The organism is Mesotoga sp. BH458_6_3_2_1 (assembly GCF_003664995.1).
GTDB lineage: Bacteria > Thermotogota > Thermotogae > Petrotogales > Kosmotogaceae > Mesotoga.
This window is the reverse complement of record NZ_JFHL01000002.1, coordinates 403,701-519,043: the sequence shown is the minus strand read 5'-3', so window position 1 is coordinate 519,043 and position 115,343 is coordinate 403,701. Positions and strand designations below refer to the sequence as shown.

Annotated in this window: 111 protein-coding genes and 1 pseudogene (2 of these 112 cut by a window edge); 45 read left to right on the top strand and 67 right to left on the bottom strand. The window is 43.9% G+C overall.

What is annotated here, in order from left to right; genetic code table 11:
• The 21 genes from fusA to Y697_RS02680 form a co-directional block, all read right to left on the bottom strand.
• A protein-coding gene (gene fusA / locus Y697_RS02780) for an elongation factor G (protein WP_372963658.1) crosses the window boundary here: on the bottom strand, window positions 1–1,980 show its 5' portion. It extends 45 nt beyond the left edge of the window; 1,980 of the gene's 2,025 nt are visible here — the first part of the coding sequence; the start codon lies at window positions 1,978–1,980; the stop codon falls past the left edge of the window.
• Window positions 1,981–2,053: 73 nt separating this feature from the next.
• Complete coding sequence (gene rpsG / locus Y697_RS02775; RefSeq protein WP_121550167.1) at window positions 2,054–2,521, bottom strand: 30S ribosomal protein S7; 468 nt, start codon at window positions 2,519–2,521, stop codon at window positions 2,054–2,056.
• A gap of 14 nt (window positions 2,522–2,535) precedes the next feature.
• The gene (rpsL, locus tag Y697_RS02770; protein WP_121550166.1) at window positions 2,536–2,910 is read right to left on the bottom strand and encodes a 30S ribosomal protein S12; all 375 of its coding nucleotides are present in this window, start codon (window positions 2,908–2,910) and stop codon (window positions 2,536–2,538) included.
• Window positions 2,911–3,019: 109 nt separating this feature from the next.
• Window positions 3,020–3,961, bottom strand: coding sequence for a DNA polymerase III subunit delta (locus tag Y697_RS02765; protein WP_121550165.1), 942 nt, complete (start codon window positions 3,959–3,961; stop codon window positions 3,020–3,022).
• The gene (locus Y697_RS02760) at window positions 3,951–5,711 is read right to left on the bottom strand and encodes a penicillin-binding transpeptidase domain-containing protein (protein WP_121550164.1); all 1,761 of its coding nucleotides are present in this window, start codon (window positions 5,709–5,711) and stop codon (window positions 3,951–3,953) included. The genes Y697_RS02765 and Y697_RS02760 overlap by 11 nt, the downstream gene beginning before the upstream one ends.
• A 92-nt stretch (window positions 5,712–5,803) precedes the next feature.
• Window positions 5,804–6,091, bottom strand: a complete 288-nt coding sequence (locus Y697_RS02755; RefSeq protein WP_121550163.1) for a hypothetical protein — start codon at window positions 6,089–6,091, stop codon at window positions 5,804–5,806.
• Window positions 6,092–6,106: 15 nt separating this feature from the next.
• Window positions 6,107–7,006 (bottom strand): 16S rRNA (cytosine(1402)-N(4))-methyltransferase RsmH, encoded by a 900-nt coding sequence (rsmH, locus tag Y697_RS02750; protein ID WP_121550162.1) that lies wholly within the window; start codon window positions 7,004–7,006, stop codon window positions 6,107–6,109.
• Between the two features lie 66 nt (window positions 7,007–7,072).
• Window positions 7,073–8,185 carry a peptide chain release factor 2 gene (gene prfB / locus Y697_RS02745; protein ID WP_121550161.1) on the bottom strand — a complete coding sequence of 371 codons (1,113 nt, stop codon included), beginning with the start codon at window positions 8,183–8,185 and terminating at the stop codon, window positions 7,073–7,075.
• A 14-nt stretch (window positions 8,186–8,199) separates the two neighbouring features.
• Complete coding sequence (gene secA, locus Y697_RS02740) at window positions 8,200–10,659, bottom strand: preprotein translocase subunit SecA (protein ID WP_121550160.1); 2,460 nt, start codon at window positions 10,657–10,659, stop codon at window positions 8,200–8,202.
• A gap of 9 nt (window positions 10,660–10,668) precedes the next feature.
• Window positions 10,669–12,069: a hypothetical protein gene (locus Y697_RS02735; protein WP_259462276.1), complete on the bottom strand. Its 1,401-nt coding sequence runs from the start codon at window positions 12,067–12,069 to the stop codon at window positions 10,669–10,671.
• A gap of 95 nt (window positions 12,070–12,164) precedes the next feature.
• The gene (locus Y697_RS02730; protein ID WP_121550159.1) at window positions 12,165–12,977 is read right to left on the bottom strand and encodes a TlyA family RNA methyltransferase; all 813 of its coding nucleotides are present in this window, start codon (window positions 12,975–12,977) and stop codon (window positions 12,165–12,167) included.
• Window positions 12,961–13,713 carry a tRNA pseudouridine(38-40) synthase TruA gene (truA, locus tag Y697_RS02725; protein ID WP_121550158.1) on the bottom strand — a complete coding sequence of 251 codons (753 nt, stop codon included), beginning with the start codon at window positions 13,711–13,713 and terminating at the stop codon, window positions 12,961–12,963. The genes Y697_RS02730 and truA overlap by 17 nt, the downstream gene beginning before the upstream one ends.
• Window positions 13,714–13,715: 2 nt before the next feature.
• Window positions 13,716–14,324 (bottom strand): hypothetical protein, encoded by a 609-nt coding sequence (locus Y697_RS02720; RefSeq protein ID WP_121550157.1) that lies wholly within the window; start codon window positions 14,322–14,324, stop codon window positions 13,716–13,718.
• The gene (locus tag Y697_RS02715) at window positions 14,321–15,970 is read right to left on the bottom strand and encodes a phospho-sugar mutase (RefSeq protein WP_121550156.1); all 1,650 of its coding nucleotides are present in this window, start codon (window positions 15,968–15,970) and stop codon (window positions 14,321–14,323) included. The genes Y697_RS02720 and Y697_RS02715 overlap by 4 nt, the downstream gene beginning before the upstream one ends.
• Before the next feature lies 1 nt (window position 15,971).
• Window positions 15,972–16,310 (bottom strand): YraN family protein, encoded by a 339-nt coding sequence (locus Y697_RS02710; RefSeq protein WP_121550155.1) that lies wholly within the window; start codon window positions 16,308–16,310, stop codon window positions 15,972–15,974.
• On the bottom strand, window positions 16,307–16,606 hold the full coding sequence (gene gatC / locus Y697_RS02705) for an Asp-tRNA(Asn)/Glu-tRNA(Gln) amidotransferase subunit GatC (RefSeq protein WP_121550154.1): 300 nt from the start codon (window positions 16,604–16,606) through the stop codon (window positions 16,307–16,309). The genes Y697_RS02710 and gatC overlap by 4 nt, the downstream gene beginning before the upstream one ends.
• A gap of 1 nt (window position 16,607) precedes the next feature.
• Window positions 16,608–17,615 (bottom strand): galactose-1-phosphate uridylyltransferase, encoded by a 1,008-nt coding sequence (gene galT, locus Y697_RS02700; RefSeq protein WP_121550153.1) that lies wholly within the window; start codon window positions 17,613–17,615, stop codon window positions 16,608–16,610.
• Window positions 17,608–19,014, bottom strand: coding sequence for a glycogen synthase (locus Y697_RS02695; RefSeq protein ID WP_121550152.1), 1,407 nt, complete (start codon window positions 19,012–19,014; stop codon window positions 17,608–17,610). Before Y697_RS02695 ends, galT begins: the two co-directional genes overlap by 8 nt.
• 4 nt (window positions 19,015–19,018) lie before the next feature.
• Window positions 19,019–19,639 (bottom strand): MBL fold metallo-hydrolase, encoded by a 621-nt coding sequence (locus Y697_RS02690; RefSeq protein WP_121550151.1) that lies wholly within the window; start codon window positions 19,637–19,639, stop codon window positions 19,019–19,021.
• Between the two features lies 1 nt (window position 19,640).
• Window positions 19,641–20,429 carry an undecaprenyl-diphosphate phosphatase gene (locus Y697_RS02685; RefSeq protein WP_121550150.1) on the bottom strand — a complete coding sequence of 263 codons (789 nt, stop codon included), beginning with the start codon at window positions 20,427–20,429 and terminating at the stop codon, window positions 19,641–19,643.
• Window positions 20,422–21,036, bottom strand: a complete 615-nt coding sequence (locus Y697_RS02680; RefSeq protein ID WP_121550149.1) for an ACT domain-containing protein — start codon at window positions 21,034–21,036, stop codon at window positions 20,422–20,424. Before Y697_RS02680 ends, Y697_RS02685 begins: the two co-directional genes overlap by 8 nt.
• A 99-nt stretch (window positions 21,037–21,135) precedes the next feature.
• Between Y697_RS02680 and Y697_RS02675 the strand changes: the two genes are divergently transcribed.
• On the top strand, window positions 21,136–22,266 hold the full coding sequence (locus tag Y697_RS02675; protein WP_121550148.1) for an HD family hydrolase: 1,131 nt from the start codon (window positions 21,136–21,138) through the stop codon (window positions 22,264–22,266).
• On the opposite strand, the gene aspC is transcribed toward Y697_RS02675, so the two are convergent.
• The 10 genes from aspC to Y697_RS02625 are packed head-to-tail and all read right to left on the bottom strand — an operon-like array spanning window position 22,267 to window position 31,233.
• Window positions 22,267–23,424, bottom strand: coding sequence for an aspartate aminotransferase (gene aspC / locus Y697_RS02670; RefSeq protein ID WP_121550147.1), 1,158 nt, complete (start codon window positions 23,422–23,424; stop codon window positions 22,267–22,269).
• Window positions 23,425–23,463: 39 nt separating this feature from the next.
• Window positions 23,464–24,105, bottom strand: a complete 642-nt coding sequence (locus Y697_RS02665; protein WP_121550146.1) for a hypothetical protein — start codon at window positions 24,103–24,105, stop codon at window positions 23,464–23,466.
• Between the two features lie 20 nt (window positions 24,106–24,125).
• Window positions 24,126–24,338, bottom strand: coding sequence for a hypothetical protein (locus Y697_RS02660; RefSeq protein WP_121550145.1), 213 nt, complete (start codon window positions 24,336–24,338; stop codon window positions 24,126–24,128).
• A 4-nt stretch (window positions 24,339–24,342) separates the two neighbouring features.
• The gene (locus Y697_RS02655) at window positions 24,343–25,038 is read right to left on the bottom strand and encodes a 2-phosphosulfolactate phosphatase (RefSeq protein WP_121550342.1); all 696 of its coding nucleotides are present in this window, start codon (window positions 25,036–25,038) and stop codon (window positions 24,343–24,345) included.
• A gap of 5 nt (window positions 25,039–25,043) precedes the next feature.
• A complete protein-coding gene (locus tag Y697_RS02650) occupies window positions 25,044–25,655 on the bottom strand; it encodes a histidine phosphatase family protein (RefSeq protein ID WP_121550144.1) in 612 nt (203 codons plus the stop codon).
• 14 nt (window positions 25,656–25,669) lie between these two features.
• Window positions 25,670–28,369 (bottom strand): DNA polymerase III subunit alpha, encoded by a 2,700-nt coding sequence (locus Y697_RS02645; RefSeq protein WP_121550143.1) that lies wholly within the window; start codon window positions 28,367–28,369, stop codon window positions 25,670–25,672.
• A complete protein-coding gene (locus Y697_RS02640) occupies window positions 28,366–29,298 on the bottom strand; it encodes an RluA family pseudouridine synthase (protein ID WP_121550142.1) in 933 nt (310 codons plus the stop codon). The genes Y697_RS02645 and Y697_RS02640 overlap by 4 nt, the downstream gene beginning before the upstream one ends.
• Entirely contained in the window at window positions 29,267–29,743 is a 477-nt protein-coding gene (gene lspA, locus Y697_RS02635; RefSeq protein ID WP_121550141.1) for a signal peptidase II, read from the bottom strand. Before lspA ends, Y697_RS02640 begins: the two co-directional genes overlap by 32 nt.
• A 40-nt stretch (window positions 29,744–29,783) precedes the next feature.
• Complete coding sequence (locus tag Y697_RS02630; RefSeq protein ID WP_121550140.1) at window positions 29,784–30,542, bottom strand: YebC/PmpR family DNA-binding transcriptional regulator; 759 nt, start codon at window positions 30,540–30,542, stop codon at window positions 29,784–29,786.
• Window position 30,543: 1 nt separating this feature from the next.
• Window positions 30,544–31,233 carry a TIGR03936 family radical SAM-associated protein gene (locus Y697_RS02625; protein ID WP_259462275.1) on the bottom strand — a complete coding sequence of 230 codons (690 nt, stop codon included), beginning with the start codon at window positions 31,231–31,233 and terminating at the stop codon, window positions 30,544–30,546.
• 102 nt (window positions 31,234–31,335) lie between these two features.
• Here Y697_RS02625 and Y697_RS02620 point away from each other — a divergent pair, with 102 nt between their 5' ends.
• The 3 genes from Y697_RS02620 to lgt all read left to right on the top strand — a co-directional run bounded on the left by Y697_RS02620 (window position 31,336) and on the right by lgt (window position 34,176).
• Window positions 31,336–31,809 carry a metallophosphoesterase gene (locus tag Y697_RS02620; protein ID WP_259462274.1) on the top strand — a complete coding sequence of 158 codons (474 nt, stop codon included), beginning with the start codon at window positions 31,336–31,338 and terminating at the stop codon, window positions 31,807–31,809.
• A gap of 102 nt (window positions 31,810–31,911) precedes the next feature.
• On the top strand, window positions 31,912–33,216 hold the full coding sequence (locus Y697_RS02615) for a trigger factor (protein WP_121550139.1): 1,305 nt from the start codon (window positions 31,912–31,914) through the stop codon (window positions 33,214–33,216).
• Window positions 33,217–33,288: 72 nt separating this feature from the next.
• Window positions 33,289–34,176, top strand: coding sequence for a prolipoprotein diacylglyceryl transferase (lgt, locus tag Y697_RS02610; RefSeq protein ID WP_121550138.1), 888 nt, complete (start codon window positions 33,289–33,291; stop codon window positions 34,174–34,176).
• Here lgt and Y697_RS02605 read toward each other — a convergent pair.
• The 9 genes from Y697_RS02605 to Y697_RS02565 all read right to left on the bottom strand — a co-directional run bounded on the left by Y697_RS02605 (window position 34,130) and on the right by Y697_RS02565 (window position 41,675).
• Window positions 34,130–34,717, bottom strand: coding sequence for a non-canonical purine NTP pyrophosphatase (locus Y697_RS02605; RefSeq protein ID WP_121550137.1), 588 nt, complete (start codon window positions 34,715–34,717; stop codon window positions 34,130–34,132). The two genes, lgt and Y697_RS02605, sit on opposite strands and share 47 nt — an antisense overlap.
• Entirely contained in the window at window positions 34,714–35,361 is a 648-nt protein-coding gene (gene rpe, locus Y697_RS02600) for a ribulose-phosphate 3-epimerase (protein WP_121550136.1), read from the bottom strand. Before rpe ends, Y697_RS02605 begins: the two co-directional genes overlap by 4 nt.
• A complete protein-coding gene (gene rsgA / locus Y697_RS02595) occupies window positions 35,354–36,256 on the bottom strand; it encodes a ribosome small subunit-dependent GTPase A (protein ID WP_121550135.1) in 903 nt (300 codons plus the stop codon). The genes rpe and rsgA overlap by 8 nt, the downstream gene beginning before the upstream one ends.
• 3 nt (window positions 36,257–36,259) lie before the next feature.
• A complete protein-coding gene (rlmN, locus tag Y697_RS02590) occupies window positions 36,260–37,279 on the bottom strand; it encodes a 23S rRNA (adenine(2503)-C(2))-methyltransferase RlmN (protein ID WP_121550134.1) in 1,020 nt (339 codons plus the stop codon).
• A complete protein-coding gene (locus Y697_RS02585) occupies window positions 37,276–38,280 on the bottom strand; it encodes a transcription antitermination factor NusB (protein WP_121550133.1) in 1,005 nt (334 codons plus the stop codon). The genes rlmN and Y697_RS02585 overlap by 4 nt, the downstream gene beginning before the upstream one ends.
• Entirely contained in the window at window positions 38,280–38,957 is a 678-nt protein-coding gene (locus Y697_RS02580; protein WP_121550132.1) for a zinc metallopeptidase, read from the bottom strand. The genes Y697_RS02585 and Y697_RS02580 overlap by 1 nt, the downstream gene beginning before the upstream one ends.
• 303 nt (window positions 38,958–39,260) lie before the next feature.
• Window positions 39,261–40,268, bottom strand: coding sequence for a threonine synthase (locus Y697_RS02575; RefSeq protein WP_259462272.1), 1,008 nt, complete (start codon window positions 40,266–40,268; stop codon window positions 39,261–39,263).
• An 89-nt stretch (window positions 40,269–40,357) separates the two neighbouring features.
• Complete coding sequence (locus Y697_RS02570) at window positions 40,358–40,855, bottom strand: hypothetical protein (protein WP_121550131.1); 498 nt, start codon at window positions 40,853–40,855, stop codon at window positions 40,358–40,360.
• Window positions 40,856–40,874: 19 nt separating this feature from the next.
• Complete coding sequence (locus Y697_RS02565) at window positions 40,875–41,675, bottom strand: class I SAM-dependent methyltransferase (protein ID WP_121550130.1); 801 nt, start codon at window positions 41,673–41,675, stop codon at window positions 40,875–40,877.
• Between the two features lie 157 nt (window positions 41,676–41,832).
• Here Y697_RS02565 and Y697_RS02560 point away from each other — a divergent pair, with 157 nt between their 5' ends.
• The 3 genes from Y697_RS02560 to Y697_RS02550 all read left to right on the top strand — a co-directional run bounded on the left by Y697_RS02560 (window position 41,833) and on the right by Y697_RS02550 (window position 44,445).
• The gene (locus Y697_RS02560; protein WP_121550129.1) at window positions 41,833–42,606 is read left to right on the top strand and encodes a hypothetical protein; all 774 of its coding nucleotides are present in this window, start codon (window positions 41,833–41,835) and stop codon (window positions 42,604–42,606) included.
• Window positions 42,607–43,032: 426 nt separating this feature from the next.
• Window positions 43,033–43,803: a class I SAM-dependent methyltransferase gene (locus Y697_RS02555; protein ID WP_121550128.1), complete on the top strand. Its 771-nt coding sequence runs from the start codon at window positions 43,033–43,035 to the stop codon at window positions 43,801–43,803.
• 3 nt (window positions 43,804–43,806) lie between these two features.
• A complete protein-coding gene (locus tag Y697_RS02550) occupies window positions 43,807–44,445 on the top strand; it encodes a hypothetical protein (protein WP_121550127.1) in 639 nt (212 codons plus the stop codon).
• Between the two features lie 237 nt (window positions 44,446–44,682).
• Here Y697_RS02550 and Y697_RS02545 read toward each other — a convergent pair whose 3' ends face one another.
• Window positions 44,683–47,046, bottom strand: a complete 2,364-nt coding sequence (locus Y697_RS02545; protein WP_121550126.1) for an ATP-binding cassette domain-containing protein — start codon at window positions 47,044–47,046, stop codon at window positions 44,683–44,685.
• 475 nt (window positions 47,047–47,521) lie between these two features.
• On the opposite strand from Y697_RS02545, the gene Y697_RS02540 reads away from it, so the two are divergent.
• Window positions 47,522–48,613 (top strand): hypothetical protein, encoded by a 1,092-nt coding sequence (locus Y697_RS02540; RefSeq protein WP_121550125.1) that lies wholly within the window; start codon window positions 47,522–47,524, stop codon window positions 48,611–48,613.
• A 475-nt stretch (window positions 48,614–49,088) separates the two neighbouring features.
• Here the strand turns inward: Y697_RS02540 and Y697_RS02530 are convergent, their stop codons facing one another.
• Entirely contained in the window at window positions 49,089–49,406 is a 318-nt protein-coding gene (locus Y697_RS02530; protein ID WP_183083684.1) for a hypothetical protein, read from the bottom strand.
• A gap of 24 nt (window positions 49,407–49,430) precedes the next feature.
• Window positions 49,431–50,171 (bottom strand): alpha/beta hydrolase, encoded by a 741-nt coding sequence (locus Y697_RS02525; protein WP_121550122.1) that lies wholly within the window; start codon window positions 50,169–50,171, stop codon window positions 49,431–49,433.
• Between the two features lie 219 nt (window positions 50,172–50,390).
• On the opposite strand from Y697_RS02525, the gene Y697_RS02520 reads away from it, so the two are divergent.
• Window positions 50,391–51,563, top strand: coding sequence for a sugar MFS transporter (locus Y697_RS02520; protein ID WP_121550121.1), 1,173 nt, complete (start codon window positions 50,391–50,393; stop codon window positions 51,561–51,563).
• Between the two features lie 15 nt (window positions 51,564–51,578).
• Here the strand turns inward: Y697_RS02520 and Y697_RS14545 are convergent, their stop codons facing one another.
• From Y697_RS14545 to Y697_RS02510, 3 genes are read right to left on the bottom strand one after another with little or no spacing between them, the layout of a single operon-like run.
• Window positions 51,579–51,746: a hypothetical protein gene (locus Y697_RS14545; RefSeq protein ID WP_183083683.1), complete on the bottom strand. Its 168-nt coding sequence runs from the start codon at window positions 51,744–51,746 to the stop codon at window positions 51,579–51,581.
• Window positions 51,747–51,765: 19 nt separating this feature from the next.
• Window positions 51,766–54,429 carry an HD domain-containing phosphohydrolase gene (locus tag Y697_RS02515; protein ID WP_259462271.1) on the bottom strand — a complete coding sequence of 888 codons (2,664 nt, stop codon included), beginning with the start codon at window positions 54,427–54,429 and terminating at the stop codon, window positions 51,766–51,768.
• Window positions 54,419–56,770: a diguanylate cyclase gene (locus Y697_RS02510; protein ID WP_121550120.1), complete on the bottom strand. Its 2,352-nt coding sequence runs from the start codon at window positions 56,768–56,770 to the stop codon at window positions 54,419–54,421. Before Y697_RS02510 ends, Y697_RS02515 begins: the two co-directional genes overlap by 11 nt.
• Before the next feature lie 858 nt (window positions 56,771–57,628).
• On the opposite strand from Y697_RS02510, the gene Y697_RS02500 reads away from it, so the two are divergent.
• On the top strand, window positions 57,629–58,885 hold the full coding sequence (locus Y697_RS02500) for a serine dehydratase subunit alpha family protein (RefSeq protein ID WP_121550118.1): 1,257 nt from the start codon (window positions 57,629–57,631) through the stop codon (window positions 58,883–58,885).
• A 247-nt stretch (window positions 58,886–59,132) separates the two neighbouring features.
• Here Y697_RS02500 and Y697_RS02495 read toward each other — a convergent pair whose 3' ends face one another.
• The gene (locus Y697_RS02495) at window positions 59,133–60,353 is read right to left on the bottom strand and encodes a threonine synthase (protein WP_183083682.1); all 1,221 of its coding nucleotides are present in this window, start codon (window positions 60,351–60,353) and stop codon (window positions 59,133–59,135) included.
• A gap of 22 nt (window positions 60,354–60,375) precedes the next feature.
• Window positions 60,376–61,398, bottom strand: a complete 1,023-nt coding sequence (locus Y697_RS02490) for a sugar kinase (RefSeq protein ID WP_121550116.1) — start codon at window positions 61,396–61,398, stop codon at window positions 60,376–60,378.
• Between the two features lie 318 nt (window positions 61,399–61,716).
• Between Y697_RS02490 and Y697_RS02485 the strand changes: the two genes are divergently transcribed.
• From Y697_RS02485 to Y697_RS02455, 7 genes are all read left to right on the top strand, one after another.
• Complete coding sequence (locus Y697_RS02485; protein ID WP_121550115.1) at window positions 61,717–62,580, top strand: MurR/RpiR family transcriptional regulator; 864 nt, start codon at window positions 61,717–61,719, stop codon at window positions 62,578–62,580.
• Between the two features lie 15 nt (window positions 62,581–62,595).
• The gene (locus Y697_RS02480; RefSeq protein WP_121550114.1) at window positions 62,596–63,474 is read left to right on the top strand and encodes a dihydrodipicolinate synthase family protein; all 879 of its coding nucleotides are present in this window, start codon (window positions 62,596–62,598) and stop codon (window positions 63,472–63,474) included.
• Window positions 63,475–63,485: 11 nt separating this feature from the next.
• Window positions 63,486–64,457 (top strand): sugar kinase, encoded by a 972-nt coding sequence (locus tag Y697_RS02475; protein ID WP_121550113.1) that lies wholly within the window; start codon window positions 63,486–63,488, stop codon window positions 64,455–64,457.
• 4 nt (window positions 64,458–64,461) lie between these two features.
• Window positions 64,462–65,409: a sugar kinase gene (locus Y697_RS02470; RefSeq protein WP_121550112.1), complete on the top strand. Its 948-nt coding sequence runs from the start codon at window positions 64,462–64,464 to the stop codon at window positions 65,407–65,409.
• A 12-nt stretch (window positions 65,410–65,421) separates the two neighbouring features.
• Entirely contained in the window at window positions 65,422–66,378 is a 957-nt protein-coding gene (locus tag Y697_RS02465; protein ID WP_121550111.1) for a tripartite tricarboxylate transporter substrate binding protein, read from the top strand.
• Between the two features lie 63 nt (window positions 66,379–66,441).
• Window positions 66,442–66,939: a tripartite tricarboxylate transporter TctB family protein gene (locus tag Y697_RS02460; protein ID WP_121550110.1), complete on the top strand. Its 498-nt coding sequence runs from the start codon at window positions 66,442–66,444 to the stop codon at window positions 66,937–66,939.
• Between the two features lie 4 nt (window positions 66,940–66,943).
• Window positions 66,944–68,440 carry a tripartite tricarboxylate transporter permease gene (locus tag Y697_RS02455; RefSeq protein WP_121550109.1) on the top strand — a complete coding sequence of 499 codons (1,497 nt, stop codon included), beginning with the start codon at window positions 66,944–66,946 and terminating at the stop codon, window positions 68,438–68,440.
• Window positions 68,441–68,503: 63 nt separating this feature from the next.
• On the opposite strand, the gene Y697_RS02450 is transcribed toward Y697_RS02455, so the two are convergent.
• The 3 genes from Y697_RS02450 to Y697_RS02440 all read right to left on the bottom strand — a co-directional run bounded on the left by Y697_RS02450 (window position 68,504) and on the right by Y697_RS02440 (window position 71,234).
• A complete protein-coding gene (locus tag Y697_RS02450) occupies window positions 68,504–68,782 on the bottom strand; it encodes a DUF427 domain-containing protein (protein ID WP_121550108.1) in 279 nt (92 codons plus the stop codon).
• A 281-nt stretch (window positions 68,783–69,063) separates the two neighbouring features.
• Window positions 69,064–69,828, bottom strand: a complete 765-nt coding sequence (locus Y697_RS02445) for a GNAT family N-acetyltransferase (RefSeq protein ID WP_259462297.1) — start codon at window positions 69,826–69,828, stop codon at window positions 69,064–69,066.
• Between the two features lie 230 nt (window positions 69,829–70,058).
• Window positions 70,059–71,234 carry an HD-GYP domain-containing protein gene (locus tag Y697_RS02440; RefSeq protein WP_121550106.1) on the bottom strand — a complete coding sequence of 392 codons (1,176 nt, stop codon included), beginning with the start codon at window positions 71,232–71,234 and terminating at the stop codon, window positions 70,059–70,061.
• Window positions 71,235–71,591: 357 nt separating this feature from the next.
• On the opposite strand from Y697_RS02440, the gene Y697_RS02435 reads away from it, so the two are divergent.
• Window positions 71,592–72,911 (top strand): MFS transporter, encoded by a 1,320-nt coding sequence (locus tag Y697_RS02435; protein WP_121550105.1) that lies wholly within the window; start codon window positions 71,592–71,594, stop codon window positions 72,909–72,911.
• Between the two features lie 129 nt (window positions 72,912–73,040).
• Here the strand turns inward: Y697_RS02435 and Y697_RS02430 are convergent, their stop codons facing one another.
• Window positions 73,041–74,681 (bottom strand): peptidylprolyl isomerase, encoded by a 1,641-nt coding sequence (locus Y697_RS02430; protein ID WP_121550104.1) that lies wholly within the window; start codon window positions 74,679–74,681, stop codon window positions 73,041–73,043.
• 77 nt (window positions 74,682–74,758) lie between these two features.
• Here Y697_RS02430 and Y697_RS02425 point away from each other — a divergent pair, with 77 nt between their 5' ends.
• Entirely contained in the window at window positions 74,759–75,142 is a 384-nt protein-coding gene (locus Y697_RS02425) for a hypothetical protein (RefSeq protein WP_121550103.1), read from the top strand.
• 204 nt (window positions 75,143–75,346) lie between these two features.
• Window positions 75,347–77,017 carry a hypothetical protein gene (locus Y697_RS02420; RefSeq protein ID WP_121550102.1) on the top strand — a complete coding sequence of 557 codons (1,671 nt, stop codon included), beginning with the start codon at window positions 75,347–75,349 and terminating at the stop codon, window positions 77,015–77,017.
• 202 nt (window positions 77,018–77,219) lie between these two features.
• On the opposite strand, the gene lpdA is transcribed toward Y697_RS02420, so the two are convergent.
• The 7 genes from lpdA to Y697_RS02385 all read right to left on the bottom strand — a co-directional run bounded on the left by lpdA (window position 77,220) and on the right by Y697_RS02385 (window position 81,475).
• Window positions 77,220–78,581: a dihydrolipoyl dehydrogenase gene (gene lpdA / locus Y697_RS02415; protein ID WP_121550101.1), complete on the bottom strand. Its 1,362-nt coding sequence runs from the start codon at window positions 78,579–78,581 to the stop codon at window positions 77,220–77,222.
• Window positions 78,574–79,146 (bottom strand): sulfurtransferase TusA family protein, encoded by a 573-nt coding sequence (locus Y697_RS02410; protein ID WP_259462296.1) that lies wholly within the window; start codon window positions 79,144–79,146, stop codon window positions 78,574–78,576. Before Y697_RS02410 ends, lpdA begins: the two co-directional genes overlap by 8 nt.
• A 76-nt stretch (window positions 79,147–79,222) precedes the next feature.
• Window positions 79,223–79,486 carry a sulfurtransferase complex subunit TusB gene (gene tusB, locus Y697_RS02405; protein WP_121550099.1) on the bottom strand — a complete coding sequence of 88 codons (264 nt, stop codon included), beginning with the start codon at window positions 79,484–79,486 and terminating at the stop codon, window positions 79,223–79,225.
• Between the two features lie 10 nt (window positions 79,487–79,496).
• Complete coding sequence (locus Y697_RS02400; RefSeq protein ID WP_006492249.1) at window positions 79,497–79,853, bottom strand: hypothetical protein; 357 nt, start codon at window positions 79,851–79,853, stop codon at window positions 79,497–79,499.
• An 8-nt stretch (window positions 79,854–79,861) separates the two neighbouring features.
• Window positions 79,862–80,218 (bottom strand): DsrE/DsrF/TusD sulfur relay family protein, encoded by a 357-nt coding sequence (locus Y697_RS02395; protein WP_006492248.1) that lies wholly within the window; start codon window positions 80,216–80,218, stop codon window positions 79,862–79,864.
• Between the two features lie 10 nt (window positions 80,219–80,228).
• A complete protein-coding gene (locus Y697_RS02390) occupies window positions 80,229–81,218 on the bottom strand; it encodes a YeeE/YedE family protein (RefSeq protein WP_121550098.1) in 990 nt (329 codons plus the stop codon).
• Window positions 81,219–81,235: 17 nt separating this feature from the next.
• Window positions 81,236–81,475, bottom strand: coding sequence for a sulfurtransferase TusA family protein (locus Y697_RS02385; protein WP_121550097.1), 240 nt, complete (start codon window positions 81,473–81,475; stop codon window positions 81,236–81,238).
• 241 nt (window positions 81,476–81,716) lie between these two features.
• Here Y697_RS02385 and Y697_RS02380 point away from each other — a divergent pair, with 241 nt between their 5' ends.
• The 3 genes from Y697_RS02380 to Y697_RS02370 all read left to right on the top strand — a co-directional run bounded on the left by Y697_RS02380 (window position 81,717) and on the right by Y697_RS02370 (window position 85,062).
• Window positions 81,717–82,238 (top strand): cob(I)yrinic acid a,c-diamide adenosyltransferase, encoded by a 522-nt coding sequence (locus tag Y697_RS02380; RefSeq protein ID WP_121550096.1) that lies wholly within the window; start codon window positions 81,717–81,719, stop codon window positions 82,236–82,238.
• Window positions 82,235–83,197 carry an HAD hydrolase family protein gene (locus Y697_RS02375; RefSeq protein WP_121550095.1) on the top strand — a complete coding sequence of 321 codons (963 nt, stop codon included), beginning with the start codon at window positions 82,235–82,237 and terminating at the stop codon, window positions 83,195–83,197. Before Y697_RS02380 ends, Y697_RS02375 begins: the two co-directional genes overlap by 4 nt.
• Window positions 83,198–83,364: 167 nt before the next feature.
• Window positions 83,365–85,062 (top strand): HD-GYP domain-containing protein, encoded by a 1,698-nt coding sequence (locus Y697_RS02370; protein ID WP_259462270.1) that lies wholly within the window; start codon window positions 83,365–83,367, stop codon window positions 85,060–85,062.
• Window positions 85,063–85,432: 370 nt separating this feature from the next.
• Here Y697_RS02370 and corA read toward each other — a convergent pair whose 3' ends face one another.
• Complete coding sequence (gene corA / locus Y697_RS02365; protein WP_121550093.1) at window positions 85,433–86,497, bottom strand: magnesium/cobalt transporter CorA; 1,065 nt, start codon at window positions 86,495–86,497, stop codon at window positions 85,433–85,435.
• A 194-nt stretch (window positions 86,498–86,691) separates the two neighbouring features.
• On the opposite strand from corA, the gene Y697_RS02360 reads away from it, so the two are divergent.
• Window positions 86,692–87,270 carry a transglutaminase-like domain-containing protein gene (locus Y697_RS02360; RefSeq protein WP_121550092.1) on the top strand — a complete coding sequence of 193 codons (579 nt, stop codon included), beginning with the start codon at window positions 86,692–86,694 and terminating at the stop codon, window positions 87,268–87,270.
• Window positions 87,271–87,352: 82 nt separating this feature from the next.
• Window positions 87,353–89,071: a dipeptidase gene (locus Y697_RS02355; RefSeq protein ID WP_121550091.1), complete on the top strand. Its 1,719-nt coding sequence runs from the start codon at window positions 87,353–87,355 to the stop codon at window positions 89,069–89,071.
• A gap of 26 nt (window positions 89,072–89,097) precedes the next feature.
• Here Y697_RS02355 and Y697_RS02350 read toward each other — a convergent pair whose 3' ends face one another.
• Entirely contained in the window at window positions 89,098–89,688 is a 591-nt protein-coding gene (locus Y697_RS02350; protein ID WP_259462269.1) for a flavin reductase family protein, read from the bottom strand.
• A gap of 253 nt (window positions 89,689–89,941) precedes the next feature.
• Here Y697_RS02350 and Y697_RS02345 point away from each other — a divergent pair, with 253 nt between their 5' ends.
• The 5 genes from Y697_RS02345 (at window position 89,942) to Y697_RS02325 (ending at window position 97,709) form a co-directional block, all read left to right on the top strand.
• Entirely contained in the window at window positions 89,942–91,063 is a 1,122-nt protein-coding gene (locus Y697_RS02345) for an Ldh family oxidoreductase (RefSeq protein ID WP_121550090.1), read from the top strand.
• 41 nt (window positions 91,064–91,104) lie between these two features.
• Window positions 91,105–92,370 carry an NAD(P)/FAD-dependent oxidoreductase gene (locus Y697_RS14540; protein WP_183083681.1) on the top strand — a complete coding sequence of 422 codons (1,266 nt, stop codon included), beginning with the start codon at window positions 91,105–91,107 and terminating at the stop codon, window positions 92,368–92,370.
• 529 nt (window positions 92,371–92,899) lie between these two features.
• Window positions 92,900–93,253 (top strand): VOC family protein, encoded by a 354-nt coding sequence (locus Y697_RS02335; protein ID WP_121550089.1) that lies wholly within the window; start codon window positions 92,900–92,902, stop codon window positions 93,251–93,253.
• Between the two features lie 132 nt (window positions 93,254–93,385).
• On the top strand, window positions 93,386–95,566 hold the full coding sequence (locus tag Y697_RS02330; RefSeq protein WP_259462268.1) for a WD40 repeat domain-containing protein: 2,181 nt from the start codon (window positions 93,386–93,388) through the stop codon (window positions 95,564–95,566).
• Window positions 95,567–95,573: 7 nt separating this feature from the next.
• Complete coding sequence (locus Y697_RS02325; protein ID WP_259462267.1) at window positions 95,574–97,709, top strand: fibronectin type III domain-containing protein; 2,136 nt, start codon at window positions 95,574–95,576, stop codon at window positions 97,707–97,709.
• Here the strand turns inward: Y697_RS02325 and Y697_RS02320 are convergent, their stop codons facing one another.
• Complete coding sequence (locus tag Y697_RS02320; RefSeq protein WP_121550088.1) at window positions 97,710–98,609, bottom strand: diguanylate cyclase domain-containing protein; 900 nt, start codon at window positions 98,607–98,609, stop codon at window positions 97,710–97,712. It lies immediately after the preceding gene.
• Between the two features lie 103 nt (window positions 98,610–98,712).
• Here Y697_RS02320 and Y697_RS02315 point away from each other — a divergent pair, with 103 nt between their 5' ends.
• Window positions 98,713–99,306 carry an N-acetyltransferase gene (locus tag Y697_RS02315; RefSeq protein ID WP_121550087.1) on the top strand — a complete coding sequence of 198 codons (594 nt, stop codon included), beginning with the start codon at window positions 98,713–98,715 and terminating at the stop codon, window positions 99,304–99,306.
• A gap of 41 nt (window positions 99,307–99,347) precedes the next feature.
• On the opposite strand, the gene Y697_RS02310 is transcribed toward Y697_RS02315, so the two are convergent.
• The 4 genes from Y697_RS02310 to Y697_RS02295 form a co-directional block, all read right to left on the bottom strand.
• Window positions 99,348–100,142, bottom strand: coding sequence for a M55 family metallopeptidase (locus Y697_RS02310; protein ID WP_121550086.1), 795 nt, complete (start codon window positions 100,140–100,142; stop codon window positions 99,348–99,350).
• 349 nt (window positions 100,143–100,491) lie between these two features.
• Window positions 100,492–101,154 (bottom strand): RNase H family protein, encoded by a 663-nt coding sequence (locus tag Y697_RS02305; protein WP_121550085.1) that lies wholly within the window; start codon window positions 101,152–101,154, stop codon window positions 100,492–100,494.
• A complete protein-coding gene (locus tag Y697_RS02300) occupies window positions 101,151–101,921 on the bottom strand; it encodes an A24 family peptidase (RefSeq protein ID WP_121550084.1) in 771 nt (256 codons plus the stop codon). Before Y697_RS02300 ends, Y697_RS02305 begins: the two co-directional genes overlap by 4 nt.
• The gene (locus Y697_RS02295; protein ID WP_121550083.1) at window positions 101,906–102,976 is read right to left on the bottom strand and encodes a lipopolysaccharide assembly protein LapB; all 1,071 of its coding nucleotides are present in this window, start codon (window positions 102,974–102,976) and stop codon (window positions 101,906–101,908) included. Before Y697_RS02295 ends, Y697_RS02300 begins: the two co-directional genes overlap by 16 nt.
• A 155-nt stretch (window positions 102,977–103,131) precedes the next feature.
• Between Y697_RS02295 and Y697_RS02290 the strand changes: the two genes are divergently transcribed.
• Window positions 103,132–103,629: a ferritin family protein gene (locus Y697_RS02290; protein WP_121550082.1), complete on the top strand. Its 498-nt coding sequence runs from the start codon at window positions 103,132–103,134 to the stop codon at window positions 103,627–103,629.
• Here the strand turns inward: Y697_RS02290 and rnr are convergent.
• Complete coding sequence (rnr, locus tag Y697_RS02285) at window positions 103,626–105,833, bottom strand: ribonuclease R (RefSeq protein ID WP_121550081.1); 2,208 nt, start codon at window positions 105,831–105,833, stop codon at window positions 103,626–103,628. The genes Y697_RS02290 and rnr overlap by 4 nt on opposite strands.
• Before the next feature lie 100 nt (window positions 105,834–105,933).
• Between rnr and Y697_RS02280 the strand changes: the two genes are divergently transcribed.
• The 13 genes and pseudogenes from Y697_RS02280 to Y697_RS02220 form a co-directional block, all read left to right on the top strand.
• Window positions 105,934–106,956, top strand: coding sequence for a 6-phosphofructokinase (locus Y697_RS02280; protein ID WP_121550080.1), 1,023 nt, complete (start codon window positions 105,934–105,936; stop codon window positions 106,954–106,956).
• A 9-nt stretch (window positions 106,957–106,965) separates the two neighbouring features.
• Window positions 106,966–107,481 (top strand): AmmeMemoRadiSam system protein A, encoded by a 516-nt coding sequence (gene amrA, locus Y697_RS02275; RefSeq protein WP_121550079.1) that lies wholly within the window; start codon window positions 106,966–106,968, stop codon window positions 107,479–107,481.
• A 21-nt stretch (window positions 107,482–107,502) separates the two neighbouring features.
• On the top strand, window positions 107,503–108,498 hold the full coding sequence (gene amrS, locus Y697_RS02270; RefSeq protein ID WP_121550078.1) for an AmmeMemoRadiSam system radical SAM enzyme: 996 nt from the start codon (window positions 107,503–107,505) through the stop codon (window positions 108,496–108,498).
• Window positions 108,468–109,508, top strand: a complete 1,041-nt coding sequence (locus tag Y697_RS02265) for an FAD:protein FMN transferase (protein WP_121550077.1) — start codon at window positions 108,468–108,470, stop codon at window positions 109,506–109,508. The genes amrS and Y697_RS02265 overlap by 31 nt, the downstream gene beginning before the upstream one ends.
• On the top strand, window positions 109,505–109,855 hold the full coding sequence (locus tag Y697_RS02260; RefSeq protein WP_121550076.1) for a NusG domain II-containing protein: 351 nt from the start codon (window positions 109,505–109,507) through the stop codon (window positions 109,853–109,855). The genes Y697_RS02265 and Y697_RS02260 overlap by 4 nt, the downstream gene beginning before the upstream one ends.
• A gap of 134 nt (window positions 109,856–109,989) precedes the next feature.
• Complete coding sequence (locus Y697_RS02255) at window positions 109,990–110,502, top strand: Gx transporter family protein (RefSeq protein WP_259462266.1); 513 nt, start codon at window positions 109,990–109,992, stop codon at window positions 110,500–110,502.
• Window positions 110,490–111,053, top strand: coding sequence for a nucleoside triphosphate pyrophosphatase (locus tag Y697_RS02250; RefSeq protein WP_121550074.1), 564 nt, complete (start codon window positions 110,490–110,492; stop codon window positions 111,051–111,053). The genes Y697_RS02255 and Y697_RS02250 overlap by 13 nt, the downstream gene beginning before the upstream one ends.
• A 16-nt stretch (window positions 111,054–111,069) precedes the next feature.
• Window positions 111,070–111,690, top strand: a pseudogene (gene radC / locus Y697_RS02245) (RadC family protein); the annotation flags it as partial.
• A gap of 40 nt (window positions 111,691–111,730) precedes the next feature.
• Complete coding sequence (locus Y697_RS02240; protein WP_121550073.1) at window positions 111,731–112,279, top strand: HDIG domain-containing metalloprotein; 549 nt, start codon at window positions 111,731–111,733, stop codon at window positions 112,277–112,279.
• 32 nt (window positions 112,280–112,311) lie between these two features.
• Window positions 112,312–113,061: a deoxyribose-phosphate aldolase gene (gene deoC / locus Y697_RS02235; RefSeq protein ID WP_121550332.1), complete on the top strand. Its 750-nt coding sequence runs from the start codon at window positions 112,312–112,314 to the stop codon at window positions 113,059–113,061.
• Between the two features lies 1 nt (window position 113,062).
• On the top strand, window positions 113,063–113,692 hold the full coding sequence (locus Y697_RS02230; protein WP_121550072.1) for a cyclodeaminase/cyclohydrolase family protein: 630 nt from the start codon (window positions 113,063–113,065) through the stop codon (window positions 113,690–113,692).
• On the top strand, window positions 113,685–114,830 hold the full coding sequence (gene tgt, locus Y697_RS02225; protein ID WP_121550071.1) for a tRNA guanosine(34) transglycosylase Tgt: 1,146 nt from the start codon (window positions 113,685–113,687) through the stop codon (window positions 114,828–114,830). Before Y697_RS02230 ends, tgt begins: the two co-directional genes overlap by 8 nt.
• 4 nt (window positions 114,831–114,834) lie before the next feature.
• A protein-coding gene (locus Y697_RS02220) for a hypothetical protein (protein WP_121550070.1) crosses the window boundary here: on the top strand, window positions 114,835–115,343 show its 5' portion. The gene runs 319 nt beyond the window's last position; the window shows 509 of its 828 coding nt (coding positions 1–509); the start codon lies at window positions 114,835–114,837; the stop codon falls past the right edge of the window.

Genomic DNA, 115,343 nt, shown 5'->3' with positions numbered 1-115,343 from the left:
ATAGTGGGAGAACTGAATAATGTGGATTGCTCTTCCCTGTGAGAGAGATCTGCAAACTGTAGCATAACCGAAAAGCTCGGAAAGAGGAACGTGAGCCTTTATAATTTTAAGGCCAGCCCTGGTTTCGAAGCCCTCAATCTTGGCTCGTCTGGAATTCAGATCGGCAATCAAGTCTCCCATATATTCTTCAGGCGTGTTAATCTCTACTGCCATTATCGGTTCAAGCAAAGAAGGACTCGCTTTGCGTACAGCTTCTTTGAAGGCCATTGATCCAGCTATGCTGAAAGCGATCTCCGAAGAATCCACTTCGTGGTACGAACCGTCCAGCAAAGAGACTCTCACGTTGACCATTGGGTAACCAGCAAGATAACCGGAATCCATCGCCTCTCTCACCCCACGTTCCACAGGTTTGATGAATTCCCTGGGAATCGTTCCACCGACAGTCTTGTCTTCGAAAACAAAGTTTGAGCTCATGTCGATAATAGGCTCAACGCTTAGAACTACATGTCCGTACTGTCCCTTCCCGCCTGTTTGCCTAATATACCTTGCTTCGCCAGTAGCTTTGGATCTTATCGTCTCTCGATATGCTACCTGAGGATTTCCAACTCTGAGTCCAACATTGAACTCCCTTTTTATCCTCTCAACGATGACTTCTAGATGGAGCTCTCCCATACCGGACAAAATAGTCTCTCCCGTCTCACTGTCAACGTAACTCTTTAGGGAAGGGTCCTCCTCAACGAGAGCGACAAGAGCCTTTGTCAGTTTCGAAGCATCATCCTTTGTTTGGGGTTCTATGGCAATTGAGATAACCGGCTCTGGAAATTCAATCTTTTCCAGGATTATCTTATCATCGCCAGAAACCACTGTCTCGCCCGTCATTGAATTCTTCAGACCAACTACCGCGACTATATCTCCCGCACGAATATAGTCGACTTCTTCTCTCTTGTCGGCATGCATGAAGAGCAATCTAGAAATTCTCTCTTTAACATTTTTATTTGTGTTGAAAACATACGACCCCTTTTCTAGGGAACCTGAATAGACTCTTAAAAAGGTCAGCTTTCCAACAAAAGGATCGACCATAATTTTGAAAGCCATCGCAACAAAAGGACCGTTTTCATCTGGATGAACCTCTACATCTTTTCCGCTATCCAAAACCTCGCCAAGAACAGGTGGCAAATCTTTTGGGGACGGCAGATAATCAATAATCGCGTTAAGAAGAGGTTGGATTCCCTTGTTCTTAAAAGCCGAACCACAGAGAACAGGAGTAACCTGCCCTGAAAGGGTAGCCTTTCTTATGGCCGCTTTCATCCTTTCAATTGGAAGTTCTTCCCCCTCTATATACAGTTCCATAAGCTCTTCATCGAACTCGGCTACATGTGTAACTAGGTCTTCACGAGCTTCATCCACCTGACTGAGCATATTTTCAGGTATTGGAGAGGTACTGAACTCTGTCCCCTCCTGATTCGTCCATCTGAAGGCCTTCATTTCAACAAGATCAATAACACCTTCAAAGCTCGACTCGGATCCGATTGGAAGCTGAATTGCAACAGGGTTTGCTTTCAGTTTGCTAACCATGGTGCCTATGGCGCTCTCAAAGTCCGCACCGATCTTGTCCATTTTGTTCATAAAGGCAATCCTTGGAACATGATATTTGTCTGCCTGTCTCCAAACTGTCTCCGATTGAGGCTCAACACCGGCCTGGGCATCGAATACCGCAACGGCGCCGTCGAGAACCCTTAAAGATCTTTCAACTTCAACTGTGAAGTCAACGTGCCCGGGTGTATCAATAATATTGATACGATGATCCTTCCAGAATGCCGTTGTTGCAGCAGAAGTGATAGTGATACCTCGTTCCTTTTCCTGGTCCATCCAATCCATTGTTGCCGTTCCTTCGTCAACGCTTCCGAGCTTGTAATTCTTACCTGTATAGAAAAGAATCCGCTCGGTAGTGGTAGTCTTACCGGCATCTATGTGGGCCATTATTCCTATGTTCCGAGTCTTGTCTAAAGTTGTGGCTCTTTCTTTCACTATCTTTCCTCCCGCTGAAACATCTTTACCATCTGAAGTGAGCGTATGCCTTTCCAGCCTCCGCCATTCTGTGTACGTCTTCTCTCTTCTTTACTGCGTTGCCCTGACCATTATAAGCATCTATTAGTTCAAGCGCAAGCTTTTCCCTAAGAGGTTTTCCAGACTTTGCTCTGGCAGATGTGACGATCCATCTTATAGCGAGAGCTACGGCTCTTCTTTCAGGAACCTCAAAAGGTATCTGATAAGTGGCCCCTCCAACTCTTCTTGGTCTCACTTCCAGAAGAGGCTTAATATTACTCAAAGCTTTCTTAAAAGCTTCCATGGGAGGCTGCTTAGTTCTTTCAGAAAGAACTTCAAGTGCTCCATAAACGGTAGCTTCTGCCTTGCTCTTCTTTCCACCTATCATGATCTTGTTTATTAGTCTGGTGACTACTGTGTCATTGTAAATTGGATCAAGTACCACTTCTCTTTTCTCAGACTGACGTCTTCTCATCTAGGACTGCCTCCTTATTTCTTCGGCCTCTTGGCGCCATAACGACTTCTCGACTGCTTCCTGTTTGCTACTCCCTCGGCATCTAAAGTGCCTCTTACAATCTTGTATCTTACACCAGGAAGGTCTTTAACTCTTCCACCTCTTACTAGAACAACGGAATGTTCCTGAAGATTGTGTCCTTCACCAGGAATGTAGGCCGTGACTTCTGTCCCATTTGAGAGACGCACCCTTGCAATCTTTCTCAATGCTGAGTTGGGTTTCTTGGGTGTCATTGTAGAAACCCTTACGCAAACACCGCGCTTCTGTGGATTATTTTCAAGCGCCGGAGAAGCAGATTTCTGTTTCGACTGTTTTCTTCCGTGTCTTATCAATTGATTTATAGTGGGCATCTGGTTGCGATTCGCCTCCTTCTAAGCGTTTTGCCGAAAGCAATTGTACAATGCGGCGGTGGTACTGTCAATTGAAGCCTGCTGAACGGGATGTTTCAGATGGTAATCGTTACATAAGAGTTACCTTTCGTTTCAAAGAGTCTCCAACCAAATTGAAGAAGGCAAGTTCTTGCGTCGTCTGCCCTTTCTTGATTGAATCGTCAAGTTCTTGAAGGATGACAACAAGTATTCTGAGTTCCTCAGATGTAAATTTTTGACTCAAGTCTTCCCGATCCTCTCTCGTGTTTGAAAAACTGTACCCAACAAGCCTGGCAACCCTTGCACTGCTAATACCGGCGTAAGCGGAGATCTCTTTTATCTCCGACCACGAAACCCCGGCGGAACCTCTCCTAACTTCGATTATTGTCCCCAAATCCAAAATAATCTTGAGAAGAACCGACGAAAAATAGGTGAATGGAATCATCGATCTTTTTGCCGAATTCAGAAAACCCTTATCATTGTCCAAAAAGCTATACGCTAACGATTCAACTTCGATATCTGTGTCGATGTCAACGAACTCTTCAACGGTCTTAGCGTCTATGTCTCTGGAAAGAATTGAAAGCTTTTCCAGTTCTCTGAGAATCCTGTATTCCTTTCTTCCGATTCTTTCAATTAGCGCCGCGACAGCCTCCTTTGAAATCTTGATCTTCGCCAATCCTGCAATCTTGATAACGTGAGAGCGCCACTTTTCCTCTTCCCAGGGCCTGGGAAGATTGAAGCTGACTCTCTTAACCTGGGTTTTTGTACTCAGTTTTCCTTCAATATACAAATCGATATTCTCGTCTATCGCAGGAATCAATGTCTCGACTGACGATCGCTCTTCTCTCTTCCATTTATCGAATCCAGAAAGCCTAATAGGTTTTGTTCCGAACATTCCTGCAGTTGATAACGCCATTCTGAGCCTTGCTTCTTTTTCTGGCATATCTTCAGTTAAGCAGAGATATCCGCTCGTTCTCTCACGTATGAAGAAATCCTTGAGTACATCACTATCTCCCGTTATCTCATAAATCATTGCTAAGCGCTCCTAACCAGATCTCCATCCTGTCCAGCAGAGGTTGGCCTGCATCTGGATACTGATTGATGACTTCGCCTGACCCATGAACAACGATTTTGTCTATTCCATAGATTTCTGCAACTTCCTTCACATCAAGCAACGAGTATCCGCCCAAATCAGGCATTTTCCAGCTGTAGACTCCCTCATAAACTTCCTTCTCAACTCCAATACCATAGAGATTTCTGACTACCGAAGCGAACATCGGCGCTGCCACAAACCCTCCATAGTAGGCTCCAGCTTTGGGAGTGTCTATCATAATATACAGTGTATATGTTGGATTCTCCACAGGGAAGAAACCAAAGAACAGAGAAAAGTAAGTCTCTTCATTATATCCTCCAGGTCCAGCTTTTTGCGCCGTACCAGTTTTTCCAGCGATTCTTACTCCGTCGACTTTAGCCATTGTGCCTGTTCCTTCAATAACAACACTTTCCATAATCGGGAGCATTGTGGAGACAAGCTGTGACGAGAAAAGTGTTCCATCGACCTTCTTTGGGATATTCAAAAGACCATCATTACTCCGTATAGCTCTGGCAAATGTAGGGATCAAGAACTGTCCTCCTGCTGGAAATACATTTAAAGCCTTAACCATTTGGAAAATGTTCACTCCGAGCCCCTGACCGATTGGGAACTGGTAAGGAGAAATCAGAGACCAATCTTTGGCCTCTGGCATAATACCGGGAGTCTCTCCGGGAAGATCAACACCGGATAACCTTCCAAAACCGATATTGTTGAGTTGTCTGTACATTTCTTCTTTGCCAAGTGTGTTGAGTATTTTACCTCCAACCTGAACAGTAGCTACGTTGCATGAATTAATGATAGCCTCTCTAAACGTCTGAATCCCATGACGCTCGCCTTCGGTATCACGAATAATTATATCAAGGCCTGGTACGGGCTGAATTCTCCCATCACAATTGAAAGTCATTGTTTCAGTGATTGATCCACTCTGCAGGGCCAAAGAGTAGATCAGAGGTTTAATCGTAGATCCTGGCTCAAAGATACCCATAAGACCTACATCCCAATTATAGGTTCCAGCATATGCAAGGACCTTCCCCGTTTTACTTTCCACGAGAAGTGCAACACCACCATCTGCCATGTTCTTCTCAACGGTTGAAAGTAGTTCTTCATAGACCATCTTCTGTATATCTATGTCAATTGAAAGATATACGTCACTTCCATTTGTCGGCTCTTCCCTCACGGTACTCGTGAGGGTTCTTCTTATAAGACCATCCTCTTTTCCAGATAATTCCTCAGTGTAGCTCAGTTCAATCCCATTCAGGGGAACTCCGCCTTTATCGAGTTTTCCTAATATTCGATCAAGCCCGTATTCACTGAAGCTTAATCTCTCTCTTTGCATCTCTAGGGAAATATATCGCTTCGTAATAGGTGTGATTTTACGTTGCATTTCGTCGTTAGTCGGTGTCGTTCCAAGAAGAAGGAAGTTTTTTGTACTTTGAAGATTCTCGTGGAGTATTTCATAGGGTATTCCATAGGAAAGTTCAATATTTCTCAGAACTCTCTCTATTTGATCAGAAGAAGTTGCCAATCTTAGATACCCGAGATCAAGCCATGCCTCGTAGATTATTGAATCGCTGGCTAGAAGTCTGCCCTTTGAATCATATATAGATCCTCTCAGTGCCGGGATTTTATTTACACCCAAAATCACTGGAATATCGGGCTCAGTGAATAGCGAAATATATCCCGCTCTCACAGCGAAGACCCCTACACAAAGTATCAAGAGTACATACAACAGTGTAACTCTGCTCGCAAGCTTCTTAATTTATGATACACCTCGACAAAGTTCTACTTTTCTGCTCTCACTCCAACAACAGTCTGCAAATATGAGATTTCTCTAGAAACATCTTCAAGTCTAGATTTCATGACCGTAATGTCTTGTTCTCTTCTAGATGCTACCTCTGTGATTTTGTCAACCTCGTTGCCGAAATAGAACGGGAGAGCAATTGAAACTGCCAATGAAAGAAAAATAACGAATACTTGCAGAAACCCAAATAAACCCCAAACATCGCTGTTTGTTAAGGCTTTGTCGCCTTCACGAACCAGCGACTTCCGCTTCGCTGTTATGGCTTGCACGAGATGTTCCTCCCTTCAAATCCGCTCCGCTGCCCTCAATCTTGCACTTCTTGCTCTTAGATTGAGTTCTACTTCTTCTTCCGACGGCCGTAAAGGTTTCTTCGTTAGTATCTTCAACTCAGAATTCGATTTCTCCCTGAACACTCTCTTCGCTATGCCGTCTTCCAAAGAATGAAAAGAAATAATAACGATCCTACCGCCTTGCTTCAGAAAACCGGGAATTCTCTTCAATGTACTGTCGATGTTTTCAAGTTCTTGATTCACTTCAATTCTGATCGCTTGAAAAGTCCTAGTTGCGAAATGTCTCTTTCGTTTGTACCTTTCGGCTGGAGGTATAGCTGCTTTTACTGCATCGTGCAAATCTTTCGTCGTGTACAAGGGTCTTCTGGAAACAATACTTCTTGCTATCTTTCTGGCGAATCTCTTTTCATCTCCGTACTCAAACACAATCCTTGCTAGTTCGCTTTCCTTATAGCCATTCACAACTTCTGCTGCCGTAGTTTTCAGAGAAAGGTTCATGCGCATATCGAGCGGTTCGTCCAGTTCGTACGAAAAACCTCTTCCTTTAGACTTCAACTGAAAAGTGGAGAGTCCCACGTCTAGCAGAAAACCATCTACCTTATCAATACCAGCCTGTTTAAGCACAATTTCGAAATCAACATAAGAGAGATTGAATAATTTGTAACTTCCCCGGTAATCTTCAAGATTCTGCTCCGCTATATCCAGAACCTCACGGTCAACATCTAGCCCAATAATCCTTGCTCGACCGTTAGTGGCCTCAAGAATGGCTTTCATGTGACCACCTTCACCAGCGGTACAATCAACGTAAGTCCCATCGACGCGTCCACCAAGCAAATATAGGAGCGCTTCGTGAACCATGACGCTCCTGTGGTGTTCGTCATATTGCCTGGACATCTAATTCACTCCGCTCGAAGAGATAATAACATTTTTCTACAGTCAAAGTCAAACTCATCTCACTACTCATTCCAAAGATTTTTCGATTGAAGAGAAGAAAAGCAGCTCCTTCTCTATGAATTCGTCTATCTCGCCATTCATGACAGATTGGATATCTCCTGTCTCAGCCTCAGTTCGATGATCCTTGACCATTGTGTACGGTTGAAAGACATAAGACCTGATTTGATTACCCCATGATATGTCCTTCTGATCACCCATTAATCTCAGTTTCTCATTACGCTTCTTTTCGATCTCTATTTCAAAGAGCTTTGCGTACAGCATCTTCATTGCATTTGCCTTGTTTTGATGTTGAGATCTTTCTGTCTGACACGCAACAACTATGCCGCTAGGGAGATGAGTAATTCTGACGGCAGAGTCGGTTTTGTTGACATGCTGTCCACCAGCACCTCCCGATCTGTAAGTATCGACTTTCAAATCTTCAGGTTTGATCTCAATCTCAGGCACTTCGTCCATCTCCGGAAACACACTGATAGAAGCAAATGATGTGTGTCGTCTATGATTTGCATCAAACGGAGAGATCCGCACTAATCTGTGTACGCCGGCTTCAAATTTGAGTTTTCCGTACGCATATGGGCCGGAAAAATTCAAAGTCACACTCTTGATTCCAGCTTCGTCCCCAGGCAATTCGTCTACAATTGTAATCTTAAATCTGTTCGCTTCTGCCCATCTCATGTACATTCTCATAAGCATTGATGCCCAGTCCTGAGACTCTGTTCCTCCGGCACCGGGGTGAATTGACATGAAGCAGTTATTATTGTCGTATTCTCCGCTTAAAAGGATCGTTAGCTCAAATTCCCTGACCTTCTTTTCTGCCGATCTTACAAGCTCTTCAACATGCCTGACGTAACTCTCGTCTTCTCCCGATAGCTCCACCGCAATGTCTATACTTTCAAACTCCTCTTCCACATCCCTAAGAAGACCGAGGGTCCCCCGGAGAGACTGTGCCTCTATTCCCAGCTTAGAGGCCTCTCTTTGGTCGCTCCATATTGAGGGATCGCTCATTCTCTTTTCGATCTCCTTCAGTTTCTCATCTATCCTCTCGAGATCAAGAGTCTCTCTTATCGAATCAAACTTCTCTCTCAACTCTTGAATTCTCAAGTTCGTTTCATAACTAATCAAATTGCACCTCCGGACTAACGTTTAACCTTGAACCTTTTTGTGCCCTTCTTTTTGCCGCCAACATCACCCTTCTTATCTCCTCCGCTTCCACTGAAATCAGAGTGCACAGCTTGAAGACTTCTGAATTCCTTGTCTGCGTTTTGCTTGGCCTTATCACTGTCGACTCTGACTATTCTTACGATCGCACTTGCAATATCATCGTAAAGGGAATCAGTCAACTGCTGAAAGAGGATGAAAGACTCTTTCTTGAATTCTATCACAGGATCTTTCTGACCGTAAGCTCTGAGACCCACGGAGTCTTTGAGATGCTCAATAGCCTCCAGATGTCTTCTCCATCTCTCATCAATCATCCTTAACATAATGTACTTCATTACCTGCGGGAACTCATCTCCGAATGAAGTTTTCTTCTCGACAAATATCTCCTGAAGCAGCGATAAGGCACTGTTTCTAAGTTCCTCAACGTTATTAAGCCCCTTGAGCCGCCCTATGTCTCCCGCTGGCAAGAAACTAAAGGAGACCTTAATGTCTTCAAAAGGAGGGAGCTGCTCAAGCCCGGACAATCTTCGATCAACAACATCTTCAATTATCTCGAAGACATTGGAATCAATTTCATCGCCTTTTAATACCCAGTCTCTATGAGCATAGATTGCACTTCTTTGCTGATCAATAACTGAATCCAGTTCGTAGAGCCGCTTTCTGATCTCGAAGTGCATTCCTTCTATCTTCTTCTGAGCAGAGAAAATAATCCTGCTAAGAAGTGAGTGCTCAATTGGCTGACCTCTTTCGATCTTGAGAGTATTCATTATGGACTGCATACGTTCTCCGCCGAAAAGCCTTATGAGATCATCTTCTGTAGAAAGAAAGAATCTTGACTCTCCCGGATCCCCCTGCCTGCCAGACCTTCCCACAAGCTGATTGTCTATTCTCCTGCTTTCGTGTCTTTCGGTACCGAGAACATAGAGTCCGCCTAGCTCTACGACACCATCTCCTAACTTGATGTCTGTTCCTCTTCCAGCCATGTTTGTCGCGATTGTGATGGTCTTTCTTTCTCCTGCTTTTGCCACAATTTCGGCTTCTCTCTCATGATACTTTGCGTTTAGAACCTCGTGGGGAACTCCCCTTTTCTGGAGCATTTTGCTCAATAACTCGCTCTTCTCAATTGAAGTCGTTCCCACAAGCACAGGTTGTCCCTTTTCATACCGTTCGGCAATTTCATTGATTATTGCTTCATTCTTTTCTTCTTTGGTCTTGTATATTGAGTCTTCCTTGTCTTGCCGAATTACATCCTTGTTAGTTGGTATTACAGCAACTGGTGTGTTATACATTGAAATGAACTCCGACTCTTCAGTCGCAGCCGTCCCCGTCATTCCCGCCACTTTGTCATATTGCTTGAAGTAGTTCTGAAAGGTGATCGTGGCAAAAGTAACCGATTCCTGTCTTATCTGTACGTTTTCCTTCGCCTCTATTGCCTGGTGGAGACCTTCAGAGTACCTTCTTCCCGGTAATAATCTGCCGGTGAACTCATCAACAATGACTACTTCTCCTTCCTGAGTAACCAGATAGTCAACTTCTTTCTTGTAGAGGATCATGGCTTTCAAAGCATTTAGAAGGTGAAAAATATAGTCGTAATTACTGGGATCATAAAGATTATCAATTTGCAGCAGCTTTTCAGCCTTTGCAATACCCTCGTCTGTAAGAGTCACCGTTCTATCTTTCTCATCAACAACGAAGTCTTTTTCCGCCTGAAAACGTTTTGCAAAGAAGGCGAACTGCCTGTACAGATTTGAAGAGTCTTGAGCCGGACCAGAAATGATCAACGGTGTTCTAGCTTCATCGATCAATATTGAATCGGCCTCATCCACAATAACGAAATTGTGTCCACGTTGAACCTTGTTCTCAAGAGAATATACGAGATTATCCCTAAGGTAATCGAACCCAAACTCGTTGGCCGTTCCGTAAGTAATATCACAGTTATAAGCATCTTTTCTAAGCGAAGGTTCCATAGCCGCCTGAATAAATCCCGCCCGCAATCCAAGATATTCATAAACAGGGCCCATCCATCCAGCATCTCTCTTTGCAAGGTAGTCGTTAACGGTTGCCAGATGACAGCCTTTGCCCGAAAGGGCATTAAGATACAAAGGCATTGTTGCCACCAGTGTCTTTCCTTCACCAGTTTTCATCTCAGCAATCTTGCCCTCGTTAAGAGCCAGAGCACCCATCAACTGCACGTCGAAGGGCCTCATACCCACCGCCCTTTTCGCAGCCTCTCTTGCCAGGGCAAAAGCTTCGGGCAGAACTGAATCAAGAGACTGACCTTCTGAGACCCGGGCTTTGAACTCATCCGTCTTCTTTGCAAAGTCATTTATTTCAAATTTTTCAATGTCTTGCTCATAGCCGTTAATAGCTTCAACTATTCTCGAGTACTTTTTTAAAAGCATCCGGTTCTTGTCGAATATTTTTGAAAAAATTCCCATTGAATCACCTCAATAAAAGCGTAGCGCATGAATCATGTTCCCGTCATCCACAAAGGTCTGCTGATAGAAAAGAGCGCTATCGACCGAGACCCCAATAAGAGATTTGAATACCTTCTTCATATCTATGAAGGCCTGTGCAATATCCTTCTCCAGACCGATCTCCCTTACAAAATTGTAGCTGATGTTGTCGCTGAGACTCTCGGCATCTGAGAGTAACCTGTAATATTCGTCTGGCGTGAGTGAAGTAAGTACCGTTGTCTCATTAGAAAATATGAAGTAGATGGTATCGAAATCATTTTCGAGCTCGTAGATCCGGCTTCCCTTATGTGATGACTTAATTGCTCCCCACTCTTTAAGCGGCGCTTCAAGTCCGTCGGTATCGGAGCCCTTGTTTGTGAAGATGGCTGTTACTCTGGGAGTATCCGAAACCAGGTCTCCATATATCCTAGTATTTCCAATGCTTTCTCTAGATAGCAGCACAACGAAATCCGCCAGTTCTTTATACGGCTCAAGATCGAGCTCAAACCAGTGAGCAAGCTCCTTTCTTAGAGTCTCAACCGATGACGAGGGAAAGAAGACCGTGTAGTCTCCAAAAGTCTCCTTTGAAGCCTCCAACTCCTTTGTGTCTGATAAAGATAGCATCTTCTGAAGATCTTCATTGTTCAGAAAAAGTGTATCCTGAACTATTGTTGCCGTTAGCGTATGTCCTTCGGGTCGTGCAAAGACCACCGTACTCTCAATAGAAAAAGTAGATTCCAGGCCCAGATCAAGCTGAAAACGGTCACCATCTATGTAACCAGCAAGAGTGTAGTCATAACTCATTTCAGCGACTTCTCTGCCCCTGCCGTTTGATTCCAGTAATCTTCTCCCTTCACCCGAATAAGTCTTCGTAGCCAGTGTGACTGCGTCCTTGTTTCCACCGATTATCAGATAGTCATCAGCGGTATGGTAGAAGAGAGTCCCAGTACTGCTCCTCAATTCGTTCACATTTTCTCCGGGCTGGACAAATATTGCCATATCAAGAAGGGCCGCAACAGCTTTTAAGAGCTGGAAGGAACTGGTTGTTCTCCAGGCCATAAAGACTCTGTTCTTTGTAAGCTTGAGTTTCTCAAGCAAATAAAACGGATCGAACATAAGCAAATCGTCAAGCGAAAGATCTATGCCTTCGCCAACAAGAAGAATGTCGTCATTTAAAGCATCTTTCAGGAAACTTGTATCAACTTCTGCATTGTAACCAGCGGCATCAATTATTCCATAGAAAGCTCTTTCGGCCCCGAATCCATTATCGCCCAGATATGCGCCGAAAAAATTCGTGCTGTCCCTGAGCACTTCCATTGCTGACCTCAATCCGCGAAGAATAAGAAAATAGCCAACATCTTCAGGAACGAAATCAAAGATTTCCTGTGCCATGACTCCGGAAAAGAAAATTAGTACTAGAAAAAGAATGAGTAAGAATTTCAAGCTTTCCCGAATCAACCCTTTGCTGAACCGGGGTTTCCCTCCCTTCAACCTAATAACTCTTTATCCCGATCAAAAAAACCGAAGGCCTCCTCTACCAATCGTTCGAAGTCGAATTCAATTGATCTTTCTTCTGCGACCGAATAAAGAAGGTATTCAATATTACCTTTCTTACCCCGGATTGGTGAGAATGTCAATCCAACAGGAGACAAATCATTTGTACGAAATACCTTCACAAACCCTTCCAAAATGCCAATATGAACATTCTTAGAATTAACCAATCCCTTCTTGACCACACCAGGACCTGCTTCGAATTGGGGTTTCACAAGGACCACTGCTTCCCCGCCGTCCTCTACGAAACTTCTCAAAAGACCCGCGAGTGACGCCGTTGAAATGAAAGAAAGGTCGGCAGTAAGCAAATCTGCTTTTCCACCGGCGCGTTCAAGCGTCAAGTCTCTAATGTCAGTTGATTCCAGAGAAACAACTCTATCATCGTTTCTTATGCGGTGATTGATCTGATCTCTGCCAACATCTACACAAAGCACTCTCTGTGCACCTTTCTCAAGCAACAACTGCGCAAACCCACCTGTAGAGGCGCCAACGTCTATGACTCTCTTTCCTTCAACATTTATCTCGAAAATGTCAATGGCTTTTCTAAGCTTGAAGTATCCCCGACCAACCGGTATTACAGAATCCGCGACAACTATCCTGCTATTAGAATCTACCTTACGGCTGGGCTTAACAACAATCATACCATCTATGGTTACTTTTCCGTTCCTGATCAAAGTCGCTGCTTTTGTTCTACTTTCAGACAGTCCAAGATCAAATAACAGTTCATCGAGTCTACGTTTCGAACTCATCAAACACAACTTTGTAGAAGACTAGTCCTTGTGGGGGGGCAGTTCCCGGGAGACAAGATCTGTCACGACTGGAAAGGAATTCCGCTACTGATTCTTCCGAAACGCCTCCCGTACCTACTTTTACGAGGGTCCCAACTATATTCCTGACCATTCTCTTAAGGAAGGAAATTCCCTCCACCCTAATGAGAATTAAGTGAGGTGAGACTTTGATTATTCTAATGGCCGAAACAGTTCTGACCGGGTTTCTATCGTCCTTACCAGTTCTGAAAGCGGCAAAATCATGCTCCCCCAGCAAATGACCGCCTGCTCTTCTCATCGATTCAATGTCGAGAGGATAGGGAAACCACCAGACAAACCTTCTTCTAAAGATGTCGGGTTCACTTGAATTCAGAATATAGTAATGGTAGATTCTGTTTTTTGCCGCAAATCTGGGACTAAAGTTCTCGGTAACTTCATGTACTTTCCTTACATACACATCGGACGGAAGATTTGCGTTTAGAGCGTCTTTCATGGTGGAAGCACCCAATCGATCTAGAGTTGAATCGAATGCAATTACCTGTCCATATCCATGAACTCCTGTATCTGTCCGCCCGGCGCCCTGGCTGGAAATACTGAACTTATGAATCCTCTCCAGAGCTTCCTCGAAGACACCCTGAACAGTCCGCATATCGGGCTGATTCTGAAAGCCGAAATAATCAGTTCCATCGTATGAGACTACAGCAGCGAATCTCTTCATGATTACTTTGAAGCCGTCAGATCAAGCATTTCAGTATAGAGATACACCATTGAGGAGAGATCTTTTCCCATTCTTGGCAAATCACCGTTGTAGACAGTCCAAAGAACCCTTCCAACTATGGTCTCCACATACTTAATCAGCGAGTTCTCAATTTCATTTTTCTCACTATCGCTTATTTGGAGTTTTTCGACTTTCCCACCAAGCCAGGATGAGAAGCGCCGATCGTTGAACCTTAACTCTCCCTGCTCATAATCTTTCAGCATCTTGTACACTTCTTCAGTAGTCTCCCGAAGGGAAAGACTCTTCGATATAACCTCAAGAGTCGTTGGATCGAAGTACCCCTCGAGAGCTTCCGGGACTTCGAGTTCGTACTTGAAATAGAGAAGATTAGCATCGCTATGCTTTCTTTCGAAAGAGATCTTCCTTCTCGTAGAACTCTCAAGACCAAATGCACTGAGGCAGTTCCAGTACTTGTACTCAAGCAACTCGCTGGAATGCTCGATAGACCAGGTGGTCATGAAACCCGTCTTCGTCCTGTGATCAAAAGTCGCTCTCTTCGGTGTGAGAAAGTCATCCTCTCGATAAAGTATGTGTGCATACTTATAATTCATAGGCCCTCAATCCCTTCAATCAGTTCTCTCAGTTCTTCTATTCTATTTCTCGCTTCATCTTCGTTATCGCCTCTGGCCATGAGATAGAACTTCATTTTTGGCTCTGTTCCAGAAGGCCTGACAACTATCTTTGAATTGTCTTGCATTTCTATGGAAATCACGTCTGCCGCCGGTAAATCGCCGGAGTCTTCCAAATAATCTTTGAACTCTCTAATTGTTTCGTTCCCCATCTTTAAAGGGCTTCTGCTCCTCAATTTACTCATTATTGACTCGATTTTCTTTCTGCCTTCAATTCCAACATAATCTTTGTTCACAAGAGCTTCAAGATAGTGGCCGTGCTCTTCTTGAATCTCTTCGAGATAGTCAATCATAGTTCTTCCAGAACGTTTCAGAAAACCCCCAATTGTACAGGCTAAAGCTGCAGCGCTCACTGCGTCTTTATCCCTCGCGTGCCTTCCATAAAGCGAGCCATAGCTCTCTTCAAAACCAAAGAGATAACTGCCTTTTCCATCGACCTCCGATTTTTCAATGATCTCACCAATGAACTTGAAACCCGTAAGAGTCTCCTTCACTTCTACGTTATATTTAGCAGCGATTTTCTTGACAAGATCGGTCGATACAATTGTCTTAACAATGAATGGATCATTTGGAAGAGATTCCTTCAACCTTTCAAGAATGAAGGCAGTCATTATTACACCCGTCTGATTCCCGTTAAGAGCTGTGTAGGTTCCCTCGTGCTTCACCATTATTCCCAACCTATCACAGTCCGGATCGGTCGCAATCAGTAGGTCGGCTTCCGCTTCTTCTGCATCACTCAAAGCCATGGAAAAGGCATTCAAGTCCTCGGGATTAGGACTCTTCACAGTGGGAAAGTTACCATCCGGGAGCGTTTGCTCCTCCACTCGCTTGACCTTGTGACCGAGATCTGAAAGGGTTTTATAAACGGGATAATTTCCACTTCCATGTAGAGGCGTATAGACGACACTAAGTCCATCATAGTCGGAGCAAAGCCCCAGAACATTCTTCTTCACAGTTTCAATGAATGCTTCTAGCAAAGAATTCGAAATTTCCTCAATCAAACCTTTGTCAGGATTGTAGTTCTCAAAGAAATCCGACTTCTCAACTCTCTCTATAATCTCTTCTGCATACCTGGGAACTGCCTGGGTACCATCAGAAGTGTAAACCTTATAGCCGTTGTATTGAGGTGGGTTATGGCTTGCCGTTATCACAACACCGCCGCTGGCTTTCAGTTCTCTCACGGCGAAACTCAGAACTGGAACCGGCATAGGTTCAATGAACAAGTGAACCTTGATACCCATAGAGGAGAGAACCTCGGCAGTAACCTCAGCGAAATGGGCAGATTTGCGTCTGGTGTCAAAAGCAATAACGACGGATGGGTTGCTGAATCTTTCAGAGATCCAACGTCCGAACCCCAAAGTAGCTCTCCTGACGGTGAAAGTATTCATCCGATTTGTTCCGGCGCCAAGTACTCCCCGCATCCCGCCCGTTCCAAATTCCAGATCCAGTGCGAAACTCTCCCTCACGTCACTCGGGGAGAATCTCCTTAGCTCCTCTTTCATCTCTTCAGTTGAGTTTTCAAGCCATCTCTTGTACTCTTCTTTAATTGCCAGATCATCTCTTAGCACTCTACCACCTTCCAACAGCTTTCAAATGGTTGACCTTTCCGTTTTCCAGAACCTCAATAACATCCAGCCTTGCCTCGCTGAATACGGGTTTTTCGGTTCTTATGTATCTTTGAGCGGCAAGCTCCAGCCGCCTGAGTTTTCTTTCATCCACTCTGTACCTTGGTAGCCTGAAAGAGCTTCCACCCTTAACTTCAACAAAGACCAACGTCTTGCCTTTGAGAGCCACAATATCGATTTCCCCGAATCTGTACGAGACATTCCTGGCCTTCACCTTGTATCCCGATTTTTCCAAGTATTTACAGGCAAGTTCTTCGTATCTTTTGCCGAAATCGTTGCTCATTTCTCTTCTTTGTATATCCTAGGCACCTTAAGATAGCTTCCTTCCCGCTCAGGGAAAAGATCTCTTAAAAGCTTTGAATCTTCGAACTGGACAAAGTTGTCTTCTCTAGGTTCAAGACTCTTCTCCACGGGTGAGACCATCTCTTCTTCATCGAAATCAACCTGATCCAGGAGCGTCATATATTGCAGTATTTCCTCAATATCCTTCTTCAAACCGATTCGTTCTTCTTCTTTCAATTCGAGCTTTGAAAGACCTTCCAGGTGCTTCAGCAGCTCATCACTTACTTTCGTCTCCATTTCATTCCTCCTCAATGCTTACCTCACGAAGATACATGGCCGCATGTTCGGGGGGCATGGGATTTATATAGAAACCCGAGCCCCACTCAAATCCCGCAACCCTAGTAAGTCTTGGGACAATCTCCAGATGCCAGTGGTAGTGATCCGACTGCTCGATACCTTTTATTCCGGTATGTAACATAAAATTGTAGGGAGGATTGTCTAGGGCCTTATGGATTCTCAGCAACGTATTTTTGAGAATCACAGAAAAACTATCTATTTGAGAGGCCGATATCTCTCCAAAATTACAGCTGTGAACCTTCGGAAGTATCCATGTTTCAAAGGGGAATCTCGCTGCGAAAGGTTCAAAGGCAACAAAATCGCTGTTCTCCTCTACAACCCTCGTCCCTTCTAGACCCTCTTGATTTACCATGTCACAATAAACGCATCTCTCTCTGAAACGATAGTAATCAGCCGATCCTGCAATTTCCTCAGCAACCCTCTTCGGTACTATTGGAGTTGCGATAAGCTGACTATGAGAATGAACAAGTGAGGCTCCCGCTTCTCTCCCATGATTCTTGAATATTAAGATGTACTTTATTCTTGTGTCTTTCTCGAGTACCTGATGGCGTTCTTTGTAAGCCCAGATAACCTCTTTGATCTGCTCGTAAGATAGGGTTGCCATAGAGGCATTATGATCAGGTGTTTCAATAATCACTTCATGAGTTCCGAACCCCTTGATAACATCATACATCCCATGACCAAATCGCTCCGGCTCGACACTGGAATCCAGCGCCGGAAATTTGTTCTGAACCACTCTGACCCACCACCCGGGGCTATCTTTCGTAGTATCTGCTGGCCTAAAAGCCATTACTTCAGGTGGCGTTGTGTGTTCATTCCCGTAGTCAAATGGGCAGAAGGCGGATTCAACTTTTTCTTTTGCATTTATGAAATCATGTGGGCGTCTTGCTCTTTCAGTCGCAATAATAACCCATCTCTTGATTATTGGATCTTTTCTGAGTTCAGGCATTCCTTTTGACCTCCAAAGTTTGCTTATATAAGGAAAGATAGTTCTTGGCCGACGTTTCCCAAGAGAAATCCTCTTTCATGGCGTTACTCACGACCTCTCGCCAAAAGACGTCGTGATTAAAGACTCCAAGCGCCTTTTTCAGAGCCTCAAGCAGGCTTTCGCCATTATAATCAACAAAACCGAATCCATTGCCGTGGTCTGAAAGGCCATACTCTTTCACAGTATCTGCCAGTCCACCCGTGTACCTAACAACTGGAACAGTTCCGTATCTCATTGCAAACATCTGACCCAAGCCACAGGGCTCATATCTGGACGGCATCAAGAAAAAATCTGCACCTGCATAAATCTTTTGCGCAAGATCAAGATTAAAAGCAAGTTTTACAGCAACTTTGTCGGGATGATCCTCTTGAAGATCCCTTAGCATTTCCTCGTATTTCTTCTCTCCTGTCCCCAGAACTACTAACTGCATAGGAAGGCTTACTAACTCTCCCCGTATCTCCTCTATGAGATCTAGTCCCTTCTGGCCTACTAAACGGGAAATCAGTCCAAAAAGCGGGACTCTATTCTTTGGAAGTCCTAACAACAACTGCAAATTCGATTTATTTATTTCCTTCTTCTCGATACTATTCAAACCGTAATTTACCCACAAGCGAGGATCCTTTTCAGGATCGTATTCGGAGTAGTCGATTCCATTTAGAATCCCTACAAGATCTCTGTCTCTTCTCGAAAGGATCCTTTCCAGACCTGCTCCGTACTCTTCCGTCTGAATTTCATGGGCATACGTGGGAGATACAGTACTTAGTTTGTCAGAATATACCAAACCTGCCTTCATGAAGTTGATGTCGCTCCCTTCTGAGATGTAATCTAGGTAACGACTCTCAATACCGGAGAGTTGGAGATATTCTCTGCCATAAGTACCTTGGTAAGCAAGATTGTGTATTGAAAAGACAGTTCTGCAATTTGCATTTGCCTGCTTCAGATATACAGCCATCAAGCCTGTATGCCAGTCGTTAAGGTGGACAATATCATAGCCTTTATCGGCGGCGAAACCTGCTGCAGCATCGGAAAAGCTCATGGCCTGGAGCCCAAGATCCGATGCCCCATAGACTTCCTCGGAGTCCATGAGCTCATCATTGCTGAGGAGAAATACATCTACGTTGCCAAGCGGGCGTGATTTCTTATAGAGTTCAAAAGAGATTTCTCTCTTCATGAACCTTGTTTTTAGAATTGATCCTGTCTTCGAGGTTACATTCTTGTCCACGGACTTGTGAAATGGCATCAATATATCGATTTCAACCCCGAGATCTCTAAGATATTTTGGTAAAGCTCCAGCAACATCTGCAAGTCCTCCGACTTTTGCAAGTGGATAAACCTCGTAAGAGACATAAAGTACTTTCATTCAATCACCCCTTGAATAACGGCAGGTCATGAGAGAAGATCACCGTATCGGCTATTTCGAAGTACTTCGTAACGAAAGTTGCCGCTTCATCTGATCTCATACCTTTACGCATTTCATGATAGTGTATCTGTCTTGTGCATACGTCACCACAAATGAAAACTTTACCATGATTTTCCGTTTCAAGGAGAAAGGAAACATGATCACGGGAGTGATAGGGAGATTCGAGAACATCAATGACTCCCATAATCTTCTCACCACCAATAAATGTTTCGACGCTTCTCCATGAATCAATGATTTTCAGATACATTGCTCCCAATATAGGACCGAAAGACCCATAGTCCCTGCTCTTATAACTAGCGTGCAAGTGAATCGTTGCATTGGGGAAAAATATACTATTAAAAGCGTGATCTAGATGGAAATGAGTCAACAGTATGTCTGTTATGCTGTCCGGGGAAAGTCCCAGAGAAGTCAATCTTTCTTCCAGAGTCTTAATTGAAGGAAACCCGCCTGGATCGACGAGAATCTTTTTGCTATTTTCCACAAGCAAAGTGCAACTACTTGTAGGGGCATCCATCATTCCCGGCACATAGACGATACTGCCGGGAAAGAGGAGATTCAAGTCCAAGTCACATCACTCCTCGAAAAACCAATCCAATCGTCCCTACAATTATACAATATATGCCAAAGAATCTCAGACGCCGCTTCAGAACAAGTTTCTTGAGGAGCCAAAGCCCGATTATCCCCATGAGGAAGGCGAAAAGAGATGCCAGCAGAACTGTCGAAAGAGGAAGGCTTACTCTCGAAATCTCGAGAATGCCTGCTCCAAAAGTTACTGGAAGACTCAGAAGGAACGAGAACTTAACTGCATCACTTCTCATCATTCCGATTAGAAGAGCACCGAAAATTGTCAGGCCGCTCCTGGATATTCCAGGCGCTATTGCGGCAGCTTGAAAAATCCCAATCGACAGCGCACCCGCAAAAGACAGGTCAAGAATCCTTCGGTCCCCTTTGAATCTATCAGAAATGAATAGCGCAGCAGCCGTAACAAAAAGCATTATCGAAGTGAAGGCCACATCGGAGAAAAGAGATTTAATCTCATCTTCCAGCAAGAAACCTGCCAGAACCGCAGGGATCGTTGCTACGAGAAGCAGTCCGATATACCTGATCGATGAACTTCTTTTTTCCGGCCTACCCAGACCCGCTAAGATCGCCCACAGATCTTTGAATGTAAACAACAGAACTGCACCAAAAGTGGCCAGATGCAAGACAGCAAAAAATGCAGCCTTGGATTCGGCGTCAAGTGGTACGTTGAGAAGACTGGAGAAGATCGTGAGATGTCCAGATGAAGAAACGGGAAGAAATTCCGTTGCTCCTTGCACTACTCCTAGCAAGAGGTAACTGGTAAATTCAGACACTGAAACCCTCCTCTTCACTAATACTTTCAAATGAAATCCCTTGTTCTTGAAGTATTTCGGCAATCATGCTTATGTCAGACTCGTCTGTTCTTATGACAACGCGCCTGGAATCTTCGCTTTCTGAAGCAGACGTGATTATTGAAAGAATGTTTACTTCTCTTTCAGCAAGGAAGTCTACAACATCTCTCAAAGCGCCGGGTTCGTCATCTAGAACGATTGAAATCCTGGTTCCTGGTTTGTCCATAGCAGTGAATTCCATCAAACCTTCAAGAATCTCGAAGACTCCTATTGCCCCAACAACCAAAAAATCATCGTTCACGACGGGAAGAATGTAATCGTGACTCTCAATTAGCATCAGAGCCGCGTCTTCAATAAAGTCAGAATCTCGACAGTAAAAAACAGGTTCACTGATTACTCCTGAAAGCAACCCGGAAATATCGCACTCCGAAATCTCATCTAGTCGCGCAATTCCAGACAATCTACCTTCCTTGTCTACCGAAAAGATAGTTGTCAATCCAATTTTCTTCGCCTCGGCAAGGGTCTCCTCAAGACTTCTGTTTTCATCAAAAACGGGATAGGTCCTGTTTGTCCACTTATCAATATTCATGAAACCGCCTCTTTCCCAACTGAAGACTTTTATTTATTGAAACTAAAACCTATAATTGTAATAACATATATCTATGCACTGCATTCGGGAGGTGCCTCCGTGTTTCAAGGATACGTGAAACTTCTGGAACTGGCAACAAATCTCTTCACAATGTATAGATGGAACAACACACCGACTCTGCTAAGGACCAATGAGGCCGAGAACGCCTTCATATCGGCCCAGTACTGTCTGTTGATGTCCGAGATGGCCGGCCTTAATGGTTTTCATATCGACGACAAAAAGCTATTTCAGAGACTTGTTCTCAAAGAAATACCAAAATGCCTTCTCTCTGACATCTCTGTGGACACAAAGGTACTGATCAAGTCACTTTCACCTGACAAGTGGAACGATGTCTTCTCACGAACGGTGGAGGAGATCGTTCAGTACCTTCCTGATGATAGACACGATCCTTTCTACCTTTCGATGGTTCACTCAAAAGACGATACAATCGAAGGCAAAATCATCCAGACCGGGGACCTTCTCTCAGCCAAACTCGAAGCCGGACTTCATGCCAGATATTTTCCTGACTTCTTCAACAGACCGCTGAAAGATTTGGAGCAACGGATAGAGAGTTTTAGGGACTTTGAACCGTATCGTCTCATAGCTGACGCTGAATGGCTAGAACGCTACACGAATGCCCTAATCGTTCTGCTACGGGCAGTCCGCTGGAACAGACTAAACAGAAACGTACCTACTACCGTTGCCGCCCATTCATTCTACGTCACAATAACGGCGTACATTCTCTCCTGTATGGAGGAGGAAAGCGGCAAGGTGATAAATCCGGTTGAATCCGTTAAACTCGCCCTTCTGCATGATATTCCAGAAAGCATGACAGGTGACATAATAACTCCGACTAAGAAAAAAGTCCCGGGCTTCGAGGAGGTGATCGCACAAGTTGAAGAACGAATGGTCACCGAGAATCTGCTAGCCGGAATGCCTGATAGACTTATCAAAGAGCTTAAATACAGAATGCTTGATCCATTTGAATCACATGAAGGTAAACTCGTGTGGGCAGCCGACCAATTTGCTGCGACAGTAGAATGCCTGATGGAAATACGTTCGGGAAACACACAGTATGCCTTCAGAGATGCCATGAACAGGATGCTTGACGACCTATCAAAGTCAGATCTAGAGAGCGTTCAGTTCCTGACCCAAACATTCAGATGGAGTCTAGACTGGACGGGGCGATAGTCAAAGCGTCTTTAGAAATCTATCAAATCTGTCTAATCCTTCTTTGAGTTCTTCGGTTGAACTCGAAAAAGACATTCTTATGAACCCTTCGTAGCTGAATGCGCTTCCAGGAACCATTCCGACCTTTTGCTCTTCAAGAAGGCCAATTGCAAAATCATTTGAGTTCCTAAACCTTCCTCCAAGAAAAGATCTGATGTCTATAAAAACATAGAAGGCTCCAGCAGGCTTGCTGAACTTCAATCCAATTTTTTCCAGTCTTGAGATTACGTAATCTCTCCTCTTCCGGAACTCTTCCACCATAGAAGAGGTGTCGACTTCAAAAGCCTTCACGGCGGCGTACTGGGCCATTGTGTTGACATTCGAGGAAAGGTGACTTTGGATTTTCGAAATCGCCCTGGCTAATTTCATAGATATGGCGGAATAGCCGACCCTCCAGCCCGTCATTGCATAAGTTTTCGAGAAAGCGTTAATCACCGCAGTCCTCTCTTTCATACCCTCAATCGAAGCAATAGAGAAATGTGGTGCATCAAACACGAGCTTCTCATACACTTCATCGGAGATTACAAAAAGATCTCTCTCTACGCAAAGCTTACCCAGGACCCGAAGAAACTCTTCAGGATATATGGCTCCGGTTGGGTTGTTTGGAGAGTTTATCATTATTGCACGCGTTCTATCGGTAATTGCTTTCTCGATTTCAGAAATTTCGGGGACAAAACCCTTTTCCACTCTTGCCGGAACAACTACAGGCACACCACCACACAAGAGAATTTGAGCCTCATAGCTAACCCAAGCAGGAGAAATAATTAATACTTCATCACCCACGTTCAACAAGGCTTTAAGCACGTTATAAATCGCTTGCTTCCCCCCGTTCGAAACCACTATTTCCTCAGGTGAGTAGTTAAGACCATTATCCTTCTGAAGTTTCACTGTGATCGCCTTTCTTAACTCATCAATTCCAGAGGCGTTCGTATACTTCGTTTTTCCCTCATTGAGAGCTTTTATTGCTGCGTCTACAATTGGGCGGGGAGTAGGAAAATCCGGTTCACCGGCAGTGAATTTCACGACATTCTCTCCTGATTTTGCAAGGTCCAGGGCCTTCTTGTTAAATTCGAGTGTGGCCGAGGGTGTTACAGAAGAGACAAAGTGCGACAAATCCATCAGAGCACCTCCGCGGTTTTTCAATCAGTGTTTTAAATTTCAGATCTTGTTTATTATCTCTAAGACGACCAGTGCGAAATCATTCAGACTATCCTTCTTGCAGAGCCTCGCGCCAGCTTCTCTCTTTCTCTTTCCGTTTACCAGTGAAGATCCCACGGCCATGACAATTTCTGTCATACCGTATTCCAGCTTTTCAATGAACTCAATCCTGAAACTGGGTATTACATCTCTGATGGCCGCGACGGTAGACTCTACAATCGCCATATATTTCTCGTCATCACCAACATCAACTATGGAAGAACCCTCGAGTTCTTTCCCTTCATAATCTAGTATTACAGTGATATCGAGCCGCCTCATCGTAGCTTTTGTTTCAAGACTAGTAAGTTGGAAGTTGTACCCTTGGACTTCTTCCTTTTGGTAAGGCCTTATTACCGAAGCCTCTTCTTCATCGCCGGAATCAAGAGATATCTGCGCGATAGAGACTATCTTTCTATCAATCTTGATCCCGCTCGAAGCGAAGATTGCTGTTTCAATGTCTCTAACCAATTGCTTTGCCGGTTTGGAAATGTCCGCCAGAACATGAATTTCGACCATTTCTCCGCTCTCATCATAGACGATTCGTGCGCTGTGAACTCCCGGCAGTTTCGAAACGACGTTGTCAACTGCTAGCTTGCTAGGCATTTCACCAACCCCCTCGACCTTCACAAAATCAATGCAAACAACAAAGATAGACCAAGAAACCCCCCGGCTGCAACAAGGGAATACCAGCCTTTCTTATCATAAGGTTTGTAATCTTCAGGCTTCACTTCGCTTTTTGGTTTGCGCACCTTCTTTGTACCAATCTCAAAGAAAACCAACGATAGAAAGAGCGCACCCATCGCTATAACAAAAAAAGCATTAGAAACGAACTCCATCGAACTACCCCCGTACGAAGCCACCATCCCGCCAAAGCGGAACAAGATCGTACAGATTGATTTTAGCACAAAAGCCCACATCTTCAAAAAATCCAAGAGAGACTAGTCTCTTCGCTTGCACACCATTCTCCAAAATGAAACTCTCCAGATTATCCTTGACGGCTTCATAAAGCACTGAGGAAATCCTGCAGCTGTCATTGATGTGGCCGATTTCGAGCTGAGAAACGAGTGCCCCCGCAAGCAAAGTGTCTTCCAGTGAAGGATCACCATCGGTACCTGCGCATTGCAACTCTATTCTCCCGCTTTCTCTTTTCAGAAGTCTGACTACGCTTCCCAGATTTAGGAAAGAAGCAAGTATTACTTTTCTTGCCCTCTTTGATTTTGAGACAGCAACTGTCCCGTTTGTTGTAGTAATTACCAGTTCTTTCCCTTCAATCATCTCTTCAGAGAGCTCGCGCGGGGAATTGCCAAGATCAAAACCATCGATCTTCTTAGACCCTCTTTCACCAACAGTTAGCACTTCAAAATTGTCCTCCCTGTACTTCTTTGCTTCTTCGACAGATAGCACCGGCACAATTTTCTTAGCTCCGAAGTGAAGTGCTGCCGTCATGGTGCTCGTAGCTCTAAGTACATCAATCACCACGGCAACGTCTGTCTCCTCGTTGAGCAACCGTGGTAGAAGGTTGACTCTCACTTCCATTGCCACTAGTAATCCTCCAGATGTCGCCAGAGATTTAGCTCAAGGGCTCTAATTTCTGCCCTGCCAACTCCAATTGCTGACACTGAGCAGTTGTGAACTGAAAGTCGATAGTGATTTTCAAGCGGCAGTCCCATTGCATGGCAAAGAGCCGTTCTAATCAATAATGCGTGAGAAACAACAATTACCTGCTTTCCTGGATAATTGGAAGAGAGATATCTCACGAATTCAACCGCTCTTCTTTGAACTGCTCCAAGCGGTTCCGTGTCGGGGATGTCAGCCCAGGGATCCTTGCGCCAGTACTCTATCAGGTTTCCAAAACTCTCGAAAGCCTCGCTAATGCCAAGTCCATTCCAAAGGCCAACATCTGCTTCACGAAGAACAGGGTTGACTATTGGAGATTTGCCTAGAAAGAGGCCAATGATTTCAGCAGTCTCTCTTGCCCTTACCAGATCACTGGTGAAGACCGCTGCAGTACTGGGAATTAGTCTCTTGAGAAACCTGCCCGTTTTCTTAGCTTGCTCTCTGCCTTTTTCTGACAAGGGGATATCCGATCTTCCTTGCCAGCGGTTGCTATTGTTCCATTCGGTCTCCCCATGCCTCACGAAGTAGATCTCCATGATTTCCTCCAATTCTATTTCCAAATTATCTCATCGGCGTCAGTATCTAAAGGCTTCGCTTTTTGGATTACCTTCTGAGCAGTTCCTGTTCTTACAACCACATTCTCTATTCTGGCCGCATCGGTAAGATACTTTCCTTCGATCGGTCCGAAGAATACTCTGTTGACTTCCATGATTCTCTCCTTCATCTCAAAAGGTCTTCCGCTCTTGAATAAGACATAACCTTGAATAGGAACTTGATTACTTATCTCAATAAACGATCTACCATCTGTAATGAAACTCTTACCCATGTAGTCTACTCTCCTGTAAGGCGCTATCCCTGTTCTCAAACAAGCAAGCGCCGTTGTAACCTCGAAATCAGTCGCTTCTCTGGAAAGATCTGGTGGCTCGATCTCTGTTAGATTGAAACCAAGAACCTCCAATTCCATCATTGCCCTGTCGATTAACGTGTCTCTCTCGTTTTTCTCCTGTGACTCTTCCTTGTAACCAAATACAGCTCGGATAGATTTAAGTTCGGGATCAACTCCCATCAAGGCGTCGTTCATTTTCTTCAATAACTCGTTTCTTTCTCCAAAACCGTCTAGATAACCGCTTTTAATAAGCCTTTCAAGATCCCTAGCTTGGTATTTCGATCTGTTGTTTCTTACAAAAGTGAAGAAAGAATCCTCAACTGGCACAGGTCTCAGTTCATGATTCTTGAGAAGTCCCGGAATGGAAAGAGAAACACAGCCGGAACTCTGTGAAGCTTCCTTCCCTGCACATAGCTTCAAACCTTGATCTCTTATTTCTGCAACAGCTCGCGGCAGGCTGTTGCGAGGAAGTTCTGCCAATATAAGTGGATAGAAGATCTCGGGATGGTTTGCCTTGAAATACGCCAACCAGTACGCAATCATTGCATAGCTAAGACTGTGAGACTTGTTGAAGGCATAACCAGCAAAATTGACAAGGAAAGAATACAACTTCTCCCTTCTATCCGGTTGAAGTTCACTATAGCCAGGTGAACTTCGAAGCAGTCCATCGACTGCTTCTTTCTCTTTCTTGGAAATAGCTCTTCTAAGGAGCTCACCATCATCAGCTTCTAGAGAGAGCATGCTTGCAGCAATCTTTAAGACCTGTTCCTGATAAACGAGAAGTCCGCCAGTTTCCGCCAAAACAGGAACCTTTCTCCTTATCTTCTCGATTTCCGAAGGAGTTCTTGAGAGTCTTAGAAAACGCTCGGTCACTCCAGACTTGATTGGACCAGGCCTATTAAGGGCTATAGCGATTGAGAGGTCTCTCAACGAAACAGGTTTCACCGATCTAACGACCCTTGTTGCAAAAGGCGCTTCGAGTTGGAATACTGCCGACGTATATCCTCTACCAAGAGTTTCATAAGTCTTGGAATCATTCGTTGGGTAGTCCCACGGCTCTCTTCCTTTCGTCATTTCCTTCAGGAAGGACAGGTTCTTCAAACCGAGTAGATCAATCTTCTGAAAACCAACAATCCGAAGAGAATCCATATCCCATAAAGAAACCGCCAGCCCATCATTTGAATTGAGAGGTATCAGTCCCGTTAGAGGAATACTTGATAGAATAACACCGGCCGCATGAATTGAAAAACCTGAATAAAGTCCCACTACAAGCTTTGACATCTCAAACAGCTGTTTCATATCAACATCGTTTTCAAATGCATACGGAAACCTTTGCCCCTCCTTACTCCATTCGATTAGTCTCGATACTCTCTGTCCATCGACTCCAAGCTTCCGTCCAATTTCGCGAGCAGCTCCTTTAAAACTAAAAGTTGAAGCAGTACTTATAAGACAGAAACAGTCATGGCCGAAATACTCGCCGAGTTTATTCAGAAGTTTCTGCCTTGATTTATCGTCAACATCAAGGTCAATATCAGGGGGATCGTTTCTCTTCAAACTAAGAAATCTTTCAAAGAAGAGCTCTTCCTCCACGGGATCAATGCGAGTTATGCCAAGCAAGTAGCTGACAAGAGAACCAACGGCTGACCCTCTTCCGGGGCCTATCCAGCAATTATTGTTCTTTGCGATTTCAACAATCTTTGAGACTGTCATGAAATAATCCTGAATATCTTTGGAAATGATTACCGAAAGCTCCCTATTAAGCCTTTCAGAGTAACTGCTTTCCAACTTCTTCGATTCAAGAGTTCTTCGCAGAAGGGAAGAGAACTCTTCTGGTGATGATCTCACAGGAAAGACATGATCTATCTTCTGGAGATGGAATTCTTTAGGTAGTCTGGAGAGCAGTTCAGCAAGATCTTCCTCAATCTCATGATAGAGTTTTTCATCAGGCAGAGAGTAATCCGCTTCTTCAGTTGAAGATCCAAGAGAAGTATATACTCTGAATCTCTCACTTTGGTGATCTAGATAGCGACACTCCCAGATCGGATTTTTTGAGGAACTGTCAAGATTACGGGGCTTTCCTTTTATGTTTATTAGGTTTTCAGAGTCATGAATAGTGCGAACGAGAAGTTCTCTGAAACCACTTTCATTTTTTGCAATCCAGTATTCATACCCCTCTCTCAGACCGGGCACGGTCACTATACCCGAACTGGAGAGAACTGAATACCACTTCACAAAGGATGACAGAGAGGAATCAAGAATCACACATCTTTTGTAGCCTCTCCTCTTCAATTCTTCAGCCGTGTCCTTGATTTCAAGAACGGAACCGAACAACTCGTGCTTAGTGATCAAAAAAGCTGTCTTCATCTTTTTGTCACCAATTCAGAGAGGTTCACTATTACTTCCTTCATATCAGCGGGGAGTGAGGCAATAAAAGTCATTCGCTTCCCTGAGCGGGGGTGAGATACAGTGAGTCTCGCCGCATGCAGCATCTGTCTCTTAACTCCGAATATCTCATCGTCTCTAGCCTTGCCATAAACGGCGTCTCCAAGAAGCGGGAAGCCCTTTTCTCTCATATGAACCCTTATTTGATGTGTCCTGCCGGTCTTAGGACTTACAAAAACCAAAGAGGCGATTTCGGAGAAGTTTTTCAGAGTTCGATAATATGTTAGTGACTCCTTACCACTTTCATTTACCGACATCTTTAGTCTGTTCACAGGATGGCGGGCAATCGAATAATCGACCTTTCCGGATATTGGAGTCTTGCCTCTAACAATCGCTATGTAATCCTTAGAAGTCAATCTGTTCTTGAACTGGCTTGAGAGAGACACATGAGCTAGATCATTCTTTGCAACAATTATTACTCCGCTTGTATCTTTATCCAGTCTGTGAACAATACCAGGTCTCGTCACACCTCCAATACCCTGTAGATCCATACAGTGGTTCAGAAGAGCATTTACGAGTGTTCCAGTCTGTTTTCTAGGCAAAGGATGAACAATAATGCCCGGATCTTTGTTCACGACGATTATGTCGTGATCTTCGAAGACAATATTAAGAGGGATCTCTTCAGGTTCTACAGATAGAACCTCCGGTTTGTCGGGAAGCTCAAAAGTGATAGATTCTCCAGTCTTCACTTTGTAGGCGGGCTTTCTGGGCTTTCTGTCCACAAAAACCTTCGTTTCTTTGATCTGGCGCTGCACAAATGTTCGGGAAACCCATGGTGGAGCCTTCTCAACGACTATCTTATCAAGTCTCCAGCCGTCCTCACGACTGGAGACTATTATCTCTTGAAGCACGCTTCTCCCTTCGATATACGGAAAGTGTAAGCAAGGCCGCACCAAAGACAATGCACATATCTGCAAAATTGAAAATCGCTGGGAACCCCTTCAATTCGAAGAAATCAACAACGTGCCCTAATCTCAGTCTATCCACCAGATTGTTACCAAGTGCACCACCAACAATCAGACCAACAAAGAAGGACTCCCATCTGGATAGTTTGGAGGAATGAAAACTCGAAGCAATTACTATCGCTACTACAATTCCTATAGCGACAAAAGCCAGAAGCCAAGGCTCCTGATTCTTGAAAAGGCCAAATGCCACACCTGTATTTCTCACATATCTTAAGCCAAAAATTCCTCCGACCAAATCTATTCGCTGAAAATACGTCATTCCATTCTCGACGAAATACTTGCTTACTTGATCAAGAATCAAGGCCAGAGTAATCCCAAGAAGAGACAGCAATTATTATCACTCCACATGTTGCCCAAAAGGGCAGTGAGGATCAACCCATTTGCTCGGCGAGAGCCTCCATTTCGGCTTCATCGATATCTGAATTGTCGTAGATCTCCTGAACATCGTCGTTGTCTTCAAGAATGTCGAGAAGTTTAAAAAGCTTACCCGCATCTGAACCCTCAACTTTTAGCGTGTTGCTCGGAATGTAACTCATATCGTAAGACAATGAATAGCCGTTTTCTTCAAGGGCAGTCTTTACATCTGATACTGAGTCCGGAGAGGTCACGATCTCGATTGGATCTGCTTCGTCTTTTATATCCTCGGCTCCTGCCTCTATAGCAAGAAGCTGAAACTCTTCCAGATCAGAAATCTGTTCTTTTGCTACGGTAATGATTCCCTTTCTTTCAAACATCCAGCTGACAGCACCACTTTCGGCCATCGAACCGCCGTATTTCGAAAGAGTGTGCCTAATTTCCTGTGCTGTTCTGTTCTTATTATCAGTAAGACATCTGATCAGAAGTGCAACACCACCCGGAGCGTAGCCTTCATAAAGAGCCTCAGAGAACGACTGCCCTTCGAGTTCCCCTGCACCCTTCTTGATTGCTTTTTCCATCGTGTCTTTAGGCATATTTGCCGCTCTCGCCTTTTCTATAGCAGTTCTCAAAGAGGTGTTTGTATTTGGATCAGAACCACCTTCTCTTGCCGAGACCATAAGCTCTCTGATGATCTTCGTGAAAACCTTCGATCTCTTGGCGTCTTGTGCGCCCTTTCTGTGCTTGATATTTGCCCACTTGTTGTGACCGGACATATTATATCCCTCCTATTTCATCCAGAATATTTGAAGTATATTTCCCACGAAGCAACCCTTCTTCCACAAAAACAATTACCCCTTCATGAGAAGCGGTACCTTCTTTCGACAAAATCTTTAGCATTTCCTCCGCTGGAACCATTGAGTCTACTGGCTGAGAATATTTTACCATATAGACAGTTTTCAAGGTGGTCACTGAGATGTCCTGAAAGACGTCTCCGGCCAGGTAATCTCTTTGCCCACTTTTAGTCTTTTTTGTGACTTCAGCGCCTGCATCATATAGATTTGGATCATAGAGCTCCCTTGGAAGTACGAGAACCATTCTGTAGGAATCAATAAAATCTTCAATTCTTTTGTGATCGGAAGACAGGTACCATGACGATAGAGCGCGAAGGGTATAATTGGCTGCGGAGTTCAACAGACTCACGGGATCACTGTTCTTTTCATCTGTTTCAAGAAGAACATAATGTGCCAGACTTGCCACTCCAGTAGGAATTGCTGGCGAATAACTCACTTTTATCCGGGGATGGAATCCCTGTGTAAAAGTCACGGATAGCCCAGATCTCCTGATTGTCCGTTCAATTGCTGTGACGGTTTCCTGGTGAGAAAGAAATCTCATGAGACCTCCACAGCAGAAGCGAACTACCAATCTCTTATTATTCAAGTTATTCAAGCAAACCTCCGCGGGCACCAGATCCGAAACCCTTTGTCCCTTGGGTCACGTGCAGTTATAATTGTATTCGATTCACCTTCACTTTTCAACACCAAATAGAATCACCGAGAGGTGAGTGAAATGAAATGGATGATAATGTCGGATTCTCATGACAACATGACAAGAATCTCAGAAGCAGTGAGTCTCGCAATTGACAGAGAAGTTGATGTTCTCTTTCATTGCGGAGATCTCGTGTCACCTTTCGCAGCCCGAGAGCTAATTCGGTTCAGCGGAGAACTCCATGTGGTCATTGGAAACAATGATGGAGAGTTGCTCGGCCTCAAGAGCCTGCTTGGGGGGTCCTTAATCAAAGGCCCGAAGGAGATCGAGGTAAACGGGTATAGAGTTATTCTAATGCATGAACCTTTCGGACTGAAAGATACATTAAGAGCTGATTTTATTTTCTACGGTCATACACATAAGCTCGATATTAGACTGGATCCTAGTCCTGTGATAGTAAATCCCGGTGAAAGCTGCGGCTATCTAACTGGAAGACAAACCGTTGTCATAATTGATCCGAATGATCTTAAGTACGAGCTGATTGAACTCAGGTGAGACAAAGATTAATTATAACATCTCTTTAACCGCGGAAAATCGACAGATACGTATAATTAGACGACATAAAAAAAACCAGTACCTGAATGGAGGTAATTCCCAATGGAGAAAAACTTTGTGAAGAAAGAAGAAAATGTTGAAACCTTTCTCTTTTCCTTTGGTTCGGAAGAGGTTAGGAAGGCAGAAATGGACGTTGGCAAATATGTTAATCAGCAGTACACAATCCCCGGTTTCAGGAAGGGAAAGGTACCCCTGAACATAGTAAGAAACTTCCTTGCAGAGAGCTTTGAAGAGATGGTTCTTGAGGTCCTCTCAGACAAAATCGAGGAAGAGCTAAAGGAGGAAAAAATCCTAATCCCAGCAGTCATAACAGATCAGAAGATGGAGGGAGAAGGCGCAAGAGTTGAAGTTAAGCTTCACAGAGATCCCGAAGTCAAGATTTTTGACTATGAAAACCTTGATCTCAAAATCCCAAAGAAGGATGAAGTAGTACTCAATTATGTAAACAATAGGCTCGAAGAACTTAGAAACGAACACGCTATAGTGGAGCCAAAAGAGGGACAGGTTGAAAATGGCGACATAGTCAAGATAGAATATACGATAACTAAAGATGGCAAGAAAATTGCCGAAAACAAAGTTCAGGAGCTCACAGTTGCTCCCGACGACGACAGACCGATTGTCAAGAATGTAATTGGAAAAACAAAGGGTGACGTAGTTGAATTTGACAGAACGTTCGAAGACTCGGATAATGAATACTTCTATTCGGTCAAAATATTGGATGTTCTCAGCAAGAGTCCATTAGATCTTGACGATGAATTTGCGAAGACGGTAAACGCCGAGGCCAATTCTCTCGAAGAACTCAAGCGGATTGTCGAGAAGGAGGGAGTGGAATCCTTCTTAAATTGGCAGAAGGACTTTTTGAGGCAACAGGCTATGGACAAGATCAATGATCTGGTTGAAATAGAAATCTCCGACTCCACTCTCGATTATTTCGTTCAGAGGACTATAGAGAACTCGAAGAAAGAGAAGAGCTATGATAACTACTTGAAACAGGCCGGAAGTGAAGAGAAACTTTTGGAAAACTTCAGAAGCGGTGTCTTCGATGAGATAAAGAAGTCAAGGTTCATTGACGAAATTGCCTCGAAAGAAGGCTTCAAGGCGGAACAAGAAGAAATCGAGGCTTATGCGGAGGAAATGGCACCGTACTGGGGAATCTCTGCCGACAGGGCGAGAGAGATGGTTACTTCTCGCGAAGACATCAAGGAAGACATTGTTTCAACCATAATTAGAAACAAAGTTCTTGACGCAGTAATTGAGCGCGCCGCAATAAGCGAAATGGAACCATCACTAGAAAAAGAAGAGAAAGGCAGTGAAAGAAGTTCCGGAGAGGACTCTTCTCAGCAATAGGCAGTTAGATCTTTTGTGATTGGAGATCTATCGTGTACGAAACGTTTATGCGAGTCATAAGAGGGGGTTGATATGAAGAAAAGAGTCGTTCTAATATCAGTGGCTGCAGCCTCTGCAGTTGCGCTGTTTTTCTTTTTGAGAGCTGTATTCAGCGGCAAACTGATACTAAATCCTGTCATTGTAGAAAGTCTCGGCCCCTTTTCAATCAGATGGTATGGAGTGATGATTGCAACAGGAATAATCGTTGCCTATATTCTTGGAAGGCATCAGGGCCTCAAAGAAGGAATAAAGGAAGATTACATGATTGAGGGAGTCTTCATTGGCATAATCTTTGGGGTGTTGGGCGCCAGAATCTACTATGTTGTCTTCAACTATGAGCTTTATAAAGGGGATTTCTGGAGCATTTTCAGAACCTGGGATGGAGGACTAGCAATTCATGGGGCTTTTTTCGCAGCTCTGATTGTCACGTTCCTTTACGTCAAGCTGAGGAAAAAAGCAGAACTGAGATTTCTTCAGGTTACAGATATCTTCACGGCCGTGTTGCCTTTAGCTCAGGCCATAGGTCGCTGGGGTAATTTCCTCAATTACGAGGCCTACGGTTCACCGACTGATCTTCCGTGGAGAATGTTCGTTCCTTTGAGATATCGTATGCCCGGTTATTCGGGATACGATTACTTTCATCCGACCTTTCTATACGAGAGCCTTGCAAATATAGTCATATTTTCATTTCTGTACTGGTATCTGGGAAAGAGAAGAAATTTTGGTGAGGTCACGGCACTATACATGATCTTTTACTCGATCGTGAGATTCTTTGTCGAAGGGTTGAGACTAGATAGTTTGTATATAGGAAAGACGGATGTCAGAACTGCCCAAGTTGTTTCGGTGGTTCTTTTGTTCGCCGGAATCACTCTCTTTATGCTTTCTCTTTACAAAGGCAAACCAGTGAAAAAAGCCTCCTAAAGGCAGTGGCTCTATGAGAGAGTCTTCCCTTTACCGAGTCACCGAGAACGGCGAATGTATCAGAATAGCCTTGGGGGATGAATATCGGATCGTAGCCGAAACCTCCGGTTCCTGAAATTCCTTTGGCTATTGTTCCATCAACTTTTCCTTCAACACCAAGCAACGAATGATTCGAAGGATCATAGAAGAGGGCTGCGCAGATGAATCTCGCGGTCCTCTCTTGTTCATTTTCCATCCGGTCAAGTATGGCACTCATCTTCCCAAAATAACTACTACCTTCCATGAACCTGGCAGAGTTCACTCCTGGAAAACCCCCAAGGGAATCTATCACAAGTCCTGAATCATCAGCTAGAAGAGGTACTCCAAGATCCATATATGCTTCAATCTTCTTCACCGAGTTTCCGAGAAAGGTCGGCGAATCTTCAATAATATCTCTGTGGGACGCCACGGCCTCAATAGACTCAAGCTCGATTCCATCGGGAAGCAGTAGGCTGATCTCCCTAAGCTTGTTTTCATTGGAAGTAACCAGATACAGCTTCACCTTCTTAACTCCTTGATCCTATCAACAACTATTGATGGAGAATCTGATCTGAATACCGCTGCTCCCATGATGAGGATATCAGCGCCTTTACTAACAAGCTCTTTCGCATTGTCGAGGCTTACACCACCATCAACTGCAATTTCGAAGTCAAACCCTTTCTCACAGCGAATGCGATCGAGCGATTCAATTTTTCTTGCAGCTTCCGGAATAAATCGTTGACCTGTGTAGCCAGGGTTTACGGTCATAACCAGCACACCGTCAGCAAAAGGAAGAACTTCTTCAAGCCAGGAAACGGGTGTTGACGGGTTCAAGACTATGAAAGCATTGGCTCCATACTCCTTTATCTGTCCCAGCAGCCTGTGAAGATGATAGTTGCCCTCCACGTGAACATGAAGATTCTTTGCGCCAAGTTCTGCATATTCTCTCACATATCTCGAAGGTTCCTCTATCATTAAGTGAACGTCCAGTGGTGGATGACTCAACCTACCCAGCGCCTCCATAATCGGTACTCCGAAAGTTATATTAGGGACGAACATCCCATCCATTACATCTATATGCAGAAAATCTGCTTTTCGTACTTTACTTACTTCGCAGGCTAGATTGGTCAAGTCAGCAGCAAGAATAGAGGGAGATATCTTAGCCATACTTCTTTCCTCCCTTCTCCCTTTCTCTTTCCTTCAATTCATTATACATACTCAAGTAACTTTCATACCGACTTTCGTGGATGTTCCCTGCTTTTATCAGCTCCTTAACGTAGCACCCAGGTTCATCGATGTGGACGCAGTCGGAAAAAGCACACATTCCGCTTTCCTGATCAATCTCCGGAAAATACCTCTTTAGGCAGTCTGGCTCTATTTCAGGCAATTCGAGATTTGCAAAACCAGGTGTATCGGCAATTAACCCTCCGAAATCGAACTGAAGCAATTCCACGTAGGAAGTAGTATGTCGCCCTCTCTCAAGACCTCGAGATATTTCCGACACTCTCAACTTCAGACCTGGATTAAGCGTATTCAACAGACTGCTCTTTCCGACACCAGACATTCCAGCCATCACGCTTATCTTGCCTTTCAGAATATCGCGCAATTGATTTATGTTAATCTCCTTCTTCGAAGAGACCTGATGAATGTTGTAATACTCACCGTAGATTTCACTGAACTCCTTTATTTCGTCGTCAGCAAGCAGATCGATCTTGTTAATGACTACAACAACTGGCAGCTTCGCATATTCAGCCAAAACAAGAAATCGGTCCGTAATCACATTTTGAACGGCAGGTTCTCTGAGGGAAAGCACCAGGAGTATCTGCTCTATATTGGAAATCCTCGGTCTCAGAAGCTCAGTTTCTCTTGTGAGAATACTTTCTATCCGACCCTGGCCGTTACCGCTTAGAGAGTATTCAACTCGGTCACCGACAATTGGTCTAATCCCTTGCATCCTAAACCGACCTGGCATCGTGCACAAAAGCCTCCCACCTGTCTCGTTGTCCACCACTTCCATATTCCTGCTTCCAAATCTAACTACTACTCCTTTTCGTCTTTCCAAGCCTTACCCCCTTCTTCTCTGCCTTAACTGGCCACAAGCGGCATCAATGTCCGTGCCCTTCTCATGTCTCACTGCGCTCTCAAATCCGACAGCCTTCAATCTTTCCTCGAAATCTACAACTTTCTGATCTGTAGGTCTTTCGAAGTTCGGATTGACAGGGTTCACAGGTATTATATTTATAAAAGACTTGATTCCTCGAAGGTATTTGATAAGTTGTTCAACATCTCCGGCTGTGTCGTTCACTCCACTTATCAAGGCATATTCAAAGGTAATTCTGTTTCCAGTCTTCTGTTGATAATACACAAGTGCTTCTCTCAGCGAATCTAATGAATGTATCCTATTTACTGGCATCAATGAGCTTCTTAACTCATCTTTGGCACTGTGGAGTGAAACTGAAAGCCTGATATCTATCTCTGAATCCGCAAGCCTCTTTATCCCTTCCGGTATTCCTGCAGTGGATATTGTGAAATGCCGGAAGCCAAGGTTTCTACCTCTGGGATCGTGAAGGATATTGATTGCCTTATATACACTGTTCTCATTGAGAAAGGGCTCACCCATTCCCATGAAGACAATGTTGTCTACGGGTCCATGAATAGCTCTTTCCATGTGGATCACTTGAGAGACAATTTCACCGGTCGAGAGGTTCCTAGAAAAACCTCCCGCTCCCGTTGCGCAGAAGGAGCAGTTCAAAGCACAACCTACTTGAGAAGAGATACAGAAAGTAACATGTCCCGGATGCCTCAAGACAACAGACTCAATCTGATTCCCATCTTTGAGTTTCCACAAGTACTTTTCGGTACCGTCTTTCGAAAACTGCTTTTCAACTGCCCTCATTGCCGAGAAGTACAGTAATCCTGGCAGTTCTCCTCGAAGAGCCTTGGGAAGATTCGTCATTTCTGAAAAGTCCAGAGTTCTTTTCTTGTAAACCCAGTTAAAGATCTGGTCAGCTCTGAAAGCAGCTTCTTCTTTAGAAAGCAGCAGACCTCTCATCTCGTCAAGACCAAGGGAAAGAATATCTTTCATCTTGCTCTCCTAATCCTGGCCACATAACCAACAAGTGGCGCTTTCGATGGTTGTAGCCAGTAACCACTTCCATCGAATACAGCGGCAATTCTCCGTTTCTTAAAGAACTCTTCCATTTCAACCGGTTCAAATTCACTAAGAGAATTTAGAGCTCTATTGTTCTCCTCTTCGGTCATTGATTGGCTATAGTAAATGAAATCATCGTGTTCTTTCGCGAAGCTACTCAGTAACTCCTTCGCCTTCTGAAAAGCCTCTGTAAAGGCACTGAGACTCAGAGAATGTAATAGCCAAGGCATGGAATTTATTCTTCCCGTAAGGGTGCCGCTATGCTTTGCTACTGGGACGCCCAGTCCCGAAAGGATATACTCAACCTCATCAACGCTTTCAGGCTTGTATGAGGGATCGCCTCTTTGAAAGATATTGAGAAGATCCGAGTACTGGCTCATGTCGAAGATAAAACCCTTTTCGACAAGTTCATCTTGTCGGCCAGAGGCAATAACTGTCTGTACTGGAGGTGTTTGGTTATACTCAAGAAGCTCTTCCAGACTTTCGATCCACTCTACATCTCTCCAATAATTCACAAGCCACTCCGGATGAGAATAGGTGACATTTAACGGTTGATCTTTCGACGGGCCAGAATCAGCGATTTTTCTGAGAACTGCATTCACAAGTCCTTTGAACTCCTTTACGCCTACTAGACTTACCGAAGAGTCTATTGAGGCGTATTCAGGCACACTGTCCAGAAACTGGATCTGGAATACCCCCATCCTCAAGACATTTCTCACCGCTACTGGAACTTTGCTGGGCTTCCTCAAAAAGCGGGCAAGCTCATAGTCGATTCTGATTCTCTTTCTTAGAATTCCGTAGATCAAGTTTATACAGAAAGAGCGGTCTTTTGAAGAAAGCGTGGAGAGAGCCATCTCCACCTTCTTGAAAGAAATGTACCCGTTTGCATCAAAGAAAGACAAAGTTTGCAGCGCTATCGAACGAGCATCCTGCATCAATCTCTTCCAGCACCCGACAACACCAACATTCTGAGCAACTGAAGAATCGAAGTGGCGGCAGATGCAACATACGTCATCGCGGCTGCTCCTAGAACGGAGCTTACTCCTTTCAGCTCTTTCGAAGGCATTCCCATTGAAGCGAGGAGCTTCTTAGCTCTGGAACTCGCATTGAACTCTACCGGTAGTGTTACCAGCGTAAAAAACACAAAGGCCGAGAAGACAACGATTCCAATTCTGATTAGAATCGGTGATACCATAAGAAGCCCAATAATGAAGATAATCCAGGAGAGGGAAGAGCCTATCTGTGCAACAGGTACTACTGCATTGCGAACAACCAGCGGAGCGTACTTTTCTTTGTCTTGAATGGCGTGGCCAATTTCATGTGCGACTACTCCTAAGGCCGCTATTGATGTGCTGTTGTGAGTTGCATCCGATAATCGTACAACCCTCTTCTTAGGATCATAGTGATCAGTGAGATTGCCTCTTATTCTTTCTATCTTAATGTCGTAAAGCCCCGCGTTGTCAAGAAGCTGTCTGGCTAACTGAGTGCCGTTAAAACCGAAGGTAGACCTAACTTTCGAATACTGAGAAAACCGCGAGCTAACAAGAAACTGGGCGCAAGCTGCCAGGATAATTGCTGGAATAAGTATAATGAACGTTGGATCCCAAAACAACTTAACCACCTCCTACTTACGATTATATAACCCGTGAGTAAGATGGTCAACGCAATATAGGCAGCGCTTCAAGTCAAAGACTCATTTGGCAGAAAGACTTCTGAAATTACCAGTTAGCTTTGATCTGTCTGGCTGCATACACCAACGGGATCTCAAGACCTTCAATTCCTCGAGCAATAGTTCCATCTTGATGACCTTCAAGAATTAAGAGCAACAGCTATGGTCAATCGAAGAATGGTTTGTCTGCCAAAGAGGAAAACCTAAGTTCTCTAGCCTTCTGTGGGCGTAAGGCCTGTATTGGTCTCATCCTGTTTTTAAGCCGTGTCCCGTGAACACAGAGATGATACACTCACCAGGATCTGAGAAGGCTATGTACTTCTTCAGTCCCGCTATTGTCGCTGCAGCAGTTGGTTCCAAAAAATGACCTCGTCTAGACATTTCGTTACGGGCCTCAATTATTTCCATTTCTGAGACACTAAGAAACAGTCCACCACTATCTCGAACTGCTCTAAGTATTTGGGACCCTCTTACCGGTCTTTCAATTGCAATTCCCTCAGCAACCGTAGACTTTGTTTCCACATCCTCTGGTTGCTCCAGCCTTCTATTAAACGCTTGCACAAGTGGAGAACAGTTCTCTGACTGTACTGCAATTATCTTCGGAATATTGTCGATTATTCTCGCAGATTTCATTTCGTGAAACCCGATCGACGCTCCAAGTAATAAGGTACCGTTTCCCACAGGAAGAACAATCGTATCTGGGCCCTTCCAGCCAAGTTGTTCGCAAATCTCGAAAGAAAAGGTCTTTGTACCGTGAAGAAAGACCGGATTGTAAGTATGACTTGCGTAGAAACTTTCATACGCACTCCCAAGAATGGATCTCGCAGTGTCTTCTCTGGAACCCCTAACTAACCTTAATCTGGCACCATATGCACTGATTTGATCTAGTTTTCTCGCTGAAGTCCCTTCGGGAACGAATATCTCACAAGATATGCCTGCCCTGGCAGAATAGGCTGAAATCGAACATCCAGCATTTCCCGACGAATCCTCGACAACTGATTCAATTGAGTGCTCTTTGGCATAGCTTACTAGCACGCTTGCCCCTCTATCTTTATAGGAACCTGTAGGAAAGAGATAGTCCTGCTTAATCAACACTTTACGTCTGCATATTTCCTCTTCGATCAATGGGGTGAATCCTTCCGACATAGATATGATGAACCGATCATGCTCTATTGGAAGGGCCTCCCGATAACGCCACATAGTGGGAGTGCGTTTTTCTATCTCCTCAACAGGAAAGGACGAATCGTATTCCAAATCGAAGACGCCTCCACACTCGCATCTGAAGTTCTTCGATTCAGCGGGATACTTGCACCCGCATTGAGAGCAAACGAAGGAAGCCAATGTCAGAAGGTGTAGTCCACAGATATATATGGCCTGGCAAAAGGAACAGTACTGCGTGGATCTAGCTGCCAGTATCCATCAAAGCCAGCATCCAGTCCGACTCTTGAGAAATAGCTTCCAAATCCTATTCTTGAATACAGAGGAGTGCCTGCGATCGCTCGATCTCCACCCGCAACAGCAAAGATGTGGTTCAGGGACCAGAAAAGCTGCCCCTTTACGTAAAGACTCTTGTATACCGGGATTCTCGTCTGAACCCCTAAGTACGTATGTTCAGGGATGCTGAACCCTTTAACCACAAGGCTTGACCAGTTGAACGAGAAGAGGTAAGAATGAATTACACCCTGTATCAGGGGTATCCCTGCCGCAAAATTTAGAAAAAAGGGTGTCACGACCGAACCGGAGGACATATCAAGATTGAAGCCAATTCCGACGCTGATTGCAACAGAAAAACCTGAAACTCCAAGAATCAAAATCAACGAAATCAACAGTAGTTTTTTCACCACACACCTCCTAAGGTTTTTATCTAGAACTTTCTCCATTGAAGCCTACAGCAAAGATTGTGGGTAGATCGAAATCCCTCTTAGCTATCTTTATACCCCAGATCTGAGTGTAAGCTTTCTTCCCGATAACGAGACCGTGTTTCATGTCCTCTTCAAGCCTCTTCATCCCTTCTATGAACCCTTTCTCTGACATTAATCTTAGTGCAGAATATGCCTTGCTTCTGTACTGCTCAAAATGTCTCTTCTTGAATTCGAAAGTCGTCTTGACTTTTGTAGTGTATATTCCTTCAAATCCCGCCTTCTTCATCGCACACGTTATAGACGAATTTCCGGGATATCTGGCCCTGTCTATCTCAAGTGTTTCAGGGAAATAGTGAGTTAGCGTTCTTTCACCAATATCCTGGCAGGAATCGGTAACTGTCAGCACGCTTCCATCATTTTGCAGCACTCTAAAACTCTCTTCGAAGAGGCTCTCCAGATTGGCAATGTAATGAACAAGATTAACATTAAAGACGAAATCAAACTGAGCATCTTCATACAGAAAGGGCTGATCAGCATCGGCAACCTTCAACTCAACTCTGTGATTCTTCCTTGTGCCCTTCAGAATCATTGAAGGGCTGATGTCAAACCCAAATCCACGCGCGTGAAGAAGTTCCGAAAGTATACTCAAGTAATCAGCAGTGCCACAGCCAACTTCCAGAATTCTGTCGGCATACCTGACTCTGTTGAAAATATGCTCTACCAGTTTTTCGTTGGGATATCTGTACTGTGAATATGTCATTGCCACTTCGTCAAAATCAAAGCCTTTTCTTTCTCTCAACAATTTCACCTCTCAAATAGTCTAGCAAATGAGTTTGACAAAGCGACACCAGAATCCGCTGTGTGTTTCTCTATTGAGTTTTCTTGTTTGCGTTCTCAGAAAGTGTGTTTTAGAACTTGTGTATAATTGAAAAGAAGAAAATCACTGGGGGCTGGAAGTGACTGCAAAGAATGTGATAGAAATCCTAAGCGCATACGCACGAAGTTTCGGCGAAACGCTAATCGATAAACCGACGATTAATAAGTCGCTGCTCACAAGCAATGTCAAAATCTACAAGAGCCTCAAATGGCTAAATATCGTCTGTTCTCTTCTTCTGTTTGTGCCAGCTTTTGCATCAATTGGAGATTTCAATTTACCTCATATGATTGGGTATATCGTTATGGCATTTCTTGGGTATGCAACATGGATATTTCAAGGGATTACCGGTGTCCCAATGTTCGAAGAGACCCGGTTTCTCACATTACTACATCTCGTATTGCACAGTTTCTTTGGAATGTGGCTTGGTTTCTACAACAATTTCGCCCTTTTCGATGACCTTCTTCACGTCTTTGGGGGATTTTGGGGAGGATTTTCACTCTTTCCGTTTATTTTCGGTTCAGCAATAGCGTGGTCGAATCTTCCTCCCAAGGCAATTAAATGGAAAGTCTGGCTTTCCGGCATTGCTATTGTCAATATGGCAGGCGTATTCTGGGAGATTGGAGAGTTCGTTTCAGACAAAATTTTCGGTGGCTATCCCGGTTATAGAATGGCTCAAGAGAACAGCCTAGATGACACAATGATTGATTTGATTTACAACAACATTGGCGCTACAATAGGTATCCTGCTGTTCTGGTCATACTTGAGGAAGTCTGGAGATATCAACACGTTCATGAAAAACATGGGTGAAAAGCTGGGAGAGTTCTTCGAAAAGAAGAAACCTCCTGCACAGTAACGCTCCGGGTCCATTTCAGGAGCCGAGACTCCAGTTCTAGCTCTTCATCTTCCATAAACAGTGACTTGATTCAACCAATCTCAGAACTGTCCTTTCAATGAATCGTTTCTCTCCAATGGTAGAACCAATTCTTCAAAATAATCAAGTAAAGCAATTTCCGAAATTTGATCCTTCTGCGCATTGACGTTACTCGAAAAAGAAATATATCTTACTGAAAACCCTTCTGTCTTATCATCGTACAGTCTTTCATCAAATGCCTTTCTTACCAGTTAGATTGGGCGAAAAGGTTCATCAAAACAATCTCATACCAACTTCCAAGAGCACTTCTTCCTAAGACATACCATCTGAATCCCATCCGGATTATGTATTATACTATAGTTAGTTGCTTCCTTAAGATTATCTACTTCTCTTGTGAGGTGCTAAGGTTTGAGGGAATCTTGGGAATATTACAATGAAATTGCTGGCAGATATGACTACATGTATGAAGAAGCTTACTGGAAGCTCTATCACGTCGTAGTTGAGAAGCTTATTGAAGATCATGTGAAAACGGCGGGCAAGGTTCTTGATCTCGGGACCGGAACGGGAAAGTGGGCTCTTCATCTCGCCGAGAAGGATCACGAAGTTGTTGCCGTTGATCTTGCAAAGGAAATGTTGAAGGTTGCTTCAATGAAGGCAGATATTGCAGATCTCAGAATAGCATTCATTCATTCTAATGCTGAGAATCTACCATTTGAGAATGAGGGTTTCGATATCGTTCTTGCAATGGGTGATCTTCTTTCGTATGCAAAGGACCCAATCAAGGTGCTCAATGAGTCACATAGGGTACTCAAAACTGGTGGCTCGCTTTTGGCGACAGTTGACAACGCATGGGCTTTCCTACATGACTTTCTTTCAAGGGGAGAATATTCGATGGCGAAGAGACTAATAGAGCGAGGCGAAATCCCTATAGGTGACGGATCGGTAAGCAACAAACGCTTTATTACAAGACCCTACTTTTCAAACGAAATTGAATCCTTTCTTGACGAGACAGGGTTTGATCTTGTTGACATTGCATCGATAGTTGCCTTTTATCCTTACGACGAACATGCTCTGGCTGCCGGAATTAGTGTAGCTGCAGACTGGGAACATAAATATTGTAGGAACCGCGAGACCTTTGCTCGTTCAGAGCATCTCTTCTTTTGCGGGAAAAAGAGGTAGAGAATGGCTAAGAAACGGCGAACCTCTCCAGCGCTTGCTATTGGTCTCTTTTTGATAATGGCTGCCATAATCGGTTTTCTGTTTTCATTGATAGCAGTTAACAGGGTCGGTCAGATGAAAGCCGAACTTGCGCAGATGCGCAGACAATATGATGAAGAGCTTGAAGCAATAGAAGAAGACTTCAAGGCAAAGCTTACAAGCGTTGAAAGACTTCTTGGATCGGGCGGGGCTCTTGAGCAGTATATCATCGCGAAGAACTATCTTTCGAACACCGCTGTAGATCTCGAAGCGATTATTACGGAAGCGCAAAATGCGAAGGATAGACCGTACTTCAGGGTTTTTGTGACGGGAACGAAAGATATTTGGGTTGGGATGAAGAAAACCTCGTCAGACTCCGCATATTTCTTTCAGAAGAATTTCGCGCCGGGTCTATCCCAAGAGAAATTCTACTACTTCAAGAATCCAGAGATAGAGACGAAGTACACTGTGATCGTTGGAAAAGATGCTTATGTAAGAACTGGGGCACCAGAATCGGTGTACCTAATCTTTTTTGGATTCGACTCCGGCAAGATTTCTAAAATGCCCGCAGTTGAAGTTGCGAATATTACGAGCGTTTTCAATCTATATATTCCCGGATCATGATTTCGGCCCATTGTGAAGACACGTTACAGCAGTAGCCGCACGGGGAAGTAAAAGGACGGATCGGGAGGCTGTTCTGCGATGGGCTCTCCTTCATTTCTTCCAGTATTGTGTTCAAACAACTTGCTGAACAGGAGTTGTCTCCGCCTGTTCGGAAACCCTGCGACGTCGTGGCGAAGAGTCTTTCAATTTGCACAGCTACTGAACAATTATTAAAGAAATAGCCAGACCTACTAGACTCTATTCACTTCTCAAAGCTTCAACGGGGTCCTTCCTGGCAGCCATCTTCGCGGGAATCAGTCCACCCAAAATCGTAAGTATTACGCTTGCACCTGCTAGACCCAGGGCAATTAGGGGATTAAGATACGCAACATCTGGTAAGCCAGTCATTCTTTCAATTATTGAGTTCATTGGCAGAATCAACAAGGAGGCGATAAATATGCCCAAAATCCCTGAGAATGTCCCAATTATAAAGTTTTCGGCATTGAAGACCCTGGTAACATCTATTTTCCTCGCGCCCAGCGCCCTTAGTATACCTATCTCCTTGGTTCTTTCGGTCACCGAAATGTAAGTAATTATACCTATCATAATCAGAGAAACCGCGAGAGAAATCAAGGCGAAGGCCAAGAGAACAATCGTCGAGGCGCTAAGTACACCGTCAAGTAATCTCGTTATAGTAGAAGCAAGATCTATGTAAATTACTGTTTCCTCATCACTCTTGCCTTCGTTCCAGGCATCAAGATACTCGAGAACCTTCTGCTTTGATTTAAAGTCCTTTGGATAAAGCACAACCGAAACTGGTGTTTCAAACGCCCCTAGCTTCTGAAGAGTGTTCCTCTTGGTTACCGGAAGAGTGATACCTCCGATTAACCTGGATGTGATATCTGGAGGGATAACCGAAAGAACGTTGAAGAGATCCGAAGCAAACTGCTCTCCGGTTAGGATGTTCACATAGAACTCCTTCTGCGCCTTCACAATCTCCGATTTCATTGCATCTTCTATAAACATCTTAGCAAGGCGATCAGAATACGCTAACCCCTCGTTCAGAACGGAAAACTTAATTTGCTCCTTCGCCCTAATAATTCCAGAAATCTCAAGAAGTATTCCGACTTCACCATAGTAAAGCTCCATCAGATCGCTCATTGACGACTTTGGTGAGAAGCGCATTCCGTCCTTCACGTAGAAATCATTGTTACTGATTGCCTTGATTTTTAATCCAACTATGTCTTCAACAGCGATTATTCCTCTGTCATAATCTACGCCCAACGCCTGCAGAATCCCCTTGGATACTCTGTTATCTTGCTTGACAATCATTACGAGATCTGTAGGTTTTTTCGGGAAGGAGCCTGCAACCAGATCAAAGTTACTCTCCAGATAACCTGGACTTTCTGAATCCAGATTCTCAGGATAGGAGGTGAAGTTAACATGAGTCTGATCAATCGTCTTTGCCATCTCTCCGTATCCAGCAACAAGATTCATGTTAACGTGTCGAGTATATGTGAATCCCGAAAGAAGCTTCGGATTTATGCTTTCAACATACTCAAGATACTCGTCGGACAAATTGTTGTTATGAATCAGAACCTCGTCACTAGTATCATAAGGATAGATAAACAACTCTTCAGCATCAGAAAGGCTCATTTCGGATTCGAAGCGTTGGAAATTCCGAGAATCAATATCTACAGTCGTCTGACTGACCATTATTGGGAAAGTCGATAAAGTCTGTGATTCGAAATCCGCCAATTGTCTCCCGAAACCACTTGATAGTGATAGAACAAGAAAGATTCCCACGATACCTATGCTTGAAGCTAGAACTGTAAGCGCAGTACGCCATTTCTTCGTTAGAATATTGGTAGCCGAGAGCTTTAGCGCCGTAGGATAACTCATTCGTGTCTTCTTAATCTCGAGCTCCGAGCGCGGATCGGGTTCGTTCACAACTCTGTTATCGGAAGCAATGTAACCGTCACGAAGTATGATCACTCTATCTGCAAATCTCTTCGCGATCTCCTCGTTATGAGTGACCATAATCACCAGCTTATTCACCGCCATCTCTCTTATGAGCTCTATCGTCTGCTCACCGGTCTGAGAATCTAGAGAACCTGTAGGTTCGTCCGCAAGAACGATGTCTGGATTGTTGGCAAGAGCTCTAGCAATAGCCACTCTCTGCATCTGTCCGTTAGAAAGCTGATTGGGTTTCTTATTCGCCTGATCAGACAAACCCACTCCTTCTAGCAGGTTCATCGCTTTCTTATTTCTCTCTAAAGGATGAACACCGCCCAGTATCATTCCCATCTGGATGTTGTCCAGAATGCTGAGGTGTGGAATCAAGTTGAAGCTTTGAAAGACAAACCCGATACTCTTGTTTCTATATGCATCAAGTTCCCAGTCAGTGAATTCCTCTGCCGACTTTCCATTTATAACAAGATCTCCATGATAGCATCTGTCGAGTCCACCTATTATGTTCAAAAGGGTGGTCTTGCCAGAGCCACTGGGTCCAAGAATCGCGACAAACTCGTTCTTAGAAAAACAAATCGAGACTTCGTTAAGTGCCGTCTGTACAAATTCGCCTGTTTCGTATATTTTCGATACTTTCTCCAGCTGAAGCATCTGTGCATCACCCTCTGAAATGAGAATCAACAGGTTATACAGAGATTATATTACTCAGATACATCAATCGAGAAACCTTTTTGCATTTAAACTAAAATACTCATTCTAAGATACTTTTGCAATGGTCCTTTGAGGCCTTGAGTGAGAAAAGAATAGATCCGAAAATCACCAGGATCATTTCCGGATCTCTCCAAAAAAAGAAATGGAAAGGAACTGTCAGACTCCACCGTGTGGAGCTTGAGCCGAAACTTTGCGGCATCAACAAATCCGCAAGCATTTTACCCAGCTTTCATCTGAAGAACTAGTTATTCCCACTAAGAAAATTAGAAGCAAATTACGAGAATAACTTGGAACGACACGATTCGTACCTGTATTATAATGATGAATAAACGATTGAGAATCCAACTCTTGAAGCACTTTCAGATTTGCCAAATAGATAAATCAAGCAGAATCAACAGCTAGCTGGAGGCGAAGGATGAGAAGGATTGTTTCTGTATCGACTGTAGTGACTGTGGTATGTATGGTCATTGCCTTTTCGGGAAGTTTTGGCGGTGAAAGGGCAGAAGGACTTTTCGACGTGGTCAGTGCATCTGACGGATTCTTGATGATCGGCTTTTCTGAACACTACGATGAACCATACATTGAAACGCTTGTTGTCAAGACTGATCTCAACGGTCAGATTCTGTGGACAAGGGAATATGGCACCCCAGCAGACGACATTGGAAGGTGCATCGCAATCACAGATGATGGACTTGCTCTCCTTTTGTCCCGAGTAGAGGCTAGTGGTGATGCCAGGCTGATGGCTACGCTTGTAGATGAACAGGGACGCCTCGTCTGGCAAAACAACTACGGGAAGTACTCGAATTATTCTCCCTGGACAGCTGTATATTCGGGAGGCGCTTTTGTCATTGCAGGTCAGTGCATGACGGATAAGAAATACCTTCAAGCAAGTTTGCTGAAGATTGACCTCGAAGGAAGACTTCTTTGGGAAAGAGACTTCGGAGGTGAAAGCTTTGACGGGGCGATGGACATAATTGAGACTTCCGATTACAATCTCCTTTCTACCGGCTACAGCTGGATTGAAGATCACGAGTTCCTGTGGGTTGCCGTCCTTGATCCTAACGGCAAAACTTTGTGGCAAAAAGAAATCGGAAAGGCAGATTCCCTTAGTCTTGAAGGAAGAGCCGCAGCTGAAACTGGTGACGGATACCTTGTTGCCGTTACTGCAAGCGATTTTTCTGGGGTGGGATATCTGGTGAAACTTGACTTGGCAGGTGAGTTGATAGAAGAGACTCGGTTAAGCGAGAAATTCCCGGCAGCATTGTCTATTCAGAGAGATGGCGGGGAGTTTATCGTTCTTCTCTCTTATGTAACAGTTTCCGAGGAGGGTTTTGGCCTAGTTAGAATTGGTGACAGAGGAGAAATCTTGGACGAAAGATCCTTTGAAGTCAATTCTTTCGAGCCGCACTCGTTCACAAGGATTAGCTCCGGTCGGTTTCTTGTAGTCGGCACAATATCTGACGACGACTTTGGAAGACAGGCCTTCTGGATGTCTGTAGAATTTTAGTCAACTGTTAGAATGATTTGTTAGAAATGCCTGATAAGAACAACGTAGAACATTTCTGCAATTCAAAATTTGGCTTCCATTGAATGCAAACACTGGTTTCTAATGAGTCTTTACATAAGAACCCGGATTTTCTTCAAGTAAATCTGAGTTTCTTACTTTGCGTCTCTCCTAATCATGGAGACTTAAGCCCAGAAATCCCACCTCTCGCTCATGACCATATATCCCGATGTTAATGCTTCTCCATGGTCTCTTCCTCATCTACTTTGTGTATGGAACTCCGGAAAACAAAAGCAGCTCACTTCTTATTGACGGCCTCAGGCTGGAAAATCATTGCTGGGCAGAAACAGGAATCAGGAACTTAATTGTCAAGATTCCTGAAGAAGTGGTTCCCAGTTTTACAAGGTCTTGCAAGAGATTAGTTTAAAAGGATCACGAAATCAAGGGAAAACGAATCCCTGTAACCTGTTCCGGGAAATCATCTTTTTTTCAGTTCATTGTAAAGGAGGCTCTGATGATTTCTGGAGCCTTCTTCTCTAATACTGATGTTAGTGGCCGCCAGAGAAATTATCTGAGCCAAATCAGGCGTGTAGAACGGCATTCTTGTACGAGTCTGTACATTAACTTGTGATCTTTGTGTTGCATACTTCTTCATCAATACTGGACAGATGAAACCGCTGAATCTGTCTACTTCGGCTGATCTCCATAGAAGTATTGACGTCGTGGATTTTCTGACAGTCACCTCTTCGACTCTAGCCGGGAAATCCAAAGGTCTGCTTCGGATGCTTTCTGTCATTTTGTCTGATCGAACAAAGAGAAGCTACATAATTTGCTCAATAAGCGCAAGTATTTCATCCACCGTAATCTTCTGCTGTTCAAGAAGGCTGATGCTTGCCTTGCCGTCTCCCTTCTGTGGTCCGTAATAACCGAACTGAGCGTGGTTTCCTCCTTCAATCACGATGTACTTTGTATCTTCAGGCAAGAGAGATCTGGCTTTCTCGAGGGCTTCCTTGTCGAGGACTGTATCATCGCTGCCATAAACTGACAACACATGTAGATCAGATTCAGATAGTGAGTCCATACTGGCCGGATAAGCGGCAAGCAGAACGAGTCCAGAGACAATTCCCTGATTTTTGGAAGCGAATCTAGCAGCCATAGATCCTCCCAGAGAATGCCCAGCCATAATCCATACTCTGATTTCTGGATTTCTCTCAATTATGGCAGCCGCACTGTTTGGGGAAAGAACGGCAAGATCTAGTGGCATGTCTACGAGAAAGACCGACAGATTTTTCATCGCGAGCTCTCTAAGGAGCGGGGCATATGCTATTGGATCAACCAGCCCACCTGGATAGAAAATCACTCCGACCTTGCTCTCTTCTCTTGTTGAAAATGTGTGAGTTCTGTCTTTGAAGCTGTACAAAACCGTATTGGAACTATTCAGAGCCTGCAGAGCCTCCACCATCGGCGGATATGGAAATAGGAAGTAGGCAACACCAACCGTCAATACTGTTACAGCTGCTCCAAGAACAACCAACCATAAGTATGCGTTTCCTCTTCTCATGGCTATCCTCCCATTTGCATTCTACAGATAATCCTTTTTACCATTATGCACTGAGGTTGTGCATCACTTTCAAAGAGTAAGCGATACTCTGAGAGTTCTCTTGTGTGTTGTGCCTGAACCCGGTAGCAAGTATCGCTAGGTTAATGTGGTACACTGTTCGCAGTAAGAAGGCTCAAAACGAATTCTTGGAGAGAATTTGAAAACCTCTGGAGGCACTCAATGAAGTTGAGATCTGTTTTTGTCGCTGCATCTTCACTGGTCTACTTCATGATTGGTTTCACGGCTCAGTCAATAAACAGTGCCTTGCCCGCAATTGCAGTAGAACTCGAAATGAGTCATGACATGACCGGTCTTGTTCTTGGCCTTCCTTCTTTTGTCTACCAAATTGCAGTTCTGATTGCTGCTTTCATTTCGAGAAAGTTCGGTCCATTTCTTACCGCCGCTACAGGAATTAGCTGCATAACTCTTTCTGTAGTATTCATGGCTATTTCAAGAAGTTATTCCACGTTTCTCACTGGGAGACTGCTGTTCGGGTTTGGCCTTGGCATAACTGAAATTAGCATTGCGCTGTGCGTTTCATATTTGGCATTTAAGAAGACTGGCGGAGTATTGAATCTGGTCTATTCTTTCTTTGCCCTGGGAAGCATTGTGGGTCCGGTATTCGTTTCGTTGGTTCTCACTGACACCAGCAAGTGGAACATTCCGATATTTTTGGCCTCTGCTCTATTTCTTATGATCAGTCTTCTTTCCTGGATTGTTTGGAAGAAATCATCTGTTGAGCCCTCTCCTGCGGTTGAGAGAAGAAGACTGACTCTTCCCAAAGACACTGTCTTTTGGTTGATCGCTGTGGGAGGTCTTCTGTACGTTGGCTACGAGATGGGCTTGTTCTCTTGGCTTTCCACTTTTGTATATGAAGAGAAATCCATATCATTAAGGATCGCTAGCCTTATACCATCTTTGCTTGCGTTTGGTCTGTTTGTTGGAAGGATAATCACCGGATTCGTGGTTGACAAAGTGGGACTTCAGAGAACGCTTGTCGTTCTAGGCTTGATTTCATCTGTCGGATTTTCCTTTTCCTTCCTGGCTGAGAATCCGATCGTTCTTGCACTGGGAGTCTTCACAACGGGTTTGGGATTTTCGGGAACTTTTCCTACTCTCCAAGCAATAATCGTTTCTGGCTACAGGGAGAATCGCGAGGCCGTTCTTTCAATCTTTGCCGCATCTGGCTCTTTTGGTGTTGTGATCACAAATCTCCTTGTCGGCCGCATTAGCGAAAGCACTAACCTAAGATTTGGAATGCTGGTCATCGCCAGCCAGATTCTAGGCGCTCTTGCAGTGTTTTTCAGTATGAACCTTATCCACAGGAAGAGAATGCGCAGAGATCCGAGGTAGAAGCGATGAAGAAATCTAGAACAAGGTCAGGATTTTTGATAGCAACCAGATCACAGCGAATATAACGAGCCCAACAAAAGCGAGACTGAAAATCACGCGTAGTCCAAAAAAGGCCAGCTTAACTGCAAGACCCAGAAAAACCAATCCTCCAAAAATCGCAAGAACAAGAATGAATATATCCATGATTTCTCCTCCGTATCTATTAGAATTTGCTGTTATAGGATCTTCCGAAACTGAATCCTGATTTGATTAAATCTACACAGGCTGAAACAACTTCCTTATCATAAAGTATACCAGCGTTGCCCTCAATTTCTTGAATTGCTTCGGCCAAACCTTTTGAAGCCCTATATGGTCTGTGAGAAACCATCGCTTCTACGACATCGGCTACTGCAACAATTTTCGATTCCAGAGAGATCTCCGATCCTTCAAGACCTTCCGGATACCCGGTTCCGTTGATTCTCTCGTGATGGTCCTTTACAATCTCTGCTATCGGACCGCCGAGCTGTACATCACGAAGGATTTCGTAACCAATGACAGGGTGACGTTTGATTAGAGACCACTCGAGATCGGTAAGCTTTCCCGGCTTCGAAAGGATCTCAGCAGGTATTGAAACCTTTCCAACATCGCGAAGTAGACCAGCGATTCGCACTGATCTTACTGAGTCATTCTCTAGATCAAGTTTCTCCGCAATTGCCGTAGCCAATTTACTTACATTCTCTTGATGACCTGCAGTATAAGGATCTCTCGCTTCAACAACTTTACTGACTAACTCGACGGCCCCTTCTAGCGCCGCATTCACTTTTTTCAAGGCTTCGGCTAATCTGTCCTTTGCAGTCAGAGCATCTGTGACATCAATTATTATGAAGTTGAGCAACTCCACTCCAGAAGATCTGAAAGGTGAGGCGAATATCTCCACATCAATTATCTCTCCACCGGCCCGCTTCTGACGTGTCACAAGTCTGAGAGTCTCTTTCGAAAGGAGCTTGTTAATCTCTTTGAGTCCTCGGCTATCTGTTGTGAGATTCCTAATTGAAAGCTTCTTGAGTTTATCGGTATCATATTTGTAGAATTCGCTGGCAGCTTCATTTGCATCAACGATTCTCCCTGTTGATGGATCAATAAGCAGCATTATCGCCCCGTTCATTTCGAAGAAGTTTCTGTAACGCTGTTCACTCTTGACCAGTTCATCTTCTTCAAGAGCAAGAGTTAGAATGTCTCCAACTGAAGCAGCGAATTGCTTTTCGTCGGCTGTCCATTCTCTTGAGGTTTCCATATCGCAGAAGAGTGATCCAACGATCTTCCCCCTGATCTTCAACGGTATATCGAGGATGGCTTCAATGCCAGCCTCTTTAAGACTGTCGACAAAGGGACTACTATTCTCAATCTCAACATTCGAAACGCTCAAGAATCGCTTATCGCTCACTAGATTCACGTATTCGCCAGCCAGATCAGTGCCCATCGCAAGTGATCTATCCATTCTGATCTTTCCTTCATGTAGATCATAGCTAAGCATCAGTTCCATTTCTCCGACCCTGTTCAACATATATATTCCGGCACGATCGACATTGAGCGAAGAACCTACCGTCTCAATCGTTTCTCTCATGAATTCATCGAGGGAAAATCGCTTACCCGCTATTGCCTTCGAAATCTTGAAGAGACTTCTACCGGCTTCATTCTTGAATCTCTGGATCTCTGTCATTTCAGTTATATCATAACTGAGATCTACTATCTCACCAGAAGGAAGCCGATAAACATAGTTCACCCACCAACCTTCTTGCTTCCCGCAAATATATCGCTCAAGACCAACACTACGTGGCTTTCCGTCTTTGAACGTTTTCTTTATTGCATCGTACAGCTGGCTTTTCTCCAATGTTTGGAAGACATCTCTTACATCCTTACCCGAGTGGTTACAGGCGGCACTTTCTGCGATTCCTCTCGGCGGCTTGAACTCCTTCAGAAAAAAGCTCTCACCTTGATCGTGGCTATCAATGATGAGAAGACCACCATTCATATTCTGCACCAGTTCACGATATTTCGATTCGCTATGTGCGATTCTCTCTTCCTTCTGCCTCTCTTCTGTCACATCCCTGAAGATCAAGACAATTCCTGAGATTTCGCCATCATCCCTGATGATCGGAGCTGCCGAGTCTGCTATTGAATAGACCTTCCCATTCTTGGACTTAAGACCCGTATGATTAGCCAAACCAATTTTCATACCAGTCTTAATAATATCCTCAACTTGAATCTGAGTCGATTCGCCTGTCTCTTCACTGAATATTTCCATAACATCATTCATTCTCTTACCAACAATTTCTTTTTCCTCAAGGCCAATCAAGTTGCAGGCGACAGCATTCGCAAATACGATCATTCCAAATCCATCGGTTGCAAGGACCGCATCTCCTATGCTCGATAAAGTGACTCTGTATCGCTCTTCACTCTCATTAAGACTCTCAGATGACTTAATACGCTCAATGATTTTCCCTAGCCTCTCTGTTATCGAAAAAACCATCTGACCTTCTTCATATAGAAATGCAATTTCGCTGTCACCACAGTAATAGACAGTTACACTTCCTACTTCTTTACCTCCTTTCTTTATCGGTTCACGAATGAACCGGTCGCTTTTCAAGATTTTGCCCGATTCGTACACTTTGTCGTTGTACACAATAACTGCGAGGGTATTTTCTGGATCCATAAATGCATCAGGAAATATTCTCACAAGACCAATGATAATGTCTTCGATAGAGTTCTCGGCTCTATCAACGATTCTCGAAAAGCTATATAATAGGTTCAGCTCCTTCTTTCTCTCTCTGAGTTGTGCTTCGAGACTCAAGTTAATACTCCTAGTCTCCCATTTTCTACTGGTCACTTTCCGGTCCTCCTGTTACCTTATCTCCCCCGGAACTCTTAGAAACATACAGATTATTGTCTGCTCTCTTGATCATTTCTTCAAGCTCGTCTTTCTGACCTGCTAAACCTGCTATGCCAAGGCTGGCACTAACCTCCAACGGAATACCATTAAACTCAATATTCGTCTCCCGAAACGAGCGGAGTATTCTAAGTGCAGCTTCCTCAGTACGTCTTGAGTCAGTCATGGGCAATATTACTATGAACTCATCCCCACCGTACCGACCAAATATGTCGGCTGCTCTCAAAATCCTGCAGCAGATTTGTGCTACTCTCTTCAGAACGTAATCTCCTCCAAGATGACCCAATTTGTCGTTAAGCTTCTTGAAGTTATCAACATCAAACATTATCAAGCCCATCTCAGTTCCATAACGCTTTGCCTTTTCGATTTCTCTTTCTCCCAGTTCGAAAAGACCTCTCCTGTTGTATACACCTGTAAGATAGTCCCTTATCGAAAGATCTCTTACCTCCTCGTGAAGGCGGGCGTTATTTATACCTATTGCAGCAATATCTGCAAATGCTTTCAGAGCTTCCAAATGCCGCTTCCTGAAAGCCCTTTCAATCTCGCTGTCAACGGCGATCATTCCAATAGGTTCATCTTCAATAAGGAGGGGTACACCCATCCACGATTTTATGAAAGCAAAATCCGGTTTGTTGAACTGGTGGTATTTCTTCTGAGCATATTCAGCCAGGACTATTCGTTTCTTCTTGACAACATCATGGCCAGGACTACCAACCTCCATTGTAAACCTCGTTCCAAGGAAAGATTCTCTACCCGGCCAGCTACCACCTACTATCAGCAACTGGTCTCCATCGATTAACTCAACTGCGGCGCTGTAAAACGGAATGACCTGCCTGAGTCCGCCAACTATGGATTCAATAACGGTGTTCATGTTTAGATCTTTCGTAATCGCTTCGGTCGCCTTTCTTAAAGATTCAGAAGTGATGTGATTCCTCTTTATTGTCACAAAGTTCTTTATCTTATTAAGCGAAAGAGAAATGGTGGTGCCTATTAGCCTGTAAAGGTCTATGCTCTCCTCGGTTAAGCCGGTTACCCTCTCTGTAACACTTTCAAAAGCTCCGATAACCTCATTATTTGACTCAAGAGCTATACACACGTACCTTAATTCGATCCCATCATAAACTATGTCTTCCAGAAGTATGTGATTGCCACTTAGCTTCCTGAGAACTTCGGGATCTCCTTCTAAGTCTACCGGGAAGATCTCGGTATTACCCCTTGAGACTTCAAGATCGAAGGGATCCTCATCACTGAAGACAATTCTGCAACCCACAATGCCCTTTTCTTCATATGCGCGATTCACAATCTTCGAAGCAGCTTCATGGAGGTTGTCTCCGCTGAGAACTAAGACATACAAATCGTTCATGAAAATCATCATACTGTCTCTGGTTCTCAATTCAGCCTGGAGCTTCACTTCGCTAGTAACGTCTCTCGAAGACATAGTCCAACCTTCTATTTCATTACTCTTAAGTAGAGGACTGACGGCCGTTTCCATCCATAACATTCTGCCGCCCTTAGTCCTTGTTCTATACCTGAAGGAACCATGTATCTTCTCTGCAGCCAGTTTTTTCGATTCCTCAATAACCCGTTCAACATCTCTCCGATCAATCAGATCAAATGCCTTTGTCCCTACCAACTCCTCCGGGGTGAAGCCCATTGTATTCACCACAGAAGGGGATACGTAAGTGAAAATCAATTTTTTGTCGGCCACGGCAAGAATGTCCAGAACATTGCCCTCAAAATTCTTTAGTAATCTGTCGCTCCTTAATAGTCTCTCCTTCAGCACTACTTCTTCACCTCGGGAAGCCTCTTCCGAAAGCTGTTCCTTATCACTGAGAGAAATTGAACTGATCAAGCACCTCAAGAAGGCCTTCTCATCTTCTGTCCAATCTCTGTACACAGACTTGTCTTCGCAAACTAGAGCTAATCCGGCCGTGCCCAAGGAATTGACTATTACTACTGCGCCCCCAGATTTCTCTGAGGAGATTCCATACTTCTTCGCCCCAATGATTTTCTCAATCCAGCGATCTTGTATGACTTCATTTCTTACACCTAGAATCCTTTCGATTTCCTTCGTTTCACTCTTCCATTCGCAGATTTGTCTCAAGGAAAAAGAACCATCCGTTAGATCCTGGAACTCGTAGATTGCAAGCCGATCAGCACAAAGAGACTTGCCGGCTACAGTTAGAACATCGCACAGCTTCGTTACACTCCGTCCCTCAACAGACATATAAGAAAAGATTGTCTCCAACGAAGCAAAAAAATCGCGTCTACAGACTCCCATAATCCCCTCCGCGGATGGACTGCAAGAACAATCCCATTTGATTATATCATTGCAACTTCTTGCCAAAAATCCCGAGTATGTCTCTAATATCTCAACTAGGGCAACATAAGAGAAGAGCCGCACACAATTGACAGCTTTGAAAATAAGCATTCTATGTTTTGAACTTTGCGCTTAGCGCTACAATGAAAGAGGTAGAAGCTCATTCACTCTGAAGATTCGCCCGAATGGCTTATTTGGAGTTCGGGAAGCATCCTCAATCGATATCTGCTTTCACGAAGTCTCTCCACGATTACATTCAAGAATTCCCCAACCGTCAAGACTTCCTATTCTGGACAATCCTAATCTCTGGCTTTGCGCCGTCAATCGTATTCTGAACTATACCTTTTCTTAGAGAACAACAGTAAATTGCTCCGAAATCTCTAGAAGATCACCGATCTAGTGTAATTGTTGTCTCATACTCCAGTAGAAGCAATCTCCAGGCATTTCCGTTACTTCCTGGCGAATCACAGGATCAAGATTCTCTGTTGGCTTGTCACGAATAGTAGAACTGCGTTGTTTGCCACACTCGATAATCTGGGACGCTTCAACTTCTCGATTTTCAGCAAGGGGTTTGGTTCTGTGAAAACTGGAGGGTGGGAGAGCTCGCGATTCTTGATGTCTGAGTCCTCTAATTAATTGATAATTTGCCATAGGAGATTCTTTGTGTTGTTCATGTTGATTCAGTATACTCCCGATTTTCGTGGCTTTGAAGAGCTTGAGCACCATATCTCCCTAAGGATGAAAATCTCAAGAGATTGAGATATCTGCTCCAATTCGAAAGCGGTGCTAAACTAAGTTATCGGACAGTGGAGGTGAAAGATGCGTTTTCTCGAACAATATCTTGAAAGAGAAGTTAGACCTGCACTTGGGTGCACAGAACCCGGAGCGATCGCATTTTGTGTTGCTCTTGCAGCAAGCAAACTCGAAGGAAAGGTAGAAAAAGTAGAAGTAACTACCAGTGTCAATGTGTACAAGAACGGAATGTACGTGGGAATTCCAGGTACAGATGAAAAGGGGAATGAGTTTGCTGCCGCTTTAGGTGCTGTATGCGGAGACGCAGGCCTCCAGCTCGAGGCACTTAGACCTTGCCGAATTGAGTCAGTAGATCTTGCAAGAGAGATGCTGGACAAGGGCCTGGTCAGTGTGATCTGTGATCAAGATCTATCTGGAGTATTTATTGAAGCCTCGGTGGCTAATCGGAATCACTCTGCGCTTTGCAGGATAATTGACAGTCACACCAATGTCGTTTTATTAGAAATTGACGGAGAAAAGGTTCCCTCAAGTGAGGAAATAGTCCCTTCCGACATACTGGAACTTACCCCTGAAGAGATATTTGAGTCAGTTCGAGAAATCACTGAACTGGAAATCGAGAAGATCTTCGAGGGAATAGAAATGAATCTCAAGATAGCTAGATTTGGTCTTAATGAAATGCTACCTTCGAGAGAAACTTCCAGATACTATGAAAACGAAAGTCTCGGATACAGAATTCGGAGTTACTGTTTCGCGGCTTCAGCGGCCAGGATGTCAGGTGTTCCACTTCCTGTAATGAGCAGTGGCGGAAGTGGTAACCAGGGAATCGTTGCCACACTTCCAGTGGCTCTGACCGGTGAGCACTTCCAAAAGAGTCGCGAGGACATTGCGAAAGCAGTAGCTTTGAGCCACCTTTTCTCCGGTTACATAAAGAACAAGCTCGGCAGAGTTGCCCCGATCTGCGGATGCGTTACAGCTGCCGGGACGGGGGCCACAGCAGGGATTACCTATCTCCTTGGAGGAACAAGGGACATCATTGAACAGGCAATGCTAACTTTACTATCGAGCACGACGGGAATTATGTGCGATGGTGCAAAAGAGAGCTGTTCATTGAAGGCGGGCCTTGGAGGTCAGGAAGCATATAGCTGTGCATTACTGGCAATGGACAATCTTGGAGTTAATTCTGAACAGGGATTCATTTCCACCACTCTGGACAGGTCTATAGAAAACATCCAGGTCCTTCTTTCAAAAGGTATGTCAAAGATCGACTCCGCAATAGTTGAGGTACTCGAAAATAGAAAAAGAAAAACGAAAGAACTCCATTAAGTGAATCAATTGGACAATTCATAAATCCTTGAAAAATCTCGCTCTGTCAAGCCTGAATATCGGAGAACTTATGGCATACTAAATGACAATCAGACAAATCTCTCTCTGATCGCATAAAGAAAAGGTTTACCCTATACACAAATGGCTCCTATTCTTCGTACGTAATATTCTGTCCGCGGAACAAGAAACGCATATATTGAATGCGGCGAGTTGGTTCCAGTATTTGAAGAACAAAACACACCATTCTCTATCCATCCAAAGTGCTCTTCAGATCTGAAATGTTCCTTCCAATCGTCTTATGTACCTCAAGAATCTTGCCAAACGATGAGATGACTTTTAGTCCTGTCCCTGTAACAAGCGCAACAACCGATTCTTCCTTACTTACGATTCCCTCTTCAATGGCTTTCGCCAAACCTGCTATAGAAGCCGCACCAGTTGGTTCTGCAAAGATGCCCTCGAGTCTTGCCATGACACGGGTAGCGTTAACCATCTCACTATCCGACACGGAGATAGCCGACCCACCGGAATCCCTTATTGCTTGAAGAGCAAGTTCACCGTCAAGCGGGTAAGGAACGCTAATGGCCATCGCCAGGGTACTGGGCTTTTCCCATCTCTCGATCTTTGTATTGTGCTCCTTAAAGGCTCTTACTAAAGGCGCACACCCCTCGGCCTGAACGGCAAGTAATCTTGGGAGGTCAGTTATTATGCCAGCTTCTATCATCTCTAAAAAACCTTTCCAAACAGCCGCTAATAGTCCGGCCCCTCCCGCGGGCACTATAACCCAATCTGGAGTATTCCATCCAAGATCTTCCGCAATCTCGAAAGCTATGGTCTTCGTACCTTCAAAGTGATAAGGATTGACTGCCGCGGCAGTTGTCAGATGAGTCCAGTTGTAATATTCAGGTAGTTCAGTTATCAAGTCAATGCAATCGCTTACAGTACTGTTTTCCACAAGGATGAGATTAGCACCATACAAGATCGTTTGCACGTTTCTTTCAACAGGCGTATCGGCAGGCATCAGTACGAAGCAACGAAGTCCAGCTCGGGCACAATAAGCGGCTGTTGCAGGGCCAGCGTTTCCATCAGAAGCGATGATCACTTTTTCTGAACCGATTTCTATAGCCTTAATGACACCCATAACCGCAGGACGATCTTTGTAAGTGCCGGTAGGGTTCTGAGTCTCGTCCTTCAGCATAATTCTCCCGGTGCTTCCCAACTCTGCTCGAAGTCTAACGCTAGTAGTTAAAGGGGTTGCACCCTCTCCAAGCGTTACACAGTGATGAAAATCATCGATTGGTAGTAGTCTATGGTATTTCCACATGCCGTAACGATCTTTGTCCGGAAAATCATCCAGACCCGTTTCGCCAATTTGATTGTATCTGTAATTAAGAGTGTTGCCACACTTAGGGCATTTTGGGATACCAACTGAATTGCTGTTCTGGAAACCGCATACGTCACAACTTTGCACATAATGGCGAGATGTCACATTCCTACCTCACAACTCTTCCTGAAGCGTTTCCACCAAGTAGCTTTTCGACCTCGTCCCTAGATACAATGTTGAAGTCTCCCTTTATTGTGTGTTTTAGGCAAGATGCAGCGACACCGAACTCAAGCGACTTCCCCGATTCCCATGAACTGTCAAGTCCAAAGATCAATCCCGCAGCAAATGCATCTCCTCCGCCTACACGATCGATTATGTTTATGTCGTATTTCGTAGATACAATGAATTCCCCACCGGTAAGCAGCGCTGCGGACCACCTGTTGAAATTGGCATTTATGCTTTCTCTTAGGGAAATTGCGACTGCCTTCAGATCAAATGTGTCCCTAAGCTTTGTTGCCACATCTTTGTATCCCTCGACACTTAGCCTGCCATCGCTAACATCAGTTCCCTGTGCCTTTATTCCAAAGACAGATTCGCTATCTTCCTCATTTGCAAAGAGCACATCTATATTCTTCATAAGGGAAGTCATTACATCTCTCGCCTTTTCTTTGCTCCACAATCTCGACCTGTAATTGAGATCGCAAGAGACAGTTATCCCTCTCTTCTTGGCCTCCGTCAGAGCTACTTCGCATGTTTCGATCAACCCATCGCTTAGTGCAGGAGTGATGCCTGTGAAGTGAAACCAGGTGGCGTTTGAGAAAATCTCTTCCCAGTCGAAATCCCCGGGCTTTGAATTAGCGAAGACCGAGTTATCACGATCGTAAATAACTTTTGATGGCCTCTGAGAATAACCATATTCGTAGAAATACTTACCTAGCCTGCCGGTATCTTTCATGACATAACTGGTATCCACCCCGTGGACCGTTATGTTTCCTATGGCCGCATCTCCGAATTGATCTGCCGACACCTTTGACACGAATCTGCTTTTCCCCCCGTACTTCGCAATCGCAACGGCTACATTGGCTTCCGCTCCCCCGTAAACAACTTCGAAATTCTTAGTCTGCTCAAATCTCTCTCCCAAAGGAGATGCAAGACGCATCATTATTTCTCCGAAGGTAACTACTCTGGACATCCAAATCATCCTCCCACTTCATAAACTGACAATCGAAATCAATGAAGACTCTTACTGCAAAGTTTGGAAATTATCAACGCTTGCAATTCATAATCATTTAGATAATAGCACAGCAGATCAAAACCTCCAGTAAAGCGTAATGTGAATCCATCAACTTGCGAAAAAAATTTTTTCTATGACTTTCCTCAGTGATATATCTAGATTTATCTCATTATTCGCTTCTAATTCTTTTTAAATGTGCATTATTGTCTCTAATGACTAATCTTCTGATTTGATTAGAAGGACAAATCATGTTAGATTATAGTAGAAATTTTTTCTATGAGGGTGATTTTTTTGGGAACTCTTCTAGATAGAATAGCCAGAGAAAGCGCCGACTTCACACCAACAATGAAGAGAATTGCAGATGCGGTTCTTCAAAACCCCTCCGAAACCGTTAATCTTTCAATAACTCAGCTTATGAACAGGTCGAAAGTGGGAAGTGAATCGACAATCGTAAGGTTCTACAGGCAGCTGGGATATGAAAGCTTTCATGAATTCAAGGTTACTCTAGCATCTGAAATCGCCGGATCGTCTTTTTATCATCCTTATGAGGATATCTCGATAGAAGACAAGCCATCAGATGTTGTCGGAAAGATTTTCAATGGGTGCATTATGGCTTTGAAAAAGAACTCAGAGGGGCCAATTGGAAAGGGAATAACCGAAGCAGTCGATTTGATTGAGAATAGTAGAAGAATAATATGCATTGGATACGGTGTTTCAGGCTCCATAGCTAACAATTTATCTTTCAAGCTGAATCTTCTCGGAAAAGATGCTATTTATTGTCCGGATTCACATACAAATGCAGTTACGCTTTCAAAACTTGGTAAGGATGACTGCGTATTCGCAATCTCCCAGTCGGGGGAGAGCAAAGACGTGGTTTTGCCTCTTCAAAAAGTGAAGAATACGGTGAAAATCATAGCGCTTACAGGATTTGCCGATGCAACGCTTGCTAGAATTGCAGATCTCTGCATTGTAGCTGCCGTCCCTGAAGAAATGAACTTGCGTACCGACGCAATCGTTTCGAGATGTGTCCAGATGGTGGTTGTTGACTCACTCTTCGCTTGTCTTGCGGTAAGGGAGGGGGAAGAGTCACTCGATACTCTTTCATTATCGAGAAGATCATTATCATATCTGAAATTCTAAACTCGGAGGTGCAACATGGGAGCTTTTAAAGGAATTATTCCACCGGTACTAACAACATTTGACTCAGAGGGAAATATCGATGAGAAACGGTATCTCAATCTCATAGACTTCCTTTCCAGAAGGGTTCACGGTCTCTTTGTCTGCGGTACTTACGGTGGAGGACCGCTCATGACTGTGGATGAACGAAAGAAGGTAACTGAACTTGCAATTAAGGGGGCAGCAGACCGTGTACCAGTAATCGCTCACATTGGATCAAGCAATCCAAATGATATATTCGAACTTGCCAAACATGCCGAACAAGCTGGCGCCAAAGCTGTTGCAACAGTGGTACCCTTCTACTTCCCCTACTCTCAAGCCGATATCGTCAGATTCTTCAAAAAACTCATAGAGACAACTGCTCTTCCTGTATTCATTTACAACAATCCAAAAACAACCGGAGTAACGATAGACATCGAGACTCTTAAGAAACTGAGAGACGTGGGTCTTTACGGGATAAAGGATAGCACGTTTGATCTTCTCTATTTCTACGGAGTAAAATTCAACATGGACATGGACAACTTCTGTTATATAAGCGGTACAGAAGCCTTCATTATTCCCTCGATACCACTGGGTGCCGATGCGGCTATCTGTGGACTAGCGAACGCACTTCCCGAACCGGTAGTCGAACTATATGAAAAAAGCGTTGAAGGTAATTATGAAAAGGCACTGGAGCTTCAGCTGAGAGTAAATAAACTTAGAGACATTCAGCATTATGCTCAAAGCATTCCTGCGATTCATGCAATGTTGAAAATGAGAGGTATTGATTCCGGTTATCCAAGGCATCCTTATTCTCTCGTATCTGATTCAGTTTATCAGAAGATTGAAGACGCTCTGAAAGAAATGAAGGCACTCTAGGGGGTGAATTGATGAAGAGAGCTCTCGGGCTTGGAGAAATAATGGTCCAGATGAACCCAACGGAAAAGGGGGCTCTTCGTTTTCAAAGTCTTTTTGAGAGACATGTGGCAGGTTCAGAAGCGAACACGATTATTCAGATGCAGCGATTGGGAATAGAATGTTCATTTCTAAGTGCCGTTGGAGCGGATGAGTTTGGAAAGGTGGTAATCGACTCGCTCCGACTAGAAGGAGTAGACACGGACGGTATCGTTGAAGATAAAACCAACCCAACTGCCGTGTACTTCGTCCAGAGAAGCTATCCTGTACCAGACAAAACTATGGTCTTTTACTATAGAAAAGGCTCGGCTGCTGCAAATTTTGGCCCGGATAACTTGAGAGATGAACTCTTTGAAGGCGTAGATCTCTTTCTAGTAAGTGGAATTACTCCAGCTCTTAGTGAAAGCTGTAATGACGCGGCTTTGAAAAGTATTGAGCTTGCAAAGAAACATGGGGCTCAGGTCGCTTTTGATACCAACATAAGAATTAATCTTCTCAAGACGCGCGAGAATGCAATGAATACATTGGATCCATTTATTCGAGAAGCAGATATTCTCTTCACCGGTGCCGGTGATTTGACAATGTTGTTCGGCGATGATATGGAAAGGGCGAGAGAAGAGATCGTAAAGAAAGCTCAGTCTGCCGATATAATTGTCTTTAAGAACGGATCAGATGGAGTTGAAGCTTTGGTAGGCGGTAAAAGCTATTCAATGCCTTCATACAAGGTTCCTGTCATCGATGAACTGGGAGCCGGCGACGCCTGCGATGGAGCCTTCCTTGCAAGTTACCTTCAAGGGAAAAGCATTGAAGATTCGCTAAGATATGCAAATGTCGCCGGGGCAATAACGGTCAGCTTGAAGGGCGATATTGAACCCTTGCCCGACTGGCAAGCAATTGAGACTTTCCTGAATGTATACGGTGCAGGCGAGAAGAGGCTACTGAGGTGATTGTGTGAAACCAGAAGTCCTGTGTTTTGGTGAACCTCTTGCAGCGTTCTACAGCAAAGATAGACGGAGTCTTTCAAAGGCCGGTGAGTTCGAGATGACCTGGGGAGGAGACACTTCAAATGTCGCGCTTGGCATCTCAAAACTCGATCATACATCGGGATACATAACAAAGGTTGGAGACGACGCCTTCGGAGAGGGGTTTCTTAATCTCTGGAAATCCAATGGAGTAGACACAACCAATGTTATTATTGACAGTGATAGGCTAACAGGAATGTACTTCGCGAGCTTCACGGGAGAAAAACATGAGTTCATTTACAGAAGGAAGGACGCTGCTGCTAGTACTTACAGTGTGAATGACGCAAGAGAGGTTGATTTTGAAGGAGTAAGAATTCTACACCTTAGCGGAGTTTCTCAGGCGATTAGCAGACAATGTCTCGAAGCCAGTTTTGTTCTCATGAATAGAGCAAGAGAGAATGGTGTAGTAATCTCGTTTGATTTAAATTTTCGCAGCAAACTCTGGTCGAGCTATCTTGCCAAATCTGTATATATGAGTGTTATTTCAGAGTATGCCGATATCGTTTCTCTAAACGATGACGAGCAAGAGGTACTGAGGATAAAGGGCAATCCAGAGGATGCAGCCAATTCCATTCTAGAACTCGGCCCAAAAATTGTCGCCCTCAGGTGTGGAGTAAAGGGAGCGGTCATAGCTACTAGAAAGAAGAGCGTGAAAGGCAGAGCAAAGAAGGTTGAAGTTGCCGACACTGTTGGGGCTGGAGACACATTCACTGCGTCTCTGTTGTGCTGTTATTTGGAAGACAGAGATGTAGAAGATTCTCTTCAGTTTGCGCTGTCTGCCGCGGCGTTGACTTGTACTAAAACTGGTTCTACAGAAGGACAACCGTCAAAAGAACAGGTTAATGATTTTCTTGGGGGAAACCCTGTTACTCAATAGGAGGTGTTTTTTGTGAAGAAGTTTCTAGTTTTTCTAGTAATCGCTCTGATGGCCTCATCGGTTCTATTCGGTGTAGACTATCCAAGAAAGCCTGTATCAGTAGTCTGCCCCTGGGGCGCAGGTGGCGGAACTGATCGCGTTGCGAGATACGTTGCAGACGAGTTAAGTAAGGCTCTTGGTCAGCCATTCACAGTTGTTAACAGAACCGGTGGCGGCGGAGCAGTCGGACACAGTGCCGGAGTATATGCAGCACCAGACGGATACACGATCACACTCGTGACTCTCGAAATCGCCAATATGCATTGGCTTGGCCTTACCACGATAACTTACAAAGACTTCGATTACATTGCGCAGTTCAATGAAGACGCGGCAGGTGTTATCGTTGCGGCAGACGCTCCTTGGAACGATATCCACGAACTTCTCGCCGATATTAAGGCCAATCCGAATGAGTTCTTCTTCTCCGGCTCAAGTGCCGCTTCTATATGGGACCTAGCCAGAATCGGTATGTTTAACGAAGCGGGCGTTCCCATTGATTCTGTCACGTGGGTTCCTACAACTGGGGCAGCAGCGTCAATAATTGAACTGCTCGGTGGACACGTTGACGTAATTACATGTTCGATAGCAGAAGCGGCTTCTCAACTTGAAAGTGGTCAGTTGAAGGCTCTAGCAGTAATGTCGGATGAAAGGCTGGGTAAGTTCCCCGATGTTCAAACTCTCAAGGAACAGGGAATAAACTGGTCTGCAGGAACCTGGAGAGGGATTTCAGTTCCTGTAGGTACTCCCGATGAAGTGAAGGCAATACTGGAAACCGAAGTCTTGAAGATCGCAAATTCAGATGCATTTGCAGAGTTCATGGCAACAAACGGTTTTGGGATAAAGATACGAAACGGCGAGGAGTTCTACCAATTCGCGGAGCAGCAGGACAGCGCATGGAAAGAAGTCCTCGAACTCGGAGGATTCATCGAATAAGTTTTGCCAACAGCAGGCGGCCCGGCGGGCCGCCTCTTCTATTTGAGTAATTGGGGTGATTTAATGAATGTCAAGAATATTCTATTCGGGGTGTTTCTTATTTTGCTTGCAACACTGATATTTTACTTCGGCTGGTCCTTTCCAGCATACAAGATAAGAGGAGAGACTCTTCCCGGTCCGAAGTTTTTTCCTTTTACTCTCGCTGTGATTTTAATAATCTTTGGCCTGTATTTTATCATTAAGAGCGCTGTTATGATAAAGATGAAGAAGCTGCCAAAGGATTCAGCAATTGCTTTTGAGGAAAAATTCACTTTTGAGGGAATTAAGAATATTGTTGCCGTAATTGCAGCGATTGTTTTCTTTGTGCCAATTATCGAGTTTTTGGGCTTCATTCTTGGGACAATAATTGTATCATCGATTTTGATGATCGTTCTGAATGTGAAAGTGCTTCGTTCAATCATATATTCAACTATTCTAGCAGTTATGATTTTCCTGATATTTGGGACATTGTTTAGGATACCTCTTCCCGAAGGAATAATCATGAACATTGTCAGGGGGTGAGTAGATGGACGCAGTATTAGCAGTCTTCAGCCCTGACGTTATCTTCCCTGTCCTCATGGCAATGACGTTTGGGATTTTCGTAGGTGGTCTACCTGGACTTACTGCAACAATGGCCGTGGCTTTGATAATACCGATTAGTTACTACATGACCCCTCTCGCCGGTCTTGGAATGGTCCTCGGAGTTTCATTTACTTCGATTTTTTCGGGTGACATTCCCGCGACATTTCTGAGAATCCCGGGAACTCCCGCTTCTGGAGCTGCCGCTCTCGATGGATTTGAGCTGGCTAAGAAGGGTAAAGGATCACTGGCACTCACCCTGGATCTCTTTTGCTCGGCAATTGGAGGGTTGATAGGGATACTGCTATTGATTTTGGTTGCGCCGCCTCTAGCGAACTTCGCTCTTCAATTCACTAACTTTGAATACTTCTGGCTCGGCCTTTTCGGCCTCAGCATGAGCGCAGTTCTCAGCAAAGGAAATATGGTGAAAGGGCTTACTTCTGCAGTACTTGGTCTGGCGATTTCCACTATTGGAATAGATGTTACAACAGGCTTTCCAAGATATACATTCAGCAATATTGAGCTAATGGATGGTCTCGGCTTTATCCCGGTTATGATAGGCTTATTCGGAATCTCCGAGGTGCTGAAACGCGTTCAGCAGGGCGCCTCTAAGCTCCAACTGCCTCCTATCACCGAGAAAGTGAAGATTTCTCCACTCGAAGCTCTTCGAATAATCTGGCAGAACAAGTGGACGCTCATTAAGTCTGCATTTGTCGGCACTTTTGTGGGAGCGCTTCCCGGAGCTGGAGCAGATATTGCATCGTGGGTTGCCTACGGCGTTGAGAAGAAGACTTCTAGAAACAGTGAAGACTTTGGTAAGGGAAATATCAAGGGAGTAATTGCGCCTACAAGCGCAAACAATGCAGCCCTTGGTGGGACATGGATTCCCGCTCTAGTTTTCGGCGTTCCAGGAGATACCATAACAGCAATAGTCCTCGGAGCGATGCTCATGTACGGTCTTAAACCCGGTCCATTGATATTCATAGAATCGCCCGATTTGGTAAACGGAGTCTTCAGTATTGCAATCCTGGCAAATATCTTGCTTATACCAATTGGGTATCTCGGAATCAAAGCGTTCGCCTTCGTTCTGAAGATGAAGACAAGCGTAGTTTTGACTGCAGTCGTGTTATTTTCTATGATCGGGTCTTTCGCAATCAGGAACAGTTATTTCGATATCTACGTTATGTTGATATTTGGATTCATTGGATTTATGTTTGAAAGACTATCAGTCCCGTTGGCTCCTATGATACTAGGCTTGATTCTAGGCCCTATGGTAGAGGACAACCTGAGAGTTGGACTTATTAAAACAGGAGGAAGCATGGACCAGTTTTTCACAAGGCCGATCTCACTTGTTCTTTTCATTCTAATAGTTCTGGTCTTCCTTGGTGGTCCTGCTCTTGGCCTTTTAAAGAAAGCCTTTTCGAAAAGCAAGAAGGAAGAATGACGCAATCAGATAATTAATTAGCGATGCCGGAAGGCATCGCTTTTTTCAAATTGCTTTGCTCGCTCATTCAACTTTGACGCCCCGCCAGAAGGCCACGTAGTTCCTGATGTTTGTTGTCTTTTCCAGAGGTTCTCGACAGTACCATGGAGCATTTTCGTTTCTTTCACTGTGAACAACGATGTTGTAATAGTGAGCTTCGCCCTTCCAGCAGCAAATAGTAGTGAAATCGCTTTGTTCAAGGAAATCTCTGTTTACGGCCACCGGAGGAAAGTAATGATTACCTTCCATAATGATCGTCTGGTCGCTATCTGCAATGACTTTTCCATACCGAACTGCCTTCATAAAAATCTTCTCATCAATTGAAACATACTTGGAGAGTTAATACCGTGTATTATAATCAACCATTGCATGATAAGTGCCATTCATATTGAACTGCACGAAACTCTCCACTTTTGTCGACCAAAATGAATTTGATTTGATTCCTCCAGAACCTCGTTTTTTATCAGAAGATCACGAAGATTCACTGCAGACTTCTTCGCGAAACACAATCCCCTTATACGCTAGTTAAGCCCTAATCTCCAGTTGGCTTATCACAAGATGTTTCACCAAGGTGAATGAAACCTCTAACTACAGTTGATAGCATTGACAATCGCTTGCCTTATCCCACTCTCGGGAGCTTCATATCCCCAGAATATCTCTTTCCCATTCACGAAAAACGCTCTTGGTAATCCGAACTCTTCCTTGACTCCCGGCTCTTCGATTTCGTGAAGATTGAAAACGACATTGTCTTTGAACTCCTTCACAACTCTCATAACTCTATATGCCTCTATGTCACTGGTTGAACAGAAACGGTTGAAGAAGAGATCCACCACAATCTTCCCTTCAACAGGCTCATAAGTATACTTGCTCACCATTTGCTTCGGTATCTCTGCCTTGCCGGATAGAGCAAGCATCATCAATCTCTCATCTCCGTTCCTTGAGATTTCGCGAAAGCCGGACTTCTCAAAGAAAGAGACAGGGAGGTACCATTTCGGATCTGTGTATCCAAATGAGATTATCCCCTTTCTTGAAGTGCTCCTGGCAATATCAATAGCGCTGGACATCATTCTCTTTCCTACTCCATTTTTCTGATAGTCCCACGTGACGAACAGGCAGTTAATAACGTACAGTTCTTTGCCAATCGGTCCCCAGGGAGAGATCTCAATCGGAAACATGTTAAGGAACCCAACGTGCTTCCCTTTCAGAAGTCCTATTAGAGACACCAGTCCGTTCTGCCATTTTTCCAAGAACCACTGTGTTCTTCTACGAACAGATTCGGCTACTTCATTATTCATTGAGTGACCACACCCAGCTACGAACTCCAAATCTTCTTCAGTAGCCCTTTTCACTTCAATCAATCGATTCACCTCCAAACAGGATCTTCAAGAAAGAAGAAGATCCTTAACCCAAAAAGAGGCATGAAATCGACGAAGGCCGTCGTAAATCTCAAAATCTGCGAGTCACCGAGCTATAAATTCTTCTACGGCTACCAGGAATCTCATAGTCAGAATTCATAGAAGAAAGGGATTCTTGGTATGTTCAATTCCAGAAAAGTCAAGACCCTCGGCTACAAGATCTCTCAACTTAACGAATACATATTCGTCGAGCAATCCGCTCTGTACTTGAGTGCAATAATGTCTAGAGATGATTCTACGGACATACCCTTTCTGTAGGGCCTGTCTTCTGTCAAAGCAACGAAGACATCCGCCAGCATGATGATTCTTGATTCCAGATCGAGTTCCGCACCACTCCTGCCCCAGGGATATCCGCTCCCGTCAAGTCTCTCATGATGATTTATCCCCCACTGCAATAGCCGGTGCTTCTCAATAGCCTCTCTCCCTCCAACTATTAGAAACGAATCAAATATGTGACGTTGCATGATGAATGTCTCTTCTTCAGTTAGTTTGCCTGGCTTTTCCAGAATGGAAATAGGGGTCGCCATCTTCCCTAGGTCATGAATTTTTGCTGCAAAAAATACTTCCATTGACCTTTCATCACCCAAATGGGCTCTTCTGGCAAGCAGTCTGGAAAGATAAGCTATCCTTTCAGTGTGAAACGTAGTGAACTTGCTCTTTACATCTGTCATATACATCAGGATATCCCCAAGTGACTGAAGATCATTATTGCTCAAGGTATTCTCTTCAAGGTCCTGTTCGAATTCATTGTAGAGCGTATCCTCATCAACAACAGACCACCAGAAACCCTTCTTCTCTGAAATCTTCTCAAATGCGTCTCTTGCTTCTTCGAGAAACTCATTAGAGTTTGCTATGTTTTGTTTCACTTCATCAATATGCTTCACAGTTCTCTCTCCAGAGATCAAAGAAATACTTACTGTATCGGCTAGATGAATTACATTTGCCATTACATCCTGCTCATTGCTTGGATCAAGAAGCATGGAATAATAGTGATGTTTTTCAACCACTTCCGACAGCTCAGCAATGTCCTTTATCTTACTGACTATCCTGGACCCGATAACAGCATGGTTCTCTTGGAGTCCGCTATCAAGCGCCAACCAGTTTCTCATAGATGCATTCTCCACTCCGTGTATTCTCTGAACCTGGTTTACTTGCACGGGATTAAGAAGTCCGATATCGTGAAGAAATCCGATAACATTCATACGGTGTTTGGAGAACCCGAGTTCCATGCCCATTGACTTAGACATATATGCAACCTGCAGTGAATGCAGATCAATCTTGGAAACTTTTTGAAGCAGTCTGAAAAGTAATAGATACATCTCTTTGGTATTAAAACGCATTTCGAAATTCCTCCTGGTTCATGCTGTTCTCAAATAGAAGGCATGTCACTTGTTTAATTGCAAACGCATGCCATAAACTCATATCTCAAGAATACTCTTCCCTGTATTTTGGATCAAGTAGTATTAATTATATGACTTATTCAATCATTCACATTTCCTAAGTCTTTAACTTCTGCAACTCCTGGCATTTATTCACTCATATTCGATGCATCTTTGCTTATTCTTTAGGGTTTTGCAAATTCTTGATTCAAATGAGTATTGTTTTTGTCCACATAACAATTATTAATTTTGCTATTGATTTTATTGTATTAATTATGATATTATTAAATATGAGTTAGCAGAATTTGAGGTGGTTCAATGAAAGATTTGGGAAGAAATTTCTGGCTGTTCACAACTGGAAGATTAGTCTCGCTCATTGGAAGTGGTGTCCAGGCTTTGGCAATCCCGCTTTACATTCTCGATATTACAGGCTCCGGGGCAATGATGGGTACTTTCTCTATTGTCACTATGCTCCCCAGAATACTCTTCGGTCCGATCGCGGGAGTATTAGGTGATAGATTCAACCGCAAGCTTATCATGATATACATGGATTTTGCCAGAGGTGCCGCAATTTTGGCAATGGCATACCTTGCAAACAGTGAAGCTCTTACCATAACACTTCTCTTTATCTTTCAACTAATAGTCTCAACGCTGGATATTTCTTTCGATCCCGCAACTGCAGCTATGCTACCAGACATAATAGGAGAAGACAACCTATTGAGAGGAAATTCAATTCTTGGAGCGGTGAACTCGGTCTCTTACATTGTGGGACCGGCTCTCGGGGGAATTCTTTATGGTCTGTTTGGAATTGAGATAGTATTTATTCTTAACGGAGCATCATTCATAGCCTCAGCAATAAGCGAAATCTTCATCAGGTATCAGCAGACAACAGAAAAATCTAAAGTTTCAGTGAAAAGCGTTTTTCTCGATATCGCAGAGGGAATTACCTTTCTGAGGAAAATCAAAGGACTCCTGATGGTTCTTGTTTTTGCTATGGTCTCCAATTTTCTCTTGTCTCCGATCTTCATAGTTGTCTTCCCTTTTTTTGCACGCACAGTAGTCGGCTTTTCCAGTCAGCAGTACGGTTTTCTTCAATCTGGTTGGGTAGTTGGAGTTCTCGTTGGTAATGTATTGCTGGGAACAATTCTTGTTAAGAAAAGGCAGGGTCGCCTATTTGCAGGAGGTCTGGCCGCAGAAACAATTATAAACTTCATTCTGGCAGCTTTCTTCTTTCCGTACTTCACGAGACTTTTCGGTGGAGCTTCATGGCTGTACTTTGTGTCACTTGGTGTACCTATTATTGTAATGGGTGTCTTCAACGCCTTTGTGAACACGCCGCTTCAAACTCTTTTTCATCGTATAGTGCCTACAAGTCACAGATCAAGAGTGTTTTCAGTGATCTCAATTCTTGCGCAGATTGCTACTCCTTTGGGTTCGGCAATCTTCGGATTTGCAGTTGACAGATTTCCCGTTCACTATCTTGTTCTAGCATCGTGTATCGGAAATGCCATTCTTACCGTTGTCTTTCTCATAAAAGGTATGTCCAAGCTCTTCGAAGACAAGCTGAGCCGAAACAGGAACGAAACAACAGGTCCCTCGATTGAGACTGAGACCGCAAGTGAAGGTATAGGAGCGTGATCATTCAAATCCCTCAAATTGAGCCGAAATACAAACGGCTCTCGAAAGTATTCATCTAATTAATCGAAACTAAATTTCATAAAAAAAGAACCGGAGAGGAGTTCTCCGGTTCTTAGTTCTTATGTTAGTTCAATCAGTGGCGTTTTGTGTTTCTCTTTCTGATACGAGTTGCTCCAACTCTGAAACTATTGAATCTATCTCGGCTTGAGCCTCTTCAGAAGGTTCGATTACCATTAGCTTTTCGAAGTAACTTAGCCTTTTGTTCAGTTTTTCCTCTATCCAGTCAGGGCTGTAATCAAGATCGAGTGAAAGAGAGTTGTTCCTTATGAGTATGTAAAGAATATTGGCCTTCAATTCACTAGAGATTTCTCTATCGACCATACTTTCTAGACCAATTTCGATTTCTTCGATTGTGCTGAATACGTAATCTACGAAACTCTGACCGTAATTGCTTAACTGCTGCTGAAGAAGGTCCTGGTTCATGAAGGTATTTTCCAATTCTTCAAGCAGTGAACTGTAATGAGTCGCGGCAACCTCGGGATCATCGCTATCAATCTCGTACATCATCTGAACAACCATTCCGCGCTTTTCTCCGATCTCGAAGAGTCTTCGGATTGCAGTTTCGTAGTTCGGACTGTCTGTGTAGCCAAGCATTTCAGACAACTCTATGAACACCGCATAATCCAACGGAGATTCTTCTGCAAGAGATTCTTCACCGAATATCTTTGCGGCCATTTCAACAAAGAATTCGTTCGCCGCTTCCTCAGTTGCGATGGCATCAGTATAATCCTTGTAGAAAAGCAGTTCACTATCTAGAATCTCATAGTCGAAATCGTTTTGGTCAATGTAGTTCTCTATCCAACGACTATAAGTATCGTTCTGGTAACCTGCAACGAAGTCGTTGTAACTGGGCGAATTCATCATGTCTTCAAGACTGTCAATTTCGGTTCTCTCCTCGACAATTATCAAATGATATCCGAATTCACTTTCAACAGGACCGTAGAGTTTGCCTATCGGGGCGGAAAGGATTGCTTCTTCAAATTCGGGGACTGTTTGTCCCTTCTGAAGAGATCCTAGATCTCCCCCATTAACCGCCGTTCCCGAATCAATCGAATACTGCAAAGCGGCTTCTGCAAAAGTGATCTCGCCGCCTTCAATTCGATTCATGAGATCGGTTGCGGTTGCTTCATCACTTACCAGTATGTGCCTTGCCCTAATTGTCTCAAACTGGGTCTTAATTTCCGTCTTGAACTCCTCAAAATAGACTGCAAGAGCTTCATCATTCAACGGTGCAACGGATTCTTGAACAAGCTCAGATTTCAGCGTCGCAAAGACATAACTTCTCATCTCTAACCTGAAGGCTTCAAGAGAGCCGTAGATTGCTTCAATTTGCTGTAGCACCTCCGGATTTGATGTGTATGTCTCCATCATCGCATCTGTTTCAGCATCGACTTCTTCGTCCGAAGGAAGTAAATTGTTTTCTTCAGCGTAGTAATCAATAAGCTTCTCATCAACTATGTATGGTATTATCATCGTTTTCAAGCCGATTTCACTAGGAACATAGTAGCTGTCAAAGTATGGATCAAGCGCTATTCCCTGACTTGCTGCATTTGCAATCGTTGCTTCGAATGCTTGTTGAATATCTTCCTTTGTTATCCAGAACTCTTCCGAAACTGGTTCTCCAGCCTTCGTAATCCTAACGGCGTACTCAGCTCCGAGTAGGGCTATCGAGAGAACAGCCACCAGGAAAACTAGTATAAACTTCTTCAAAATTATTCCCCCTCGTGTATTAGGTACATTCATGATAACATTTCATTGAAAAGGGTGTGTCACAAGAGGTGAATATTTTGAAGAAAACTGACCTTGATCTGGAGAGCCTCAACTCAGCATCATGGAAGTGGCTGAATTCCGAAGAGTCGATAATATCTGGTGGTGAGAAGTCGCGACAGCCTCAAGCGTTTTATTTTTTTGCGAATGAACAAAATCATTCATATTGCAGAAGATACAACAAAGTAGTGAATTTTAGAAGAGATGTCGAGGATATTGGGCTTTGTGACAAATGCGGAATGAGATTTCGGACTTATAGAGCCGCTCAAATCTGTATATTTGCACCTGCTGAACCTTACTTCACAATCGATTCTCGAGATGACGGCAAAGCGATTGAAGAATTCCCTGACAAGGATCTTGCGGAAAAGGGTGTAAGTGACTTCGAGAGCAAGAGCTGGCAATAAAGAGCTTTCAAAATTTGAGCATTCGGAGCATATTTGCTCTCATTGAGCATGGAGAAGATAGGAATCATATGGTAAAGTTAGATTGAATCTTATGATTAAACCTTCTTGGTTCGCATCAAGAGATTCCCTGGTCAAATAGTATATCTTTTTGTTCCTTTCGAAATAAAGGTTTACCATCATTTCTTTGATTCCTGGAGGTGGACAGTGAAGAACTTGTCAAAAACGTTATTGTTGTTTGTTGCAGCCATTTTTGTTGTCTTTTCCATTTCTTCGTGCATCGTTGTGGATAATCCGGTTGTCGTTAGGGTTCCCTTTGAAGAACTGAAGGGCGGTGCTTATTATGGGGGCGGTCTCCTTTTTTCGCCTTCAGACATGTCGATTTCGCACCTGGGAGAGGGAACTCTGATTGCATTCCAGGATCTTACAATGGAGTGGACACTTGAAGAAGGTTCTTCTATCGCGGAGAGAAACTATGGTTATCTCTACATCAAATCCATAGATACGACTGGTATCGAATATGAGTATCTGATTTACGATTCGGAAGGTGCAATTGTAAAACATGTTGACTCCATTTTTCAGCCGGTTTCTGTAGGATCTCAGGATTTCTCGAGCTCATCTGATGTTGATTTCTTCTCCGGCGTCTCATACCATTCTGCCGCCGGCATGCAGGATCCAGATATTAGCAATGGGTACCTTCTAACCTTCAGACATGATATACCCGATGGAGAGAATTCCGCCCCAATTTCTTTCAGAAAAGTCCTTTTCAGAGTTCAGCAACCGCCAATGGTTTCCTCGACCAGATTTCCCAGAGGCGTAATTGCAGTGAGCAATTCTATACCTAGATCACTTGTGATAAACTCTTCTCTACTTGTTCAAGAACCCTCTGAAATCGAAAATCAAATCGTGTTTTCGAGGACGTCTTCTATCCCTCGTTTTTCTCCCGGTGACTACATCTTTGACACAATAAAAGACTCTTTGAGAAGAGTTGTTTCGGTGAATGATACTGACCCTTCAAGAGTAACACTAGAAACGGAAGAAGCTTTTGTTGAAGAGGCTCTGGGTACGTTAATACTGAACATTGAGGGTGATGTATCAGAAATCATAGAGAAATTTGGATCCGAAAGTGATCGTTCCTTTGCAGAGAGTGTAACAACAAACCTGATTAAGAAAGAATGGGAAGTATCTATCATTGATGATGATGAGATGAAAGCTGCAATAAAGAATAAACTGGTTCTTGACGCGAATATCAGTCTTGACTTTCATCTTTCGTGGAACAAATTCAGCTCAAATGGAACGCTTCGCTTTCCGGCAACTGTTTCTTCGATACTGGAAATAGTTGGAAAGGAAGGGTTCGAGATTGAAAAAACCAAGAAGGTTGCTGAACCAAAGGTAAGCATAAGTGTATGCGGCATTCCCGTAAAAGTCAGCATACCGATTGAGCTATTCTATGGAATGGAAACGCAGATCGAGAGCATTGATCTTCAATTCGGTCCAGAGATAGAGGTTTATCCGAAGTTCCATTACGAAGTCGAAGCAAAAATAGACTTCCACGGAGCTCATGGAAAGAGTTATTCAAGGGGTTCAATAGACTACAATTCAGTTTTTGTTGATAAGATCGATTTCGAAGGATCTCCTGAAATAGAAGGAAGGTTTGGCTTCAAGTTCCATCCGGGAGTAACTATCGCTTGTGTCCTTCGTCCGGAGATGGAGATGCCAGTCGGTTTCTCTGCAAAAGTAAATGAATCGAAGGCTGAACTTGATTTTGAGACTGAAGGCCATATAATGATCAAGTTGGATCTTTTATTCTATAAGCATACTTTTGCAAAGACAAAGGTCTTCAGCCAGACGAAGAATATTTATTCAAAAGAGTTCTGACAACTGTTCAGAAAGCTTTTTATAGTAGTTATCTTGTTAATGCCAGGAAATTCGAGAAAATAACCCTGCAAAATAAATCGAGGGCATCATCAAAGAATAGAGGTTGTATTTAGAAGTATAGAAGAATTTCAGGCATAAGAGAATGAACACGGGCATCCCGAAGCATTGCCTGCAGAGGGATGCCCTCTATTAACGAACTATCTCAGATATGAATACTCATTCCATTTACGCCTTCAAGCGCACCAAGTACTGTCTCTGATAGCGTTGGATGAGGGTGTATTGAGTTCTCAAGCTCTTCGATCGTTAGCCCATTCTTGACAGCTATTACTCCTTCCATAATCAGCTCCGTCGCAGATGGCGAAACTATGCTCATACCGAGAACCTTTCCGCTTTCCTTATCCGCGATTACCTTCACAAACCCTGTGTTTTCTAGTACAGTCCTTGCCCTGCCATTAGCACTCAAAGGGAACTTAGCGATACTTACTCTCTCCATATCTTCAACATCGTCCTCTCTTATCCCGGTCGATCCTACCTCCGGACTGGAGAAGATGATTGAAGGAACTGCAGAGTAATCCATTTCCATTACTTCTCCGACAATGTTGTGAGCCGCTACTATACCCTCATAGCTGGCAACATGAGCAAGCATTATTCCGGCTCTAATATCCCCTATTGCATAAACACCTTGAACGTTTGTTTGCATTCGGCTGTTCGTAACAATTCCCCTTTCAATTTCCAGACCAAGCTTTCTCACATCTTCGGTTATGGAGGGTCTCCTGCCAACTGCGACAAGAACTTTCTCGGCCTGAAGAGAGAGCTCTTGTTCACCTTCTGCATTGAGAATAAAAGAACATTCTTCTCTTTCCACCTCAGTGACCTTAGTCTTTTCTATTATCTCGACTCCCTTTCTTGTCAAAGACTTCCGTATATCGTCAGCAATGTCGCTGTCTTCATAGGGCAGTATGTGATCTGCCAGCTCAACAATAGTCGTCTTAACTCCTAATGAACTGAAAAATGTTGCAAACTCAACTCCTATGACACCCCCGCCAACAATTACGAGACTTTCAGGCATTTCTTCCATACGAAAAACGTCATTGCTTGTCCAGATTCCTTCGACTTCACTGAACGGCCTAAACATAGAGGGTTCTGATCCACTAGCTATAACTATATTATTTGTATCCAGAATCTCCCCGTTCTGCTCCAGAAGGACGTGCTTTGGATCCTTTATCACGGCCGTGTCATTGTAGAAATCAACTTCGTTCTTCTTTAGAAGGTGCTCAATTCCTTTTCTAGACATCGTGATCGTTCTATTCATGTGAGACATGATTTTCTTCAGATCATAATTAAGACCGGTTATCTCGATTCCAAGTCTCTTTGACTTGTCAACTATCTCGGTGTACAAATGGGCAGAAGTCAGCATCGCTTTCGTCGGAATACAGCCCCAGTTTGTGCAGGTCCCACCGAGATATTCCTTTTCAACGAGTGCGACTTTCTTTCCCAGCTGTGCTATTCTTATTGCACATACATAGCCGCCAGGTCCACCGCCAATTACAACCGCATCAAGCATTTTCTCTCCTCCTTATGTAGATCTTTATATCACCGTATTTATCAGCTATCTTTTTGATTATCTCATGGCCTTCTTTCTGAATAGACACAGGAATTCTCTCCCCCGAAAGTGGGTAATCTACAATAACAAGCAATACTTCTTCGGGGTTCATGTTTTCCAGAGTCTTTCTTGCTTGAATATCCGGAATCGGGCAAGATTCACCTCTCATATCAAGAAGCTGGTCAGGCTCGATGATGTCAAGCTCTCCTCCCAGGTAATAACTGCATATTCCCTCCGAGCAGGCAATCGCGTTGAAACCCTTTGCTTCCGTTATGAAAGAAATCGCCTCGTCCAGCATTCTGAAAATGTGAGGAGAACTGAAGTCGAATCTCTCAACACCATGCAAATGAGTTGAAGTCAGTATACCAAGCTTCTTCATTTGCTGTAGATGTCTGTATACAGTTGACAAATCAATTTGAAGTAGCGACGCAATTTCTGAAGCAGTTAGAAAGTTATCCATCAGCATCGTAACTATTTCAATTCTTGTCTGATTTGAGAAAGTCCGAAACAAATCCGGAAGCTTCATTGACAACCCAAATCCCTCCAGTAGAAAGAGGTGCACGTCTGAACGAAGTGCACCTCGAAAATCGCACAATTATCGCCTAGCCTATTGACTTTTCACATTCCTCAACTATGTCAATAAAGCCTTCGTAAGTAATCAGAGGTACAGAGACGTCACTAGCCGAGTATCCTCTGGCTTCAACATCGTCCTTAAGAGCAAAGACCTCCGCCTTTGTGGTCAATTCGTTCAATGCCCAGAAAACACCGTCCTGAATTAGGACAACCTTGTCGCCTTCTTTCGCCGCGTTGATCTTGATTCTATCGGCAGAATTATTGGGCCCATTTTTCACAACTATTAAATACATACCAGACACCTCACATAAATACTACGTTGTCAAAATCGTGGAAGAAGTCTCCAAGATCAGCTTCTCCAATCAGCTTTGCATTGAAGCTTTCTTCGATCTCCTTAACTTTGAATCTCTCCACATGTTCTCTGACACCGTATACCGCAGTCTCGTATCTCTTGATAAACCTAAAACACATGGAAATCGAGAGTAGGCCAAGACATTCAGGCTTAGTTTTCTTTGAAAGAGCAACAGTTGCCTCTTCCATTAGGAGAACGGATGGTTCAATATCCTCGCCATACATTCCGAACGCAGTTCTAAATGCTTCGTTTACCCAAATAGAACCTGCTGGCGCCTGATATACAACGAAAAGTATCTTCTTATCCATAAAGCACCTCACGCCATCAGGTTAACAAACCTGTCACTGTTGAAAATCAGTGAAGCCAGTTCGGGAAGACCACTGGGATTCGAACCTTCGATAATCATATCTTTGGTTACACCTCTGTAGTCCATGCATATTCCACAGATCTCAACTTTCAAACCTTTTTCTTTTATCATAGATTCCAATTTTCTGGGGATATCTCTGTCTACTCTTATAGGCTTGACCTTACTGTTTATAGAAAGGATTGAGTCTGCAAATAGAAATATCGTAACTTCATGTCCCTTGTTAAGGCCGGCTTCAGCAATCTTTATTGCTGAATCAAGATCCTCATATGAGTAAGGTGGTGCGAAAACTTGAATTGTTATTCTCAAAAGAGACGCCTCACTTTCTGTATAGTATATAGGCCATTGTCCAGTTGCCAAGTATCAAGAACACACTAGCGATTATAGAAGAGATTGCGAGAGTTGGAAGACCGGCAAGAAAATGACCTATATTACAACCGCCTGCCAGACTGGCTCCAGCTCCCATCATCGTGCCGCCGATCATCACAACAAGATAAGTCTTGGGATTCTTGGGCATTCTCAGTTTGAACTCTTTGGCAAGAAGTGAAGCGATGAGAGCGCCAAGAATGATACCGATTATTTCGAATCCGTCCCATCTAAGAGGCTGATTGCTGATGTAAGAATCAAATATTGAGACCCAGCCACCGGTGATACCGAATCCGTAGTTTCTCCCTGCAGCCTCACTTGTTATCCATGCAATGGGAGAGAGAATAGCAAGAGAAACCGCAGCAACCTTCCAGTTGAACTTAGTCTTTCTCTCTGTTGTCTTTGTCCCCAATGTATACCACAGAAGAACCGCAGCTAGTATCACTGCAGGGATCCAGGGATTGATATTGAGGACCGTTGCAAGAGTCGGACCAACCTTGTCAAGGTAGACAGAGGAATTGGCATCGACGGAAACATTAAATTGAGAAGCCCATGTTCTTATAGGTGAAAACACTCCGCCGCGCATTGCCATTGCACCAATTCCGTAGAATACTGCAGCGATCATTGCAGTTGTCATTCCTTCTCCCGATCTGTACGTTACACCAGACGCACAACCACCGGCTAGCACCATACCCAGGCCAAATACGTAAGCCCCAACAATATTGCCGAAAAGATTCAGTGTTGGTGGTGCAATCTTTATCCAACCCATTTGGGCAACAAAGAGAACTGTGATCATTTGCAGACCGACAGCAAGAAAACCTAATTTCCAAAGGTAGTTATCCTTGAAGAGCAAAACATCTCTAAACGCTGAGTTAAAACACACTCTTCCTCTCTGAAGAATTATTCCAAAAACGAGACCAACTAAGAGACCCGTCCAGGCCATGTCATCTCACCCCTTTTTCACTTTACCTTGATGTATATCTTCCACTCGCTGTTACCGACTTCCTCCACTTCGAGAACTTCATGTCCCATTCCCTTGACTGCTTCGGGAATTCTTTCCATCGACATAGCGTAATCGATCCAGACTTCAAGTATCTCTCCAGATTTCATCTTCTTAAGAGCTCGCTTTGTCTCAACGTCTGGTACAGGGCAAACCTCGCCTCTCACATCCACCGATTTTGTCACTTCATACTTCGCCATCTTCATCCTCCATTCAATGTGATTTACTTCACAATATTTCTTGAAAACTCTTTGCCTCCACCTTTAAACCAGATCGGCAGTTTATTGCATTCAGAAAGAATCTTCAACAAAATGATAAATGCGAACTATTTCCGTATAATTGCTATATAATTCCAACTTGGTAACGGAACACTTTGCAAAATATTCATATTCGGACTCCGATTTCGAAGTAGAATTGAAGTTATTAGTCGAGGAGGTCATCGTGGAAAGAGGATACGTTCAGATCTATACGGGTGATGGCAAAGGCAAGACTACTGCAGCAGTCGGTCTGTCGGTAAGAGCGGCACTTGCGGGAGAGAAGGTATTCATTGGTCAGTTTATCAAGGGCATGAAGTACAGTGAACTCTCATTACCCAATTACATAGACAGAATTGTCATTGAGCAGTTCGGAAGGAGATGTTTCATAAAGAATAATCCTGAAAGCCAAGATCTCGAAGCGGCCCGAAATGGACTTGCAAGAGCAAGAGCAAGAGAGATTATTATTGGAAGAGAGTTTGGAGTTGTTGTACTGGACGAGATTTTCATCGCCCACTACTATAGACTGATTTCTACTGAAGACATCAGGAGATTGATTTCGTCAAAGCCTGAAGAGACAGAGCTTGTTTTAACTGGAAGGAAAGCACCTTCAGAAATTCTCGATGAGGCAGATCTCGTTACTGAAATGAAAGAGATCAAGCACTACTATTCAGCGGGAGTACAGGCGAGAGAGGGAATCGAGTATTGAAAAAGTTGAGAGACCGTCAGATAAACTTCCAGGACCTCAGGGCCCTGATTCTTGACTTGGATGGAACTTTGCTGGATGACACCAAAGAGATCTCTGATTTCTCCCTTGAGGCAATTGAGAAACTCAAGAAAAATGAGATAAAGATTGCAGTTTTCACTGGTCGAGACTACTTAATGGCACGTGAATATCTCAACGTTCTGGATCTTGAAGGACCCCATGCCCTTCAGAATGGAGCTTTTCTCATTAAAGGGAAAGGTGAGATAATTGCGAAACGTTTGGTTGATGGAAACATTTCATCTTTCTTGCTTGAACTCGCACCCACTTTGGGGTGTGATATTCTTGCGAGAACAGATTCTCAAGATGTTCCTGATTGGTTTCATGAGGGCGATTTTGTGATCAACCCATATCTCCCTTTCCTTCAGAGTAACGAACACAGAATTACAATGGTTGACGATCTTTCCGAAGCAATAGCCAAAAGGAGACTCCTACAGTTAGATATTACGGGAGATTTCGAGGTTCTGACTCGCGTTTTGGCCGAGATCAAAGCAAATTTTGAAGGTCATTTCAGCTACTCGTTAATAAGAACCTCTGATGATACAGGGTTCTTAGATGTATATTGGTCTCGGGTTGAGAGCGGTGGAATCCGCAAAGAAATCACATCAATGGTTTCGAACTGGGGACTGCTTTCTATATACGATGGATCAGTCTCCAAAGGTATTGCGTTCAATGCCTTTCTAGACTATCATGGACTGTCCAGTGAGGAAGTAGCGTTCATTGGAGATCACTATGCGGATATCCCCCTTCTACAGAGAGTTGGGCTTGCCGTGGCAGTAGAGAACGCATTTCCAGAAGTGAAAGCCGTATGTGATTACGTAACTCACTCAAACACCAATGATGGCGTCGCTTATGCAATCAATGAAGTCTTTTTTCGAAAGGAAAATGAACCTCGAAAATTGTGAAGCTGCCTATCGCACGTTCGATGAAATTCTCAGAAAAGGAACTCATCTTGAACAGTCGGTCTGATTTTCAAAAACCACTGCGAAGATGTTAGAATTCAAAGTGAAGCCATCTAGATTGGAATTACAATTGAATTTTGAACCAACGTTTGTATTTTTATTTCCCAAGAATGAGAGATGAGCCAGTTTTGTCATTAGATGAATCAACAGACTTTAATCTCGACCTTATTGATGAAGCGGTCATGATGGTTGATCCCACTGGAAGAATTTCCTTCCAAAATCTTTCTTCGAAAAAGTGCTTCGGTGATGTTGTTGGCAAAGAGTACCATATTCTCTTCGGTTCTAGCGATTTGTTTATAGACCATGCCGGTTCTGTGTGGAGCGTCTCCTCATATTTCGACAAAAGCAAATTCTGTGATGTCAAGATTTTGAAGAAGGCAAATAGGATTAACATGGAGTCTTTAGTTGAAAAGGAGAAGCCAGGAAGTGCGAACGACAACTTTGAAGAAGATCTCAAGAATCCGGCTTCCTATTCAATAACTTCAACCGCTATTCCCCATTTTGAAACTAACAGTGGATTCAGCAGTCTATTCAGAAAAGTCTTTGAAGAACTGTTCGTAGGAGCTGCGATCTTTTCCGTCGACAGGACTTGCGAAAAGATTACTCCTTTAGCGAAGAACCTCGCTTTTGAACTTAACCGACTGGCACGGCTCCCCATTATAGAGGGTATAGCTCTAGCGAGACCAATGAGCAAGGCCGATCATCTGTATTTGCAGGCGCTGAGAAGAGTTGCGAAGACGGGAAGGCAGGAGAGAATTGTGCTTTCTGAGCAAGCCTATCACGAGGAGGTCTGGATAAAACCGATTTCCAACAGAGAGTTAGTGAGCATACACAGAGAGATCACTGCCGAAATTAATGACCTTACTGAGTTAGCTAATACAAGAAGCATAATCGATACAGTTGATCAGGCACTGATTTCTACAGATGAAAGAGGAGTGGTTATCCTTACCAACAGAGCCGCCGAGAAGCTTTTCGGAAGAAAGAGAGATCAGATTATCGGGAGAGACGTGTTCAACTTCGTAGAAGTGAGAGGTAATCGAAATGAGAATAGACTGATTAATAATGGTAGGAGAGGTGATAAACGTTTTTTGATAGTCACTCGGGGTGATGGATCGCGAGTAGAAGTCGAAGCTTTGGTGACGGAGATTGATGCCTCCCAATCTGAAGGATCTGGAGGAAGAATTGTTTATTCCTTTGCTCACTCCAGTTCTGATCATGTCATTCCCGAATCGACTGAGAAAACTATTAAGAGCCTTATTGAGACTCTCTCAACAGTGGTTGAGGTTAGAGATCCATATACTGCCGGTCACCAACGAAGGGTCAGCAAACTTGCTACGGCAATAGCAACCGAGATGGGACTCAACTCGGATCAAATAGATACTGTACGTGAGGGCGCACTTCTCCATGATATTGGTAAGATTTCTGTGCCAACTGAGATACTTAGCAAACCGGGGCGTCTCACGGAAAATGAATGGTTCCTAATTCAAAGTCATAGTGAAGCAGGTTTTAGGATGCTGGAAAGAATCGAATTACCGTGGCCAGTATCAAGCATCGTACGTCAGCACCATGAACGGCTTGACGGTTCCGGATATCCCCAGGGGTTGAGGGGTAAGGAAATTCCTTTTGAAACGAGAGTCGTAACGGTTGCAGATGTGTTTGAAGCAATTGTATCTCACAGGCCATACAGGCCTGCACATGAAACTTCAGCGGCGATTTCTGAACTTACTGAAGGGGCGGGCAAACTCTACGACCCTGACGTTGTTGATTGCTGTCTATCGCTAGTAGGGAGTGGATTCTCCCTAGATTAGAAGTCTTTCGAACCAATGCTGATTCATTACTTATTATCAAGAGGAGGATCAGTAACTTCCAGTTTCGAGAAATTCTACTTTCGATTCGAAAGAGCATCGACTCAATCCCATATAGCACTTTCTATAGCCGCAATTCCCATTGATCTTATGCAAAAAGCGATTGCATGGATCTCGACCAGCAGAAAGGGAAGTTCTCGAAGTACGTCTGTAAAACGGGACAATCATCAGGCTCGAAATCATGACGAATGTTGCTGGAAACTTCAGATGACTGCCTCGTGAAATAAGCCCATCTCTATACGGCGTCTGTTTATGTGAAGAAGAGAAGCTCATCTAGGATCACGGGGTAGTTTCTGAAGAAACAAATCGCTTATCACTTCCTGAACCACCCCCTTTTGTGGATGAAAAACAACATTATGAGAACGACTATTGCCATTGCAATCAAGACTGCGGGGTAAGCCCACTTCACAGAGAGCTCAGGCATATAATGAAAATTCATTCCGTAGAGGCCGGCAATGAATGACAGGGGTATGAAGATGGTAGAGATAACTGTCAGCACTTTCATTATCTCGTTCATTCTGTTACTGGTCGAAGAAAGGTATAGATTCATCAGCTCCGATGCAAGATCTCGACTCAGATCAAGCATGTCTATCGACTGCATTACGTGGTCATATACGTCTCTGAAATAAAGCGAAATCTGGTCTCCAAAGTACTTGCTTTCGTCTCTTGAAATACGCCCAATCGCGTCCCTGGTAGGCCAAAGAAGCCTCTTCAAATGAGCTAGTCTATGCTTCAGTACATATAACTCCTTGAGCTTTTCCCTGGCCACTTTTTCCATGAGCTCATCTTCAAGGTTCTCAAGCTCGTTGCCTAGTTCCTGCAATACAGGGAAGTAGTTATCAACGATAGTATCAACTATGGCGTAAGCCGTGTAATCGTTACTCATATTTCTTATCTGAGCGTTCCTCCGTATCCTCTTCCTAACAGGGTCTAGAACGTCTCCGTACCTTTCCTGGAAAGTCAGCACGAAAGTCTCTCCAACAAAAACGCTTACTTGCTCTGTCACAAGAGAACTATCATCCATTCGCAACATAGGAAGGCAGAGAAAAACACAGTTCTCATATTCGTCAACCTTAGGGATTTGCGGAACATTCGTAACATCTTCAAGGGCCAGAGGATGGAGAGAAAAGATGTCGCCAAGCTTTCGAATTAGCGTTTCATCTCCTAATCCTTGAACGTCAACCCAGTGAACCTTTCCTCTCTCGAAAACTATTGACTTCAGTTCGTCCAAGTTCTCAATGATTTCTTCTCTAAGATAGTCTCCGTCGAATTCGATAAGCCTGATCTCTGGAAAGGGAGCCTTTTCGTCAATATTGAGACTTCCAGGTACTGAACCAAGCGGTGGCTTCCTCTTCTTGAAAAGACCCTTTTGATTCATCTGCGCACCTCCACTGTAGAAAAAACAGAAGAACTCGCTATATTGCCTCCTTGATTCTAGCACTGAGTCTAATGAAAAAGGTTCTTCAACAACTTCGTTTCTTTAAGAAAGAGGCTGTCAGAGGGTTCTGCGATTTGCATCTTTAGGAGTATATTTGGATCGTAGCCAGGAAATTGGAGTTCTAGGAGGGAAAGATGAGAAAGGTCTTCGTGCTGTTCAACGCCGCTTTTTTTATTTCAACACTCTTTTCTTCAATCGATACTGTAAAAATCGGGGAGTATCCCACTTCTCAGAAAAACATCAAAGAAAGCTTCAACTATTCCATCTATTATGAGCATCACATAGGCGATTGCGGGATAAAGTCAATGTTCTTTGCAGCACTGTTTAGATCTATAGGTATCCCGGCAAGAACACTTGGTGGGTTTCAGATTTTCTCGGGTCAGCTGGGCTCACAATTCCCGGACGTATTCTCTCTGCCAAACTACGGTTGGGTACCCGTCGACACTTCGGCAGGACAGATCGTGAACAACGCTCCAAATGTTGCCGATGATGAGCGAAAAGCACTCATTGCCTTTTTTTGGGAATTAAGAACTTCTAAGGATGATTGTCCAGAATTAGATGGACTGGAACTGGAAGAAGGGCCTTTTGATATCCAATGCCTTGGTCTTGCCATGCAGTTGCCATTTATTGATTGTGAAATCGGGAATGAAGATCTTTTTGTTTCTTTTGCTGTCCTGGAAGGATTTTCAATGAATTCAACTCTGATTCGTTAGGATGCGGGAATCCAAAGTCTCCTGAAATCCAGAGAAGTTTAGAATCTCAATCTATTTTCCAACTGAAGAGAGGTGAGTCAGTATGAAAGCTTCAAAGGTATGTTTGCTCTTTATCTTTATAATGGTTGTTGGTGTTTCTTTTGCATGTACGACACTTATTGTAACTAAGGGTGCGAGTGCTGATGGATCAATGATTGTTGCTCATTCAGACGACAACGACCTGGCCGATCAGAGAATAGTCTATGTACCTGCCCAGGATCATGAACCCGGGTCATTTAGACCGGTTTACTGCACGGCAGTCGCGATAGGAGAATTTTCTCAGTATAACAGCTTCATTTATCCAAGGATTGTATCGGACAGAGCTCCTGGTTATGATACATCTAGCTATCCAGCTTCAATTCCAATTGGAATGATCCCCCAAGTAGCACACACATATGCCTATTTCGATGGCTCATACGGCATAATGAACGAACATCAACTGATGTTTGGGGAATGCACTAACGGAGCAAAGGTTCAGATCGGTCCCGAACCTGGCAGAAGAATTTTCTACTCCTCGGAGCTTTCTCGAGTAGCTCTGGAACGGTGCAAGACTGCTCGAGAAGCAGTTGAAATGATTGGTTTCTTGATTGAAGAATATGGGTACTACGGTACAGGTGAAACACTGCCTGTTGCAGATCCAAACGAAGCATGGATCATTGAAATGGCTCCTTCTCCTGAAGGTACGGGAGGGCTTTGGGTTGCAAAGAAGGTCCCCGACGGAGAAGTCTTCGTGGCTGCAAACCAATTCCGAATAAGGGAAATTGATCCCGAAGACTCGAATATCCTTTTCGGAAAGACTCTTCACGAAGTTGCAGAGAAATTCGGATGGTGGAATCCCGAAGAAGGCCTTCTTGACTGGCTGAAAACTGTGAGTCTTGGAGAGTACAATCACCCATACTACTCGTTGAGGAGAGTATGGCGTCTCTTCTCCTTAATCTCTCCCAGCCTAAACCTTTCTCCCTGGGTAGAAGATGGTTTCACAAGAGAATACCCATTCTCGATAAAACCGGACAGGAGACTATCAGCGCATGACGTAATGAACTTATATCGGGACCACTATGAAGGAACGGAGTTCGACTTGACAAAAGGGATTGCCGCCGGTCCATTTGGTTATCCAGACAGATTCTACGGTCGCTACGACGGGCAAGGTGATGTTGGTGATCCTTCTCGCCAACTTGAAGGTGCTTGGGAAAGGCCTGTATCAGTGACGTATTGTGGATACACTTTCGTGTGTCAGGGAAGGGAATGGCTTCCAGATCCCATTGGAGGAATAATGTGGTTAGGTTTAGATAAACCTGCCGATACTTGTTTCACTCCCTTCTACGCAGGAGTAAGCAATCTTCCTGATTCTATTCAAGTCTGCGATACTTCACAGTTCAGCAGGGACAGTGCCTGGTGGGCGTTCAACTTCGTGTCCAATTGGGCCGCTCTGAAGTATAGTTACATGCATGAAGAAATCAAACTAATGCAACAGAAATATGAAACGCTTTCTCTAAGTCGCCTTCCGGAAATCGAAGCAAGTGTTGCCACGATGCTTCCGACAAAACCAAGGGAGGCTGCTGACTACCTCTCGAGATTCTGTTCAAGAAACTCTCAGGAAATTGTCCAGGCCTGGTGGGAATTCTCTGAGTATTTGATAGTGAAGTATAACGATGGTTTCATTAGTGAGAAAGGCAACATGGCTCAGCCAACAGGTTATTCAGAAGCATGGCTAGAAGAAACGGATTGGTCTGAAGGACCGACCTCTTACGAGAAGAAATGAAACATCTCATCCCTCCAAAAGAAGGGCTATTCCACGCCCTCTCTTGGAGGGGTGTACTTTATTCCGATATTCCATGCTTTTCCAAGGTACATACCTATAGACCAGTAGGAGTTGTCGTAGACAGAGAACGTCACCGGACTGATCTTCCTTATGTCTGGAAGACCGTCGACAATACACGACTCTGCACAATATGTTTGGATGACTTCACCGACAAATGTCACGTGTACTGCACCGAATTCGAGACTACTGACCAACTTGCATTCCATGTTCAAAGGCGCTTCTTCGATCATTGGAACGCTTCCGGTTTTTCCAACGAAGGTGTTGAAAAGCTCTGACTTGTCGGTGGTCTTTCCGGAGTAGATTCCCATGTAATCTACACCTCTGAGCATGTCAAGAGATGGTACATTCACACTGAAGTAACCCGACTCCTTTATATTCTTGCAACTTAGTCTAGTTTTCGCTAAAGAAATCTGGAGCATTGGCGGCTGAACCTCTACTACCCCACAAAAGGCCACTGTGGTGTAATTGGGCCTCTCTTCGTTCATCGTACCAATCACTACTAATGGCATGGGGTAAAGATATATTCCCTGTCCAATTCTGTCCTTCAATCGATTCACCATTCTTTCTCGAAAGTCATCAACGAAACATGATCACAATGCCTGATGATGTGAATTTTCCGTAAATCCATTGTACTCGATTTTTTCTAAAAAAAGCAACCCATCTCTTGCTGAGAATTCTCAGATAATCACCTGATCTGCCACAAGGATTCCGAAGAAAGATTGCGCGAAATTTATGGAAAATTACTTAAGAGACTGTATATGGTTTATGCTGATTGTATAATTGGCTGTAGAGAGAAAAAGGAGGGATTTTGTGGAAAACATTTATGACGATGTTGTCTGGGTTGACTTTGATACTCTAGAAGCCTTCATGAAAGATGTTTTTGTAGGTGTCGGCGTTCCTGAAAAGGATGCAAGTGTTTGTGCCAATGTTCTCATTACTTCAGACAAGAGAGGGATCGACTCACACGGCATAGGAAGACTAAAGCCCATCTACGTGGATAGAATCCGGTCAGGAACTCAAAGTCCCGTCACAGAGTTTGAGATAATTAGGGAAAGCCCCACGACGGCCGTGGTTGACGGACACAACGGGATGGGACACGTAATTGCTTACAGATCAATGAAGCTCGCGATTGAGAAGGCGAAAACCTATGGAATGGGAATGGTGGTAGTACGCAACTCGACACACTACGGAATAGCCGGCTATTATCCAATGATGGCCATTGAAGAGGGCATGATAGGAATTACTGGCACGAATGCCCGTCCATCTATTGCACCAACTTTTGGAGTGGAAAATATGCTGGGAACTAATCCACTCACTTTCGGGATTCCAACAGACGAAGACTTCCCCTTTGTTCTGGACTGCGCTACTTCTGTCGCTCAAAGAGGAAAGATTGAAGTCTATGCCAGAGCAGGCAAGGAGCTGCCAGAAGGTTGGGTTATTGGTCTTGATGGCAAACCAAGAACCGACACTGAGCAAATCCTGATTGATCTGACAAAAGGAGAAGCCGCTTTGACTCCGCTAGGAGGTATCGGCGAGGAGACTGCCGGATACAAGGGCTATGGCTACGCAACAGTAGTTGAGATTCTTTCTGCTGCTTTGCAGGCAGGCAGCTATTTGAAGATGCTGACAGGTGTGGGACCTAAGAATGAAAAGAGACCCATTCCAATAGGTCATTTCTTTATAGCAATAGACATCGAGCCGTTCACTCCAGTGAACGAATTCAAGAAACTCGCTGGTGATATCCTCAGAGAGCTTAGGGCATCGAAAAAGGCTCCCGGGCAGGAAAGGATATATACAGCTGGCGAGAAGGAATACCTCGCATGGATATCAAGAAAGGACAAAGGAGCCCCTTTGAATGAGATCTTGAGGAAACAACTAGTACAGCTCAGAAATGAGCTGGGGCTTGATAAATACAGATTTAGCTGGGAATAACGACGCACCGGGAGGTGAGCTGTCCGTTAAGGACTTATCAGATGAAAATTGGAGTTATCGGATTTGGAGCAGCCTCAATAGGCTTCTTAAGCGAAGTTATTGATGAGAATCATGAGATTCACATTCTGGAACGCTCAAAGGATATTTTTAGTTCAAGCATAAGTGGAATAAGGTCGGATGGGAAGATTTTCGTATCAGATACTATGGGCGGTGATATGGAGATTCCGCTCTATATTCAAAGAAGTGTAGTCGATTTCTATCTGGAGAAACTGTGCTCCGAAGACAAACTCGTTGTCAAAACAGGCACATCCTTTGACAGAAAATCCTCATTTTTTAACCTCTTCTATGAAAAGGGTTTTGAACCTGTGAACTCTAAGTTCTGGCATATAGGGACCGATAAACTGGGTTCGGTTCTTACAAGGATTTTCGACGAATTCTCGCAGAAGAAGAACGTCCACTTTCACTTTGGCTCGAGAGTCGATGAAATCGACATTGAAAAGGAAAGAATTGTTCTTAGAGGAGAGGGATTCGAAGCCGAGTTTGATTATGTGGTTGTTGCTGTGGGCAGAAGCGGTCACTCGCTTATAAAAAAGGTTACAGGGCGATATCCGGAAATCGTTGCATCAAGTAATACAGTAGACATTGGAATCAGATTTGAGCTTCCCGATCATGTGGTTGAAGAGATCAATAATGAGATGTATGAATTCAAAGTTCGATTGAAGGCCAGGACAGGATATACAGTGAGAACTTTCTGTAACAATCCATCTGGAAAGGTCGTTCTGGAGAACTACGATGATTTTGTGACCGTGAACGGCCACTCCAATTCCGGAGGGAGTTCAGAGAGCACCAACTTCGCAATACTTTGCACAACACGTTTCACCGAACCTTTTCGCGATCCAATTGGTTACGGCTCATATATAAGCAGATTGAGCAATATACTTGCCGGTGGCAGGAAAGTGATTCTTCAAACTTATGAGGATTTCATACAGACGAAGAGAACAAAGAGATTGGGGAGGGTAAAACCTACGTTACCGGAAAGCGATTTCATTCTGGGGGACATTAACCTTGTTTTACCCAGAAGAATATCTGTTTCCATTACTGAGTTTATTGAGAAACTCAGTGAGGTAATTCCTGGAATATCCTATCCCGACAATCTTATGTATGCCGTTGAAGTCAAGTTTTACTCAAACAAGATAAACAACGGTCGATACAAGAATCTGAAATTCATCGGTGATTGCAGTGGTCACACAAGATCCATAACATATGCAACCGGTCACGGAAAGCTCTTAGGTTCTTCTCTCAAATAGGAATTTCATTGAAACGACTTCCAATGAGACAAACGCTTGGTGGAAGAGCTTTTTCGTCATCTTGTCGAATGACGCGGGTTGCTACACTTTCAACCCACCAACGCGAGGTCAATGAGTGCAAATTGAGTAATAAAACTGAAAGAGACAATGCTGGAAATTTGGATACTAGAAACTCAAATGGAGTAATACATGACAGCTTGCGGTGGTATTGTAGGTTGTAGGTCAAGGACCTGTTTTTGCCGAGTAGTTTGATACCCTTGAAAACCGAAGTAGCGAGTGCTAAATGTAATGTATACGCAAATAAAAATATACATGTTTACTGAACCATTGGTTCAATGTTGGGGTCTCATTTGTTGAAATACCGAGATGAAAGACAAATCGATTCCAGCAAGATAGCAAGGCCAGTGCAAAGCACACCTACACCCTTTTAAGTGCAACCTGTCCTCATAGCACCCAAATTATGTATGGAAGATCAACCGGAAGGGTCCGATCGTAGATCGGACCTTTGTTTTGAAGGGAGGATCTAGTGTTGAAGGTAGTAAACACAATCGTCTTTTTGGGCACAGGAAATCTGAGTATTACAGGTTCTTTCTACAGAGACTTGATAGGACTTGAATTGTTTAGAGATCAGGGGAAATGTTGGATTTTCTTCACTGCCAACGGCGGTATGATTGGTTTTTGTAATCATCTTCAAGTAAATGCTGGAGAAGATAATCCAATAATTACTTTGCTCACCGACGAAGTCGATGAATTCTACGAAAAATTGACCAAATTGGGTGTTGAATGCACCGAGCCGACCGTAAACGAGAAGTTCAATATCTATCATTTTTTCACAAGGGATCCCGATGGTTATCGTTTGGAGATTCAGAGGTTTCTTGACTGATCGGTTGGACTGTTCTTGAACGGCCATGAATGGTAGAATTGAGTGAAAATTCAATTCAGGGTGATAGATTTGAGAAGGATAGCTATATTAGCTACTTTGCTTTTTTCTCTTGTTGCATATGGCACAGAGTACGTGCCAGATAGCAAGGCTTTCAGCGCTACTTCGTTGGCAGTTAGTCCAGATGGGGAGAGACTTGTTTCCGGATATATTGATAATACAATCAAAGTGTGGAGCCTCTTAGATGGAAGATTGACTCATAATCTTACTTTTAACAGCGCCTGGGTAACTTCAGTTGCTGTCTCTTCAGACGGAAAGCTGGGAATCGCGGGCTATGACGACGGAATAATTATCGTTTGGGACCTTCTAACAGGAAAAAAGATTAAGTCTTTGAGCAGTCACACCAGTGCAGTAAACGACTTGATTGTAACTGAAGACGGTAAGACGCTTTATTCATGCAGCTCAGATGCAACGGTGAAGATATGGTCGCTCTCAAGTCTATCCTTCATAAGAACTCTCAGAGGCCATTCCGGGTCCGTACACTCCATTATCGATTGGCCTGAACAGAATCGTCTATACTCAGCTTCTAAAGATGGAACTCTTAGAATATGGGATACATCAAGTGGACAGCAAGTTAAGGTTATCAGAGCAGATATCGGACCACTTACCGCAGTATCTATGGATAAAGATAGATCAGTTCTTCTAATTGGATCTGAGGCGGGCCATCTGAGATCATATGATGTCAAAACCTGGTCCCCCCTGAAGACATCGAGAGTTCACAACGCAGAGCTTACAAAGATTCTCGTCGACAACGGGTTAATCTACACAGCATCCTCAGACAGAACAATAAAGAGTCTTTCCTTTCCTTCTTTCACTCTTGTGCATATGATAACGGGTCACAACTGGGATGTAACAGAGATAGTCCTTTCAAATGATGGTCATGTGCTTTACTCGTCTTCCACGGATGGGACATTGAAAATATGGGATATTGAAAAAGCCTCTCCAATAGGAACATTGATAGGGTTTGGTGACGGCGAGTATTTCTCTTATAATTCCAACGGCAATTGGGTTTCTTCAGTACTTGCAACTGAGAGAGTAACTACTGTCGAAGGAGCTAAACCTGTGGAAGTTGCGAGAGAGCTCAGTTCACTTCTTCTCCAGCTAGATAAGTTGCCGAAAATCTACACTCCCGCTCTTCTTAGTATAAGCATAGAGAAAGACACGGTGGATTTTTCAGTCTCCACGCCTGTAAAGAAAGTGACAGTGAATGAAGAAGAAGTGGAAATCGGTGAAGATGGAGAAGTTGTGTTTAGCCCCGATGGAGCAGGCGACTACATGATCCGAGCTTATGACGATTCCGGTTCCTACGACGAACGAACTGTAACCATTCTATTTGAAGAAACCGTGATGTACGTAGTAGAAGAAATCGGCACATATAAGAGAGGCGACAGGGTAATCATTGACGATTTTCGTGAAGTGGCATTCCTTGTAAATGGAGAGTGGCTTGACAGAGACTGCTTTTCGAGAGTCGCTCCTGATGTTGAACCACCTCTAATAACCGGCGACAAAGTGCAGAAGGTTTCGATCGGCGATACCAAGTATCTGAAGTTGTCCGTCTCCGACAACAGCACAGTGACTTTGATCGAAATTATTGGCCCAGACCTTGCCGTGACTCCTCTTGAAGTAAATTCAGTTTTGGCCGAAATTGAAACTGAAGTTCAGGGAACGGGCGAATATACTGTCAATGCATACGATCAAGATGGAAACAAAGCGACGTTAACATTCTCATTAGAAGCTGAAGCAAGAAGTTTCTGGGTTTCCAGAGAGCATGAAAGTCTGGGATTTGGGCAGGAAGTCAAAGTTACCGAAGAAGGCGAAGACTGTTATTTTGTTTACGGTTACGGCTGGTTAGAAAAAGAGTATCTATCCAGAAGACCGGTTTCGACTGGAGATCCAGTAATCAGTGGAGAACCAGTTCAGCATGCTGTTTCGGGTAATGAAAGGATCCTAAGCTTCACAGTTAGCGACGACGTTAACGTAAAAGAGGTTGTTGTTTCCGGAAAGACCTACCCAGTAAATGAAAGAGAAAAGGAAATGCACATTATGGTAAGCGAATACGGTGAACATCTTGTAATTGTAAATGATGTTGAGGGCAATTCAGCTCGAGCATTGTTCACTCTCTCAGCCCCTCCAGAAAATGAAAGGGATGGTGGCAAGATCTGGTACTGGTTGATTCCGATTGTGATAATAATTCCTTTGGTTCTTCTCCTGACAGCAAAGTCTTCAAAAAAGAAGACACGGAAGATAAGGCTTTGATTTGATGATGAAGAGAATACTGCTTGCCGCAATAGTCGGTTTCGCCGTCCTCGCAGTTGTCTCAGGCTTCGGACTGCTTAACGGACAAAGTGCAGATTTCGAAGTTTTGGAGTTTGGTAGTGTAACAGTAGAATACGGCGAGCTACTATCACTACCAGTTGTAGACATCGTAAGAAGCAATGGAACGGCCCTTGCCTTTTCAGTAGTAGGAGAGAAAGGAAGAATAGAGAACGATCTTCTTTTGATTGATACTAAATCTCTAAGCTGCCCCAAAGACAGAGTGGAGATCGTTGTACAGTCGGAAAGATCGAGATCTGTTGTTCCCATTGAGATTGTAGTAGCAAATCCACCTCTGTCCCCTGCTCTTGCAATCAAAAACCAGAAGCTCTTTGAAGGAGAGTCTCTAGAGATTGACTTGAAAGAGCTTACCACTTCAGATTCAGAAGACATATTTTTCGAAATCGTCAGTGGCGTGGGCGAAATTCAGGGTGCTGAATATCGATACACCGCTGGGCATCGAGAGGCCCCTGTTGCGCACAGAGTAACTATTAAAGCAATTGACAACTTGGGACAGTGGCACTGCGAAACCTTTAACATAATCGTAATGGACAAGAACCACTGGCCAGAAGAACCTTACTCTCCTTATCCCATCGATGGTGTTGAGGATTTCATGAATAATTTGATTCTCTCATGGAAGTGCGAAGACCCCGATGGAGACAGCCTTTCTTATACTCTCTACTTTGGGTCCGAAAAACTGGAAGTCCTGGCCGGACAAATCGCGGACACCACCTACACCTTACCTTCTCTTGAACCGGATACTGAATACAGTTGGCAGGTTGTGGCTGACGATGGAAAGGGTGGATTGATTAGAAGCCCAATCTGGTCATTCAAAACAAAAAGGATTCCCAAATTGGAATGGAAGAGGGTTATTGGTAATGACGGAAGAGACAGCTTCACTAAAATCAGGCCTCTTTCAGATGGTGGCTTCATTCTTGCGGGTTCTGCGGATGCTGGACTAGCTTCGGATTCCTCAGCAAAAGTCCTTTCAAGAGCAGGATGGGTTGTGAAACTTGACGGAAATGGCTATTTTGCCTGGCAAAAGAAGTTCGATATGGGCTGGACCGAGTTCAATGACATAATACAAACCTACGATAAGGGATTTCTGGTGGTAGGCAAAAGCCACGCCTCAATTGGTCTCGGATCTGGGGAAGAATCTTCACTGCTAGCCATCAAACTCGATAGATACGCAAATGAAAGCTGGAGATTCAGAATTGGAGGAAATCACAACGAAGCAGTCGCAGTCGTTGAGATCGAGGACGGATACTTAATTTTGGGAACGAAATCCTCACATGAAAGCGCAGGAAAGAGCGTCGTTCTGATAAAACTTGATAGGTCAGGATCGGAAGTCTGGCAAAAATCATTTGGTGGGAGCTCCTTTGAACGGGCAGTCGACTTCAATCTTGACCCTAACGGAGACATAGTGATCGTTGCAGAAACAACTTCAATGGATGGAGAAGCCGAAGGGAATAGCGGAAGCCACTTATCGATTAACGGATTGACTCTGGAGTTCTCATCGGTTCTGGTGATCAAAGTCAGCATTAATGGTGAGCTCCTTTGGGCCAAAGTTCTTGGTGGAGAGTGTGAGGATTCACCTTCCTCTGTGAAGGTGGCCTCAAACGGGGATATATTTGTTGTAGGTTCAACCAGCTCCACCAGAGGTGCTTTCTCTAGGAAAACTTCCGATTATGATGGATTCATAATAAAACTATCAGAAGAGGGAGAAGTTTTGTGGACTAAATGCTTAGGAGGCAAAGGCAACGACTTTCTTGAAGATTTTTATTTCACTCCTTCTGGTGGCGTTCAAGCAGTCGGATTCTCGGAGTCAAATCTGGAAAGAAAAGGTTTGGAAAACACTCCCTTGAAAAGATCTGGATTAGCTTATAGCGACATCTGGCTCCTGCAGCTTGATGTTGACGGGAATTTGCTTTGGGAAGAATATCTTGGCGGAGAACTGGAAGATGTTAGCCTAGCAGTCGCAAGTTCAGGCGACGGATTTGCTTTAACAGGTTTCTCTGCATCGAGTGACGGGGATTTAGGCTCTAATAAAGGGAATTATGATGCTTTCGTCTTCTATCTCGAATAATCAGCTGTAGAACTGCCACTTCAAACCTTCCCTTTTCGCTGCAAATACAGATGAAAGGCAGTTGCTAAAGAGAGCGTCTGTACTCTCCCCATCTACGGGAAACTGACAGATTCCAATCACGACAGATGGCGCAATTTCTGTGTCATTGACTACAACGGGTCTTTCCAAAGCTGATAACAAGGAAATGGCTGTCGAAGAAACTTCCTTCCTGACGCTCAAATCCATTACGATAACAAAGACATCATCCATGACCCTGAAAAACTCTGCTTTTGGAACTGCTTTTGCAAGTCTTCTGCTAATTCTCTGTAGAATGATATCTGCGGTCCTTTTGCCAAACATTGCAACTGTTTCCTTAGAATCTGATAATGTGACACATATAATCGAAAAGGAGCTCCCAGTAACTCTTGCAGTATGAATTTTGCAGGCAAGATGAGTGTGCAGAGAGCTCTCATTTCCAAATCCGGAGAGAGAATCAAGGTACGACATATCTCTTAAAGCGTTTCGAATACTTGTAGATTCGCTGTTGTCAATCATAGTAATCAAATATGATAGTTTATTTGAAATCCCAAGAAAGAAAATGTTGACAGACAACTGTGATCTTCGAGTCTGAATTGAATCGCTTAGGTCGAAAGACGCATAACTTACCTCTCCGTTGATTAACGAACTGAGTCTTGCAGAACCGGAGTCGTTCAACAAGTTGAATAAACTGGAGAAATCTATTACATCTTGCTTCATAAAGCTTAACTCATAGAAATAATCAGAAGTCAGCTTTCTCCATTCACTGTTCTCGACAACTACTTTCCCCTCGGTCGAAAGAATTGCCGAAGCTTCGTGAGTTCCCTCAAGCAAGCGTTCGGCAATCTGCACTGCCTCGTTAGTTTCTCTCTCTCTGGTTTCCACAGGCCACCTCACATCACGGATCTTGATTCTTATAAATGATCTAATGCAATACTATGCCAAGAAAGAGGTTGATCGATCATTGCTAGAGGCGTAGAATTTTACTATGGAGAGAGAGATGTTGTTCAGACAGGCAGAAAGAGAGGATGTGCCCTTTGTTGCCTCACTTGTTTTCGATACAGATCCTTCGCATTTCAGAAGGGCTTTTGGAAGAAAGGCTCATAAATTTGTCTCCGAGCTCATACTACTTAATAACCCGCTAAACATCAGGCATATAACCGTCTGCGAATTCAGGGAACAACCGGTCGCGATATATGCTCTTTACTCGATGAAGGAGATGAAGCAATTAGCTTCTTTAAAGCCAAATTATAGAGATTTCCTCACTAGTCTGAGTAGATTCAGGTTGCTAATGGAAGTTAGAACGCTACGTAAGGCAATGAAAATGAGTGTTTCATCTAACCAGAGCTATCTAGGAATCATTTCGGTTGAAAGAGGTTTCAGGAATATGGGCTTTGCGAGAATGGTATTTAGCTATCTTCTCGCAACTTGTCAAGAGATTGTACTCGATGTTTCAAAGAGTAATGGTAGGGCCCTTTCAATATATACTAGATATGGTTTTAAACCCGAAATGAGGCTTCCGCGCGACTACCCGGTCAAAGACAGCATACGGCTGAAAAGCACCCGAAAGACTGCTGGATGATTATCTAACCAAAAGTTCTTCTAAGATTGCCTCTAAGACTCTCAAAGCAAGAACAATAGCTTTCTAAGTACTTCAAAATAGTCAGTTTCTTCGAATATGATTGTCCGGTCATCCATCTTGCGCACTCCCGGAAAAAAGGAGAGTTTGTGTGCCAGTCTGTGATCAACATAGGCAATCTCGACATTGAATCTCTCTGGCAGTTCCAAAGGAAGTGTCTCAAGATTCTTCAAGGCCTTATAGACCCCCTCTTCAATCAGTTTCACCGCTCTCATAGGATGGATTGAATCAACGGAGGATCCGCTTCCACGGTTTGTTGAGACCGTCACAATGCCAGGTACTGCCTGCTTTGCAATCCTCACAATTCCTTCATCACCACTGACAAAGACTATCGGTATACCGTAGTAGGCTGCTGACATCGCGTTTAGCATGAATTCACTAACAAGCTCCCCATTTATCTTCAAATAGAAGATCTCGCCGGTCATAGTGTGAGAAAGAGGATTCAAAGCCTGCCCTGATGGGGAGTGATAGCCTGTGAATACGACGGCCCCAAAACCGGTATCAACTCCCTGCATCATCATCAGAGGGTCTCTCGCCCATCCTCTCAATATGCGGACTTCTTCAGGAAGAGAAGACGGATCAATATTTCTTGCACTTCCATGGGCATCCCTCACAACGATTTCCGAGGCACCTGCTTTTATAGCACCCTGTACAGCGGCCCTTACTTCCGCAGTCATCTGCTTCTTGAAATACTCGTAGTCCTCATGCCCCTTCCTCGCTTCGTTCCAATCGGCAATCCCTGAAGTCCCTTCAATGTCAGCACTGATGTATACTCTCACAGTCAAACCTCCCCATAATTTTTTCACTCCATTTCCGTTTCTGGCCTTTGGTTCACACAAAATATTGCCTTTTCGTCAAGATTGCTCCTTGATGCCACGGCTTCACAAATAAAAAGGCCAAAAAAGCAGCCTAATTCCAATTCAGTCTCTCCTCTCAGAGAATGGATAAAGCTCCTCGAAGATCACCGGTTGCCATCGCTCGAAGAAACACCGATGCAGCTGTCGTAATTTTGTATGTAACATATCCGTCCGAGACCACTTGACTTCCTAAAAAAGCATACTAACTGTCGTAAATCATCGAGCGTCTGCTTCTGGTAGTCGGAATCCCTAGAATGGACTCCGGAGGAAATCAAAAACACTCCTCAACAGCTTTTTTTGCCAATTTATCCGCAATCTCGTTAAAGGTGTCTCCAACATGCGATTTGACTTTCACCCATTCTATGTTGATATCGGCTGATAGTTTATCAAGAAGATCTCTGTACTTTCTCGTCGACTCGTTCTTTGCTTTCCACTCTCCTGTTTTCCAGCTCTTCAATCCCTCATAGTCGTAATGTATTTTTACTCTCTTATACCCCTTATTCAGGCAGTAGCTCAACCCTTGAATAACACCTTCAATCTCTCCAATCACATTTCTCATTTCCAGGTTTTCTCTCACACAACCCTTTATCTTCTCCTCGATACGCTTTTCGGAGATCACGACCACTCCATAGCCTGCCGCATTGTCTCTAAAACTCCCATCAACGAAGAGGTGTATTCCACCATATGTCCTGCCATTAAACTCTTCCCACGCAAACAGTAACTTCTCAGACAGCTCATCGCAGGTGGAAGATGGCAACACTATCCTATTGTTCCCGGACCGATTTGTGTAGAGTTTAAAGGTTATTCCATTAGACAATTGGACGAAATACTCTCCAGAAGAACTTAGAGAGAAATGAATCCCCTTGCTATCTAGAAAATCCGCAAAAGCGATTCCCGTCATTCTTATTTCATGTGTCCAGTCCCTCAAGTTCATACTCGATAAAGTGCCTCAATGAAATTCAGGAAGATTATTGTTGAATATCCACCGATTGCGATGAAAGGCCCGAATGGAAGCTGAGCTCGTCTGTCGAACCTTTTTCCTTCAGCTGCAGCTTTTATGGCATACACTATCAGAGCGGCGAACGAAGCTATCATAATTGTGTAAAGAGATCCGACTACCCCTGTTGCAAGTGAAAGAACAGCAAGAAGTTCAACGTCACCAAATCCGAAGCTGTCTTTCCTCACGAGGTTTGCAATTAAAAAGAAGGCTACCATTGCCCCGGTCACGAGAAGAGCATACAGCAAGTTCAAAGGAAATCTATCTTCAAAAATCGACCATGCGAAGGCACCGACTCCAACAAGAATCACGCCGAGATCAGGAATCATGTAGTGCTCAAGATCTATGAAGGAAGAAACGATGAGTCCTGTGGATAGAACTGATAATGAAATCGCTCCCGAAAGAGAAAAAAGAGACGCGTTTAGCGCATACAATCCTGCTGTCAACAACTCAACTGTGGGATATCTTGCGGAAATTGGGTTACCACAGTATCTGCACTTTCCCTTCAGGACTAGGTAGCTAATAACTGGAAGGTTGTCTTTCCAGGAAAGCTCATGCTTGCAGTGTGGACAGAAGCTTCTTCGAGGTCTGACAATAGAGTACTCCTTGGAAGGAATCCTGAAGATCAACGCGTTAGAAAAACTCCCAAAAATTAGCCCAAAAACGAAAAAAACCGGTACCCTAAAAGCTAAATAATCCCACACTGTCTTCTCTCTTCTTCAGAAAGGAACTCATCGAAAAGTTCTTTCTTTCCGTAGTAATACCAAACCTGCTCACTTTCAAAGTCCTCCATAAGCTTCTTTGCCTCAGAACAAAGCCCTTTCTTAACATGAGTCACAATGAGAAGCATCTTCAGCTCTGGCCTATCGGGATCTTCTTTCAAAAACTTCTTAGCCTCTTTTTCCACAATATCGAACCTTGAATACTTAAACTGAATCTTCGCCCAAGGCTCCATATCGTTTATATAGACCGGCTTTGCCCCAAGCACTTCCTGCTCGACTCTGTCTCTCATGTCAATGTTTCCCATTCTTTCGTACAAATCAGCCATCTCAACCTTCGTCAAGATGCTATCTGGGTCCCTGCGAGAAAGACTCATCAGAACATTAAGGGCTTCCTCCGTACGACCACCATTTATATACGCGTCTGTCAGCATAAAATAGGTGACTAGATGATCCGGCGACAAAGTAATCTCCTTCTCCCAACAACTCGCCGCCTCATCAAACTCCCCTCTGTTGTAGAAGGTCTGACCAAGAAATGAGTAAGCGGATACTAGTGATGGATCTATCTTCAAAGCACGCTGAAGCCACTTAATCCCCTCTTCTTCATTCCCAGATTCCAAAAAGATTGTGCCCTTTAGCTCACAAACAGACGCTTCATCAACATTCGCCTCCATAAGCAAATCAAGAAACCGCTGGGCACTATCATAATCACCTCTGTCCGCAATCGAAAGTATCTTGTCTTGAAAGCCAGAGAACGTGCCTCTTGCAAAAGACTTGATAGAGAGTTCAGTCTCAGCAAGATATTCCAGAAATTCCTCGAACTCAATGGGTGCATAGTTTTCAGGGGTTACAATATTCTCGAAAGTATCAATTAAAGTTCTGATAACATAAAGATCCTTCTCTACCTGACTTCCTTTCACATCATCTATCGCCAGATTAATGTCGCCATCGTAGATCTGGTCAAGTATTGCGATAGAAAACGGTAAGGTTTCAGTAATAGAAAAGCTCTTTTCTCCTTGCCTGAGGCGAATAATCTCCATAAAACACCTCTTCTCTGAGTCATTTGTAAAAATATACCACGTTTGCCCACCACAAAAGTGACTTTACACTTATCAAGCAATACTTTGTAGGAAATTCATTTAATGAGATAATTACTTTGTAGGACAAGTAAGATCATGAGAAGGGAGTGTTTCTGATGGGCGCTGAAGAGCTCGCTGTGCTTAAGTATGCTCTGGCCCGTGAAAGAGAGGGCGTGAAGTTTTACAGAGAAAGATCAAAGGAAATTCACATTCCAGAGGTTAAGGAACTCTTCTTGGAACTTGCTGAGATGGAAATGGATCATGTCTCCTTTATCTCCAAAATGATAGAAGATCAATCTAGAGGAGACGAAATAACGTTCGCCAACATTGAAGAGAAAAACATCTTCTATTCAAGAGAATCTCTGGAGCTGAGAGGCATTTCGGTTGACTCACTTGCGGGAGATCTCTCGGCTTTGCGAATTGCTTATCTGATAGAAAAAGATTTCGAAGACTTCTATAAACAAAGAGCACAAGAATCTTCAAAAAAGGAGATTAAAGACCTTTTCGACATGCTTTCTAAATGGGAGGAAGACCATAAGACGACTTTACTAGGTCTTTATGAATCTCTAATGAAAGAATACTGGAGCGTGCAGAGATTCGAACCGCTCTACTAAGTCTTCTTCCTGGTAACGTTTCTATTCTTTGAGATACTTGCTGAAGTGGTTTTCCTGTTGGCGGCAGGTCCGCTTTCTTCTTTCACGATATTAAAATCGATTTCCATGGTCGTCTTGTCTGCCCTAACAACCTGAACCTTCAGTTCATCACCTATTCTGAAGATACGTTTCCGTTTTCTTCCAACAAGAATATTCTGGTTCTCAATAAAATCATAATAGTCATCCAGAGTTGAAATGTGAACGAGACCCGAGACCATCTTTTCCGTCAACTCCACGAATATCCCAAATTTCGTTACCCCGGTAATCACACCTTCAAAAACGTCTCCTACACGACCGGAAATGTACTCCACCTTCTTCATATCGAGCAAATCCCATTCCGCTTCATTAGCTACCCTTTCTCTCTTCGATGCCCAGGACGCTATCTTCGGAAGAGTCTCTTCAACTTTCTTTGACTCTTCTCCGAGATCATTCCCAGAATTCTCTATCAATTTCTTCAATAGTCTGTGCACAACTAGGTCAGGATACCGCCTGATCGGCGACGTGAAATGAGTGTAAGCCTCAGAAGCCAGTCCGAAGTGACCAATGTTTCTCTCGGAATAGACCGCACGCTTCATACCTCGCACAAGGACTCTTTCTATGGAAGAGTGAAGAGGATGATCCTTTGTCTTCTCCAGTATTTGTTGAAGAGCTTTTGGATGAACATTCCTTGGAATCATTATTTTCATTCCCAGCGCCTCAAGATAATTTTTCAGCTGCATCATTGATTCGGGATCTGGCTCCTCGTGAATCCTGTACACAAAAGGTAATCCTCTGTTGTCAAATATCTCGGCAACTGTCTCGTTTGCAAGTATCATGAATTCTTCAATGATCCATTCTGACACCCCACGGCTCTGTGGGATAATGTCCACCACTTTACCGTTCTCATCAAAGACTATCTTGACTTCTCTGGATGAGATGTCCATGACAGAGCCGCGCTTCTTTCGGATGTCTCTGATCTTTTGTGCAAGTTCATGTGACATCCTAAGGCTTTCAGAGACAGGGGTCAATTTCTCAACAGTGGCCTGGGAAGCTTCTCCATTGAGAAAATCGTTTACTTCAGAATATGTAAGTCGACTCTTAGAATTAATCACCGCATTCTTGACTGCTGTCGAAACTACCTTTCCTCTTGGATCAATTTCCATCAGAAGAGACAGGGTCAACCTATCCTCAGCAGGTTTCAATGAACAAATGTCGTTTGACAGTTCAAAGGGAAGCATAGGAATTACTGTGTCGAGTAAGTAGACCGATGTGCCCCTTAAATAAGCTTCGACATCGATCTGCGTTCCCTCTCGAACATAGTGGGAGACATCGGCGATATGAATACCTAGCAAATAGTTCCCCTTGGAGTTCTTCTTCAAGGATATGGCGTCATCGAAATCCTTTGCATCATCGCCATCTATTGTATAGACTAATTCATCGCGGAGATCTTCTCTTCCTCTGATTTCTTCTGGGCTTAGCTTATTGGTAGTTTCTACGGCCTGTTCATTGACTTCTTCTGGAAAGTAGCCGGGCTCAGGAAGATCCTGCCTGTAGATAACTGTCATCAAGTCTGCCTCAGGACTGAATGCATCCCCGAGGACTCGCTCAACGATTCCTTCTGGATTCTTTCCAGGCGAAGGATATCTGGTGATCTTGATTAGAACCTTTTGGTCGGGTCTGGCTCCATTGAAACCTTCCGGAGGTATATAGAAGTCACTCTTTATTCGCATATCGTCGGCCACGACAAAGGCCATTATACCTCTCGTTTTGAAGGTTCCGACCACTTTCGTCTTATTGCGATTGATTACCTTGACGATCTTTCCTTTTCTTATTTCTCTATATTTTCCGGTAATCTCCGCAAGGACTGTATCGCCATGGATAGAGAATCCTGTATCCTCTGGAGGGATAAAGACGTCCTCTTCATCTTCTACACTTATGAAAGCACCCATTCCTCTTCGTGCAAATTCGATTTTTCCTACTACCATCTTTTCCCCAGGAGATATGTATCTGCCTTTCGAATCTCGAATTACCTCTCCAGAATTGACCAGTTCCATGAGATATTTTTTTAGCAGCCCTCTGCTTTCCTTATCACTAAACCCTAACTTTACGGCGATTCCTCTCAAGGTGGTAGGTGTGTATTCTGGTGAAGTAATGAACTCTCTTATTGCTTTCATACTTAGCTTCATAAGCCTCTTTCCTCTCTGTCCTCAGACAACATTGAATCTCTTCATGTTATAATTATACAGTCTATGAGTAAGTACTTTCTAAACTTGCGGGAGGTTCTTAATGCGAATTGGGATATTGACTGGCGGCGGGGACTGTCCAGGACTAAATGCAGTAATCAGAGGAATCGTCAAATCTGCTCCGGAAAGTGTGGAGATAATTGGTTTGATGCATGGTTGGAAGGGTTTGGTTGTCGGTGAGAGTATGAAACTCACAGATAACGATGTTGAAGGCATTCACATTCTGGGAGGCACAATTCTTGGCACATCCAGAACTAACCCCTTTAAGTCAGAAGACATGAGAATCAAAATGGAAGAAAATATTGAGAAGCTTGGGCTGGACGCGATAATAGGTATAGGCGGTGACGATACGTTGAGTGTGGCCGCAAAACTTTCTTCGATGGGATACAAAGCGATCGGCGTGCCGAAGACAATCGACAACGACGTTGCCAACACTGATTACACTTTTGGGTACCAAACTGCTGTTAATGTCGGTGCCGATGCAATAGACAGGCTTCATTCCACAGCGAAGTCACACGGAAGAATCATAATCGTCGAGCTCATGGGTCGAGAGGCCGGATGGGTAACTTTGGAAGCGGGCATGGCTGCTGGAGCACATTTAATACTGATTCCAGAGTACCCCATGACTATAGATGAAATTATCGCATATGTGAAGAAGCGAATGAATAGATATGGATATATGATAGTTGCTGTTGCCGAAGGGTTCAAGCCAACAGAGCTTGAAAATGTTGTTGGCGATGAGAGCAAGATAGATGCTTTTGGACATATTAAACTCGGTGGAATTGCACACTATATGGCAAACATCATTTCTGAGAGAACCGGTTACGACACAAGATCTGTAGTTCTAGGCCATCTATTAAGAGGGGGGACACCTACAGCCTTTGATAGAATTCTTGGAACGAGATATGGGGTACATGCAATGGAACTTGTTATGAAAGGCGATTTTGGCAGGATGGTTGCGCTTAAAGGCAACAACATTGTCTCCATACCCCTTGAATATGGAATAGCTACGAAGAAGCTCGTTCCCTTCGAATACTACAAGCTGTCTCAGATTTTTTTCGATTGAGGGATTGAATTGTCTTATTCCGAACCTGTTAGGATTGCAAGACTCTCAATAAGCGAGTACTTTCGAAGACGTGCTGCTGTTGAAGTCCCCGCGTGGGTATCTAGTGAATTTACCTCCAGAAGAGCGGGCTGTTTCGTATCTCTGCACACTCTGGGCGGATCGCTAAGAGGGTGTATAGGAACGATATTCCCCACGGAAGAGAATATTGCAAGTGAGATAATACAGAACGCGATTTCATCGGCCATCAGAGACCCACGGTTTCCCCCTGTGGAAGCAGCTGAGTTCCATGATTTGGAATTGTCTGTGGATATTCTTAGTTTGCCAGAAAAAGCAACCCTTTCAGATCTCGATCCAAAGAAGTTCGGCGTTGTGGTTTCTCTGGGATACAGAAAAGGTGTCCTTCTGCCTGATCTAGAGGGGGTAAATACCGTCCAGCAACAGCTTGAAATCGCGTTGAAGAAAGCTGGTATTGGTCAATCGGAGGACTACAACATTTTCAGGTTTTCAGTTGAAAGGTATCACTGATTCTATTAAGAGGTGGTTTTTTTGAAACCGGCCGTGTATTTTGACGAATATGGTGAGGATGATGCGTTGCAATGCCTGCTTTGTCCAAGGCACTGCATAATTAAACCTAATCAGGTAGGTTTTTGTGGTGTTAGAAGAAATGTTGACGGAATGCTCTATTCGCTGAATTACGGTCAACTGACTTCGATAGCGGTAGATCCTATCGAGAAGAAGCCCTTGTACCACTTCTTCCCTGGAGAAAAGATACTTTCAGTTGGATCGTGGGGATGTAATCTTAAATGCGATTTTTGCCAGAACTGGGAGATATCAAAGCAACGACCAAAGACTGTAAAGCGGGTAATGCCTCAACAGCTTATTCAGATCGCGCTTGAGAGGGAATCGCAAGGAATAGCATTTACTTACAATGAACCGATTGTCTCTTTCGAGTTCATTCTAGACACTTCAAGGGCAGCAGCCAAAGAGGGTATCTACAGTGTCCTTGTTACAAACGGTGTGATCGATGAGGAACCTATGGATCTTCTTTCTCAGTCGGTTAGAGCAATGAATATTGATCTAAAGGGTTGGAACGATGACTTTTACAGAAATGAAATTGGTACAGATAAGAGAAATGTTCTAAGATCAATAGAGACGGCAAAAAAGGTAGGAACGCATTTGGAATTGACAACATTAATAATTCCTGGTAAAAATGATTCCACTGAAGAAATGATAGAAGAGGCAAAATGGATTTCAGAAATTTCAAAAGATATTCCTCTCCATATAAACAGATATCATCCTAGCTACAAAAGTGAAATACCTCCGACTCCGCCTGAATCTTTAACAATGCTTGCAGAAGTAGCAAAGGAGTATTTGAGATACGTGTACGTTGGAAACGCGAGCCTTCCCGGTCTCTCCGATACTATTTGTCCTCACTGCGGGAACCTTTTAATCGAAAGAAAAGGTATGCGGAGCTCAGTGGTTGGAATAGACGAAAAAGGAAGGTGCAACAAGTGCCAAGAAGAAATTCCAGTCGTCTTCTGAGAAGCCGGACAATTGTTTATGCGGTGCTTCTGGTTTCTGCTATTGTGTTGTTGATTTTCATTTTCTTCCGGCAAAAGCCCCTGGAATATTATGACAGAACAGAGTATCTTCTCGGAACTTACGTTACCGTAAGGGTCTCTTCTTCAAAAATGTCTCCAGTTACCCTCGCAGAAGCTGCCATGACGGAAATAGAAAGGATTGATGAGAAATTCGGAAGCAGAAGCGACGGAATAATTGCAGAGCTTAACAGAAGCGGTGAACTTCACGATATAGATAAGGAGACGAGTTTTCTCATAAAATCTGCCCTCGAAATTGCAAAGAACACTTCCGGGGCCTTTGATCCGACACTGTACGAACTGACCAAACTCTGGGGTTTTGACGATGAATCATCTGACAAAAGGATCCCCTCAGAGAAAGAAATCGAAGAAGCTCTTGCATCGACTGGCTTCTCCAGAATCACTTTTGTTGAAGAGTCGGAATATGTATCATTGGCAGATGGAGCAATGCTAGATCTCGGAGCGATTGCAAAGGGATACGCAGTAGATATGGCTATTGCGAAGATAAAAGCGCTTGACGAGGGGGCGACTGGTTTCATTGATGCTGGCGGAGACATAGGGGTAATCGGTCCCAAGTACGGAAGCAGGCCGTGGATAGTCGGTGTTAGAGATCCAAGAGGGGAGAGTGTCCAAGACGTTATAGAGTATATCTATCTATATGATGGTGCTGTGGCTACTTCTGGAGACTATGAAAGATTTTTTATAGAAGACAACGTACGTTACCACCACATTATGGATCCAGAGACGGGATTCCCATCCCGCAACGGAGTTATTAGCGCAACCGCTATTGGTAGAAGCGTTATGCTTGCAGATGCCTATGCGACTGCCGCCTTTGTGATTGGAATGGAGCCGGGAGTAACATTTTTGCCGAGATTTGGAGCACTCGTTCTTCTCGTAATGGAAGATATGAGTATTTTTAAGTCGCCAGGTTTTGAAGTATATCAGGAGCGATGAAACTACTAACGAGATATGATATTTTGATTGTCTTCGGACTAATTACAGTAGTGTTACTTCTCGCAATGACACGAGATAGAGGTTCATCTTTTGCCGAAGTGTACCATGATGGGAGGTTAATAAGGACAGTCAATCTTAGAGTAGACTCAGAGTTTTCGCTTGCAGTAGGTATGCGAATTAAGGTCGAAAAGGGAAGGATCTCAGTCATTGATTCAGATTGTCCTGATAAGCTGTGTGTCTTACAAGGAGCAGTAGACAGCCCAAATATCCCAATCGTTTGCGTTCCCAACAGGATAGTCATAAAGATCCCATGGGGTAGGACGGAAGTAGATGTGATTTCTCAATAGGCTTGTTAAGTTCTCTTTGAAGATTTGACAGAGAAAGTGCTGAACCGCTCTGAAAATTGCTGGGAGTCATTGGATAACTGACTCCCCGAGGTTTGTGTATCACTGGAATACTAGCTAAATTTGCTGATGGAGTAATGATGGAAGCGAGAAGAATCACCACACTGTCGATGTTAATTGCGATAGGTTCTGTTCTTTATCTTCTTGAAAGCCTTATACCGTTTCCTCTACCAGTTCCGGGTGGAAGATGGGGCTTTTCTAATCTTGTCTTAATCATCGCGCTAGCAGGCATGCCTTTTCGCGACATTCTTGTGCTCTCTGTTGGAAAAAGCCTAATTGGAAGTCTGATAACGGGTAGACTTGCAACTCCCGGTTTCTTGATGGGAATTACGGGTTCTCTCTCTTCCGGAGCACTGATGTGGCTCTTGAGCCGGACCGAAAGATTCGGTCTGGTAGGCATAAGTCTGGCCGGAGCCTCGGCGAGTAACTTGGTACAGTTGCTAGTTGCGTACGCATTGATAGTGAAGAGTATAGAAATAGTATTTCTTTACCCCTATATGTTAGTCATTGGATCAGTTTCTGCGCTGATTAATGCCTATATTGCATTTGAAGTTATACGAAGGATGGGTGATACTCTTTGGCTAGATTGATACTTGGCTCATCTTCTCCAAGGAGAAAAGAGCTGCTTCAGCTAATTGGAGTTACCTTTGAGGTAGTTCCGCCAGAAGGAATTATAGAAAGGCTTTCAGAGCGATTTTCAGAGGTGGAGCTAGCGGAACTTTCTTACAGGAAGGCTGAAAATGTATATTTCAGGAACCCTGATGCGGTAATTGTGGGAGCAGACACCGTTGTAGTCCTAAATGGATTGGTACTTGGAAAGCCCTCTTCAATTGAGGCAGCTTACGAAATGCTCTCTGCTCTTTCGGGCAAGACCCACTCCGTCTACACGTCTGTCTCAGTTGTATCGGAAGAAGACGAGTTCACTTTTGTTGAAGAAACCGCTGTCACATTTCGAGAAATGCCCGGGAAAGTGCTTAAGGAGTACTCTGCAAGTGGTATCTCACTTGACAAAGCCGGGGCATACGGAATCCAAGACTGTGGTGCCATTTTTGTAAGAAGCATCTCGGGCGACTTCTACAATGTGATGGGGCTTCCCATAGGAAGACTTTGGGAGGAACTTCATTCGCGGGGGGTAATTTGAATTGTGCCTCCACTCAATGCCTAGAGAAAGGCTCCTAAAGTATGGTACAGGTTCTCTTTCGGACAGCGAACTGATCGCGATCCTTCTTAGAACTGGAGCAAAGGGGAAAGGGGTAGTCCAGTTAAGCGAAGAGCTTCTCGATCATTATGGTTCTCTCACAGCGCTTCTGTCTGCTGAAGTTGCGGAATTGATGACCGCAAAAGGTCTTGGAACGGCAAAAGCAGTCTGCCTGAAGGCTGCTCTAGAGCTTGGGCAGAGAATCTTCAGGGAGATGACGGAAAAGACAAAAGTGAGGTTGGATGAACCACAGAGTGTTTACTATCTCTGCAATGACATGGCTTTCATGGATCGAGAGACTGTCAGGGTAATTTCCTTGGACACCAAACTGAACTATAGAGGGCTAAACACCGTTAGTGTGGGAATATTGGATTCCTCTGTTCTTCACCCGAGAGAGGTCTACAAACCCGCCATATCCAGGACGGCTGCAGCAATAATTCTCGTCCACAACCATCCATCTGGCGACCCTTCTCCAAGTAAGGAAGATGAAGGGATTACTTCAAAGATTAGAGACGCTGGAGAAACACTCGGAATTAGGATGCTTGATCACGTTATAATAGGAAGCGGAAAGTACTACAGTTTTGCAGCCGGAAGAGTTTTCGAAGCGGGGGTGACTGAAAATGATCTCAAGAGAAGAGGCAATGAAGTTAATAATGGACAACATGCACTCCAAGAATCTGATTAAACATGTTCTTGCCACTGAGGCGGTGATGAAGGCCCTGGCGAAAGATCTTGGACAAGATGAAGAAGTCTGGGCCATGGCAGGACTTCTTCACGACCTTGACTACGAATTCACTAAGGACAACTTTGAAGAACACGGCAATAAGACAGTGCAGATGCTTGAGAACAAGGATTTGCCCGAAGATATTAAAGATGCGATTCTGGCCCATTGCGAAAAGAAAGAAAGAGGAAAACTTATCGAAAAGGCAATTTATGCGGCCGACCCAGTAACTGGATTCATAGTGGCTGCAGTTCTAATTAGGAAAGGTAGTAAGCTATCCGATATCGACGTGGATTTTCTCTTGAACAGATATAAGGAGAAATCATTCGCCAGGGGTGCCAATAGAGATCAGATGGCGAGTTGTGCTGGAATCGGCATGACTCTAGAGGATTTCCTATCTCTATCTCTGAAAGCAATGCAAGAAATATCAGAAGACCTGGGCTTGTGACTTCGCGAAATAAAATAAGGATTGGTGATGCAATGCTTGGAGCATTAATCGAAAGGGAAGTTCGAAGGTACAAAGAAGAGTATTCTCCAATAAGAAGAGAGTTACCGGAGAAACTCAACATTGCCAAATTCATTGACCACACTCTTTTGAAGGCCGATGCAACTCCAGAAATGATAAAGAAACTGTGTGACGAGGCAATCAATTATGAATTCTGGAGTGTCTGTGTCAATTCTGGGTATCTGCCTATAGTGAATGAATCACTTATAGGGAGCAATGTAAAGAAGGCCGTTGTCATTGGGTTTCCTTTGGGACAGGCATCAAAAGAAGCGAAAGCTTTCGAAGCATCATGGGCGGTTGATAATGGAGCAGACGAGCTTGATATGGTAATGAATGTAGGTCTCTTGAAGGCAGGAGAGTACGAAAGCGTATTTGATGACATGGTCAAAGTGGTAGAATCAGCACGAGGCAAACCCGTTAAAGTAATAATCGAAACATCTCTGCTTAATGAAGAGGAAAAGGTTGCTGCCTGCGTAATCGCCAGACAGTCGGGTGCTGCATTTGTCAAGACTTCAACCGGATTTTCAACCGGAGGAGCGACGACAAATGACGTTTCTTTGATGAAGTTTGTTGTCGGAGACACCTGTAGAGTCAAGGCCTCCGGCGGTGTCAAATCAAGAGAAGACGCTCTAGAAATGATAGTTGCCGGAGCTAACAGAATCGGTACTAGCTCTGGGATAAAAATCATTTCTGGAGAATCAGAGGACAATCAGGGGGGTTATTGAAATGGATTTTTGCACATTATCGGTTAAAGATTTTTTGAAAAAAGTTGCTGAGAAGTCGGCGACTCCAGGAGGGGGTGCTGTCGGAGCAGTGGTAGCTGCCCTCGCAGCTTCGTTAGGATCAATGGTCGCAAACCTGACCATAGGGAAAAAGGGCTATGAAGATGTCGAAGGACATATGGAGTCAGCCTTAGAGGTTTTTGAGTCGGAAAGCAACTATCTTTGCGACTTGATGAACCGAGATATTCAGGCCTTTGACCAAGTAATGTCTGCTTATAAGCTTCCGAAAACCACCGATGATGAGAAGAACACAAGAGAAATGAAAGTCCAGCAGGCTCTAAAGACAGCAATAGAAGTGCCTTTCGATCTTGCCAGGCGATGTAAGAACATAATTGTGAATGTAGAAAGACTTGCCAAGTGGGGGAATTCTAATGTTCTTTCGGACGCGGAAAGCGGCGCCCACCTTCTCTTAGCAGTCTATAGGATTGCCAAAGCCAATGTTATGATCAATATGAAGTCCCTTAAGGACCCCGATTATGGCGCGTGGATAAACGATGAAATGAGTCAACTAGAAAAACAGATTGATGCTTCTTACGATAAGATAATCGAGATTATCGGAAAGCGAAATGGTTGAGCTGAAAATAAGGTCTAAGAGCACTGAAACAAACGCAAGAACCGCTGTACTTTCCACTGCACACGGCGAGTTCGAGACCCCCGTTTTTATGCCCGTAGGCACTAATGGGACTGTAAAAGGAATCTGGCAAGATCAGCTTTGTGAGATAGATTCAAAAATAATACTGGGCAACGCTTTCCATTTGTTTTTGCGTCCAGGACTCGACACTCTGAGATACTTTGGCGGCCTTCATAATTTTATGTCGTGGGATCATTCTATCCTAACTGACAGTGGCGGATTCCAGGTCTTTTCGCTCTCCAACAAAAAAATTACCGAGGAAGGCGTGAAATTTCGTTCGCCTCTTGATGGCAGAAACCTTTTCGTTACCCCTGAACTCTCAATGGAGATTCAGGAAGCCATAGGATCAGATATTGCAATGGCCTTTGACGAGTGTGTTGAACCAAATGCAGACAAGGAATATGTCAGAAATTCAGTAAGACGAACCACTAACTGGGCGAAGAGATTCTTACTTGCTCACAAGAAGGATCGCAATCAGTCTCTCTTCGGTATTGTCCAGGGTGGGTTCTTCAATGACTTGAGGGAAGAGAGCGCTTCGGAAATCACTGCAATGGATTTTGAGGGCTTCGCCTTGGGAGGCCTAAGTGTTGGAGAAGACTTCGAGACAACGGAAAAAATTTTGTCGGCATCCGTCGGCCTTTTACCCGAAGATAGGCCAAGATACTTAATGGGAGTAGGATCACCTGAACTGATCATGGCCGCAGTCGAAAGCGGAGTCGATATGTTTGATTGTGTTCTTCCCACAAGGCTTGGCAGACATGGGTCGGCACTGACCTCAAGTGGAAGAATTAACCTCAAGTCGGCAAGAAATAAGCACGATAAATCTCCAGTAGATCCGAACTGTACATGCAAAGTCTGTTCAACGTACAATAGAGCGTATATCCATCACCTGTTCACAAGGGACGAGATACTTGGCAAGATTCTGTTGAGTTACCACAATGTAAGCTTTCTAATGGATTTTGTGAAGAGGATTCGAGAGGCTATACTTGAGAATAGGCTGAGTGAGTTCAAAGGACATTGTTCTGAAACCGGTCTTATTCGAGTAGGCGATCTTAAGACTTCTGAAGAACGTTTGGGGTGATATGATGAAGAGGCTCTTGATCTTGGTGGTCGTGTGTTTTGGCGTGGTTACTATAGCATTGAATCCCTTCTTACTGCAAACTGGAGGAAATGGGATACTTGCAAAGGGATATAGTTCGGGTTTTGGCAGCCCTTCAGATCTATACGGGATACTTAAATCGGCTTTTTCTTCAAACTTCATTGAGCTTACTACAAACGCGTCCCCCTCTTCAGATGAGCGTGGTCTATACATCCAGCTCTTTGAAGATTCAGACGATGGAATGGCAGGTTTGCTTCAGTATTACATGGATATTGGAATGACATCGAGCGTTAGATCCCTTAGCTACATGATATCGGGCGAACTCGGACCTCTTACATCTTACGGAGCAGACTTCAAAATCAACATGACAACTGGCGCGACACCTACTTACGGTGTTGCAGTCAGGGGTGGAATAACCGGAAGGGCTTACGAATTGCTAGACTACGTAGTTGCCTTTGACAGTCTTTTATGGAACAGTGGTATATCTTCAAACTC

Excerpts from the sequence above, each read along its gene's own strand:
- Y697_RS02645 (WP_121550143.1), bottom strand. The coding sequence starts at position 28,369 with ATGAAGACAGCTTTTTTGATCACTAAGCACGAGTTGTTCGGTTCCGTT.
- Y697_RS02735 (WP_259462276.1), bottom strand. The coding sequence starts at position 12,069 with ATGGCACAGGAAATCTTTGATTTCGTTCCTGAAGATGTTGGCTATTTT.
- Y697_RS02730 (WP_121550159.1), bottom strand. The coding sequence starts at position 12,977 with ATGAGTTCGAAACGTAGACTCGATGAACTGTTATTTGATCTTGGACTG.
- Y697_RS02545 (WP_121550126.1), bottom strand. The coding sequence starts at position 47,046 with ATGCTTCAGCTGGAGAAAGTATCGAAAATATACGAAACAGGCGAATTT.
- Y697_RS02660 (WP_121550145.1), bottom strand. The coding sequence starts at position 24,338 with ATGGAGTTCGTTTCTAATGCTTTTTTTGTTATAGCGATGGGTGCGCTC.
- Y697_RS02450 (WP_121550108.1), bottom strand. The coding sequence starts at position 68,782 with ATGAAGGCAGTTCGGTATGGAAAAGTCATTGCAGATAGCGACCAGACG.
- Y697_RS02500 (WP_121550118.1), top strand. The coding sequence starts at position 57,629 with ATGCGTTTTCTCGAACAATATCTTGAAAGAGAAGTTAGACCTGCACTT.
- Y697_RS02630 (WP_121550140.1), bottom strand. The coding sequence starts at position 30,542 with ATGTCCGGTCACAACAAGTGGGCAAATATCAAGCACAGAAAGGGCGCA.
- Y697_RS02620 (WP_259462274.1), top strand. The coding sequence starts at position 31,336 with ATGAAATGGATGATAATGTCGGATTCTCATGACAACATGACAAGAATC.
- rsmH (WP_121550162.1), bottom strand. The coding sequence starts at position 7,006 with ATGTCCAGGCAATATGACGAACACCACAGGAGCGTCATGGTTCACGAA.
- rpsG (WP_121550167.1), bottom strand. The coding sequence starts at position 2,521 with ATGAGAAGACGTCAGTCTGAGAAAAGAGAAGTGGTACTTGATCCAATT.
- Y697_RS02765 (WP_121550165.1), bottom strand. The coding sequence starts at position 3,961 with ATGATTTATGAGATAACGGGAGATAGTGATGTACTCAAGGATTTCTTC.
- Y697_RS02475 (WP_121550113.1), top strand. The coding sequence starts at position 63,486 with ATGAAGAGAGCTCTCGGGCTTGGAGAAATAATGGTCCAGATGAACCCA.
- corA (WP_121550093.1), bottom strand. The coding sequence starts at position 86,497 with ATGAATCAAAAGGGTCTTTTCAAGAAGAGGAAGCCACCGCTTGGTTCA.
- rpsL (WP_121550166.1), bottom strand. The coding sequence starts at position 2,910 with ATGCCCACTATAAATCAATTGATAAGACACGGAAGAAAACAGTCGAAA.
- Y697_RS02615 (WP_121550139.1), top strand. The coding sequence starts at position 31,912 with ATGGAGAAAAACTTTGTGAAGAAAGAAGAAAATGTTGAAACCTTTCTC.
- rlmN (WP_121550134.1), bottom strand. The coding sequence starts at position 37,279 with ATGAAAGATATTCTTTCCCTTGGTCTTGACGAGATGAGAGGTCTGCTG.
- Y697_RS02260 (WP_121550076.1), top strand. The coding sequence starts at position 109,505 with ATGAAACTACTAACGAGATATGATATTTTGATTGTCTTCGGACTAATT.
- lgt (WP_121550138.1), top strand. The coding sequence starts at position 33,289 with ATGAAGAAAAGAGTCGTTCTAATATCAGTGGCTGCAGCCTCTGCAGTT.
- lpdA (WP_121550101.1), bottom strand. The coding sequence starts at position 78,581 with ATGCTTGATGCGGTTGTAATTGGCGGTGGACCTGGCGGCTATGTATGT.
- Y697_RS02520 (WP_121550121.1), top strand. The coding sequence starts at position 50,391 with ATGAAGTTGAGATCTGTTTTTGTCGCTGCATCTTCACTGGTCTACTTC.
- tgt (WP_121550071.1), top strand. The coding sequence starts at position 113,685 with ATGGTTGAGCTGAAAATAAGGTCTAAGAGCACTGAAACAAACGCAAGA.
- Y697_RS02695 (WP_121550152.1), bottom strand. The coding sequence starts at position 19,014 with ATGAAAGTACTTTATGTCTCTTACGAGGTTTATCCACTTGCAAAAGTC.
- Y697_RS14545 (WP_183083683.1), bottom strand. The coding sequence starts at position 51,746 with ATGGATATATTCATTCTTGTTCTTGCGATTTTTGGAGGATTGGTTTTT.
- tusB (WP_121550099.1), bottom strand. The coding sequence starts at position 79,486 with ATGTATTTAATAGTTGTGAAAAATGGGCCCAATAATTCTGCCGATAGA.
- Y697_RS02325 (WP_259462267.1), top strand. The coding sequence starts at position 95,574 with ATGAAGAGAATACTGCTTGCCGCAATAGTCGGTTTCGCCGTCCTCGCA.
- Y697_RS02295 (WP_121550083.1), bottom strand. The coding sequence starts at position 102,976 with ATGGAGATTATTCGCCTCAGGCAAGGAGAAAAGAGCTTTTCTATTACT.
- Y697_RS02650 (WP_121550144.1), bottom strand. The coding sequence starts at position 25,655 with ATGGAGATCTACTTCGTGAGGCATGGGGAGACCGAATGGAACAATAGC.
- Y697_RS02655 (WP_121550342.1), bottom strand. The coding sequence starts at position 25,038 with ATGGAAGTGAGAGTCAACCTTCTACCACGGTTGCTCAACGAGGAGACA.
- Y697_RS02490 (WP_121550116.1), bottom strand. The coding sequence starts at position 61,398 with ATGTCCAGAGTAGTTACCTTCGGAGAAATAATGATGCGTCTTGCATCT.
- Y697_RS02390 (WP_121550098.1), bottom strand. The coding sequence starts at position 81,218 with ATGGCCTGGACGGGTCTCTTAGTTGGTCTCGTTTTTGGAATAATTCTT.
- Y697_RS02530 (WP_183083684.1), bottom strand. The coding sequence starts at position 49,406 with ATGACAGAAAGCATCCGAAGCAGACCTTTGGATTTCCCGGCTAGAGTC.
- Y697_RS02360 (WP_121550092.1), top strand. The coding sequence starts at position 86,692 with ATGAGAAAGGTCTTCGTGCTGTTCAACGCCGCTTTTTTTATTTCAACA.
- rpe (WP_121550136.1), bottom strand. The coding sequence starts at position 35,361 with ATGGCTAAGATATCTCCCTCTATTCTTGCTGCTGACTTGACCAATCTA.
- Y697_RS02710 (WP_121550155.1), bottom strand. The coding sequence starts at position 16,310 with ATGAGCAACGATTTCGGCAAAAGATACGAAGAACTTGCCTGTAAATAC.
- secA (WP_121550160.1), bottom strand. The coding sequence starts at position 10,659 with ATGGGAATTTTTTCAAAAATATTCGACAAGAACCGGATGCTTTTAAAA.
- Y697_RS02680 (WP_121550149.1), bottom strand. The coding sequence starts at position 21,036 with ATGAATATTGATAAGTGGACAAACAGGACCTATCCCGTTTTTGATGAA.
- Y697_RS02355 (WP_121550091.1), top strand. The coding sequence starts at position 87,353 with ATGAAAGCTTCAAAGGTATGTTTGCTCTTTATCTTTATAATGGTTGTT.
- Y697_RS14540 (WP_183083681.1), top strand. The coding sequence starts at position 91,105 with ATGAAAATTGGAGTTATCGGATTTGGAGCAGCCTCAATAGGCTTCTTA.
- galT (WP_121550153.1), bottom strand. The coding sequence starts at position 17,615 with ATGCCTGAACTCAGAAAAGATCCAATAATCAAGAGATGGGTTATTATT.
- Y697_RS02370 (WP_259462270.1), top strand. The coding sequence starts at position 83,365 with ATGAGAGATGAGCCAGTTTTGTCATTAGATGAATCAACAGACTTTAAT.
- Y697_RS02315 (WP_121550087.1), top strand. The coding sequence starts at position 98,713 with ATGGAGAGAGAGATGTTGTTCAGACAGGCAGAAAGAGAGGATGTGCCC.
- rnr (WP_121550081.1), bottom strand. The coding sequence starts at position 105,833 with ATGAAGCTAAGTATGAAAGCAATAAGAGAGTTCATTACTTCACCAGAA.
- Y697_RS02255 (WP_259462266.1), top strand. The coding sequence starts at position 109,990 with ATGATGGAAGCGAGAAGAATCACCACACTGTCGATGTTAATTGCGATA.
- Y697_RS02230 (WP_121550072.1), top strand. The coding sequence starts at position 113,063 with ATGGATTTTTGCACATTATCGGTTAAAGATTTTTTGAAAAAAGTTGCT.
- Y697_RS02510 (WP_121550120.1), bottom strand. The coding sequence starts at position 56,770 with ATGGGAGTCTGTAGACGCGATTTTTTTGCTTCGTTGGAGACAATCTTT.
- truA (WP_121550158.1), bottom strand. The coding sequence starts at position 13,713 with ATGAAGAGATTCGCTGCTGTAGTCTCATACGATGGAACTGATTATTTC.
- Y697_RS02550 (WP_121550127.1), top strand. The coding sequence starts at position 43,807 with ATGGCTAAGAAACGGCGAACCTCTCCAGCGCTTGCTATTGGTCTCTTT.
- Y697_RS02385 (WP_121550097.1), bottom strand. The coding sequence starts at position 81,475 with ATGGCGAAGTATGAAGTGACAAAATCGGTGGATGTGAGAGGCGAGGTT.
- Y697_RS02540 (WP_121550125.1), top strand. The coding sequence starts at position 47,522 with ATGAGAAGGATTGTTTCTGTATCGACTGTAGTGACTGTGGTATGTATG.
- Y697_RS02440 (WP_121550106.1), bottom strand. The coding sequence starts at position 71,234 with ATGCGTTTTAATACCAAAGAGATGTATCTATTACTTTTCAGACTGCTT.
- Y697_RS02665 (WP_121550146.1), bottom strand. The coding sequence starts at position 24,105 with ATGCCTAGCAAGCTAGCAGTTGACAACGTCGTTTCGAAACTGCCGGGA.
- Y697_RS02480 (WP_121550114.1), top strand. The coding sequence starts at position 62,596 with ATGGGAGCTTTTAAAGGAATTATTCCACCGGTACTAACAACATTTGAC.
- Y697_RS02720 (WP_121550157.1), bottom strand. The coding sequence starts at position 14,324 with ATGAATTATAAGTATGCACACATACTTTATCGAGAGGATGACTTTCTC.
- Y697_RS02305 (WP_121550085.1), bottom strand. The coding sequence starts at position 101,154 with ATGAACTTGAGGGACTGGACACATGAAATAAGAATGACGGGAATCGCT.
- Y697_RS02410 (WP_259462296.1), bottom strand. The coding sequence starts at position 79,146 with ATGAAGCTTCCGGATTTGTTTCGGACTTTCTCAAATCAGACAAGAATT.
- Y697_RS02280 (WP_121550080.1), top strand. The coding sequence starts at position 105,934 with ATGCGAATTGGGATATTGACTGGCGGCGGGGACTGTCCAGGACTAAAT.
- Y697_RS02525 (WP_121550122.1), bottom strand. The coding sequence starts at position 50,171 with ATGAGAAGAGGAAACGCATACTTATGGTTGGTTGTTCTTGGAGCAGCT.
- Y697_RS02435 (WP_121550105.1), top strand. The coding sequence starts at position 71,592 with ATGAAAGATTTGGGAAGAAATTTCTGGCTGTTCACAACTGGAAGATTA.
- aspC (WP_121550147.1), bottom strand. The coding sequence starts at position 23,424 with ATGGATTTGTCGCACTTTGTCTCTTCTGTAACACCCTCGGCCACACTC.
- gatC (WP_121550154.1), bottom strand. The coding sequence starts at position 16,606 with ATGGAGACGAAAGTAAGTGATGAGCTGCTGAAGCACCTGGAAGGTCTT.
- Y697_RS02585 (WP_121550133.1), bottom strand. The coding sequence starts at position 38,280 with ATGCAGGATGCTCGTTCGATAGCGCTGCAAACTTTGTCTTTCTTTGAT.
- Y697_RS02240 (WP_121550073.1), top strand. The coding sequence starts at position 111,731 with ATGATCTCAAGAGAAGAGGCAATGAAGTTAATAATGGACAACATGCAC.
- Y697_RS02400 (WP_006492249.1), bottom strand. The coding sequence starts at position 79,853 with ATGGATAAGAAGATACTTTTCGTTGTATATCAGGCGCCAGCAGGTTCT.
- Y697_RS02460 (WP_121550110.1), top strand. The coding sequence starts at position 66,442 with ATGAATGTCAAGAATATTCTATTCGGGGTGTTTCTTATTTTGCTTGCA.
- deoC (WP_121550332.1), top strand. The coding sequence starts at position 112,312 with ATGCTTGGAGCATTAATCGAAAGGGAAGTTCGAAGGTACAAAGAAGAG.
- Y697_RS02455 (WP_121550109.1), top strand. The coding sequence starts at position 66,944 with ATGGACGCAGTATTAGCAGTCTTCAGCCCTGACGTTATCTTCCCTGTC.
- Y697_RS02290 (WP_121550082.1), top strand. The coding sequence starts at position 103,132 with ATGGGCGCTGAAGAGCTCGCTGTGCTTAAGTATGCTCTGGCCCGTGAA.
- Y697_RS02485 (WP_121550115.1), top strand. The coding sequence starts at position 61,717 with ATGAGGGTGATTTTTTTGGGAACTCTTCTAGATAGAATAGCCAGAGAA.